Source organism: Rhodanobacter sp. FW106-PBR-R2A-1-15 (assembly GCF_058789735.1).
On the sequence record NZ_JBYTEM010000004.1, the window covers coordinates 31,961 to 143,569 of the forward strand.

A 111,609-nucleotide genomic window follows, 5' to 3' on the forward strand; every position below is an offset into this window, starting at 1 on the left:
TGCGGAGAGGTGTCCGAGTGGTTGAAGGAGCACGCCTGGAAAGTGTGTATACGGCTTAACCCCGTATCGCGGGTTCGACAAATTCGTCTGGAACGAATTTGGACAGCCGTCAGGCTGGCCCCTCGCGCAGCGAGGGGTGAGGCCCAGGAAGGGCCGAACAATCCCGCCCGGTGCGGGGTAGTGTTGAAAGGTTTGTGTTGCGGAGAGGTGTCCGAGTGGTTGAAGGAGCACGCCTGGAAAGTGTGTATACGGCTCAACCCCGTATCGCGGGTTCGACAAATTCGTCGGGAACGAATTTGGACAGCCGCCAGGCTGGCCCCTCGCGCAGCGAGGGGTGAGGCCCAGGAAGGGCCGAACAATCCCGCCCGTGGTCGTGGTGCGAAGAGTTATGCGGAGAGGTGTCCGAGTGGTTGAAGGAGCACGCCTGGAAAGTGTGTATACGGCTTAACCCCGTATCGCGGGTTCGAATCCCGCCCTCTCCGCCAGTTTCTGAACAAGGTGCGACAGCGTGAAGCTGGCGCAAGAGCAAGAGCAGCAAGCGTAATCGTTTGACGTCCATGGTGGCCCCGTCGGTCCCCCCGCGACGATAGTTCGCAAACTCCGCCAGGTCCGGAAGGAAGCAACGGTAGCGAATGATTCGGGTGCCGGGGTGTGGCTGGCGGGGCCGCCGCCATTTTGAAGACATGCTTTACTGACTTACCTGCCGCGACTTGGCACAATTGACCTTCGCCCCAAGGTAGTCAGGCATGTCCTATCAGGTACTCGCCCGCAAGTGGCGCCCGCGCAAGTTCGCCGAACTGGTGGGGCAGGAACACGTGGTGCGCGCGCTGACCAATGCGCTGGACACCGGGCGCATGCACCATGCCTACCTGTTCACCGGCACCCGCGGCGTGGGCAAGACCACCATCGCGCGCATCTTCGCCAAGTCGCTGAACTGCGAGCGCGGTCAGTCGGCCGATCCCTGCGGCGAGTGCGCGGTGTGCACGGCGGTGGACGAGGGGCGCTTCGTCGACCTGCTGGAGATCGACGCGGCCAGCAACACCGGCGTGGACGACGTACGCGAGGTGATCGAGAACGCGCAGTACGCGCCGTCGCGCGGCCGCTTCAAGGTGTACCTGGTCGACGAGGTGCACATGCTGTCGAAGAACGCGTTCAACGCGTTGCTGAAGACGCTGGAGGAGCCGCCGCCGCACGTGAAATTCCTGCTCGCCACCACCGACCCGCAGAAGCTGCCGGTGACGGTGCTGTCGCGCTGCCTGAAGTTCAACCTGAAGCGGCTGCTGCCGGAGCAGATCTCCGGCCAGATGCGGCACATCCTGGGCGCCGAGAACATCGCCTACGAGGACAGCGCGATCGGCGAGCTGGCCCGCGCCGCGGACGGTTCGCTGCGCGACGGCCTGTCGCTGCTGGACCAGGCGATCGCCTACGGCGGCGGCGCGCTGCATGCCGAGGACGTGCGCAACATGCTCGGCAGCGTGGCGCGCGGGCAGGTGATCGGCGTGCTCGATGCGCTGGCCGCTGGCGACGGCGAGCGGCTGCTGGCCGAATGCACGCGGATCGCCTCGTACTCGCCGGATTTCGGTGGCGTGCTGGACGACATCGCCAGCGTGCTGCACCGACTGCAGCTGATCCAGCTGATCCCCGGTTACCGGCCGGAGGACGACAGCGACGACGACGGCGTGCTGATGGCGCTGGCCGAACGCATGACGCCGGAAGACGTGCAGTTGTATTACCAGATCGCCACCTCGGGCCGGCGCGACCTGGCACTGGCGCCGGATGCGCGCACCGGTTTCGAGATGGCGATGTTGCGCATGCTGGCGTTCCGCCCCGGCGATGGCGCACCGGTCGTACGCGCCGAGCGGGCGGCAGCGAGCAGTCAGCCCGCCGCGCCACGGCCAGCTTCGGCCGCGCCGGCACGGACGCCACCCATACCGACGCGTGCGGCGGAAGCGCCGATGCCGCGGACGCCTGCGCCAACTCCCGCGCCAGCCGTGGCTGCTCCGGTAGCGCGTGACGCCGATGGTTTGCCGGATTGGGAGTCCCTGATCGAGCGTGCCGGCCTGCGCGGCCCGTTCAGCGTGCTGGCGCAGAACGCCATCCTGCGCGAACGCGATGGCCAGACCCTGGTGCTGGCCTTGCGACCGGCGCACATGAGCATGGCGGTCGAGCCGATGGTCAGCCAGATGGAGGAGCGCATCGGCAACGCGCTTGGCGAGCGCATCAAGCTGCGCTTTGTCAGCCAGAACCAGGCAACGGGTGCGCAGACTCCGGCCGCTCGCGCCGCGCAGGCACGCGACAGCGCCCAGGCCGCCGCCGAGCAGGCGATCGAGGGCGATCCGCTGGTGCAGTCGCTGAAGCGCGAGTTCGGCGCGCGCGTGGTGCCGCAATCCATCAAACCCTATGACAACGAATCCGGAGCCAGGTGATGAGAGGACAGATCGGCCAGCTGATGCAGCAGGCGCAGCGCATGCAGGAAGACATGAAGCGCGCGCAGGAAGAAATCGCGAAACTCGAAGTCACCGGCAGCGCCGGCGGTGGGCTGGTCAGCGTGGTGATGACCGGTGCGCACGAAGTGCGCCGCGTGCAGATCGACCGGCAGGCGTTCGCGGACGACCCGGAGATGGCCGAGGACCTGGTTGCCGCCGCGATCAACGACGCGGTGAACAAGGTCGCCCAGGCCAGCAAGGACAAGCTCGGCGGCGTCACCGCCGGGATGAACCTGCCGGCCGGTTTCAAGATGCCGTTTTGAGGCCGGGATTCGAGATTCGGGATTCGGGATTGGTAGACGCGGTACGAGGCGGCACATGCATTTGATTTTTCGAATTCCGAATCCCGAATTCCGAATCCCGGACGTTCAATGAGCGGCTCCCCCCTCCTCGCTGACCTGATCGAAGCACTGCGCTGCCTGCCCGGTGTGGGCGGCAAGAGTGCGCAGCGGATGGCCTTCCATCTGCTGGAGCGCGAGCGCGAACGCGGCCTGAAGCTGGCGGCGGTGATGGAGCAGGCGATGCGGCGCATCGGCCATTGCGAGCGCTGCCGCAACTTCAGTGAGGAACCGTTGTGCGCGCTGTGCGCCAGCAGCACCCGCGACCGCCAGGTGCTGTGCGTGGTGGAGTCGCCCACCGATCTGGCGGCGATCGAACAGGCCACCGGTTACCGCGGCCAGTATTTCGTGCTGATGGGACGGCTGTCGCCGCTGGACGGGCTGGGGCCGGAAGAACTGGGGCTGGCGCAACTGGTCCAGCGCCTGGGCGAGGGCGAGATCGAGGAACTGATCATCGCCACCAACCCCACCGTCGAGGGCGAAGCCACCGCGCACTACCTGGCCCAGCTGGCCCGCGCCGGCGGCGTGCGGCCGACCCGGCTGGCGCACGGCGTGCCGCTGGGCGGCGAACTGGAATACGTCGACCGCAACACGCTGGCGCATGCGTTCGGCGGCCGGCAACTGCTCGACTGATTACCGCAGGGGAATGATTATGACCGACACGATTTTCAGCAAGATTGTCCGCCGCGAGATTCCGGCCGACATCGTCTACGAGGACGACGAGGTGCTCGCATTCCGCGACCTGAATCCGCAGGCGCCGGTGCATGTACTGTTCATTCCGAAGCGGCCGTTGGCCACGCTCAACGATGCGACAGCGGGCGACGCCGAGTTGCTCGGCAAGTTGCTGCTGGCCACGGCGGCGTACGCGAAGCAGGAGGGTTTTGCCGAGCAGGGCTACCGCACGGTGATCAACGCCAACGAGGATGGCGGGCAGACCGTGTATCACCTGCACGTGCACCTGCTGGCGGGGCGCCGCATGCACTGGCCGCCGGGCTGAGCATGGCGGCGCCGCGTCCTGCACATGAGAACGCCGGCTCGAAGCCGGCGTTCTCATGTGCGCTTACGGTTTCGGTGCGGGCGGCGGGGGTGGCGGCCGCACCACGATGACCTGGCGGGGATAGTAACCGCCGTAGTAGGGATAACCGCCCCAGTACGGGCCGAAGCCTGGACCCCAGAACGGGTCGTAGAAGCTCGCCGGATAGTTCACCACGACCGGGCGCTTCGGCCACAGGTAGACCACGTCGGCCTCGACGCGCGGGTAGGCGTAGTCGAACTCGCCCACCTTCTGCGACACCGTGCCGTGCAGCGTGCCGGTGACGGTCAGCTCGCGGCCGCGGACGAACACTTCCGGGTCGTAGAAGCCGTCGCGGCAGGCGACGAAGCGGCCCTGGTTCTCGCCGCTGTTGCCGGTTTTCGGACGCGCTTCGCTGTCCAGCGGACGCGACAGCAGGTAGAAGCAGGTCTGCTGCGGGCCCGGTTCGGTCTTGATGATCTCGCCGCCCCAGCGCACGCGCGTGCCGCCGGCGCCACCCTGCTGGGCGCTGGCGGTGGAAATGTCGGTATAAGTGCCTTCCAGCGGCTTCGGAATCGTCGCGCAGCCGGCCAGCAGGGCGAGCGCAGCGGCGAGGGTCAACGGGCGGTACAGGGACATGGGGATCTCTCCATCCAGGGGCGACGGCCTGCGCCGTCGTGTCGGCTCCTATTTGACCACGTCGACGATACGGAAATCCCGCACGGCGTGCTGGAACGCGCGCAATGGTTCAGTCGGTGGTTCGTCGTGGGCATAACGCAGTTCCAGGTAACTCCTCATCAGGCTTGCCAGTTCCTCGCGCTGGCCGGGCAGCGCCCGGGCGGCGCGGCTCAGGTAATGCTGCGGGCCTTCGGCCGGGCGACGCGCGATACCATGGCGCGCGAGCTTCCGCTCCAGCTCGCGCAGCGCGTCGCGCAATGGGTCGCGCGGCTGCCGCCGCAGCAAGGCCCACGCCAGCCCGATCGCGATGAACAGCACCCCGCCGATCGCCAGCAATACGCCCAGCGTCGCCGTGTCGGCGTCGCGGATGCCGAACGGCGTCAGCAGGCCGCGCTGGCGCAGCGCGTCAAAACCGATAACGCCCTGGTCCCACCAGCGGTTGACGATGTCCCAGCGATTGCGCAGGCCCTGCAGCCAGTCGTGGCGATACCAGGCCAACTGGCCGCCGGCGGCGGCCGCCGCGCCCAGCGAGACCCGCTCCGGGCGCACCGCGCCGGTGGGATCCACGCGCACCCAGCCGCGCCCGGCCAGCCATACCTCGCTCCAGGCGTGTGCGTCGGAATAGCGCACCAGCAGGTAGTCGCCGAGCTTGTTCCAGTAGCCGCCCTGGTAGCCGGTGACCACCCGCGCCGGGATGCCGGCGGCGCGCATCAGCACGGTGAACGCCGACGAGTAGTGTTCGCAGAAACCCTCGTGGGTGTCGAACAGAAAGTCGTCCACCGAGTCGCGTCCCAGCGGCGCCGGGGCCAGCGTGTAGCGGAAGCCGCCATCGTGGAACAGCGCCAGCGCGGCCTGCACGATGGCCGCATCGTCGCTGCCGTAGCGCTGCCGCCACTGCGCGGCCAGCGCGTGCGTGCGCGGGTTGAAATCCGCCGGCAGGCTCAGGCCGAGGCGGCGCGAGCGCTCGTCCAGCTCAGGCTGCAGCCGGTAGCGCAGTGCCGACCGTCCGACGTAGTCGAGCGGGTCGTTGACCGGCTTGTCGGCCATCACTTCGCGGTCGGCCTGCAGGGTGGCCTGCGCCGGCGCCTGCAGCGGCACGTCGAGCATCGGCAGCATGCGGTGCCGGGTCGGCTGCAGGCTGATCCGGTAGGGGACCGAACTGGCGACCTCGATCGGCGCCGGTTGCCGCGGCGGCGCGTAGCGCGGGTCGAGGCGGCGCCAGCTGCGGCCGTCGAAATGCCACATCACGTAGGCGCGGAAGTAGCGCTGGTCCGGTGCGGGCGGCGCGCCATCGAAGCTGACCCGCATCGCGGGGTGGTCGTCGGTGAGCAGGTCGGTGAAGTTGCCCGGCGTCATGCTGTCGCTGAGGCCGGTGCGCGCCTGGTCCTGCGCGGGCGCGCCCCACAGCGGCGAGCTCAGCCGCGGCACCAGCAGGAAGGCCAGCAGGGCCAGCGGTAGCGCCGCCGCAGTCAGCGCCAGCGCCGGCAGCAGTGCCCGCGGCAGGCTGGGCGCCGGCAGTTGCCCGGGTTCCAGCGCGCCCAGGGTGGCCAGTGCCGGCAGCAGACTCAGCGCGACCACCACGGTGGTGACCAGGCCCTGGTCGAACAGCAGCGCGACCATCAGGGCGAAGCAGGCGAAGCTGATGCCCACGCGCACGTCGCGTGCGACCTCGGTTTCCAGCAGCTTGAGGATCAGCAGGCCGACCGCCAGCGCCGCGCCCGGCGCGCGGCCGAAAATGTTGCCGTACTGCACGATCACCGCCAGCGTCAGCAGGGCCAGCAGGGGCAGCTTGAGCCAGCGCGGTACCCGGTCGGCGTGGCGCCGCCGCTGCCACCAGCGCCAACCGAGAATCAGCGCCAGCGCGATGGCGAGCCACCACGGCAGGTGCGGCGCGTGCAGCCCGAGCACCAGTGCCATGGTCAGGCTGAGCAGGTCGAACGCACGGGTGTCGATCGGCCGCTCGCTTGGCGGTCGGGGCCGGCGCGGCGTCATGGCAACTGCGCCAGCGCGTTCATGCAGCGCGCGTAGTGCAGCGGGCCGCTGCCGCCGGGGATCTCGTTGCCGGGCAGCCACAGGCTGTAGTGGCGACGCTGGGCCTGGGCCTCGTTCAGCCAGCGCGCCAGCCGGGCGATGCGCGCCTCATTGTCCAGCCCGCCCAGCTGGCGCCAGTCCAGCTGCCATTGCGGGTGGCTTTGCGGCTGCTCGAAGTCCTTCACCAGCAGGTTTTCGTGGCGGGCGCTGGCCTTCCATGCGATGTGCCGCTGCGGGTCGCCGGCGCGGTAGTCGCGTAGCGCGGCCAGTTCGTCGCCGCGATGCAGGCGCATATGACGGGCGTCGTCGGCGCGGGCCTGTGGCGGCGGCCCGGCCGCTTCCGCGCACGGCCAGACCAGCACGGATTGCTCGGGGTGCAACCAACTCCAGGCGCGGAACAGGCCCAGCGGCCAGCTGCTCCACACGCGCAGCCGCGGCAGCGGCTGCCAGCCGCGCCGTTCGGTGGGCAGGGCCAGTTTCACCAGGGCGCTGGCATGGCCGTCGAGCGCAAAGGCGATGGTGCTGGCACCGAGATCGACGCGGATGGCGTTGCGTGGTCGGCGGGAGTCGAACGCGAGGGTGAGCTCGAGTGGCTGGCCGGCGGCCGCGTGGCCGGCGCGGATGTGGCCCAGGCGCAAGCCGTCGAGGCTGCGGAACGCCACCAGCATGCTGGCGGCGCTGGCCGCGCCGAGCAGGCAGGTGAGCAGCAGGCCGGCGTTGTTCGAGTAGTTCAGCGCACCGACCAGCATCACCAGCAGCAGCACGGAAAAGCCGAGACCGAAGGCGGTCGGCACGATATAGATACGCCGCCGGTGCAGTTCGATCGGCAGGCTCTCGGGGCGACGGTAGCGGGTGAGCGCGGGCAGCCGGCGCTCGGCCCGTCGCTGCAGTTGCTGCAGCAGGTCGCGCATCAATCCACCGCCACCTCGGCCAGCAGCTGCCGCGCCAGCGTGTCGCCATTGGCGCCGCGCGCCGGCAGCAGGCGATGCGCGGCCAGCGGCACGAACAGCGCCTGGATGTCTTCCGGCAGCACGTGGCCGCGGCCGCTGAGCAGCGCCCACGCACGTGCCGCGGCGAGCAGCGCCAGGCCGGCGCGTGGCGACAGGCCCACGCGGATATCGGCATGGCGTCGGCTGGCGGCGAGCAGCGCCTGCAGGTAGTCGAGCAGGGCGCTGCTGGCGGTGATCGCCTGCGCCTGCCGGTACAGCGCGAGCAGCGCCGCGCCGTCGAGTTGCGGCATCAGCTGGGCCAGCAGGTCACGGCGGTCGCTGCCGGTGAGCAGGGCGCGCTCGGCGGTGGCATCCGGATAGTCCAGCGACAGCCGCAGCATGAAGCGGTCGAGTTGCGAGTCGGGTAGCGGAAAGGTGCCGTTGAGGTCCAGCGGATTCTGCGTGGCGACCACGAAGAACGGCTGCGCCAGCGCGTGCGTCTGGCCGTCCACGGTGACCTGGCCCTCGGCCATCGCCTCCAGCAGCGCGCTCTGCGTCTTCGGGCTGGCGCGGTTGATCTCGTCGGCCAGCAGCAGGCCGGTGAAGATCGGGCCGGGGTGGAAGCGGAACTGGCCGGTTTCGCGTTCGTACACACTGACCCCGATGATGTCCGACGGCAGCAGGTCGCTGGTGAACTGCACACGCTGGAATTCCAGCGCGAAGGTGGCCGCCAGCGCGTGCGCCAGGGTGGTCTTGCCCACGCCGGGCACGTCCTCCAGCAGCAGGTGGCCGCCGGCAATCAGGCAGGTGAAGGCGAGTTTCACCTGGCGCGGCTTGCCCAGCAGCACGCGGTTGACCTGGGCCATTGCGGCGTCCAGTCGCTGCTGCAGCGGTTCGTCGTGGGGCTGGGTCAGTGCGGACATGAAGCTCCGTTCCTCAAGCATGGGCAGGTGGCTGGAGGCAGTGTAGCCGCCGCTTCAGGGCAGCTCGACGCCAGCCTCGCGCAGCAGCCGCGCCAACGCGATCAGCGGCAGGCCGATCAGTGCGCTGGGGTCGCAGTTGTCGATCGCCTCGAACAGGCTGATGCCGAGGCCTTCGCATTTGAAGCTGCCGGCGCAGTCCAGCGGCTGTTCGCGTTCGACGTAGCGGGTGATCTCCGCCGCGTCCAGTTCGCGGAAACGCACGCGGGTATGGTCGACGTGGGTATGCCGGCGGCCATTGCGGGTGTCGAGCAGGCACAGCGCGGTGTGGAAATGCACTTCGCGGCCGGAGCTGGCAGCGAGCTGGGCGCGGGCGTGTTCGGCGTTGCCGGGCTTGTCGAGGATCAGCCCGTCGAGTTCGGCGACCTGGTCGGAGCCGATCACCAGCGCGCCGGGATGTTCCCGCGCCACCGCTTCGGCCTTGGCGATCGCCAGGCGCAGGGCGCGTGCGGCGGGAGGCTCGTCCGGCTGCGGGGTTTCGTCGGTGCCGGGCGCGGCCTGCTCGAAATCCGGGAGCAGCCGGCGCAGCAGTTCGGCGCGGTAGCGCGAGGTCGAACCCAGCACGATGCATGGTATCTGCAGCGCGCTCATGTGTCCGATTCGCGCCGGATGTGTTCGCGCATCGCGCTGTTGAGATCGGTCTGGGCCTGATCGAGGGCCTTCAGCAATGGCTGCAGGCGGTCGCGAGTACCGCGCATCGAGGCGGCGGCTTCGTCCAGTTCATGCTGGCTGGCGCGCGGCGAGCGGTCGCGGATCCACAGGCGCTGCTGCAGCAGCGCGCGCAGGCCGGCGTCGATCGCGTGCTGCGCGTCCTGTTCGCTGGCGGCCGGCAGGTCGGGATTGAGCGACATCACCGCATGCGCCTGCTGCAGGCCGCTGCGACAGGTTTTCAGGTCGGTTTCCAGCCGGTCGGCCAGGTCGAGCAGGGTCTTGAGGCTGCTGCCGCGCCTTGTCTGGCGCCGGCGCAGCAGCATGGCGGCGGCCACCAGGGCAATCAGCAGCGCCAGCAGCACGACGGCACCGAGCGTCAGATAGGAATTCAAGGGCGGGGGCTCGGGCAACGGGATGTTCAGTCTGCCCCATCGGAGCGGGATCAGGCAAAATGAGCGCCGGCGGGACGGGGCGATGCCGTTCCGGCGCCGCGTCGGTTGACTTCGCGCGGTGTCGAACCTAACATTCCGCAATTATGTCCGTGACACTGCCAGAGTCCGTGGACGCTTGGCGCATGGTCTCGGCGCGGCGTTCGTTCGAGGGAACGCTACCCATCGCGGCCCTGTCCCGCCTGTGTGGAGTATTGGCGGACACCGATGGACAGCTGCAGTACGGGCTGGATTTCGGCCGTGACGAGCTGGACATCAGCTATGTCGACGTTCATGTGCGGGCTTCGCTGGCGCTCGTGTGCCAGCGCACGCTGGAGCCGTTCAAGCTGCCGGTGGCGGTGGATACCCGGCTTGGCCTGATCCGGCAGGAGCGCGACGAGGCTGGCTTGCCGCCGGATTGCGAGCCGCTGCTGGTGGCCGAGGATGGCCGCTTGAACCCGGCGGATGTGATTGAAGACGAATTGCTGTTGGTGCTGCCGCTGGTTCCGGTCAACCCGGACAGCAGCCTGCCCGACGAAGTGACAGGCCATGAACCGGACCGTTCCGGCGAGGGGCATTCCGAAAGTCCGTTCGCGGTGTTGCGCGAACTGAAGAAGTAACCGCTGGTCCGGATCACCCGATCCGGGCCATGACGCAACAGATCACCTTAGTTTCAACCATCGAGTTTCAGCTGGAGAACCATCATGGCCGTTGCCAAGAGCCGCCGTACCCCGTCCACCCGCGGCATGCGTCGTGCGCACGACGCGCTGAAGACCGTGCAGCTGTCCACCGACCCGACCAGCGGCGAGGTGCATCAGCGCCACCACGTCACCAAGGACGGCTACTACCGCGGCAAGAAAGTGATCGAGACCAAGGGCGCGGTGTCGGTCGAGGATTGATCGGCTTCGCGGAGCCCCGCGGGGTTCCCGGATTCCGGTCAGGCGAGACGGCGCGGCAACGCGCCGTTTTGCGTTGACGGACACCACGAATGACGCAGGGGACGGTTGCGCTGGCGCCGTTCAAGGCGTTCAATCCTTCGTTTACGTTGATGGACAGCCGAATGGCCCAGATCTATTCCCGCATCATCGCCACCGGCAGTGCGTTGCCCGAGCGCGTGGTAACCAACGCCGATCTGGAAAAGATCGTCGACACCAGTGACGAGTGGATCCGCACCCGCACCGGCATCCGCCAGCGCCATATCGCCGCCGACGGCGAGACCACCGGCGACCTGGCTTTCCGCGCCGCGCAGAATGCGCTGGAAGCGGCAGGCGTCAGGGCATCCGAACTCGACCTGATCGTGCTGGGCACGACCACGCCGGACATCATCTTCCCGTCCACCGCCTGCCTGGTGCAGGATCGCCTCGGTGCGAACGGCTGCGCCGCGTTCGACGTCAACGCGGCCTGCTCGGGCTTCATGTACGCACTTGGCATCGCCGACAAATTCATCAGGAGCGGCCAGTCGAAGAAGGCGCTGGTGATCGGCGCCGAGACGCTGACCCGGATGGTCGACTGGGGCGAGCGCGAGACCTGCGTGCTGTTCGGCGACGGCGCCGGCGCCGTGGTGCTGGAAGCTGCCAGCGAACCGGGCGTCTACGCCACCTGCCTGCACGCCGACGGCGGCTACAAGGAACTGCTGTGGAACCCGGTCGGCGTGTCGGCCGGCTTCAAGGACGAGCCGAACCACGGCGTGCGTATCCGCATGGCCGGTCGCGAGGTGTTCAAGGTCGCGGTGAAGACGCTCGACTCGCTGGTCGGCGAGACCCTGCATGCCGCCGGCATGGACGAGTCGCAGGTGGATTGGCTGATTCCGCACCAGGCCAACCTGCGCATCATCGAGGCGACCGCGAAGCGGCTGAACATGTCGATGGAGCGCGTCATCGTGACAGTCGACAAGCATGCCAACACCTCGTCCGGTTCAGTACCGCTGGCGCTGGACTACGCGGTACGCTCGGGCAAGGTGCAGCGCGGCCAGAACCTGCTGCTGGAGGCGTTCGGCGGCGGCTTCACCTGGGCGTCGGCACTGCTGCGCTATTGAGCCCCACGGTCCCGGGGCGCTCTCCACGATGCTGCGCACTTGGGCGTCGTCGTGTTTTGTGTCCCGGAAAACGTTGAATACAGCTGCGTACGGCCGGCAATGCTGGCACCATGGTGGTTTTCGTCGACGGGGTTCGCCCATCCCATGAGTTCCATTGCCGCTACGCTCGCTTTCGTTTTCCCCGGCCAGGGTTCGCAATCGGTCGGCATGCTGGCCGAGCTGGCGGCAGCGCACGCTGAAGTGCAGGCTGCGTTCGAGGAAGCCTCGCAGGGCGCCGGCGTCGACCTGTGGGCGCTGAGCCAGGGGCAGGAAGAACAGCTCAACCGCACCGAGAACACCCAGCCGGCACTGCTGGCCGCCAGCGTGGCGGTGTGGCGCGTGTGGCAAAAGCTCGGCGGCGCACAGCCGGCGCAGCTGTCCGGCCACAGCCTGGGCGAGTACAGCGCGCTGGTCTGCGCCGGCGCGCTGTCGCTGCATGACGCGGCGGCGCTGGTGGCCGAGCGTGGCCGGCTGATGCAGGCGGCGGTACCGGCGGGGGTGGGCGCGATGGCGGCGATTCTCGGCGGCGACGACGCGCAGATCGCGCAGGTATGCGCGGAAGTGGCACAGGGCCAGGTGGTGGCCCCGGCCAACTACAATTCGCCGGGACAGCTGGTGATCGCCGGCAACGTCGAGGCGGTGGACCGCGCGCTGGCCCGGCTCGCCGAGCTGGGCGTGAAGAAGGCGATCAAGCTGGCCGTGTCGGTGCCTTCGCACTGCATGCTGATGCGCGAGGCTGCCGACCGCCTGGGCGAGCGCATGGCCGCGATCGACTGGCAGCTGCCGTCGACCCCGGTGATCCAGAACGCCGAGGCGAGGAGCTACGCCACGCTCGACGGGATCCGCGGCGCGCTGCAGCGCCAGCTGTACCTGCCGGTGCGCTGGACCGAATGCGTGCAGGCACTGGCCGCCGGCGGTGCCACCCGCGTCGCCGAATGCGGTCCGGGCAAGGTGCTGGCTGGCCTGATCAAGCGCATCGACAAGAGCATCGAGGCGCGTGCGATCGGCACTCCGGCCGAACTCGATGCCGCCCGCGCCGAATGGGCGTGAACACAGATTCCGATTCCGAAGGAACGATCCATGAGCAAACCACTGCAGGGTGAAATCGTGCTGGTCACCGGCGCCAGCCGCGGCATCGGCGCGGCGATCGCGGACGAGCTGGCGGCGATGGGCGCCACCGTGATCGGCACCGCCACCAGCGAAGGCGGCGCGGCCGCGATCGGCGATCGGCTCGCCGCGCATGGCGGCCACGGCCGCGTGCTGAACGTCACCGACGGCGCTGCGGTCGAGGGCCTGGTCGAAGCGATCGCGAAGGAATTCGGCGCGGTCTCGATCCTGGTCAACAACGCCGGCATCACCCGCGACCAGTTGCTGCTGCGCATGAAGGACGAGGACTGGCAGGCGATCATCGACACCAATCTCACCTCGGTCTACCGCACCTCCAAGGCAGTGCTGCGCGGCATGATGAAGGCGCGCAAAGGCCGCATCATCTCGATTGCCTCGGTGATCGGACTCACCGGCAACCCGGGCCAGGCCAACTACGCGGCGGCCAAGGCGGGGATCATCGCGTTCTCCAAGTCGCTGGCGCGCGAGATCGGCGGCCGCGGCATCACCGTCAACGTGGTGGCGCCGGGCTTCATCGACACCGACATGACGCGCGCACTCCCCGAGGAGTCGAAGCAGGCGCTGCTCGGCCAGATCGCGTTGGGGCGGCTGGGTGAGGTGACGGACATCGCCAAGGCAGTGGGTTTCCTGGCTTCGCCGGCGGCAGCCTACATCACCGGGGAAACCCTGCACGTCAACGGCGGCATGTACATGCCGTAGCTCGGATGGACGCAGTTGTCGCCAGCGAACCCGTTTTGGGCGACAATTGCGCTTTCGCGCCGGTCATGGGGGACAGCGTGCCTTCGTCATCGGCCAGGCGTGGCGGCCTCGCGGTTTAGCCACTACAATGCGCCGGCCTTTCGCGGGCCTCGCGCCGGCACAGACAATCAATTACTCCCTTGAGAGGTATGGGCAACATGAGCACCATCGAAGAGCGCGTCAAGAAAATCGTCGTCGAGCAGCTCGGCGTGAAGGAAGATGAAGTCACGGCGAACGCTTCGTTCGTGGACGATCTGGGCGCAGATTCGCTGGACACGGTGGAGCTGGTGATGGCGCTCGAGGAAGAGTTCGAGACCGAGATTCCCGACGAGGACGCCGAGAAGATCACCACCGTGCAGCAGGCCGTCGACTACATCAAGGCCCACTCCAAGGATTGATCGCCACGGAATTGATCGCCGCCGACCGGGCCGGCCTGCTTCGCGCGGGTCGACCCATTCACGCGGCGGCACCGAACGCTGCGCCTTCTTGGCGCAGTTTTCGTTTCTGCAATTTGTAACGTCCAACCCCGTATGGTGGGCAGGACGCCCGCCAGGCACGATCGGGCGACGTCCCTGCGAGCTGCGCGGGACGGCTGCCGGCAGCGGCAGATCCACGCAATCACCCAAGGAACATCAGCATGAGCAAGCGACGTGTAGTAGTGACCGGCATGGGCATCATCTCGCCGGTCGGCAACGACATCGCCAGCGCCTGGGATCGTGTGCTCAAGGGCGTCAGCGGCATCGGCCCGGTCACCCACTTCGACACTTCCGCTTATTCCACGCGCATCGCCGGCCAGGTCAGCGGCTTCGATCCGGCCGAGTGGATGCCGCTCAAGGACGTCAAGAAGATGGACCCGTTCATCCACTACGGCGTGGCGGCGGGCACCCAGGCCCTGCGCGATTCCGGGCTGGAAGTGACCGAAGCGAACGCGCCGCGCATCGGCGTGGCGGTGGGCGCCGGCATCGGCGGCCTGTACACGATCGAGGCGACCACGCTGGAGCTGGCGGCGAAGGGTCCGCGCCGGGTCTCGCCGTTCTACGTGCCCAGCTCGATCATCAACATGGTCTCGGGCCAGCTGTCGATCATGTTCGGCCTGAAGGGCCCGAACATCGCCTGCGTCACCGCCTGCACCACCGGCGCGCACAACATCGGCCTGGCCGCGCGGATGATCCAGTACGGCGATGCCGACGCGATGATCGCCGGCGGCGCCGAGTTCGCCACCACCGGCACCGCGATGGCCGGCTTCTGCTCGGCCAAGGCGATGTCCACCCGCAACGACGAGCCGGCCAAGGCCAGCCGTCCGTGGGACAAGGATCGCGACGGTTTCGTGCTGTCCGACGGCGCCGGCGTGCTGATGCTGGAGGAGTACGAACACGCCAAGGCCCGCGGCGCGCGCATCTACGCCGAGCTGGTCGGCTTCGGCATGAGTGGCGACGCGTTCCACATGACCGCGCCGAGCGAGGGCGGCGAAGGCGCAGCGCGCTGCATCCAGACCGCACTGGACGACGCCGGCCTCAATCCGGCCGAGGTGCAGTACATCAACGCGCACGGTACCTCCACGCCGCTGGGCGACCTGGGCGAGGTGATGGCGGCGAAGAAGGTGTTCGGCGACCATGCGTACAAGCTGGCGATGAGCTCGACCAAGTCCACCACCGGCCACCTGCTCGGTGCGGCCGGCGGCGTCGAGGCGATCTTCAGCATCCTGGCGCTGCGCGACCAGGTGCTGCCGCCGACGATCAACCTGGACGAGCCGGGCGAGGGCTGCGACCTCGATTTCGTGGCGAATACCGCACGCGAGGCGAAGGTCGAGGTGGCGCTCTCCAACTCGTTTGGTTTCGGCGGCACCAACGGCACGCTGGCCTTCCGCCGCGTCTGACTGATCGCTTGGGCGTGACCTGCCATCGCCGCACCCTGGACGGCCGGCGCGACTTGCTCGCGCCGGCCGCTTCGTTCCCCGCGCGCTATCCCTGCCTGCTGGAAAGCGTGGTACACGGCACCGCGCAGTCGCGCTACGACATCCTGTTCGCATTCCCCCGCGAGCGGCTGAGCCTGCACGCCGCCGTCGGCCTGCGCGATGGCGACGGTAACTTGCGCGAAGGGCGTTTCCTCGATGCGCTGGATGCCGCCTGGCGGGCCGAACGGCGGCCGCCGGAGCACGATGGCCTGCCGTTCCACGGCGGCTGGGTGCTGCTGCTGACGTACGAACTGGCCGGCGAAATCGAGCCGACACTGGAACTGCTACCGCCATCGACGCTGCCGCTAGCGCTGGCCGTGCGCTGTCCCGCCGCGGCGATCGTCGACCACCTGCGCGACTGCACGATCCTGATCGCCGAGGCCGGCTGCGAATATCTGCTCGATACGCTGGAAGCCGATCTCACGGCCGTACCGGCGATGCCGCCGCTGCCGGCGCCGGTTGCCTGGGAAGAGGATGCGCCGCGACGGTTCCTCGACGGCGTGGCGCGCATCCACGAGCACCTGCATGCCGGCGACATCTTCCAGGTGAGTCTGTCGCGCGCCTGGCGCGCGCGCTATGCGCAGCCGCCCGTGCCGGCGTCGCTGTACGCGATGCTGCGCCAGGCCAACCCGGCGCCGTTCGCCGGCCTGCTGCAGCAGCAGGGCTGGGCGGTGGTCAGCTCTTCGCCGGAGCGGCTGGTCGAGGTGCGCGGCGGCGTGGCGCAGACCCGGCCGATCGCCGGTACGCGCCCGCGGCTGCCCGGCGACGACGAGCCGGCACGCATCCGTGAGCTGAGCGCGCACCCGAAGGAGCGCGCCGAGCACGTGATGCTGATCGACCTGGAACGCAACGACCTCGGCCGCGTCTGCGTGCCGGGCACGGTCGAAGTCGACGAGCTGATGACGGTGGAGAGTTACGCCCACGTTCACCACATCGTCTCCAATGTACGCGGACGTCTGCGCGCCGAGGTGACGCCCGGCGAGGTGATCGCCGCCACCTTTCCCGGCGGCACCATCACCGGCTGTCCCAAGGTGCGCTGCATGGAAATCATCGCTGCGCTGGAAGACGCGCCGCGCGGCGCCTACACCGGCGCGCTGGGCTATCTCGATCGCAACGGCGAGCTCGACTTGAACATCCTGATCCGCACCCTGACCCTGGCCGGCGACGAAGTCAGCCTGCGCGCGGGCGCCGGCATCGTGGCCGACTCGGTCGCCGCCAGCGAACTGGACGAGACCCGCGCCAAGGCGCGGGGCCTGCTGCGTGCGCTGGGAGTGCCGGACTGATGACGGCACGCATGCTGGTCGACGGCGTGGCATCGACGCAGGTGTCAGCGCTGGATCGCGGCCTGGCCTATGGCGACGGTCTGTTCGAGAGCATCCGTTTCGTCGGCGCGAATGCGCCGCTGTGGTCGCGGCACATGCAGCGGCTGGCCGAAGGCTGCGAGCGACTGTATATCCCGGCGCCCGATCCGGCGCAGCTGTGGCGCGAGGCGCTGGAGGTCAGCCGCGGCATGGCGTCATCGGTGCTGCGCATCACGATTACCCGCGGTGCCGGCGAGCGTGGCTACGGCCTGCCGGCGGCACCGCGACCGACCCGGGTGGTGGCTGCCTTCACGCCGCCGCCGGTCGCCGCCGAGGCCTATGTGCAAGGCGTGCGCATGCGCGTGTGCGACATCCGCCTGGCGCAGCAGCCGCTGCTGGCCGGCCTCAAGCACCTCAACCGGCTGGAGCAGGTGCTGGCGCGCGCCGAGTGGGACGACCCGGCAATTGCCGAGGGCGTGCTGCTCGATAGCCACGGGCGGGTGATTTCGGCGACCATGGCCAATCTGTTCGCGGTGATCGACGGCGAGTTGCTGACGCCGGTGCTGGATCGCTGCGGCGTGGCCGGGGTGGCCCGCGCCGAAGTGCTGGCGGCGTGCCCGCAGGTGCGGGTCGGCGAGCTGACGCTGGCAGCCTTGCGCGGCGCCGGCGAGGTGTTCCTGAGTTCGAGCGTGCGCGGCATCCTGCCGGTGCGTTCGCTGGATGATGGCAGCTATGCGCCGGGTGCAACGACGCGCCGCTTGCAGCAGCATTGGCGTGATCTGGGATTTTCGATGGAGCAGGGCGGATGAGCGACAAACCGGTGCGCAGGCGCGCATGGCCACGGCGACTGTTGCTGATCGCGCTGCTGCTGGCGGCCGGCGCGCTGGTCTATGGCTGGGTCGACTACGCCCGCTTCGGTTCCGCGCCGCTGAATGTGGCGGCGCAGGGCGACAGCATCGACATCGGCCGCGGCAGCAGCTTCAAGGGCATCGTGGGCGAATTGCGCCAGCGCGGATTCAGCACGGCCAACCCGTGGTACTGGCGGCTGCTGGCCGAGCAGATGCACGTGGCCGGCAAGCTGCATGCCGGCGAGTACGCGCTCGAGCCCGGCGTTACGCCACGCCAGCTGCTGGCGAACATGGCCGCTGGCCGGGTGCTGCAGCGCAATTTCACCATCGTCGACGGCTGGACCTTCGGCGAGTTGCGCCAGGCGCTGGCCCGGGCCGAGAAGCTGAACCACGACAGCGCCGCGCTGGACGATGCCGCGATCATGCAGAGGATCGGCGCCGGCGGCGAAGCGCCGGAAGGCCGCTTCCTGCCCGAGACCTACGCCTACGTGAAGGGCGACAGCGACCTGGACATCCTCCGCCGTGCGCATACGGCGATGGTGAAGACGCTCGACGAACTGTGGGCGGCGCGTGCGCCGGACCTGCCGCTGACCACGCCGTACGAGGCGCTGATCCTGGCCTCGATCGTGGAGAAGGAAACCGGCATTCCGGTGGAGCGCGCGCAGATCGCCGGCGTGTTCGTGCGACGGCTCGAAAACCACATGCTGCTGCAGACCGACCCCAGCGTGATCTACGGCATGGGCGTGAATTACGCCGGCAACATCCGCAAGAGCGACCTCACCACCGATACGCCGTACAACACCTATACCCGTGCCGGCCTGCCGCCGACGCCGATCGCGCTGCCGGGCAAGCCGGCGCTGGTGGCGGCTTTGCACCCGGCTGACGGCGACACGCTGTATTTCGTGGCCCGCGGCGACGGCGGGCACGTGTTCTCGCGCACGCTGGAGGAACACAATCGCAACGTCGACTGCTATCAGCGGAAGCGCTGCCGATGACCAGCCCGCGCGGAAGATTCATCAGCCTCGAAGGCGGCGAGGGCGCCGGCAAGAGCACCTTGCTGGCCGGCCTGCGCGAGTACATCGAACGGCGCGGCATTGCGCTGGTGCAGGCGCGCGAACCCGGCGGCACCGCGGTGGGCGAGGCGGTGCGTGCGATCGTGCTTGATCCGGCCCAGCGAGGGCTGGCCGCCGAGACCGAACTGCTGCTGATGTTCGCCTCGCGCGCACAGCTGGTGCGCGAAGTGATCGAACCGGCCTTGGCGGCCGGACAATGGGTGCTGTGCGACCGCTACACCGACGCCAGCTACGCCTACCAGGGTGGCGGCCGCGGCCAGCCGGCGGAGCGCATCGCGGAACTGGAGCGCTGGGCCTGCGCCGGCGTGAAACCCGACCTGACCCTGCTGCTCGACCTGCCGGTGGCGACCGGCCGCGCCCGCGTCGCCGGTCGCGGCCACGCCGACCGCATCGAGACCGAGGCGGATGCCTTCTTCGAACGTGTGCGCGCGACTTATCGCGAACGCGCCGCGGCCGAACCGGAGCGTTTTCGGGTGATCGACGCCAGCCAGTCGCCCGCGGCCGTCCTGCAGGCCGCGACGCAGGCGCTGGCGGCATTGCTTGGAGAATCACAGGCATGAACGGACTGCCCTGGCATGCCGAACACTGGGCGCGCCTGCAGGCGCGCCGCCAGCGCGACGCGCTGCCGCACGCCCTGCTGCTGTGCGGCGCCGCCGGCCTGGGCAAGCGCGCGTTCGCGCAGCGCTTCGTGCAGGGCCTGCTGTGTGCCGAGCCGGTGGACGGCGACGCCTGCGGGCATTGCCGCAGCTGCCTGCTGCTTGCCGCCGGTTCGCATCCGGACGTGGTCACGCTGAGCTTCGGTTTGCGCAAGGACGGCGTCCAGCGCAGCGAAATCGTGGTCGACCAGATCCGCGAACTGTCGGCACGGCTGGCCATGAGCAGCCAGTTCGGCGGCTGGCAGGTGGCGCTCATCGACCCGGCCGACGCGATGAACGCCGCGGCTGCCAATGCGCTGCTGAAGACGCTGGAGGAACCGGCCGCGCAGACCATGCTGATCCTGCTGGCCGATGCGCCGTGGCGGCTGCCGCAGACCATTCGCAGCCGCTGCCAGCGAATCGAATTCCAGCTGCCCGCCAGCGCCGACGCGCTGACCTGGCTGCAGGCCGAAGGTGTGCGCGATGCTCCGAACGCACTCGTCGCTGCCGGCGGCAATCCCGGCTTGGCCAGGATCTGGGCCGCGGAGGGTGCGCTGGAGCGCCGGCAGGAAGTGCGCAAGGACCTAGCCGCGCTGGCGGCCGGCCGCGGCCAGCCGACCGAGGTGGTCAAGCGCTGGCTGGACAGCGAGCCGGCGCAGCGGCTGTGGTTTGCCGCGCAGGCCAGTGCCGACGAGACCAAGGCGCGCTCGGCACAACGCGCGGGGCCGCTGGCCAGCACGCTGGACGTCGAGGCACTGGGCCACTGGTACGACGCGGCCAATCGCACCCGCGAGGGCTTGCGCGGCCCGCTGCGTGCCGACCTGCTGCTGCTGGAACTGCTGGCGCAGTGGCGATGAGCGGCAGCGGCGCCCGCTCGTCGCCGGCGCTGGCGCCAGCGAGCGGGGTACCAGTATTTTCGGCGCAGACCCGCCTGCTGGTGGTGGCGCCGCACCCGGATGACGAGACCATCGCGACCGGGTTGCTGATCCAGCAAGTGCGTGCGGCCGGCGGCGAGGTGCGGATCGTGCTGCTGACCGAAGGCGACAACAACCCCTGGCCGCAACGCTGGCTGGAGCGGCGCGTGCGCATCCGCGCCGCCGACCGCCAGCGCTGGGGGCGCCGCCGCCATATGGAGGTATTGCAGGCACTGGCCTGCCTGGGCGTGCCGGCGCCGGCGCTGCAATCGCTGGGCTGGGCGGATCTTGGTCTCACCGATACGTTGCTGCAGTCGCCCGGTCTGTCGGTGTCGGCGCTGGCGGCGGCGATCAGCCAGTTCGGCCCCAGCCTGGTGGTGGCGCCGGCACTGGCCGACCGTCACCCCGATCACGCCGCGGCGCATGTGCTGGTGCGCCTGGCGCTGGCGGAACAGGCCGAGCCGCCGCTGTTGCTGAACTATCTCGTGCATGGTCGCGGCGGTGACGGCGAAGGCTTCGAGGTGCACGGCACGGCGCCGCAGTTGGCATGCAAGCGCGTCGCACTGGCCGAGCATCGCAGCCAGATGGCGCTGAGCGGCAAACGCATGCTGCGCCTGGCTGGCCGCCCCGAGCGCCAGGCCGGGCTGTCGACGCCGCTGGGCGCGTTGCCATGGCGACCACCGTTCTGGCTGCGGCCATGGCTGCGACTCAGCGTGGTGGACCAGGCGGGAGCGCGCAGCTGGCGTTGGCGTGAGGCGCCACTGTGGCGCGACCGGGCCGGCGGCTTCCATCTTTCGACGCCAGCGGCGGCGAAGGGTCTGCCGTGTTTCGTGCGCCTGGCATTGACCTTGCGCTCGCCCTGGATCTTCGACCACTGGGGCTGGTGCGAGCTGTCTGCCGGCGCCGGTTCGGCGCCCACGCCGGCGGCTTGACCGCTCCGGCATCGGCCGCAGCGGGCCCGACCAGCGCTTCGTGCGCGGCCTCCATGGCGCTGGACGCTGCGTAATATTTCGCGACCGGAAACCGACATGACCGGCATCGTCGCGGACCCGATCGGCGAGTGCCGACCGCTGCGGCCATGGATGCGCGCAGGTGCGAGCTATGCGGAGCCATCGCGCAGGCTCTAAGATCGGCCATCGACCGGGGCGTTCGAACGTCCGGCAGGAGCCTCCCATGAAAGTCGTCGCAGCCCGGCAGGGCATCATCTCGCTGAAAATCAAGGATGCGGCCTCGCTGTACAACGCTTACATGCCGTTCCTCAAGCATGGCGGCCTGTTCGCGGCGACGGCGCAGTCGTATTCGCTGGGCGACGAGGTCGTGCTGCTGGTGACCCTGGCCGAGGAAACCGAGCGCCTGTCGGTGGTCGGCAAAGTGGTGTGGATCAGCCCGGTCGGCGCGCAGGGCAACCGCACCGCCGGCATCGGCATCCACTTCAACGAATCGGGCGATGCCGAGGCTGCCCGCAGTCGGATCGAGAACATCCTTGCCGGTACGCTCAACTCCGAGCGCCCCACCCACACCATGTGATGCCGTCGTCACTCCATTTGTGTAGGCAGTCGGGTGTTAATGCGTATCACATCGGTCGTCAAGGCTTGTTGTACCCATGCGCACTGATACAATGGCGAGATTCGCGGATCCATTTCGCGAGACATCGGATGCCTGCGCGCGGCGGCAGAGCCCGCAGGCATGGCTGGAAAGCCCATGGCTGTCTTGGCCTGCCGAATCGAAGTCGCCTGACCGTGCGTTGCTGGATGCAAATCCCCGCGGTCGCTGATGCGCCGCTGGCGCGGAGGTAAGTTGCATCGTGCTTGCCGAATACTGGCCTGTCCTGTTGTTCATCGGCGTTGCCGTCGGCCTTGGCGTGGCATTGCTGGTCATCGGCCTGCTGGCCGGTCCACGCCGCCCCGAGGCGGAAAAGCTTGCGCCTTACGAGTGCGGCTTCGAGGCATTCGAAGACGCCCGCATGCGCTTCGACGTGCGCTATTACCTGCTCGCCATCCTGTTCATCATCTTCGACCTGGAAATTGCCTTCCTGTTTCCGTGGGCGGTGGTGTTCAAGCAGATCGGCCTCGTCGCGTTGATCGAAATGGGCCTGTTCCTGCTGCTGCTGGTCGTCGGTTTCGCCTACGTGTGGAAGAAGGGAGCGCTCGAATGGGAGTGATCGATTCCATCAGCCGGGTGATGCACAACCCGGAGCCGCTGAACCTGGTCGACGACATCCTGCGGCCGGCCGGTGACAATCCCGTCGTGCAACGCGGCTTCGCCACCACCAGCGTCGATGCGCTGATGAACTGGGCGCGCACCGGCTCGATGTGGCCGGTGACCTTCGGCCTGGCCTGCTGCGCGGTGGAGATGATGCACGCCGGCGTGGCGCGGCTCGACCTCGACCGTTACGGCGTGATATTCCGCCCCAGCCCGCGCCAGTCCGACGTGATGATCGTGGCCGGCACCCTGGTCAACAAGATGGCGCCGGCGCTGCGCAAGGTCTACGACCAGATGCCCGAGCCGAAGTGGGTCATCTCGATGGGCAGCTGCGCCAACGGCGGCGGCTATTACCACTATTCCTATTCCGTGGTGCGCGGCTGCGACCGCATCGTGCCGGTGGACATCTACGTGCCGGGCTGCCCGCCCACGGCCGAAGCGCTGATCCACGGCATCCTGCAGTTGCAGAAGAAGATCCGCCGCACCAACACCATCGCGCGCTCTTGAGCGGCACATCCCTGAAGGCGCAGTCCATGACCGACACCCCAAAGACTTCGCTGGCTGGGCAGCTCACCGGGCGTTTCGGCGACACGCTGGCCATCAGCACCGTGCGCAACGAGACTGTCGCCGAGCTGGCCGCTGACGACCTAATTGCGGTAGCCACCGCGCTGCGCGACGAGCCGGCGTTCCGCTTCAGCGAACTGATCGACCTGTGTGGCATCGACTACCTCGGCTACGGCCAGACCGAGTGGGACACCAGGACCGTCTCCAGCACCGGTTTTTCGCGTGGCGTGAAAGGTCAGGCGCAGGGGCGTTTCGACTGGGCCGGCCGCCCGCGCGGTGAGCGTCAGCCGCGCCGCTTCGCGGCGGTAATCCAGCTGCTGTCGATCGAGCACAACCGCCGGCTGCGCCTGCGCGTGTTCTGCGAGGACGACAGCCTGCCGCTGGTGCCGTCGCTGACCGCGGTGTGGCCGGGCGTGAACTGGTTCGAGCGCGAGGTGTTCGACCTGTACGGCATCATCTTCGACGGCCATCCCGACCTGCGCCGTATCCTCACCGACTACGGTTTCGTCGGCCATCCGTTCCGCAAGGACTTCCCGCTGATCGGCAACGTCGAGGTGCGCTACGACCCCGAGCAGAAGCGGGTGATCTACGAGCCGGTGTCGATCGAGCCGCGCGTGCTGGTGCCGCGCACCATCCGCGACGATGCCGACCTGATGCAGGCCAAGGCCGAAGCCGCCGACCACTGGCGGGAGAACTGAGCATGCAGGAAATCCGCAACTACACGATGAACTTCGGCCCGCAGCATCCGGCCGCGCATGGCGTGCTGCGCCTGATCATGGAGATGGACGGCGAAACCATCGTGCGCATCGATCCGCACGTGGGCCTGCTCCATCGCGGTACCGAGAAGCTGGCCGAGTCCAAGCCGTTCAACCAGTCGATCGGCTACATGGACCGGCTCGACTACGTGTCGATGATGTGCAACGAGCACGCCTACGTGCGCGCGATCGAAACCCTGCTGGGCATCGAGGCGCCGGAACGCGCGCAGTACATCCGCACCATGTTCGACGAGATCACCCGCATCCTGAACCACCTGATGTGGATCGGCTCGAATGCGCTCGACCTGGGCGCGATGGCGGTGATGCTGTACGCGTTCCGCGAGCGCGAGGAGCTGATGGACGTCTACGAGGCGGTGTCGGGTGCGCGCATGCACGCCACGTACTACCGCCCGGGCGGCGTCTACCGCGACCTGCCGGCGCAGATGTCGCAGTACCGCGAGTCGCCGTGGCACAAGGGCGCCGACCTCAAGCGCATCAACAGCTGGCGCGAAGGCTCGATGCTCGACTTCCTCGACGCATTCACCGCTGACTTCCCATCGAAGGTGGATGAATACGAGGTGCTGCTCACCACCAACCGTATCTGGAAGCAGCGCACCGTCGGCATCGGCGTGGTCAGCCCGGAACTGGCCCAGCAGTGGGGCATGACCGGCGCGATGCTGCGTGGCTCGGGCGTCGAGTGGGATCTGCGCAAGAAGCAGCCCTACGCGAAGTACGCCGAGATGGATTTCGACATCCCGGTCGGCGTCAACGGCGACTGCTACGACCGCTATCTGGTGCGCGTGGAAGAGATGCGCCAGTCCAACCGCATCATCCGGCAGTGCGTGGAGTGGCTGCGCGCCAACCCGGGTCCGGTGATGGTGAAGAACTTCAAGGTGGCGCCGCCGTCGCGGGTCGAGATGAAGCAGGACATGGAAGCGCTCATCCACCACTTCAAGCTGTTCACCGAAGGCTACTGCGTGCCGGCCGGGGAAACCTACTGCGCGGTCGAGGCGCCCAAGGGCGAGTTCGGCTGTTACCTGGTTTCCGACGGCGCCAACAAGCCGTTCCGCGTGCATCTGCGCGCCCCGGGCTTCGCCCACCTGTCATCCATGGACACCGTCGTGCACGGCCACATGCTCGCCGACGTGGTGGCCATGATCGGTACCTACGACCTCGTGTTCGGCGAAGTGGATCGATGAACACGGGATTCGGGATACGGGAATCGGGATTCGATAGAGCAGCGTGCGGCGGCCCGGTGCTTCGAGCTTCGAATTCCATCATTCGTTACAGCCGCCAGACTCACACCGAATCGAGGTTCGCGAACGGCGGGACGGTTTCTTTACGAATCCCGAATCCCGTAACCCGAATCCCGGAGTTCAACGCATGAAAGCCACCGGACATTACGAGCAGGTCAGGAACGTCGATCCCCTCGTCGTACTCACCGAGCACACCCGCCAGCACATCGACCACTGGGTGGCCAAGTTTCCGCCCGACCGCAAGCGCTCGGCGCTGATCCAGGCGCTGTTCGGCGCGCAGGAGCAGAACAAGGGCTTCCTCACCGACGAGCTGATCGCCGCGGTGGCGAAGTACCTCGACCTGCCGGCGATCTGGGCGTACGAGGTGGCCAGCTTCTACTCGATGCTGGAGACCAAGCCGGTGGCCCGCAACAACGTGGCGATCTGCACCAACATCTCGTGTTGGCTCAACGGCGCCGATGACCTGGTGCGCCATTGCGAGGAGAAGCTGGGTATCAAGCTGGGCGAAAGCACGCCGGATGGTCGCGTCTACCTGAAGCAGGAAGAGGAATGCATCGCGGCCTGCGTCTACGCGCCGGCGATGACGGTGAACGGGCATTACCACGAGCACCTCACCATCGAGAAGCTCGATGCGATCCTCGATGGCCTGAGCATCGAAGGCCCCGCACACGCCCACGACGCCGAGGGGAAGCACTGATGGCCGTCGGACCCGCTCCGCAGGAACACCAGGTTGTCTACACCACGCTGCATTTCGACACGCCGTGGTCGATGGAAAGCTACGAGAAGGTCGATGGCTACAAGGCGTGGCGGAAGATCCTCGCCGAGAAGCCCGATCCGGCCTCGCTGGTCGAGGAGATCAAGAAATCCAGCCTGCGCGGTCGCGGCGGCGCGGGTTTCCCGACCGGCCTGAAGTGGTCCTTCATGCCGAAGGGCGACATGCAAAAATACATCCTGTGCAACTCGGACGAGTCCGAGCCGGGCACGGCCAAGGATCGCGACATCCTGCGCTACAACCCGCACGCGGTGGTCGAAGGTCTGGCCATCGCCTGCTATTGCACCGGTTCCACGGTGGCCTACAACTACCTGCGCGGTGAATTCCACCACGAGCCGTTCGAGCACTTCGAGGCGGCGCTGAAGGAGGCCTACGCGGCCGGCTTGCTGGGCAAGAACATCGGCGGCAGCGGCATCAACGTGGACATCTACGCCGCGCTGGGCGCCGGTGCCTACATCTGCGGCGAGGAAACCGCGCTGATGGAATCGCTGGAAGGCAAGAAGGGCTGGCCGCGCTTCAAGCCGCCGTTCCCGGCCAACTTCGGCCTGTACGGCAAGCCCACCACGATCAACAACACCGAGACCTACGCCTCGGTGCCGGCGATCCTGCGCAACGGCGCCGACTGGTTCCTCAACCTGGGCAAGCCGAACAACGGCGGCCCGAAGATCTTCTCGGTATCCGGCCACGTCAACCGCCCGGGCAATTTCGAGATCCGCCTGGGCACGCCGTTCGCGGACCTGCTGGAGATGGCCGGCGGCGTGCGCAACGGGCACAAGCTCAAGGCGGTGATCCCGGGCGGTACTTCGATGAAGGTGCTGCCGGCCGAGGTGATGATGGCCTGCACGATGGACTACGACTCGATCCAGAAGGCTGGTTCGGGCCTGGGCTCGGGTGCGGTGATCGTGATGGACGAGACCACCTGCATGGTGCGGGCCTGCGAGCGCATCAGCCAGTTCTACCACATGGAATCCTGCGGTCAGTGCACGCCGTGCCGCGAGGGCACTGGCTGGATGCATCGCGTGCTCACCCGCATCGTCGCCGGCAAGGGCGTGCCGGACGACCTGCATCGCCTGAAGGCGGTGGCCGGTCAGATCGAGGGTCACACCATCTGCGCGTTCGGCGAGGCGGCGGCATGGCCGGTGCAGGCCTTCCTGCACCACTACTGGCACGAATTCGAATACTACGTCGAGCATGGTCGCTCCATGGTCGACGACAAGCTTGGAGCCGCCGCATGAGCGCGCAGCCAACCCAGAACACCGCGCCGAACCTGGTCAACATCGAGGTCGACGGCAAGCCGATCCAGGTGCCCAAGGGCTCGATGATCATCGAGGCCACCGACAAGGCCGGCATTCCGATCCCGCGTTTCTGCTACCACCGCAAGCTGCCGGTCGCGGCGAGCTGCCGGCAGTGCCTGGTCGAGGTGGAGATGGGCGGGCGCCCCATGCCCAAGCCGCAGCCGGCCTGCGCCACGCCGGTGGCCGAAGGCATGAAGGTGCTCACCCGTTCGGACAAGGCGCTGCACGCGCAGCGCAACGTGATGGAGTTCCTGCTCATCAACCACCCGATGGACTGCCCGATCTGCGATCAGGGCGGCGAGTGCGAGCTGCAGGACATGGCGCTGGGTTACGGTCGCAGCGTGTCGCGCTTCACCGAGCGCAAACGCACCATCGCCGACGAGGACATCGGCCCGCTGGTCGCCACCGAGATGACGCGCTGCATCCACTGCACGCGCTGCGTGCGCTTCATCAGCGAGATCGCCGGCACCTACGAGTTCGGCAGCATGGATCGCGGCGACCGCCACGTGATCGGCACCTACATCGGCAAGAACGTCGAGAGTGAGCTGTCCGGCAACATCATCGACGTGTGCCCGGTGGGTGCGCTCACCAACAAGCCGTTTCAGTTCAAGGCGCGCGCCTGGGAGATGGTCGCCAAGCCGTCGATCGGCTACCACGACGCGCTGGGCTCCAACCTGTGGCTGCACACCCGCCGCGGCGAAGTGCTGCGCACGGTGCCGCGCGACAACGAGGCGGTCAACGAGTGCTGGCTGTCCGACCGCGACCGCTACAGCCATCAGGGCATGTATGCCGCCGACCGTGTCAGCGCTCCGGAAGTGAAGCGCAACGGCCAGTGGCAGGCGACCACCTGGGAAGACGCGCTGCAGTTCGCCGGCGAGGCATTGAAGAGGGTGCCTGGCAGCGAGCTCGGTATCCTGCTGCACCCGGCCACCTCGAACGAGGAAGGCGACCTGCTGATGCGGCTGGCCCGCGGCCTGGGCAGCGCGCACGTCGACCATCGCCTGCGCCAGCTCGACTTCGCCGACAACGCCGTGGCGCAGTCGTTCGCGTTGCCGGTGGCCGAGGTAGAACAGGTCCGGGCGGCGCTGCTGATCGGTTCCGACCTGCGCTATGAGGTGCCGCTGCTGAACCACCGCCTGCACCAGGCGACCAAGAAGGGCGCCAAGGTCTACGCGGTCAATCCGGCACACTTCGATTTCAACTACACGCTGGCCGGCGAGGCAGTGGTGGCGCCTCAGGCCATGGTCGATGCGCTGCTGGCGCTGGCCAAGGCTGCCGTGGCTGCCGGTGCGAATGCGCCGGCAGCACTGGCCGAGGCGATCGCGTCGGCGCAGAGCGATCAGGGCGACAGCGACGCGATCGCCGCACTGAAGTCGGGCAAGGCCGTGGTGATCCTCGGCGAAGCCGCAGTGACCCATCCGCAGGCATCCTGGCTGCGCGCGATCGCCCGTTTCATCGCCGACGCCACCGATGCCGGTTACGACGAACTGCCGGTCGGCGCGAATGCCGTCGGCCTGGCACAGCTCGGCGTGGTGCCGGGCAACGGCGGGCTGGATGCGCAGGCGATGCTGGCGCAACCGCGCAAGAGCTACCTGCTGTACGGCGTCGAGCCGCCGCACGATTTCGCCGATGGCGGTGCGGCCTTGCGGGCGCTGCATGGCGCGGACCAGGTGGTGGCGTTCAGCGCCTATGCCAGCCCTTCGCTGCGCGAGGTGGCCGACGTGATCCTGCCGATTGCGCTGCTGCCGGAGATCGACGCGACCCTGGTCAACGTCGACGGGCTGGCCCAGGGTGTGGCGGCTGGGGCGAAGGCGCCAGGCGAGGCGCGACCGGGCTGGAAGGTCCTGCGTGCCCTGGGCGGGGCGATGCAGTTGGCGGGTTTCGAGTTCGATGACATCGCCGGTTTGCGCGAAGGCATCAGCGCGCGCGCACAGGTGCCGCGCCAGGGCCTGTCGACGCGCGCCGCGCCCGCCGCGCTCACCCGGCTGGCCACCTGGCCGATCTACCGCCTCGATGCGGTGCTGCGCCGAGCCACGGCACTCAACGCCCACCCGCTCAATCGCGCGCCGGCGATCCGCCTCAACGAGGCCGAGGCCCGGCGGCAAGGCCTGGTCGCCGGCGCCCAGGCGACCATCGGCGCGGTGCAGTTGCCGGTGCTGGTCGACGCGGCCGTGCCCGACGGCGCCGTGTGGATCGAGGCAGCCCACGACCTTACCGCCACGCTGCCGCCGCACGGCGCAGCCATCACCTTGAGCAAGGCATAGGCATCATGGCTGATCAACTCATCAACCAGGTCGTGTGGCCGCTGATCTACATCCTGTGCATCGTGCTGCCGCTGGTGATCGCGGTGGCGATGTTCGTGTACTGGGAGCGCAAGGTCATCGGCTGGATGCACGTGCGCCTGGGGCCGAACAAGATCGGCCCCGGCGGCGTGCTGCAGGCCTTCGCCGACGTGGTGAAGCTGCTGATCAAGGAAGTGATCCTGCCGACCAAGGCCAGCCGCTTCCTGTATTTCCTGGCGCCGTTGATCGGGTTGGTCCCCGCGCTGGCGGCCTGGGCGGTGATCCCGTTCAGCGGCAAGATGGTGTTGTCCAACGCCAACGCGGGCATCCTCTACCTGCTGGCGATGACCTCGATGGGCGTCTACGGCATCATCATCGCCGGCTGGGCGTCCAACTCGCGCTATGCATTGCTGGGTGCCATGCGTTCGGCGGCCCAGGTGATCTCGTACGAACTGGCCATGGGTCTGTGCCTGGTCTGCGTGATGGTGCTGGCCGGCAGCCTCAACCTCAGCGAGATCGTCAACGCGCAGGCCGGCGGCAAGGGCCTGTTCGACTGGTTCTGGTTGCCGTTGCTGCCGGTCTTCGTAATCTATTTTGTCTCCGGCGTGGCCGAGACCAACCGCCTGCCGTTCGACATGGCCGAAGGTGAGTCGGAGATTGTCGCCGGCTTCCACGTGGAGTATTCCGGTTCGGCCTTCGCGCTGTTCTTCCTGGCCGAATACGCCAACATGATCCTGGTCAGCTTCCTGTCGGCGACCTTCTTCCTCGGCGGCTGGCTCAGCCCGCTGCAGGGCTGGATTTCCGCCGACGCGCCCGGCTGGATCAGCTGGCTGGGAGCCGGCAGCTTCGCCTGGCTGTTTATCAAGGCGTTCGTGATGTCGTTCTTCTTCCTGTGGTTCCGCGCCACGTTCCCGCGCTACCGCTACGACCAGATCATGCGCCTGGGCTGGAAGGTATTCATTCCCATTGGCATCGCCTGGGTGTTCGTCGCCGGCCTGTTGAAGTACTACGGCCTGGTCAGCACCGGGGTGGGAGCGTAAGCCATGAACGTGATAACCCGTTATCTCAAGAGTCTGATGCTGGCCGAGCTGGTTGCCGGCATGGGCGTGACGATCCGCTACATGTTCAAGCCCAAGTACACCATGCGCTACCCGATGGAGCACATTCCGAAGTCGAACCGCTTCCGCGGGCTGCATGCGCTGCGTCGCTATGCGAACGGCGAGGAGCGTTGCATCGCCTGCAAGCTGTGCGAGGCGGTCTGCCCGGCGCTGGCGATCACCATCGATTCGGCTCCGCGCGAATCCGACGGCCAGCGCCGCACCACGCGCTACGAGATCGACCTGTTCAAGTGCATCTACTGCGGTTTCTGCGAGGAGAGCTGCCCGGTCGACTCGATCGTCGAAACCTCGATCCACGAATACCACTTCGAGAATCGCGGCGAGAACGTGGTGGACAAGCAGAAGCTGCTTGCCATCGGCGATCGCTTCGAACAGCAGATCGCTGCGGATCGTGCCCAAGATGCGCCGTACCGCTGAGGCCCTTCGATGAATCCCCAAACGCTGCAAATCATCTGCTTCTACGTCTTCAGCCTGGTCGCCGTGGCGGCCGCGCTTTCCGTGATCACGCTGAAGAACACCGTGCATGCCGTGCTCGCGCTGGTGCTCACCTTCTTCAGCGCCGCCTGCCTGTGGATATTGCTGGATGCCGAGTTTCTTGCGCTGGCGCTGGTGGTGGTCTACGTCGGCGCGGTGATGGTGTTGTTCCTGTTCGTGGTGATGATGCTCGACATCGACCTGGAGAAAATGCACGAGGGTTTCGTGAAGTTCCTGCCGGTCGGTGTGATCGTGGCCGTCGTCATGCTGGCCGAGATGCTCGGCCTGATCGGCGTGCGGGCCATGCATGCGCGCGATCTGGGTGCCGACCCGGCCGCGGTGGCCGGTGTGTCCAACACCGCGTGGCTGGGCCAGGCGTTGTACACGAAGTTCCTGCTGCCGTTCGAAGTGGCTGCGCTGGTGCTCACCGTAGGGCTGGTGGCGGCGGTGGCGCTGACCCTGCGCGAGCGCCGTGACGCGCGTTACGAATCCGCCAGCCGGCAAGTCAGGGTCGATCCGCGCGACCGCGTACGCATCGTCAAGATGGACGCCGTGCGCCAACCGCCAGCCGCCGACGAAGGCAGCGCAGGAGAATCCAAGCCATGATCTCGCTCGCACACTACATCGTGCTCGGCGCTGTGCTGTTTTGCATCGCCGTGGCCGGGCTGTTCATCAACCGCAAGAACGTGATCGTGCTGCTGATGTCGATCGAGCTGATGCTGCTTGCGGTCAACATGAATTTTGTCGCGTTCTCGCGCTTCCTGGGCGACGTGTCGGGGCAGGTGTTCGTGTTTTTCATCCTCACTGTGGCCGCGGCGGAAGCTGCCGTGGGCCTGGCGATCCTGGTCTTGCTGTTCCGTACGCGCAACACGATCAACATCGCCGACATCAACAGCATGAAGGGCTGAACCCATGGGTCTTTCCACGAGCGTCCTGTTGACCATCGCACTGGCGCCGCTGCTTGGTTCGCTGGTGGCCGGTTTCGTCAGCCCGTTCCTTGGCCGCGCGGGCCGCGCGGTCGCCCACAGCGTCACCATCGCGTGCATGATCGTATCGGTCGCGCTGTCCTTCCAGGTGCTGTACCAACTCACCCTGGGCGGTGCGGGCAACTACAACCAGAACATCTACACCTGGTTCCAGATCGGGCAGGTCAACGCCAGCGTCGGCTTCATGGTGGACCGCCTCACCGCGATGATGCTGGTGGTGGTGGGCTTCGTCTCGCTGGTGGTGCACCTGTACACCATCGGCTACATGCGCGACGACCCGGGCTACACGCGCTTCTTCAGCTACATCTCGCTGTTCACCTTCTCGATGTTCATGCTGGTCATGAGCAACAACTTCCTGCAGCTGTTCTTCGGCTGGGAAGCGGTGGGCCTGGTGTCGTATCTGCTGATCGGCTTCTGGTACAAGCGGCCGACCGCGATCTTCGCCAACCTGAAGGCGTTCCTGGTCAACCGTGTGGGCGACTTCGGATTCCTGTTGGGCATCGCGGCGGTGCTGACCTTCCTGCACACGCTGGACTATGCCAGTGCGTTCAGCGCGGCGCCGGGTCTGGCCGGCCAGACCCTGCAGATCACCGCGAACACGCAATGGGATGCGGCGACCGTGATCTGCATCCTGCTGTTCGTCGGCGCGATGGGCAAGTCGGCGCAGGTGCCGCTGCACGTGTGGCTGCCCGACTCGATGGAGGGCCCGACGCCGATCTCCGCGCTGATCCACGCCGCGACGATGGTCACCGCCGGCATCTTCATGGTGGCGCGCATGTCGCCGCTGTTCGAGATGTCCTCGACCGCGCTGAGCTTCGTGCTGGTGATCGGTGCGACCACCGCGTTGTTCACCGGCTTGATCGGCATCGTGCAGAACGACATCAAGCGGGTGATCGCGTATTCCACGCTGTCGCAGCTGGGCTACATGACGGTGGCGCTGGGCGTGTCGATGTACTCCGGCGCGGTGTTCCACCTGATGACCCACGCGTTCTTCAAGGCGCTGCTGTTCCTCGGTGCCGGCTCGGTGATCATCGCGATGCACCACGAGCAGGACATGCGCTACATGGGCGGCCTGCGCAAGTACATGCCGGTCACCTGGATCACCATGTGGATCGGTTCGCTGGCGCTGGTGGCGGTGCCGTTCACCTCGGGCTTCTACTCGAAGGACGCGATCATCGAGGCGGTCGGCCTGTCGCATCGCTGGGGCGCGAACTACGCCTACTTCTGCGTGATGGCCGGCGTGCTGGTGACGGGGCTGTACACATTCCGCCAGATGTACCTGACCTTCCATGGCAAGGAGCGCTTCACCGTCGTCGCCGCCCACGGCAACGATCATGAGCTGGCTTCCAGCGACATCGTCTACGACGTGCACGTCTCGGCCGACTCGCACGAGGACGAGCACCACAGCGGTGGCCAGCCCGGCGTGCTGCATCACCCGCCCAAGGAATCGCCGTGGGTGGTCACGCTGCCGCTGATCCTGCTGGCGATCCCGTCGCTGCTGATTGGTTACGTCACCGTGGGGCCGATGCTGTTCGGCAACTGGTTCGGCACTGCGATCCACGTGAACGAGGCCAACGACGTACTGGCCGAGCTCGGCCAGGAGTTCCACGGCGCGGCGACGATGGCCTTGCATGGCTTCACCCAGCTGCCGTTCCTGCTGGTGCTGGTGGCCTTCGTGATCTGCACTTACATCTACGTGTTCAATCCCGCGCTGGCCGATCGGATCAAGCGGGCGCTCATGCCGTTGTGGACGGTGCTCGACCGCAAGTACTGGGTGGATGAAGTGGAGTACGCGCTGTTCGCTAGCGGTGGGCAGAAAATGGGGCGCCTGTTCTGGAAGTTCAGTGACGCCGGCGTGATCGATGGCGTGGCGGTGAACGGGTCGGTGCGGCTGATCCATCGCGGCGCGGCGCTGATGCGGCGACTCCAGACCGGCTACCTGTACCACTACGCGTTCGCCATGATCATCGGCGTGATCGTGCTGTTTGGCGGCTATCGACTGTTCGGCAACTAGGGGAAGCAGGCTCCATGTTCACTCATCTTCTCAGTCTGCTGATCTGGCTGCCCATCGTCGGCGCGGTGCCGGTGCTGCTGGCCGGCTCGGCCCGGCCGATGCTGGCGCGCTGGCTGGCGTTGCTGATTACCATCGCGACCTTCGTGATCAGCCTGTGGCTGCTGCGCTACGACCCGAACGGGTCGGTGATGCAGATGCAGGAAACCCATGTCTGGATTGCTACCTGGGGCGTGCATTTCACCTTGGCGGTGGACGGCATCTCTGTCGCATTGATCCTGATGACGACCTTCGTCGGCATCCTGGTCATCGGCGGGGCGTGGAAGGTCATCCAGAACCGGCCGCACCAGTACATGGCCTGCATGCTGCTGCTGGAGGGCCTGCTGATCGGTGTGTTCTGCGCCACCGACGCGCTGGTGTTCTACGCCTTCTTCGAGGCGGTGCTGATCCCGATGTATATCCTGATCGGCATGTGGGGTGGCCCGAGGCGCGTATACGCGACGCTGAAGCTGTTCATCTACACGTTCACCGGTTCGGTGTTCATGCTGATTGCGCTGCTGTACCTGTATCAGAAGGCGCATACGTTCGACCTGGCGACGCTGGCCGCCCTGCCGCTGACCATGAAGGAGCAGGCGTGGCTGTTCTTCGGGTTCCTGATCGCCTTCGCGATCAAGGTGCCAATGGTGCCGGTGCACACCTGGCTGCCCGACGCCCACGTCGAGGCCCCCACCGGCGGCTCGGTGTGGCTGGCCGCGGTGATGCTGAAGATCGGCACCTACGGCATGGTGCGCTTCATCCTGCCGATCACCCCCGATGCCGGTGCGCACTTCGCGTGGATCGTGATCGTGCTCAGCTTGGTCGCCATCATCTACATCGGCTATGTCGCGCTGGTGCAGGAGGACATGAAGAAGCTGGTGGCCTATTCGTCCGTGGCGCACATGGGCTTCGTCACCCTGGGCATCTTCATGGCGTTCATGCTGGTGCGCGAAGGCGGCAACACCGAGATGGCCAGTCTGGGCATGCAGGGTGCGATGGTGCAGATGATCTCGCACGGTTTCGTCTCCGGCGCCATGTTCACCTGCATCGGCGTGATGTACGACCGTACCCACACGCGCCAGATCAAGGATTACGGCGGTGTCATCAACATGATGCCGTGGTTCGGCTTCTTCTACGTGTTGTTCGCGATGGCGAACTGCGGCCTGCCTGGCACCAGTGGTTTCGTCGGCGAGTTCATGGTGATCCTGGCCAGCTTCAGCGCCAGTCCGTGGATCGCGTTGTTTGCCACCTTCACCCTGATCATCGGCGCCGGCTACACCTTGTGGTTGGTCAAGCGCGTGCTGTGGGGACCGGTGACCACCGAACATGTCAGACACATGACGCCGATGACCGCGCGGGAAACCTGGGTGCTGATCGGCTTTGCCGTTGCGGTCCTGATCATCGGCGTGTGGCCGCAGCCGCTGGTCCACCTGATGGACAGCTCGGTGGCGCACCTGGTGCAGCAACTTGCCGTCCACAAGATCTGAGCAGAAGCGAACATGCCCACTCTCCATGACATCCTGACCCTGCTGCCGGAGCTTTACCTGGTGGCGGCGGTGTGCCTGATCCTGCTGCTGGACGCATTCATGAAACCGGCGCAGCGACCGCAGCTGCACTGGATCTCCATCGCCGTGCTGCTGGTGGCGATCTACCTGGTGGTCGCCGGCCAGCCCGAGCAGACCGCGACGGCGTTCAACGGCATGTTCGTGCGCGACCACATGGCGGAGATCCTCAAGGTCTTTGCGCTGGGTCTCACCGCCGTGGTGTTCGTGTACGCGCGGCCATACATGATCGACCGCAAGCTGTTCGGCGGCGAGTTCTACTCGTTGATGATCTTCGCCGTGCTCGGCGTGATGGTGCTGGTGTCGGCCGGCAACCTGGTGACGATCTACCTCGGCCTGGCGCTGCTGTCGTTGTCGTCCTATGCACTGGTCGCACTGAATCGCGATGCGCTCTTGCCGCCGGAGGCGGCGATCAAGTACTTCGTGCTGAGTGCGCTCGCCAGCGGCATGCTGCTGTACGGCATGTCGATGGTCTATGGTGCGTCTGGCATGGGTGGTACACCGACGCTGGATCTGGCGCAGTTGCATGGCGTGATGGCCTACACCACCGCGCCGAAGCTGCTGCTGCTGGGCCTGATATTCATGCTGGTGGGCATCGGTTTCGAGCTGGGCGTCGCACCGTTCCACATGTGGCTGCCGGATGTCTACCACGGCGCGCCGACGCCGGTGACCACCTTCATCGGTGCGGTGTCGAAACTGGCGGCCTTCGGCCTGGCCTGGCGCCTACTCGAGGTCGGCATGGGCGACCTCAGCCGGTACTGGCAGCCGATGCTGGCCGCGCTGGCCACCGCATCGCTGGTGCTCGGCAACCTGGTCGCCATCGTGCAGACCAACTTCAAGCGCATGATGGCGTACTCGACCATCTCGCACATGGGCTACGTGCTGCTGGGGCTTTCGGCGGCGACCCCGGAGGGCTATTCGGCCGCGCTGTTCTACGTGATCTGCTACGCGTTGATGAGCGCGGCGGCGTTCGGCGTGATGCTGGTGCTCACCCGCGCCGGGTTCGAGTGTGAAGAGATCAGCGACTTCAAGGGCCTGAACCAGAAAGCGCCGTGGATGGCGTTCCTGATGTTGCTGGCGATGTTCTCGCTGGCCGGCGTGCCGCCTCTGTTCGGGTTCTGGGCGAAGGTGCTGGTGCTCGAGGCGGCGATCCATGCCGACATGCTGTGGCTGGCCATCGTCGGTATCGTCGCGGCGTTCATCGGGCTCTACTACTACCTGTATGTCATCAAGGTGATGTACTTCGATACGGCGGAGGAGGGCGCGGTGGTGGAGGTCAAGGCCGACACGTCGCTGCGCGTGGTGCTGTCGGTGAACGCACTGGCCCTGCTTGCGCTCGGTCTGTACTGGGGACCCTTGCTGGCGTGGTGCCAGCGCGCGTTCGGCGTCTGACCTCGGCGCCGGTGGTGGATGGTTTTCCAGCGGCTGCGGCGATCTTCGTGCTTGCAAGAAACCCGCCATCCCGGTAAACTTCGCGGACTCTGATGCGGGGTGGAGCAGTCTGGCAGCTCGTCGGGCTCATAACCCGAAGGTCGCAGGTTCGAATCCTGCCCCCGCTACCAGCTTTAGCTGACAATCCGATGCGGCGATCTCTGCGAAGAGGTCGCCGTTTTCATTTCGGACGGTGATTCGCTCCCCGAGCAATTCGCGGATCGCTTCGCGTGCTGCCGGCAAGTTTTGCGCACGTTGCGCCAGCACTTTCACCATCGCGTCCCAGCGCTCGCGCAGCCGCGGCAGCATGGTCACGGCCGGGGCAGGGCGCATGGCTTCCTGCGCATCCTGCAATTCGCTTTCTGCGCGTTCCAGCTCAGCCCGCGTGCCCTTGCGCTGAATGTTGGCCCGATAGCCCTGCACGTACAGCTCGGTTTCCCGCGCGTGCTTGGCATAGCCGCGGTCGGCGTAGACATCTTTGTGGGTATTGGCCTCGTCCAGTATCGACTCGAACACCTCGGTGTCGTTGACCGAGGCGCTGGTGACGTCGACCTTGCGGATGAAGCCCCAGCGCCGATCCGTGTTGGCGTGCAGCTTGTAACCGTAGTGGCTCTTGCCGTGCTTCTTCGTCCAGCGCGCATCCACGTCCTTCTGCGCGCGCTTGAAAGGCTCGGGTCCGTCCCGCTTTCTGGGGCGGCCTGCGGGTGGTTGAGCAGCGACTTCGCGTGGCAGCCGCTTGATGGCCGCGTGGGGCACACACGAATCGCGTGAATCCTTCGGCCTCCCGGGCGGCTCTATGAGGTGCCGGACGCCCCGGCCCACCTTACGGAGATACCCATCATGAACTACGACAATCTGCTCAAGGTCGCCCTGGCCGGCGCGCTGACCTTCGGCGTGGTATCGGTTGCCACCGCCAGCCCGGCGCCGAACGGCGCGAACGACATGAAGTCGGCCAACATGGCCATGACCAAGTGCTACGGCATCAATGCGGCGCACAAGAACGACTGCAAGTCGCCGGGGCATTCATGCGCCGGCCAGGACAGCAAGGCACGTGATGCCAATGCGTTCGTGGCCGTGCCGGCCGGCCTGTGCGAGAAGATCGACGGCGGTTCTACCACCCCGGTCGACAAGGCCTGAGTCAGGGCCATGAGCTGCCTGCTGCCACAGGTGCAGCGCCCGATCCCGGCAGCCGTCGGGATCGGCTTGCGCGCGCCGCACATCGCCCGGGTGCTGCAGGAGCAGCCGCGGGTGCCGTGGTTCGAAGTGCACAGCCTCTTATGGAGGGAGGCCGGTGCCACATTGCCTGAGAACGGTGCCTACTGTGTTCGTGGCTCGCTCTGAGGACCAAACCGTGACGCGTCGATCGTACCGTAGGTATTCCCGCGGCAACCGGCACAGAGGACTGCTCAGTTAGGTGGTTCATGAATGCCGTGCGCACGAGGCTCGCAGGGGCTAAGTCTGCTGGCCGGGTGCCGACGCATGCCTTTCACCCGCGTGCCGCCCGTCCTTCCCAACGGAAGGGGCTATCGCCCGCATTCCTTCCCGCGCGCCCACGGCGTCGTACGGATCGTGTTATCACTCAAATCAGACGGAGCAGTTCTGTGAACGTAAGTGTTATGAGCCGGCCGCGAAACCATCGGGCTGTTAACGCCACACATCACGTGGATGCCGCCCCCGTCCGTGGCCCTTGGTTGTTCATGACACGGCGCGTGCGCGGGTCCAAGCGGCCTCGCCTCAAGATGCTTGCCCAATGCCTCGCTGTCTCGCTGGTCACGGCGACCCCGACCGTCTTTGCCCAAAGCACCGCGCCTGACCAGACGCCAAAGGACTTACAGGCCATCATCGTGACCGCCCGTGATCAGCAGGAGCCGTTGATTACCGTTCCCGAGAGCATCACGACCTTCTCAGCGTCGTCCCTCAATGCGCTGGATATCCGCTCGTTCAACGATTACGCCACCAAGACACCGAACCTGTCGTTCAACTACGGATCGGGCACTACCGGCATTTCAGCGGCGCGAACCATTGCGATCCGAGGGATCGGCGGACAGAACCTCTTTGGCGCGGCGGGTTCCACCGGCTTTTATATTGACGATACGCCGCTACCCGAATCGATCGATCCGCGCATTGTCGACATGGAGCGCATCGAGGTTCTGAAAGGGCCGCAGGGCACGCTATTTGGGCAAAGCTCATTGGGCGGCACCGTCCGCATCATTACCCAAAAACCCGACCTGTCGCACAACGACATCGGCTTCATGACGCAAGCAGGATTCACGTCCGGTGGTGGGAGCCCGGATAAGGGCGGTAGCGTGACCGGCAATCTCGTGGTCATTCCCGACGAAATGGCCATCCGCGCCGTGCTCTTCGCCAACCACGACGCCGGCTACCTGACGCGCACCTATCCCTCACCCGACAGTCCAGCCGTCGGCGATCCCTTTATCGCTGCCCCGCGTACGCGTGTGGATGACCAGGGTGCGCAAACGACGTACGGCGGATCGATCACAACGCTTCTTCGCGTCACTCCGTCGTTCGATGCGACCTTGCGCTTCTTGATGCAGAACACCTATTTCCACGGCTTTCCCGCGACCTTTGCTCCCCTGCCATCCTTCAAGCCGGCGTATCAGCTTGACCGGGCCTTCGATATCCAGCCCAGCGCGTTGGACAAGTGGTATTTGCCGTCCCTCGATCTTCGCTACCACGGGGATCACTACACGTTAGTGTCGGTCACCAGCTACTTTGATCGCCACAGCCGCGACATCGAGGACTCCACCTATGGCACCCAGCAAGTCATGAGCGGCTACTACGGCGTGCCATCGCTTCCGCCACAGCCTTTCCTCTGGGACCAGGAACACCACCAGGATCAGTTTAGCCAGGAGCTTCGATGGGAATTCACGGACGTCTTTGGCGCCAAGGGCACGTTGGGCGCGTTCTATTCGAAGACCCACACCACGCTCAGTGTGCCGCCAGAGTACGCGCAGGGGCTTGTGGCAGCCACGGCGGACAACACCGTGGTGGGTCCTTGGCCGAACAACCTTCTTTGGATCGACCGCAACCCGGGCATGCAGGAAGAGAAGGCGATCTTCGGCGAGATCGACGTACCGCTCGCCGAGCGTTGGACGGCCACCCTGGGCGCCCGACAGTATTGGCTGCATCAAACGTCCGACTTCACAGCGTATGGCTTCAACAACTTCGGAGCCACGACCAGCGATCCGCAGTCGAGCCATCAATCGGGTCTCGACCCCAGGCTCGCGATCCGTTATCAAGCTATGCCAAACACCCTGTTCTATGCGTCGGCGTCGAAGGGGTTTCGAGCCGGCGCGGCGCAGCAGTATCTGCCGTTCTGCGCGTTGCCGTCGTTACCCGCCGATGACATTACGCATCTGAAGTCAGACACGCTCTGGAGCTATGAAGTTGGTGCCAAAACGTCGATTCCCGATGCAGGCATTTTCATCTCGGCGTCCGCCTACCACATCGACTGGCGCAATCTCCAACAGCAAGTCGCCTTGCCTTGTGGCGCGTACTTTTCCATCAACGGCCGCCACGCGCACATCGACGGGGGTGAAGTCGAGTTCAACGGACGCGCCACCGAGCACCTCGAGCTACGCGCCGGCGTGGGTTACGAACGCAGCCGCATCAACGACCCTGGCGCGCTGTCGATCGTGGGCATCACGCCCGGCTCGTCGGTCCTGGGTGTGCCTACCTGGACGGCGACGCTAGCGGGTGTCTATACCCATCCTATTTCGCGGGGCTGGGACGGTTACCTGGAAGCGGACGCGGGCTATACGGGCAGCAGCCGGACCTTGCTGAACGGTGGCAACGGCCTGTTCGGGACGCGCGATGCTTACGTGCTCACCAACGTTCGTGTCGGCGTGCGGCATGGGCCATCGGATGTTTCCTTGAATGTCCACAATGCCGGTAACGCGAAACCGAACCTGGGTGACATCGGTTACGTGGGTTATGCGCAATATACGCAAAATGGCACGATCATCCCCCAGGTCGCCACCCTGCCGCCGCGGACGGTGCTATTGGAGTATCGCTACAACTACTGACCGTTGGGTTCCGATCGTCGCCCGGCGTCTGTGCTGGCATCGGCCTGTGTCGTGACGGGCGCCGTCCCATCGCGATGGGGCCTTCGATCCGGTCGCTGAAGGCGCGATGTTCACGCAACGCGATGAATGCTTTTCCAGCCCTTGGCCCTCTCATGAAGGGGCGTTTGGCGTTTGGGCATGGACGCGCGAAAGCCCCCGTCAGATCATGCTGACTTCGCAAGGAATGTTTCACGTGCACGTTGGGAATCCCGCACCGCCCGCGACTGGGATGGCGCTGCATCGGTTGGTGCGAGGCCTGTCGGGCCTTGGATTGGCCGTCGCCCTGGCGGCCTGTCAGAGCCCGACGCCGGCACCTGCGGCCGACCCCCGCACGGCGTCGTGGGGCACCGTACTCACCCAGGCGCGCGGCCAAACCGTGACGATGGCGATGTGGCAGGGCGATCCGGCCATCAATGCCTATATGCGCACCTACGTGGCGCCCCATCTCGCTCACGACTTCGGCATCACGCTGCGGCTCGTGCCGGGGCAGGGCAATACCGTGGTGACCGCCTTGATGACCGAGGCGGAGGCCGGCCCTGCCTCCAGTGCCTTCGATATCGTCTGGATCAATGGCGAAACGTTCTACCAGTTGCGCCAGATCCACGCGCTGTTTGGTCCCTTTACCGCTCAGCTGCCGAACAACCGGTACGTCGATTGGCAGAATCCGTTCATCGCACTGGACTTCCAGCAGCCCGTCGACGGCCAGGAGGCGCCCTGGGGCAACGTCCAGTTGCTGCTGATCACGGACCGCGCCCGCGTCAGCAATCCGCCGCGCACGCCGGCGGCGCTCGCGCAATGGATTCACGCACACCCGGGCCGCTTTACTTTCGACACCGGTTTTACCGGCACCAGTTTTCTCAAATCGCTCCTGTACGCCTTCGCCGATGCGCCGGCGCAGCTGCAAGGGCCGTTCGATCCGGTGGTCTATGCGCGCCTGCGCGATCGCGTGTTCGCCTGGGTACAGTCCGTGCGGGGCGACTTGTGGCGTCACGGCGAGACCTTTCCCACGGATGTGGCGCAGCTGCATACGCTCTTCGCCAACGGCGAAGTGGACTTCACCATGGGCTTCAACGACGGCGAGGTCGACAACAAAGTCGATGATGGCCTCTTTCCGCCGACCGCCACGGCCTACGCCTTGACCACCGGCACCCTGCAGAACAGCCACTACCTGGGGATCGTCCAGCGCTCGGCGCACAAAGCCGCCGCGATGGTGACGATCAACTTCCTGGAATCCCCGGATGCGCAGCTGCGCAAGCTCGATCCCAAGGTATGGGGGGACGGCACGGTGCTGTCCCTGGACGCGTTGCCGGGTGATTGGCGTGCACGCTTTGCGCGGGTCCAAGCGCGTCAGCACGCCCCGGGGCGACACGCCCTCCAGCCCTTCGCCCGACCGGAGCCCTCACCTGAGTGGATGATCCGCCTGTCCGAAGACTTTCGTCGCCAGGTGATGCATGACTAGGTGGCGCACCCCGGACCCGTGGTTGACGCTCCTGCTGTTGCTGACAGTGGGGCCGATGGTGGTGGCCTGGATCTTCATGGTGGCCTATGCCTCGGGCGGTATCGGCCTGCTCTCGACGGGTTGGACGCTCGCGCATTGGCGTGCCGCGCTGGCGAGCGGCGAGACCTGGGCGTCCATCGGTTACAGCTTCGCCCTGGCCGCCGTCACCATGATCGTGGCCTTGGGGCTGGCCATGATCGGCCAGGCCGTGCTGGGCGCACACGCGCGTCGCGGTGCCCTGGGCAGCCTCCTTTTTGTGCCGCTGGCCGTGCCACCGCTGGTGGCGGCCCTGCTGAGCATCGAGCTGTTCGGCAACACCGGCTGGTTGGCCCGTCTCAGTCACGCCGCGGGGCTGATCGACCGGCCCGAGCAGTTTCCAGCGCTGCTGTTCACGCGCTCGGGCAGCGGCATCGTGCTGACCCAGGTGTGCCTCGTCGCGCCGTTTTTGTGGCTGTTGGTCGATCGATTGATGCGGCACGCGCGCGTCGCCGACCTGGGGCAGGTGGCCCGCACGCTTGGAGCCAGTTCGTGGCAAGTCTGGCGTCGCGTGACGTTTCCCGTCGTGCTGCGCGCCGGAGCACCCACGTTCAGCGTGTACTTCATCGTACTGGCCGGCGCCTTTGAGGTGCCGCTCATGGTGGGCGCGCAGTACCCGCAGGTCGTGTCGCTCCTGATCCAGCGCAAGTTCGATCGCTTTGACCTCACCAGCAAGCCCGAGGCCTATGCGATCGCCGCGCTGTACGCCGTGATCGCCGTGACCGCTTTGCTGGCGTTGTTTCGCTGGCACCGACACCGGGTGGGCGGGGAGGGCGACGCATGAGCGTTCGACGCGTGCTGGCCAGCCTCCTGGCCCTGGCGCTTGTGGCTCCGCCGCTGCTATTGGGCATGCTTTCCGTCGCCCGCCAGTGGCGGTGGCCCGCGCTGTGGCCGACCGCGTGGCAGGTCCAGCAATGGCACGAGGTAGCCGGGGACCTCACTGGCGCCGGCATGCTGGGCGCGCTGGCTCGCTCGCTCGCCCTGGCACTGACGGTGGCTGTGGTCGCGACGGCGCTCGGCTTACCGACCAGTCGACGGGTCGCGGGCCTCCCGCGGCGCGGTGCGTGGCTGACGGCGCTGCATCTGCCGTACGCGCTCTCACCGGTGGTGCTGGCTGTCGGCCTGCTGTTTGCGTTTCTGCATCTGCACCTGGCCGGACATCTCCTCGGCGTGCTGCTCGCCCAGCTGGTCTTCGCCTATGCCTACGCGGTCATCCTGCTGAGCGCGTTGTGGACACCACGCGTCGCCGCGCTGGAAGACCTGGCGAGCACCTTGGGCGCGCGTCGCCTTCAGGTTTGGTGGCGCGTCCTGGTGCCGGTGGCGCGCCCGATGCTCGCCGTCTGCCTGTTCCAGACGTTTCTGATTTCCTGGTTCGACTACGCGCTGGTACGGTTGATCGGGCAGGGCGAGGTGCAGACGCTCACCATCCGCCTGTTCGAGTACTTTACGTCCGGCGACCTTCGGCTGGCCGCGACGTGTGCCCTGATCTTGATGACGCCGCCCCTGGTCACGCTACTGGTCCATCGCGCGGTGCCCCCGTCGCTCCTGGCACCCCAGGCAGGCTCGTCCCATGAGTAATCGCTCACCTGTTGCCCTGACGATCGAGAACCTACGGGTGACGCTCGGGGACAGCGCCGTGCTGGACGGCGCCTCGCTGCATCTGGCTGCCGGCACCACGTTGGCGGTGATCGGTGCCTCCGGTTGCGGCAAGACCACCTTGCTGCGCGCGATTGCCGGGCTCGTGCCGATCGCGGCTGGCCGCATCACCCTCGGAAGCCAGCCCGTCGACGGACTGCCGCCTCACCAGCGCGGCATGGTGTACCTCAATCAGGAGCCCTTGTTGTTTCCGCATCTGAACCTGTTCGACAACGTCGCCTTTGGTCTGCGGTTGCGGCATCGACCCGAGGCCGAGATTCGGGCGCGGGTCAGCGAGTTGATGGTCCTGCTCGAACTCGACGGGCTGGAGCGCCGTGCACCCCACGCGTTGTCCGGTGGCCAGCGCCAACGCGCCGCGTTTGCCCGCGCCCTGATCGTGGAGCCCGCCTTGCTTCTGCTGGATGAGCCCTTCAGCAACCTCGATCCCGATACCCGGGTCAGCGCCCAGACGCTCTTTAAGCAAGTGGCGCGCACGCGTGGCATCACCTCAATGTTCGTGACGCACGATCTCAAAGAGTCGCTGCGCATGGGCGATACCTTCGCCCTGATGCGACGCGGGCAGCTGCGCCTCTACCACGATCGCGCTGCCTTTTGCGGCGACCCGGACACCGGCGTGGCACGGGAAGCGGCCTTCTGGAGCCTCGTGATCGATGCCCCGGTTGCGTCCACCTCCGGCGTGTCGCACCGGCGTACCTGACGCCTCGCGGGCGCGCGCGTTACGACGGCAGGGACAGCCATCGCGCGGCATGGCGCAACCGCTGGACCATGGTGTAGCCGATCACGGCGATGAAGACGCCGGTCCAGATCAGGAGATGGCTGCGGTCCGCCACCATCAGCGTGAGGCAGATGAACGCCTCGGTGCGCTCCCCCAGGCCCGGGGAGTAGTGAAAGGATTTCACCGATGTATTGCGAATCGCCGCCGCGATCGACAGAAACAAGGACATCGCCACAGCGATTTCGCCCGCCAGGATCACCAGCATGAAGCGCGCTTCGGGATGACGCCACGCCAAGGCGACGATCATGGCCACCTCGACCACACGATCGAAGGTGATGTCCATGATGGCGCCCAGGGGGCTGGTATGGGTCATGCGGGCGAGGGCGCCGTCCGACGCATCCAGCAACCCCGACAGCCACAGCAGGCCAATCCCCAGCCACGGTTGATCCAACGCGATGCTCAGCGCTGCGACCACACCTACCAGCATGGCCAGTGCCGTGACCGCATTCGCGGAGAGGCCCAGCGCCTTCAGGCCGCGGGCGACCCGGGCAATGAACGGTTCCACCAGATGACGTGCACGGGTATCGAGCATGGTTCCTCAACGAAGCAAGCAGCCCACAGGCCAGAAAGAAAAAGGGCAAGGCGCCCTAGAATAGGTCCGACACCGTGACGCGGAGCTTGCCACTGGGGCGAGGGGGATGTCATCGACAAAATGGCTGTGCAGCTCGATCTGCACCCCCAGCACGCGCCGCGTTTCGTGCTCGATCATGGCCAGCGCCTGCTCATCAAAGCGCGGCTCGCGGACAATGGATACATCCAGCCGATCCAGCTGACGCTGGACCACCTGGAACCGCTCCACACCAGGGACGCCCTTGCCCAACTCACGCCAGCGCTGGCAAGGGGCGACACGGCCGCGCCACAGGCGACGACGGTGCATGCAGGGGCCAAGGGCTCCGATGACCTCCCGTAAAGATTAAAGAGAGGCGCTCACCTGGCCAAAGGATTCATGGCGTCACGCAACTGCCAATGCGGCGACCTGCCCGTCACCGGCAGCCCGATGCGCCTCGGCCCGGCGCTGCCGTAACCATGACGCCCGTACCCGCAGCGGGGACGGCAGGGGCGGGGCCCTGTCGTGACACGACACTTGCCTCATCACCTAGAGACCGACATGCCCGATTCGTGGAACCTTTAGATGCCGATCGAGCTCAAGTTCAATAGCACGGAGGTCGATTAGCGAGGGGTTATCCGGGTAGGTTAGGGCTTCTGCCCTAAGCGGCCAGCGGAGTCAACGCTCGCGCCCGTTACCCTCGTAGATCCTCACCATACGGTCCATGGAGGAGGGGTAGAATCCGTTTGCACCGCGAGATGTTGTCGGCTATGATCAACAAACTCTGATGCGGCCAAGCGGCAGCCTGATGGTCTCAGTAGGATAGAGCCTGAATCCTGCCCCCGCTACCAGATCTTTCTTGATGTAAGAAAGCCTCCTCGTGAGGCTTTTTTGTTGGGCGCAAGGGATGCGCTGCGCGGGGCCGGCTCAGCCGGCGCCCGCAGTGGAAAGAGCTGCATGGAGTGGGACATCGGCGAGATAGGGAAATGGGCCGTTGGAGCCCATTTTTTGTTTCTGCGGTTCTCACAGTGGGAAGGCGACCCATGGATACACAGGCACTGGCGCAACGTTTCAGCGGGGTTCTGGCCGATCTGGGCCTGGAATGCCTTGGTGTGGAGTTCACCCCGTCGCAAGGGCAGAGTACCCTGCGCGTCTACCTGGACTTGCTGGACCGGGAGGCGGGCGACGGCGAACGTCGCGAGGTCGGCATCGAGGATTGCGAGACCGCCAGCCGTGAGCTGTCCGCCTTGCTGGACGTCGAGGATCCGATTCCCGGCCACTACGTGCTGGAAGTTTCCTCGCCGGGTCTGGATCGGCCGCTGTTCACCGCTGCGCAGTTTGCGCGGGCCAGCGGGCAGGAAGTGAAGGTGCTGCTGCGGGCGCCGCTGGAAGGCCGCCGTCGCCTGCGCGGCAAGCTGGTTTCGGCGGAAGGCGGGCACGTCGTGCTGGACGCCGAAGGCAAGACATTCGAATTCGAGCACGCGCTGGTGGAAAGTGCGCGTGTGGTGCCGGACTGGGTGGCGCTCGGTTATGCGCCGCAACCCAAGCCCGGCGGCAAGATGCCCGGCAAGAAATAATCGCTGCGGCCATCCGGGGCCGCGTTCAAGGTTTTGTGTTCCTGGATGGGCGTAACAATTCAACCATCGGCATCCGGACGGGGTGTCTACGGAGTTGCAGTAATGAGCAAAGAACTTTTGCTGGTCGTCGACGCGGTCGCCAATGAAAAGGGCGTGCCGCTGGAAGTGATTTTCGAGGCGATGGAGGCCGCGCTGGCCTCGGCCGCGAAGAAGCGCTATCCGGACGAGGAGCCCGATATCCGCGTGTCGATCGACCACAACACCGGCGAGTACGAGACGTTCCGCCGCTGGGAAATCATCGCCGACGACGGCGAGATGGAATCGCCGTCGTACCAGCTGCGCCTGATGGATGCGCTGGACGAGCGCGCCGACGCCAAGGTGGGCGAGTACATCGAGCAGCAGATCGAGAACGCCGAGTTCGGCCGCATCGCCGCGCAGGCCGCCAAGCAGGTGATCGTGCAGCGCGTGCGCGAGGCCGAGCGCCAGCAGGTGGTCGACGCGTTTGCCGACCGCGTGGGCGAGCTGGTCACCGGCATCGTCAAGCGCGTCGAGCGCGGCAACATCTATCTCGACCTGGGCAGCAACGCCGAGGCGTTCATTCCGCGCGACAAGACCATTCCGCGCGAATCGGCCCGTGTCGGCGATCGCGTGCGCGGCTATCTGTACGAGGTGCGCTCCGAGGCGCGCGGCCCGCAGCTGTTCGTGTCGCGTGCCGCGCCGGAGTTCATGATCGAGCTGTTCAAGCTGGAGGTGCCGGAAGTCGGCCAGGGCCTGGTCGAGATCAAGGGCTGCGCCCGTGATCCGGGCGACCGCGCCAAGATCGCCGTGCTGGCCCACGATAGCCGCACCGATCCGATCGGCGCCTGCATCGGCATGCGCGGCTCGCGCGTGCAGGCGGTGTCCAACGACCTCAACGGCGAGCGCGTCGACATCATCCTGTGGCACGAGAACCAGGCCCAGTACGTCATCAACGCGATGGCGCCGGCGGAAGTGCAGTCCATCATCATGGATGAGGAAAAGCACTCGATGGACATTGCGGTGGCCGAGGACAAGCTGTCCCAGGCGATCGGCCGCGGCGGCCAGAACGTGCGCCTGGCCAGCAAGCTGACCGGCTGGCAGCTCAACGTGATGACCCAGGACCAGGTTACCGCCAAGAGCGAGTCCGAGCAGGAGGCCGCGCGCCAGCTGTTCATGGACAAGCTCGAGGTGGACCAGGAGATCGCCGTGATCCTCGTGCAGGAGGGCTTCTCCAGCATCGAGGAGATCGCCTACGTGCCCAGCGCCGAGCTGCTGGCGGTGGAGGGCTTCGACGAGGACATCGTCGAGGAACTGCGCGCCCGCGCCCGTGACGCGCTGCTGACCGAGGCACTGGCGGTGGAGGAGGGCGTCGGTGAACATCAGCCTTCCGAGGAGCTGCTGGCGCTGGACGGCATGGACGAGGAGACGGCCTTTGCGCTGGCCGCGCGCGCGGTGACCACGGTCGACGACCTGGCCGACCTGGCGGTGGACGACCTGATCGACATCGAAGGTATGGATGAGGAGCGTGCCGCGGCGCTGATCATGGCTGCACGTGCGCCGATGATCGCGCGACTGGAGAAGGGTGGCTGACCACAGGCGGCGGCAGCCCCGGAGGGGTTGCCGGGAAAGGCTTCGGCGAAGCCTTTCACCACGGATGGAGGTGGCGGCGCAGATGATGCCGCACGGACGATAGGCGCGGGAACGGCGGAGCAAACAACACGATGTCGGATGTTACGATCAAACAACTCGCCCAGGTACTGGGCATGCCGGTCGACCGGCTGCTGACGCAGCTGGACGAGGCAGGCATGAAATTCTCCGACCAGGAGCAGGTCATCAGCAGCACCGAGAAGGTGAAGCTGCTCGGTTTCCTGCGCCGCACGCATGGCAAGGGCGAAGCCGCCAGCGAGGCCGACGACAGCGCGCCGCGCCAGATCACCTTGAAGCGCCGCACGGTCGGCGAGCTGAAGGTGGCGACGCCCGGCGGCCGCGGCGCCGCAGGCACGGCCAAGACGGTCAATGTCGAGGTGCGCGCCAAGCGCACCTACGTCAAGCGCAGCGTGATCGCCGAGGAAGCCAGCGCCGAACCCGAGCGCGAGGAGGCCGTGCGCAAGCTGCAGGAATCGCAGCAGCAGCGTGAGCAGGAAGAGCGCGAGCGGGTCGAGGCCGAGCAGCGCCGCCAGGCGGAGGCGCAGCACGCCCTGGACGAACAGCGCCGCAAGGCCGAAAAGGAGCAGCGTGAGGCGGAACTGGCTCGCGCGGCCGAGCCGGTGGCGGTCGAACACGTCGAGGCGACGCCGGAACCGGCGGCCGAAGTGGCGCCTGCGGCCGCCCACGACGACGCCACCGGGACCGTCCAGCGCATCGACCAGCGCGACCTGGGCATGATCCTGCCGCGCATCCACGAGCCGCGCAAACGCGAAAAGCTGGTCAAGCCGGTGGCGGCGCCCGCGGCGCCGGCCGCTCCTGCGGCGCGTGGTGCGGTGGCCGGTGCGGCGGCACCGGCCGCGGCCGGCGAGGCCGCTCGCGGCAAGCCCAAGCATCCGCGTGAGCGCAGCGAGAATCTCGGCAAGGAAGACCGCGAGGCCGGCAAGCGCTTTGCCGGCGGCCAGATGCATCTGAGCGAGGCCGACCGTGCCCGTCGCTCTTCCAGCAGCAAGCGCGCCAAGCCCGGCCGCAGCGGCGGCCGCGAAGCATTGCGCGGCGGCGGTGCGGCGGCGGCCGGTCCGCACGGCTTTTCACGACCCACCGCGCCGGTGGTGCGCGAGGTGGTGGTCAGCGATACCAACGTGGTGGCCGACCTCGCCCAGAAGATGGCGGTGAAGGGATCGGAAGTGGTCAAGGCGCTGTTCAAGATGGGCGTGATGGCGACCATCAACCAGACGGTCGACCACGACACCGCGGTGCTGGTGGTCGAGGAGCTGGGCCACACACCGGTGGCGGACACCCAGAACAACGCCGAGGAGACGCTGGCGGCGCATACCCAGAACATCGAACTGGAGGGCGAGAAGGTCACGCGCCCGCCGGTGGTGACGATCATGGGCCACGTCGACCACGGCAAAACCTCGCTGCTCGACTACATCCGCCGTACCAAGGTCGCCTCCGGCGAAGCCGGCGGCATCACCCAGCACATCGGTGCCTACCATGTGGAGACTTCCAGAGGCGTGATCACGTTCCTGGATACCCCCGGCCACGCCGCGTTCACCTCGATGCGCGCCCGTGGTGCGCAGTCGACCGATATCGTGATCCTGGTGGTGGCCGCCGACGACGGCGTGAAACCGCAGACGATCGAGGCGGTCAAGCACGCGCGTGCCGCCAAGGTGCCGCTGATCGTGGCCGTCAACAAGATGGACAAGGACGGCGCGAACCCGGACAACGTCAAGCAGGGCCTGGTGGCGCAGGAAGTAGTGCCGGAGGACTGGGGCGGCGACGTGCAGTTCGTGCCGGTGTCGGCGAAGACCGGCATGGGCATCGAGAACCTGCTCGACGCGATCTCGGTGCAGGCCGAGGTGATGGAATTGAGGGCGGTCGTCGACGGCCGCGCCTCCGGCGTGGTGATCGAATCCAGCCTGGACCGCGGTCGCGGTCCGGTGGCCACGGTGCTGGTGCAGCAGGGTACGCTGCGCAAGGGCGACTTCGTGGTCTGCGGCGTCGAGTACGGCCGCATGCGCGCGCTGATCGACGAGACCGGCAAGCAGGTGGCCGAAGCCGGCCCGTCGATCCCGGTGCAGGTGCTGGGTCTTTCCGGCGTGCCGGAAACCGGCGACGATTTCGTCGCCGTCGAGGACGAGCGCCTGGCTCGCGAAGTGGCCGAGGAGCGCCAGCTCAAGCGGCGCGAGACGCGGATGGTCAGCAAGAGCAACCGGCTCGAGGACATCATCGCGAAGATGGGCCAGGGCGAGGAGCAGCAGACGCTCAACATCCTGGTCAAGGGCGACGTGCAGGGCTCGGTCGAGGCGTTGCGCGAGTCGCTGACCCAGATCGGCAACGATCGGGTTCGCGTCAACGTGGTCGCCTCCGGCGTCGGCGGCATCACCGAATCCGATGCCACGCTGGCCACCGCCTCGAAGGCGCTGTTGATCGGCTTCAACGTGCGTGCCGATGCTTCGGCGCGCAAGGTGATCGAGACGAACGCCGTGGACGTGCGCTATTTCTCGATCATCTACGACGTGATCGACCAGGTGACCCAGGCGGCCACCGGCCTGCTCGGCATGGAAGTGCGCGAGGACATCATCGGCACCGCCGAGGTCCGCGACGTGTTCCGCAGCTCCAAGTTCGGTGCGGTTGCCGGCTGCATGGTCACCGAAGGTTCGGTCAAGCGGAACAAGCCGATCCGCGTGCTGCGCGACCACGTGGTGATCTTCGAGGGCGAGCTGGAATCGCTGCGCCGTTTCAAGGACCTGGTCGACGAAGTCCGTGCGGGCATGGAATGCGGCATCGCCGTGAAGCAGTACAACGACGTCAAGCCGGGCGACCAGATCGAGTGCTTCGAGCGCACCGAGGTGGCACGTACCTTGTGATGCCTGCGGCATCGCAAGGTACGCGGGATTCGGGATTCGGGATTCGGCAAAAGCAAAAGATGAATCCCGTTTACCCCGTTCTTGCCGTAACCCGCTTTTGCTCTAACGAATCCCGAATCCCGAATCCCGAATCCCGACCTCCAACCATGCCCTCCCGCGATTTCAAACGTACCGACCGCATTGGCGCCGAACTGCGCCGCGAGCTGGGCTTGCTGGTGCACGCGGCGGTGCGCGACCACGGGCTGCCGTCGACCAGCGTAAGCGACGTGGAGATCACCCGTGACCTCGACTGGGCCACGGTGTGGGTGACCACCATGCTGCCCGAGCAAGGCTTGCCGGCGGTGAAGGCGCTCAACGAGATGAGCCATGAGATCCGCCACGCACTGGCGCACAGCGGCATGCGCATGCGCCGGGTGCCGGAGCTGAAGTTCAAGTACGACGATTCGGTCGACAAGGGCGAGCGCATCGAGTCGCTGCTGCGCCAGCAGGCGCGTGATCTGACGCCGCCGGATGGCGGCGAGCGCGATTGAATCGCCAGTACGGAATTCCGCCGAGTCGATGAATCGTTCGCCGCGCATCCCGTTCCGCGACCTGCACGGCATCGTGCTGCTCGACAAGCCGCCGGGCCTGAGTTCCAACCAGGCGCTGCAGGCCGTGCGCCGACTGCTGCGTGCGTCCAAGGGCGGCCATACCGGTGCGCTCGATCCACTGGCCACCGGCCTGCTGCCGCTGTGCTTCGGCGAGGCGACCAAGCTGGCCGGCAGCCTGCTGGGTGCGCGCAAGGCCTATCTGGCCGAGTGCCGGCTTGGCGTCACCACGGATACCGCCGACAGTGAGGGTGAGGTCGTTCAGCAGCGCCCGGTACCGGAACTCGATGACGCCAGGGTCGAGGCGGCGCTGGCCAGGTTGCGCGGGCGCATCCAGCAGGTGCCGCCGATGTATTCCGCGCTGAAGCAGGGCGGCGAACGGCTGTATGCCAAGGCGCGCCGCGGCGAAACCGTCGAGCTGGCGCCGCGCGAGGTGGCGGTGCACCGGCTGGAGTTGCTGGCGCGCGAAGGCGACACGCTGCAGTTGCTGGTGGAGTGCGGTTCGGGTACCTATGTCCGTTCGCTGGCGGTGGATCTGGGCGAGGACCTGGGCTGCGGCGCGCACCTGACCGCGCTGCGCCGGATCTGGGTCGAGCCGTTCCGAGAGCCGCGGATGGTGACCCTGACGCAGCTGGAGCAGGCGGCGGAGCAAGGCGACGAGGCTTTGCTGGCATGGCTGCTGCCGGTATCGGCCGGCCTGTCCGATCTGCCGGTATTGCGACTCGATGAGACGCAGAGCATGGCCATCTCGCGCGGCCAGCAGATTGCGCTGCCGGGCCTGCCGGAAGTCGGGCATTGCGCGGCATACGCCAGCGACGGCGCGCTGTTGGCGTTGCTGGAAGCCGATGCCGAAGGGCGTGCGCGCATCGTGCGCGGCTTCAATCTGCCGCCGGGCTGACCGATTTGCTCCGACGGCAGGCGGCGCTCTTGTTGAAGCACCACTCCCATCAGTAGAATAGACAAGTTATTTCAACGCTTTCACTCACCTAGGCGAAGCTTGCGCTTGCGTCATCGCGATGACGCAAGCGCAAGCTTCGCATCGCCTTTCAAGGAAACGTACAACCATGTCTCTTACCGCAGAACAGACCGGCAAGATCATCGCTGATTTCGGCCGCGTGCCCAACGACACCGGCTCGACCGAGGTCCAGGTGGCCCTGCTGTCCGCCCGCATCGACCATCTCACCGGCCACTTCAAGGACCACAAGCAGGATCATCACTCCCGCCGTGGCCTGCTGAAGCTGGTCAACCAGCGCAAGCGCCTGCTCAGCTATCTGAAGGATCGCGATCTTGCACGCTACCAGACCCTGATCGAACGCCTCGGCCTGCGGCGGTAATCCGTGCGTTCATCCGTGGACGCAAAGATCAAGAGGCGCTCACCCGTGAGCGCACTTCTCAATCAGATCAGGAATTAAGCACGTGGCAAAAGTAACCAAGTCATTCCAGTACGGTAATCACGAAGTCACGCTGGAGACGGGCGAAATTGCCCGCCAGGCATCCGGTGCGGTCATGGTCAGCATGGGCGGTACGGTGGTGCTGGTCACCGCCGTCGCCGCGGCCAAGCAGAAGGAAGGGCAGGACTTCTTCCCGCTCACCGTCGACTACGTGGAGAAGTTCTACTCCGCCGGCCGCATTCCCGGCGGCTTCTTCAAGCGCGAAGGCCGCCCGACCGAGAAGGAGACGCTGACCTCGCGTCTGATCGATCGCCCGGTGCGCCCGCTGTTCCCGGACGATTTCAAGAATGAGGTGCAGGTCATCGCGCAGGTCGTCTCGCTCAACCCCGAGATCGACGGCGACATTCCGGCGCTGATCGGTGCATCCGCCGCGCTGAGCCTGGCCGGCATCCCGTTCAAGGGTCCGATCGGCGCCGCCCGCGTCGGCTACGCGGGTGGCAAGTACCTGCTGAACCCGTCGGCCACCGAGCTGAAGACTTCCCAGCTGGACCTGGTCGTTGCCGGTACCGCCGGTGCCGTGTTGATGGTGGAATCCGAGGCGCAGCTGCTGTCCGAGGACGTGATGCTCGGCGCGGTGATGTTCGGCCACCAGCAGATGCAGATCGCGATCCGCGCGATCGCCGAGCTGGCCACCGAAGCCGGCAAGCCGTCGTGGGACTGGCGGGCACCGGCGCGCAACGAGTCGCTGGTCGCCGCCGTCAAGGGCGCAGTCGGCAATCAGCTGGCCGCAGCGTTCCAGGTGCGCGACAAGCTGGAGCGTCGCGACGCGATCTCCGCGATCAAGGCCGATGTGCTGGCTGGTCTCAAGGCGCAGGCCGAAGAGAACGGCTGGTCCACCGCCGCGATGGCCACGGAATTCGAGGAACTCGAATACCACACCATGCGCGACAGCGTGCTGAAGACCAAGGTACGCATCGACGGCCGCCAGCTCGACGACGTGCGCGCGATCACCGCCCGCGTCGGGGTACTGCCGCGTACGCATGGTTCCGCGCTGTTCACCCGCGGCGAGACGCAGGCCCTGGTGGTGGTCACGCTGGGCACCACGCGTGACGCGCAGATCATCGACGCACCTGGCGGCGAGTCGAAGGATCCGTTCCTGTTCCACTACAACTTCCCGCCGTTCTCGGTGGGCGAGGCCGGTCGCTTCGGTGCGCCGAAGCGCCGCGAGATCGGCCACGGCCGTCTCGCCAAGCGCGGCGTGCAGGCAGTCAAGCCGGGCATCGAGGAGTTCCCGTATGTGGTGCGCGTGGTCTCGGAAATCACCGAGTCCAACGGCTCCTCGTCGATGGCCTCGGTATGCGGCTCCTCGCTGGCGATGATGGATGCCGGCGTGCCGCTGAAGGCACCGGTGGCCGGCATCGCGATGGGCCTGGTCAAGGAGGGCAGCGACTTCGTCGTGCTGTCCGACATCCTGGGCGACGAGGATCACCTCGGCGACATGGACTTCAAGGTGGCCGGCAGTGCCGACGGCATCTCCGCGCTGCAGATGGACATCAAGATCGACGGCATCACCGAGGAGATCATGAAGGTGGCGCTGGCCCAGGCCAAGCGCGGCCGCCTGCACATCCTCGGCGAGATGGCCAAGGCGATCAGCACCGCGCGCGCCGAGATGAGCGAGTACGCCCCGCGTCTGATCACCATCAAGATCCACCCGGACAAGATCCGCGAAGTGATCGGCAAGGGCGGTGCCACCATCCGCTCGATCACCGAGGAGACCGGCACCACCATCGACATCAGCGACGACGGCACCATCGTCATCGGCTCGGTCAACCGCGAGGCGGGCGAAACGGCCAGGAAGCGCATCGAGCAGATCGTCTCGGACGTCGAGCCGGGCCGCATCTATGAGGGCAGGGTGGCCAAGCTGATGGACTTCGGCGCCTTCGTCACGATCATGCCGGGCAAGGATGGTCTGGTGCACGTCTCGCAGATCTCCGACGAGCGCGTCGAGAAGGTGTCCGACAAGCTGAAGGAAGGCGACATCGTCAAGGTCAAGGTGCTCGAAGTGGACAAGCAGGGTCGCATCCGCCTGTCGATGAAGGCCGTGACCGAGGAAGAGCGCGCCGGCGTCTGAGTTTCCGGGCAAGGCAATTCCGCGAGGCCTGGCTGATGCCGGGCCTCGCGCGTTTGGGCACGGATCATTTTGTGCAACCTGCTTTTGCTAGGATGGATGAACCCTGCAAGAGGATGCACCGATGGCCGACCCGGCGAACGATTTCATCAAGGACTATCAGGCGCTGGCGCAGCAATCCTGGGATGCCTGGACGCGCCAGTTGCAGCCGTCACCCGCAGCCAATCCGTTTGCGCCGTCACCAGCGCCAGCCGCTGGCAACGACACGCTGGAGCGCACGCTGGCCGGGTTGAAGGGGTATTTCGACTGGATGCAGGCGGCCGCCAGCGGCGGCGCGGCCCAGCCGGCCACGGACTGGCATCAGCAACTGCAGCAGATGTTCGGCGGTGCCAGCCAACCATTCACGCAGGCGTTCGGTGGCATCGACAGCGCTGCTGCCGAAGGTTTTGCGCGGCAATGGCAGGCGTGGATGCAGGCGGCTCGACACAGCGGTTTTGCTGACGTGGCGGGGGCACAAGGGCCGACGCCGGCTTTCGGCCTGAACCGTGAGCAGCAGATGCAGCAGCAGGCACTGGCCATCGCCTTGACGACCTCGATACAGGCCATCGCGCGTTACCAGGAGCTGATCCAGCGCGCCAACACGCAAGGCATGCAGCGTCTGCAAGACAAGCTGGCCGAGCCGGGTCGCCAGGTCGATTCGCTGAAAGCGCTGTACGACCTGTGGGTGGATGCCTCCGAAGAGGCCTACGCCGAGATCGCGTTGTCCGACGAGTTCTGCGATGTTTACGGCGAGATGGCCGACACGCAGATGCGCGTGCGCCAGCTGCAGCAGCAGCAGACCGAGCAGATGTGCCAGCAGCTCGGCATGCCGACGCGCAGCGAGGTGTCCAGCCTCGGCGAACGGCTGCAGGCCCTGCGCCGCGAGTTTCGCGCCAGCCATCAATCCGGTGCATCCGCCGACCATGCCGACGAGATCATGGCCCTGCACCGTGAGCTGGCGGCGCTGAAACGCCAGTTGGCCAATGGCCGAACCGCGGCGTCGGCACCGAAGAAGAGCGCGCCCGCGAAATCCGCGGCGGCAGCGAAGAAGGCGCCGGCAAAAGCGACACGCAAACCGACCGCCGCGCCCGTTCCCAGCCCGCGCAAGCGCAAGTAAAGGAGACTCGCCATGCAAACGCCATTGCGCATCGACCCGGCCAGGGCGCTGGCCGACATCGCTACCTTCCAGCGCAAGCTGGCCGCCGGCATGGGCAACCTGCGCAACGTGCGCGAGCCCGAATACGCCAACACGCCGCGCGAACTGGTCTACAGCGAGGACAAGCTGAAGGTCTGGCATTTCACCGGCCACGGTAAGCCCACCGCGAAGACCCCGCTGCTGATCGTCTACGCGCTGGTCAACACGGTGTGGATGACCGACCTGCAGGCTGACCGTTCGATGGTGCGCAACCTGCTGGAGCAGGGCGAGGACGTCTACCTGATCGACTGGGGCTATCCGGACGGCGCCGACCGCTGGCTGACCCTGGACGACTACATCAACGGCTACCTCGACCGCTGCGTCGACGCGGTGCGCGCGCGGCACGACCTGGATGCGATCAGCCTGCTCGGCATCTGCCAGGGCGGCGCGTTCTCACTGTGCTACACCGCGCTGCACCCGGACAAGGTGAAGAACCTGATCACCATGGTCACCCCAGTGGATTTCCACACCCCGGACAACATGCTGTCGGGCTGGTGCCGCCGCATGGACGTGGACCTGTTCGTCGACACCATGGGCAACATCCCGGCCGGGTTGATGAACTATGTCTACCTCACGCTGAAGCCGCTGCGGCTGAACCAGCAGAAGTACATCGACATGGTCGATATCCTCGACAAACCTGCCGAGCTGGAGAACTTCCTGCGCATGGAGCGCTGGATCTTCGATTCGCCGGACCAGGCCGGCGAGGCGTTCCGCGAGTTCATCAAGGATTTCTACCAGGGCAACAAGCTGGTCGAGGGCACGCTTCAGATCGGTGGTCAGAACGTGGATCTGGGCATGATCACCCAGCCAGTATTGAACATCTTCGCCGAGCAGGACCACCTGGTGCCGCCGGACGCCTCGCGTGCGCTGGGCAAGCACGTCGGCACCACCGACTACACCCAGCTCGCGTTCAAGGGCGGCCACATCGGCATCTACGTGTCCGGTCGCGCCCAGCGCGAAGTGCCGCCGGCAATCCACCAGTGGTTGCGCCAGCGCGACTGAAGCGTCGCCGCGCCTGCCGTGTGAAATACGCACGCAGCAGGCGATAATGGACGGATGAGCGCATCCACCGACACCCACGATTCCATCCGCGCCGTGCAGTGGCGGGGCGATCACCTGCGCCTGCTCGACCAGCGCCTGCTGCCCGGCGAGGAGCGCTGGATCGACTGCCGCGACGCCGCGCAGGTCACCCAGGCGATCCGCGATCTGGCGGTGCGCGGCGCACCGGCGATCGGCATTGCCGCCGCGTGGGGCGTGGCGATGGCGGCGCAGCAGGGCGTGCCGCTGGAACCGGTGCTGGCCACGCTGCGCGCGGCGCGACCCACCGCGGTGAACCTGATGTGGGCGCTGGACCGGATGAAACGGCGCATCGCGACCGGCGCTGATGCCGACGTGCTGCGGCGCGAGGCGCAGGCGATCCAGGATGAAGACCTGGCCGCGAACCGGCGGATGGGCGAGTCGGGCGCCAGCCTGATTGCCGCCGGTTCGGGCGTGCTGACCCACTGCAACACCGGCTCGCTGGCCACCGCCGGCTACGGCACCGCGCTGGGCGTGATCCGCGCCGGCGTGGCGGCGGGCCGGATCGCGCGGGTCTACGCCGGCGAAACGCGGCCGTGGCAGCAGGGTGCGCGGCTGACCATGTGGGAGCTGGTGCGCGACGGCATCCCGGCACGGCTGATCGCCGATTCCGCCGCCGCGCACCTGATGAAATCCGGCGCGGTGCAGTGGGTGATCGTGGGCGCCGACCGGATCGCCGCGAACGGCGATACCGCGAACAAGATCGGCACCTATCAGCTGGCGATCGCGGCGAAGTACCACGGCGTGAAATTCATGGTGGTGGCACCGTCCTCCACCGTCGACATGGCCACCGGCAGCGGCGAGGAAATCGAGATCGAGTTGCGTGACCCGGCCGAGCTGCTCGGTATCGCCGGTCGTCGCGTCGTGGTCGAGGGTGCGCAGGCCTGGAACCCGGTGTTCGACGTGACGCCGGCGGAGCTGATCGACGCGATCGTGACCGAGCGCGGCGTGATCGAGCGGCCGAGCAGCCTGGCGATGCAGGCCATGTTCGGATGATGAAACTCCCGCGCGAGATCGCGCTGTTCGCCGTCGGCGGCGTGCTGGGCTTGCTGGTCGACGCCGGGATCGTGCAGGCGCTGGTTGGCTGGGCCGCCTGGAATCCCTACCTTGCCCGCGTGCTGTCGTTCCTGGTCGCGGCAACGGTGACCTGGTGGTGGAACCGCCGGTACACCTTTGCCGCACGCAGCAGCAACCGCGCGGCACATGCCGAATGGTTGCACTGGCTGGGGCTGATGAGTCTCGGCGCAGTGGTCAATTACGGGGTTTACGCCCTGCTGCTGGTGGGCTTCCCGCTGCTGCAGCGCTGGCCGGCACCGGCCGCCGCCGCCGGTTCCGCCGTGGCCGCACTGATCAATTTTTCGACAGCGCGCGGGATGCTTTTCAAGTCCACCGAAACATTGTCTTAAGTCATTGATTCATATTGGTTAAATACTGTAGTTTTGACACCATTCGTGCTACACTCCACAGGTTGATTTCGGGTCGCTTGCGCATGCGCTTGAGGCGCGGTGCCAGCGTCCTTTTTTCGTTATCAGGGAAGCCGATTGATGGCAGAGCTCGCCAAAGAAGTGATACGCGTCAACATTGAAGACGAGATGCGCCAGAGCTATCTCGACTACGCCATGAGCGTGATCGTGGGCCGCGCACTTCCGGATGTCCGCGACGGTCTGAAACCCGTGCATCGCCGCGTGCTGTTCGCGATGAACGAGCTGGGCAACGTATACAACAAACCGTACAAGAAGTCGGCCCGCGTGGTCGGTGACGTCATCGGTAAGTACCATCCGCACGGCGACCAGTCGGTGTATGACGCGATCGTACGCCTGGCGCAGCCGTTCTCGCTGCGCTACATGCTGGTCGACGGCCAGGGCAACTTCGGCTCGGTCGACGGCGACAGCGCCGCGGCGATGCGTTACACCGAGGTGCGCATGTCGCGGCTCAGCCACGAGCTGCTGGCCGACATCGACAAGGAAACCGTCGACTTCGGTCCGAACTACGACGAGAGCGAGCACGAACCGCTGGTGCTGCCCACGCGCGTGCCGAACCTGCTGGTTAACGGCTCGGCCGGCATCGCGGTGGGCATGGCCACCAACATCCCGCCGCACAACCTCAACGAGGTGATCGCCGCGACGATCGCGCTGATCGACGAACCTGCGCTCTCGATCGACGACCTGATGCACTACATCCCCGGCCCGGATTTTCCGACCCACGGCATCATCAACGGTTCCTCCGGCATCATCGAGGCCTACCGCACCGGTCGCGGTCGCATCCTGGTGCGCGCGAAGGCCGAGATCGAGACCGAGTCGAACGGCCGCGAGACGATCATCGTCCATGAGCTGCCGTATCAGGTGAACAAGGCCCGGCTGATCGAGAAGATCGCCGAGCTGGTCAAGGAGAAGAAGCTCGAAGGCATCAGCGAGCTGCGCGACGAGTCCGACAAGGACGGCATGCGTGTCGTCATCGAAATCCGCAAGGATGCGATGGGCGATGTGGTGCTGAACAACCTGTTCCAGCAGACCCAGCTGCAGGTCACCTTCGGCATCAACATGGTGGCCTTGCTGGACGGCCAGCCGAAGCTGCTCAATCTCAAGGACATCCTCGAGGCGTTCATCCGCCATCGGCGCGAGGTGGTCACCCGTCGCACCATCTTCGACCTGCGCAAGGCGCGTGCCCGCGCGCACATCCTCGAAGGCCTCACCGTCGCGCTGGCCAACATCGACGAAATGATCGAGCTGATCAAGACCTCGTCGTCGCCGGCCGAAGCGCGCGAGCGCATGGTGGTGCGGCGCTGGGAAGCGGGCCTGGTGCGGACCCTGTTGTCCGCCAGCGGCGCCGGTGCCTCGCGACCGGAGGACATGGATCCGCGCGATGGCCTGAAGACCGACGGCTACCAGCTGTCCGAGGCGCAGGCACTGGAAATCCTGGCGATGCGCCTGCACCGCCTCACCGGGCTGGAGCAGGAAAAGCTTTCCGACGAATACCGCCAGATCCTGGAAACCATTCGCGGCCTGATCGAGATCCTGGAGAGTCCAGACCGCCTGCTGCAGGTGATCCGCGAGGAACTGGAGGCGATCAAGGCCGAGTTCGGCGATGCGCGCCGTACCGAGATCCAGCACTCGCAGGAGGACCTCAACGTCCTCGATCTGATCACGCCGGAAGACGTCGTGGTCACGCTGTCGCATACCGGCTACGTCAAGCGCCAGCCGGCCAGCGCGTACCGCGCGCAGCGGCGCGGCGGCAGGGGCCGTTCGGCTTCCGCGTTGAAGGACGAGGACGTCGTCGAGCAGCTGTGGGTGGTCAACACGCACGACACCCTGCTCACCTTCACCAGCACCGGTCGCGTCTACTGGCTCAAGGTTTACCAGATGCCGGAGGCCGGTTCCGGCGCGCGCGGCAAGCCGATCATTAACCTGCTGCCGCTGGGCGAGGGCGAGAAGGTGCAGGCGGTGCTGCCGGTGCGCGAATACGGCGATGACCGCTACGTGTTCTTCGCGACCAAGCACGGTACGGTCAAGAAGACTCCGCTGACCGAGTTTGCCTACCAGCTGCAGAAGGGCAAGCAGGCGATCAAGCTCGACGAGGGCGACGCGCTGGTCAACGTGGAACTCACCGACGGCAACAGCGACATCCTGCTGTTCGCCTCCAACGGCAAGGTCAACCGCTTCGACGAGAACACCGTGCGTTCGATGGGCCGCACCGCCACCGGCGTACGTGGCATGCGGCTGGCGGACGGAGCCGAGGTGGTCTCGCTGATCGTGGCGGCGCAGGGCGACATCCTGACCGCGACGGCGCGGGGTTACGGCAAGCGTACCCGGCTCGATGAGTTCCCGAAGAAGGGCCGCGGTACCCAGGGCGTGATCGGCATCCAGTGTTCCGAGCGCAACGGCGCGCTGGTCGCCGCGGTACAGGTCAGCGAGGCGCATGAGCTGATGCTGATTTCCGACCAGGGCACGCTGGTGCGCACCCGCGTGGCGGAAGTCTCGCAGCTGGGCCGCAATACCCAGGGCGTCACCCTGATCCGCCTGCCGGCAGATGAAACGCTGGTCAGCGTGATGCGGCTGGAAGCGGACGAGGACAACGGCGAGGATGCTGCATCCGCCGCGGCACCGGAACCGACCGACGACGACGGCTCTCCGACGGAATCCGCCGAGTAAGGCTGGCGACGAATCGAAAAACCCCGGCCATGCCGGGGTTTTTCTTTCAGTGGCTGATAGCGGCCAGCATCGCCTCGGCACTGGAAACGCGCAGTTCGCCCGGCGCCTCCACCTGCAACAGGCGCACTACGCCGTCCTCCGCATACAGCGCGAAGCGGCGTGCGCGCAGGCCCATGCCGAAGGCGCTGCCGTCCAGTTCCAGGCCCAACGCGCGGGTGAAGTTGGCGTTGCCGTCGGCGAGCATCAGCAGGCCCGGGGGAACCTGCTGGGCGCGGGCCCAGGCCTGCATCACGTAGGCGTCGTTGACTGCCAGGCACATCACCTTCACCCCGGTTTCCTGGAAGTCGGCGTAGCGTTGTGCGTAGCCGGGGAGGTGCCGGCTGGAACAGGTCGGCGTGAAGGCGCCAGGGACGGCGAACAGCACCACGCGGCTTCCGGCAAACAGTTCGCCGGTGCGGCAGGGGCGGATCTCCTCGCCGACCACCGACAGCTCGATATCCGGCAGCGACTGGCCGATCTGGATGGTCATGGTGCGGGCTTCCTTCGTTGGCAACCACGCCATGCTAGCGCCGCGGGACGAAGCTTGTCGCCTTGAATCGGGAACCCTGCAAACCCACTTCCTGAGCAGGCGGCATCGAGCCGCAGACCTTTATCGACGAGGAGATACGAACATGAATCTGAGTCGCAATTTTTCGTGGAATCCGGCCGGCACGGCCAACATCGGCGACATCCGCGAGGCGTTCGATCGCCTGCTGGGCAACCCGGCCGAGGCGGACCAGTCCAACGTGGTGACCAGCCAATGGGCACCGCGCGTGGACATCAAGGAAGAGGACAAGCGTTTCGTGATCTACGCTGACATTCCTGGCGTGGACCCGGAGAAAATCGAGGTGAGCATGGAGAAGGGCATCCTCACCATCAAGGGCGAACGCACCGTGGAGAACCGCGAGCAGAACGGCAAGTTCACCCGGCTGGAGCGTTCGCACGGCGTGTTCTATCGGCGCTTCGCGCTGCCCGACAGTGCCGATGCCGACGGCGTCACCGCGCATGGCAGGCATGGCGTGCTGGAAATCGTCATTCCGAAGAAGGCGGAGACCACGCCACGCCGCATCACCATCAATACCGGCAGCTGAAACATTTCCGCGAGCATTGCGCGGACGACCTGCCGCAGACCATGATCCGCGGCAGGTCGTTGCGTGTGGAAGAGATCGAACCGGCGGGAGCGGTGCGTGGAATTCAAAGACTATTACGACATTCTGGGCGTGAAGCCCGAGGCGAGCGAGGCCGAGATCAAGGCCGCGTATCGCAAGCTGGCGCGCAAATACCATCCGGACAAGAACAAGGAGGCCGGCGCCGAGGAGAAATTCAAGGCGGTCAATGAGGCCAACGAAGTGCTCAAGGACACCGAGAAGCGGCGTTCCTATGACCAGCTGCGTGCCGGCGGCTACCGGCAGGGCGAGCAGTTCCGGCCGCCGCCGGGCTGGCAGGGGCAGCAGGGTTTCGGTGGCGGCGACAGCGACTTCAGCGATTTCTTCGAGAGCCTGTTCGGTCGCGGTGCCGCCGGCAGCCATCATGGCCAGCCGCGGTCGCGTCGCGGCCGCGACGTGCAGGCATCGGTGCAGATCGACCTGCAGACCGCGTTCGACGGTGGCCGCACGCGGCTGGCCATGCAGGATCAGGCAGGTGGCGAGCGCGTGCTGGAGGTGAAGATTCCGGCGGGCATCCAGCCGGGCCAGGTGATCCGCCTGTCCGGCCAGGGGCATCCCGGCACGGCCGGCGGGCCGAATGGCGACCTGCTGCTGGAGGTGGGTATCCGCGACGATGCGCGTTTCCGGCTGGACGGCCGCAATGTGGTGCACGTGTTGCCGATCGCACCGTGGGAAGCCGCGCTGGGTGCCACCGTGCCGGTACCGACGCTGGCCGGTACGGTCGACCTGCGCATCCCGGCGGGCTCGCAATCGGGGCGCAAACTGCGCCTGAAGGGGCGTGGCATGCCGGGCGCGAATCCGGGCGATCAACTGGTGGAGTTGTCGATCCGTGCGCCAGCGGCGGAGAGCGATAAACAGCGCGCGGCGTACGAAGCGCTGCACGAGGCATTCGCGAACTTCGATCCGCGCCACTGAGCTGCGGGCGGCATAAACGAAAACGGCGCCTGCGGGCGCCGTTTTTCACGAAGCGTGGTGGGGATCAGCCCGGCAGGAATTCCTGCAGCGCCTTGAGCAGCTCCTCTTCCTTGATCGGCTTGGTCACGTAGGCCTTGGCGCCTTGGCGCATACCCCAGACGCGGTCGGTCTCCTGGTCCTTGGTGGTCACCAGGATGATCGGAATGTGCGCGGTCTCGGCGTTCTTGCTGATCGTGCGGGTGGCCTGGAAGCCGTTGAGATTGGGCATGACCACGTCCATCAGGATCAGGTCGGGCTTCTCCGCCTTGGCCACTTCCACGCCCGCGGCGCCGTCTTCGGCCGAGAGGGTCTCATGCCCGAGTTTTTCGACGATCCGCTTGATGCCAAGCAGCTGCGACGGGGAGTCGTCGACGATCAGGATGCGTGCCATAAGGTGATAATTCCCTGCGAGTTTCGTTGATTCTAAGCCGTGGTGGTGCGACTTCCAAGCGCGGTTTCGTCACACCGCGCCGTCGACGCGCACCAGGGTGCGTCCAAACGACTCGCCCGCGAGCATGTGCGCAAACACCTTGGGCAGCTCCTCGAGGCTGGTCTCACGGGTGACGATGCGATCCAGGTGCCGCGGCTTCCAGTCGCCGGCAAGGTGCTGCCAGATCCGGTCGCGCAGATGGCGGGCGGTGCCGGCCGAGGCGATCCCGAGCAGGCTCACGCCGCGGATGATGAACGGCATCACCGTGCTGTCGATGGCGATGCCGCCGGCGTTGCCGCAGATCGCCACGTTGCCGTACGGCGCGATCAGCGGCAACAGTCCACCGAGCATGCTGCCGCCGACGTTGTCCAGCGCGCCGCCGAAGCGGGCGGAGTCCATCGGCTTGCCGCTGAAGGCGAGCTGGTGGCGGTCGATGCATTCGCTGGCGCCGAGGCCGCGCAGGAAGTCGAAGTGGTCGGCCTTGCCGCTGATCGCGTGCACCTCGTAACCGGCGCGGCTGAAGATGTCGATCGCCAGCATGCCGACGCCACCGCTGGCGCCGGTCACCGCGATCGGACCCAGCGTCGGCGATTGCCGGTTGTCCTGCATGCGCAGCAGGGCCAGTGCCGCGGTGAAGCCGGCGGTGCCGATGATCATGCTTTCGCGCAGGCTCAAGCCGACCGGCAGCGGGATCGTCCAGCGTGCGTCGAGGCGCGCGTATTCGCCGTAGCCGCCGTCGCGCGTCTCGGACAGCCCGCTGCCGGTGCACAGCACGGCGTCGCCTTCCCTGAACGCCGGATCGGTCGAGGCGACCACGTGGCCCGCCACGTCGATGCCGCCGTTGAGCGGGTACTGGCGCAGGATGCGGCCCTTGCCGGTGCCGGCCAGCGCATCCTTGTAGTTGACCGAAGAATACGCGACCTTGACCAGCACTTCGCCGGACGACAGCGCGCTGGTGTCCATGGTGTCGATGTCGGCGCGGTAGCCGGCATCGTCGTTGTGGATGCGGAAAGCACGGAAACGGGGCATCTCGACCTCCTGCAGAATCAGGCGTGGACGCTGCGGGAGGAAATCCACTTGGGCGTGTAGCTGCCTTCGTAGTCCCGCATCCAGTCGAACAACGCGGCGATGTCGTCGCCGAACCATATGCTGTCGCGCTGCGCCGCCTTCACGAAGGATTCGTCGACCATGTGCGCCATCAGCGTGCGCAGGTCGCGGTAGTAGCCGCGCACGTCGAGGAAGGCGCAGGGGTAGCGGTGCAGGCCGAGCTGGGCCCAGGTCAGCATTTCGAACATCTCGTCCATGGTGCCGAAGCCGCCGGGCAGGGCGACGAAGGCGTCGGACAGTTCGTACATGCGCGTCTTGCGCTGGTGCATGGTTTCGACCACCACCAGTTCAGTCAGGCCAGGGTGGGCCACTTCCAGTTCCACCAGCTGGCGCGGAATCACGCCAACCACCCTGCCGCCACCGGCCAGCACCGCGTCGGCCACCACGCCCATCAGGCCGACGTTGCCGCCACCGTAGACCAGCGCGATGCCGCGCCGGGCCATCTCGGTGCCAAAGGCGTGGGCCTGTTCGGCGTATTCGGGATGCCGGCCGCTGTTGGAGCCGCAGTAGACACAGATGGCGGTGGGTTGGGGCATGCGTGTTCCGTTGAAACGCGTTTTCGTAGGAGCCCGCTTGCGGACGATGCTTTGAAAGCCGAGATTCGGGATGGCAAAAACATCGCCCGCAGGCGGGCTCCTACGGGAGACGAAACGGCCCGCTCAGGTTGTCAGGAGCGGGCCGAGGCTCTGGATCCCGGATTGACGCCCATCCATGGGCTGTCCGGGATGAGCCCATCATGGCCTCAGTTGCCCTTGTGGATGGCGCGCTTGTCGACCGACAGCGCGGCCTCGTGCACGGCCTCGGACAGGGTCGGATGCGCGTGGACGATGCGGGCCAGATCTTCGGACGAACCCTTGAACTCCATCGCCACCACGCACTCGGCGATCAGCTCGGATACGCCCGGGCCGACCATGTGCACGCCGAGGATGCGGTCGGTCTCCGCGTGGGCGAGCATCTTCACCTGGCCCACCGCCTCGTTCATCGCCACGGCGCGGCCGATGGCGGCGAACGGGAAGGTGCCGACCTTGTACGGCACGCCGGCGTCCTTCAGCTCCTTCTCGGTCTTGCCGGCCCAGGCCACTTCCGGCTCGGTGTAGATCACGGACGGGATGGTGTCGTAGTTGACGTGGCCCGCCTTGCCGGCGATCCACTCGGCCACCGCCACGCCTTCCTCGGAACCCTTGTGCGCCAGCATCGGGCCGCGCACGGCGTCGCCGATCGCCCACACGCCGTCCACGCCGGTATGGCAGTGCTCGTCGACCAGGATGCGGCCGCGCTCGTCCACCTTCACGCCGGTGTCGTCGGCCAGCAGGTCCTTGGTGTAGGCGCGGCGGCCCACGGCCACCAGCAGCTTGTCGACCACGAGCTTCTGCTCGCCGTTCTTGTCGGTGTAGGTGAGGTGCACGCCGTCCTTCTTCACCTCGGCCTTGTTGAGCTTGGCGTCGAGCTTGATGTCCAGGCCCTGCTTGGCGAACTCCTTCGCGGCAATCTTGGCGATGTCGGCATCGGCCACCGAGAGGAAGTCGGGCAGTGCTTCGATGATCGTAACTTCCGCGCCCATGCGGCGCCACACGCTGCCCAGCTCCAGGCCGATCACGCCGGCGCCGATCACGCCCAGGCGCTTCGGTACCTCGGTGAAGTCCAGCGCGCCGGCGTTGTCGACGATCGCCTTGCCGTCGAACTTGGCGAACGGCAGTTCGATCGGGATGGAGCCCGAAGCGAGGATCACGTTGGTGGCGCTGATCGTCTGCTTGCTGCCGTCGGCGGCGGTGACCTCGACCGAGTTGCCCTTCAGCAGCTTGCCGGTGCCGAAGAACGGCGTGACCTTGTTCGCCTTGAACAGCTGGCCGATGCCGCCGGTGAACTGCTTGACGATCTTGTCCTTGCGGCCGATGAAGGTGGCCATGTCGACCTTCGGATTGTCGACGCTGATGCCGTGCGCCGGCAGATTGTGCGCGATGTTCCAGTACTGGCGCGAGGAATCCAGCAGCGCCTTGGACGGGATGCAGCCCACGTTGAGGCAGGTGCCCCCCAGCGCCGCCTTGCCGTCCTTGCCGGTGAACGCGTCGATGCAAGCCGTCTTCAGGCCCAGCTGCGCGGCGCGGATCGCCGCCACATAGCCGGCCGGACCGGCGCCGATGACGATGACATCGTATTTTTCGCTCATTTCATTCGCTCACACGGGATTCGGGATTGGGGATTCGGGATTCGCAAGGGCAAAGGCGTGCGGCGCTGCGGTAAGTCCCGAATGTCATGCGGGATTCGGTGGGGAAGAGATTCGAAAGGGCGTCAAATGCGCGCGCTTTTCCGAATCCCGAATCCCCAATCCCGGGCCTCGTCAGAGGCCCAGCAACATCCTTTGCGGATTCTCCAGCTGGTTCTTGATGTCGACCAGGAACAGCACCGCGTCCTTGCCGTCGATGATGCGGTGGTCGTAGCTGATCGCGATGTACATCATCGGCGCGGCGATGATCTGGCCGTTCTCGACGATGGCGCGCTCCTTGATCGTGTGCATGCCGAGGATGGCGCTCTGCGGCGGGTTGACGATCGGGGTGGAGAACAGCGAGCCGAACGTGCCGCCGTTGGTGATGGTGAACGTGCCGCCCTGCAGGTCGTCCAGGGTGAGCTTGTTGTTGCGCGCCTTGGTGGCGTAGTCGGCAATGGCCTGCTCGACGTCGGCGAAGCTCATGTCCTGCACGTCGCGCAGCACCGGCGTGACCAGGCCCTTGTCGGTGGACACGGCGATCGAGATGTCCTGGTAGCCGTGGTAGATCACGTCGTTGCCGTCGACCGAGGCGTTGACGTAGGGGTAGCGCTTCAGCGCCTCGGCGGCGGCCTTGACGAAGAAGCTCATGAAGCCGAGCTTGATGCCGTGTTCCTTCTGGAACGCGTCGCCGAGGGCTTTGCGCATCTTCATCACTTCGGCCAGGTTCACCTCGTTGAACGAGGTGAGCATGGCGATCGAGTTCTTCGACTGCATCAGGCGCTCGGCGATGCGCGCGCGCATGCGGGTCATCGGCACGCGCTCTTCCGGGCGTGCGCCGGGGGTCGGCTTCGCGGCCGGTGCGGCGGCGGGAGCCGCGGCAGGGCGTGAACCGGCGTTGACCACGTCTTCCTTGATGATGCGGCCGTCGCGGCCGGTGCCGGCGATGGCGGAGGTGTCGACCTTGTTCTCGCTGGCGACGCGTTGCGCGGCAGGCGAAAGCGCGGCGGCGGCCTTCGGCACGACCGGGGCGGGAGCCGCCGCGGCCGGGGCGGGAGCGGCGGCAGCCGGTGCCGGTGCCGGCACGGCGGCCACGGCGCCTTCCTCGATGATCGCGATGATCTGCCCGCTGTTCACCGTGTCGCCGACCTGGTGGCGGATTTCCTTCAGCACGCCGTCGACCGGCGAAGGCACCTCCAGCACCACCTTGTCGGTTTCGAGGTCGATCAGGTTCTCGTCGCGCTTCACCGCGTCGCCGGCCTGCTTGTGCCAGCTGGCGATGGTGGCGTCGGAGACGGACTCGGGCAGGACGGGGACTTTGAGTTCGATGGACATGGGAATCCTTGAGTTGGTGCGCTTATCCATGATTGCGGAGATCAAGAAGCGGCCATCCTGGCCGCACTGTTCAGGGAAGCTGCTTTATTCCGCGGCGTGGTCGGTACCCACCGAGGCGGCCAGCGCCTGCTCGACGAGCGCCGCCTGTTCCGCAACGTGGGTGTTGTGGTGGCCGGCGGCGGGTGCCGGCGAGCGCGCACGCCCCGCATAGGAGAGACTGTGCTTGCTGCCGATGCAGGCCTGCAGGTGGTGGCGGATCTGGAACCAGGCGCCCTGGTTCATCGGTTCCTCCTGGCACCAGATCACTTCCTTGGCGGAAGGATATTTGTCCAGTTCTGCCGTCACTTCCTCGCGCGGGAACGGGTACAGCTGCTCGACGCGCGCGATCGCCACGTCGGCCAGCCCGCGCTTCTCCGCTTCCTCCAGCAGGTCGTAGTAGACCCTGCCGGAACACAGCACCACGCGCTTGACCTTCTTCGCAGCCAGCTCGCGATGCTCGCCGATCACCAGCTGGAAGTTGCCGTTGGCCAGCTCGTCCAGCGTGGACACCGCCAGCTTGTAGCGCAGCAGCGACTTCGGCGTCATCACGATCAGCGGCTTGCGCGCGGCACGCAGCATCTGCCGGCGGATCATGTGGAAATTCTGCGCCGGCGTGGTCGGCACGCAGACCTGCATGTTGTCCATCGCGCACAGCTGCAGGAAGCGCTCCAGACGCGCGGAGGAATGCTCCGGGCCCTGGCCTTCGTAGCCGTGCGGCAGCAGCAGCACCAGGCCGCACAGGCGGTTCCACTTCGCCTCGCCGGAGCTGATGAACTGGTCGATCACCACCTGCGCGCCGTTGGCGAAGTCGCCGTACTGGGCTTCCCAGATGTTGAGCGTGTCGGGGTCGGTGGTGGAGTGGCCGTACTCGAACGCCATCACCGCTTCCTCGCTGAGCAGCGAGTCGATCACCTCGACATCGGCGCCCCCGCGCACGGTGGCCAGCGGCATCCAGGTGTGTCCGTCCTTCTGGTCGTGCAGCACCGCATGGCGGTGGAAGAAGGTGCCGCGGCTGGAGTCCTGGCCGACCAGGCGCATGTCGTGGCCGGCATCGACCAGGGTGGCATAGGCCAGGTTCTCGGCGAAGCCCCAGTCGGCCGGCAGCTCGCCCGCGGCCATCTTGCGGCGGTCGTCGTAGATCTTCGCCACGCGGGCCTGCAGGGTGAGGTCCGCCGGCACGGCGAGGATCTTGCCGGCCAGCTCCAGCAGCTTCGGCTTCGGCACCGTGGTGTCGGCCGGCATCGACAGCTTGCCACCGAGGAAGCGGGCCCAGTCGACGTGGCCGTCGCGCACCGGCGCGGTGTCCAGCTCGGTCATCGGCGCGCCGGCTTCCAGCCGCGCGCGATAGGCGTCGAACTGCTTGGCGGCCTCGCCTTCGGCCAGCACGCCTTCCTTCACCAGCTGCTGCTGGTACAGGGCGCGCGCAGTTGGGCGCTTCTTGATGATCTGGTACATCACTGGCTGGGTGGCGGCCGGCTCATCGGCCTCGTTGTGGCCATGGCGGCGGTAGCAGACCAGGTCGATCACCACGTCCTTGCGGAACTGCTTGCGGAACGCGTAGGCAAGCCGGGTCACCAGGATCACCGCTTCCGGATCGTCGCCGTTCACGTGCAGCACCGGCGCATTGACCATCTTGGCCAGGTCGGTGCAGTACATGGTGGAGCGCGCGTCCTGCGGGTTGGAGATGGTGAAGCCGACCTGGTTGTTGATCACGATGTGCAGGCTGCCGCCGATCTTGAAGCCGCGCGCCTGCGACATGTTGAACAGTTCCATGTTCACGCCCTGGCCGGACAGCGCGGCGTCGCCGTGGATCAGCACGGCCATCGACTGCGTGTGCGCGGTATCGCGGCGGCGGGTCTGGCGCGCGTGCACCGAGCCGGTCACCACCGGGTTGACGATTTCCAGGTGCGAGGGATTGAACGCCAGCGCCACGTGCACGCCGCCCTTGGGCGTCTTGACGTCGGCGGAGAAGCCCATGTGGTACTTCACGTCGCCGGAGTGGGCCGGGTCGTCGGGGTGGTCGAAGCGGCCCTCGAACTCGTCGAACAGGGTCTTCGGCGGCTTGCCCAGGATGTTGACCAGCACGTTGAGGCGACCGCGGTGGGCCATGCCGATCACCAGCTCCTTGATGCCGTTGTCGCCGGCGGCGCGCACCACGTCGTCGAGCATCGGGATCAGGCTGTCGCCGCCTTCCAGCGAGAAGCGCTTCTGGCCGACGTACTTGGTGTGCAGGTAGCGCTCCAGGCCCTCGGCGGCGGTGAGGCCGTCCAGCACGCGCTGCTTGCCGGCGTTGTCCAGGCCGCTGCGGCCGGTGGCCTGTTCGAGCCGGCTGTAGATCCAGTTGCGCTGCTCGTGGTTGCTGATGTGCATGAACTCGGCGCCGATCGTGCTGGCGTAGGTCTTCTTCAGCCGATCCAGCAGCTCGCGCAGTTTCAGGCGCTGGCCGCCGCCGGCGTAGTTGCCGGTATCGAATTCGGTGTCGAGGTCGGCGTCGGCGAGGCCGTGGAAGGCGAGGCCGAGGTCCGGCGCGGGCATCTTCTCGGTCAGGCCGAGCGGGTCGAGGTCGGCGGCGAGGTGGCCGCGCGAGCGGTAGGCGGTGAGCAGGCGCAGCACGCCGGCCTGCTTGCGTGCATGCTCGTCGCTCACCGGCGCGGCGGCGACGCCGTTGTGGCGCCGCTTCTGCGCCGCCTCGATGCGCGCGATGGCCGCGGCGTGGGAGACGTCTCCCGCTTCGCGGCCCTTGAAGGAGGCAAAGTAATCGGCCCATTCGGCCGGTACCGACGAGGTGTCGGCCAGCCAGGCGTCATAGAGGGATTCGACGTAATCGGCGTTGCCGCCAGCGAGTTGGGAGGATTCGAAGAACTCGCGAATCAGGTTTGTAGTCACGTCACCACCGGCAGGGAAGGGAGGCTTGCGGCCATCCGTGTGACCTTTGAGGTCACGGCTTCCGTCCGGTTTTCAAGCCCGACCGGTCGCCCATACGGATGGCTGGGGAGAATCCTGACGATTATAGCCTCTGGCTGCTGCGACGCGGCAAGCTGCGGGCTGCCCGGAACGCCTTTTCGGCGGGTATCTCCGACGATGGTCTAAGGCGTGTTTTGTCGCACCCGGCGGTTTCCCGCGATTTGCAGCGTCCGGCACCGTGACACCCGGCTGAACGACCGCTCGACCGGCCCGGCTAAAGGCCCAGCGCCTGCAACTCGCTGGCCCGTTCGGCGCGCTCCCACAGCTCGTCGAAGTGCTGCTGCAGCGGCGCCTGGCTGGCGCGGTCGCGGCGGGCGGCGCGGCCTTGCGCGCGGTCTGCCTCGGGCAGGAACAGGTAGCCGCCGGCGTCGTTGAGCAGGCAGGCCGAGATGCAGGCGAGGTCGGCTTCCTCCACCGGTGTGCGGACCTGGATCGCGCTGGGCAGGCGCTGCGCCAGCGCGACCAGCCGGTGGTCGTTGCGCAGGGCGACGGCCGGATCGTGCAGCAGGATACGGATCCGCGCGCCACGGCCGGAAGTCGCGATGCGGCGCAGCTCGGCCAGTTCTTCCGCGCAGGCATAGCTGTCGTTGCCGAGCAGCGGCAGGTGGATGGACAGCTGGTGGCGTGCGTCGGCCAGCAGCTGCAGGCGGGCGGCGGCGGTCTCGCTGCGCGTGCCGGCCGGCAGCGCGTCGATGTCGCGTGGCGACGCGGCTTCCTCCGCCGCTGCGGACAGCGACAGGCGCATCGCCCGGTGCATCAGCCCGGCGTCCTCGAACTCCTCGCCGTACGCGACGAAACCCTCGCGCTGGTAGAAACCGAGCGCGCTGACCTGGGCGTCCAGCGCCACTTCCGGCCAGCCCTGCGCGCGGGCGCGGGCCACCAGCTCACGCAGCAGCACCACGCCGACGCCGCGCCCGCGCCATTCCCGCAGCACGGCCATGCGGCCGATCTTGTGCGCCGGGGTGAGCCGGCCACAGCCGATCGGCTGGCCGGCCTCGTCGCGGGCCAGCACGTGCCAGCAATCCGCGTCCAGTCCGTCGCGCTCGCGCTGTTCGGACACACCCTGTTCGCGGATGAACACCACCTCGCGCAGGTCGAGCAGGGCGCTGCGCTGCTCGGCGCGCGACCAGTCGGCGATCTCGACGTGGAAGTCCTGCAGTTTCATCGGCGGCGGTGTTTGCGCGGCAGCAGCTGGCCATCGTTGACCAGGGCCAGCAGCAGGGCGCATTCGACGGCCTCGGGCTTGCGCTCGACGCGGAGCGTGCGCTGTTCGCACAGCTGCTGCGCCAGCGCCGGCGTGGCCGAATAGGCCTGGCCGTTGGCGTACAGCGTGCAGCCGGACTTGCCGCGACTCCATGCCAGCCGCGACCACGGATGGCGCAGCAGCTGCGCGCCGGCATCGAGCTGCCTGGCCAGCGCGGCCTCGCTCAGCGGCTTGTCCGGTGCAGCGGGTGCCTGTGCGCTGCGGTAGCGGGTGATGAAGCGGCCGAACCAGTCGCGCAGCAGGTCGTCGCGCAGGGCGGCGGCAAACGGCAGCGCATCCTTCAGGCGTTCGATCGCGGCGCGGTCGATTTCGCCGCCCGCGGTGGCCGGTTTCAGGTCCGGGTCGGCGTAGCGCAGCTGCTCCGGCAGGTGTTCGGCGATGTAGTCGGCGAGGTCGCCGGTCAGCTCGGCCTGCGATGGCGCGCGCATGCCGACGGAGAAGGTCATGCACGGGCCGCCGAACGCCACGCCGTCATGCGGCACGCCAGGTGGCAGGTACAGCATGTCGCCCGGGTCCAGCAGCCATTCGTGGGTCGGCTCGAACTGCACCAGCTGCTTCAGCTCCACGTCGGGGCGAAACGCCTTCGGCGCCAGCGGATCGTCGCTGATCGCCCAATGGTGCTGGCCCAGGCCCTGGATCAGGAACACGTCGTACTGGTCGACGTGGGCGCCGACCCCGCCGCCGGGCTCGGCGTAGGACACCATCACGTCGTCCACCCGCCAGCTCGGCAGAAAGCGGAAGTACTCCAGCAGCTGCGCCACGTCCGCGTCCCACTTGTCGACGTCCTGCACCAGCAGGGTCCAGTCGCTGTCGGGAGTCCTGGCGAAATCGGCTTCGTCGAGCGGGCCGGACTTGACCTGCCAGCGGTCGCGCTTCGCGTCGTGCACGATCAGCCGCGCCAGCGCGGTCGGCTCGCAGGCCAGGCCGGCCAGGTCGTCCGGCTGCAGCGGCGGCTGGAAGCCGGGGAGGGCGTGGCGGACCAGCAGCGGGCGCTTCTGCCAGTAGTCGCGCAGGAAACGGGCGGGCGGCATGCCCAGCGGCTGCTTCGCGGAGCCGCGGACTTCGATCGGAAAGGGGGCCGGCTTGGTCATGCGCGCATTGTAGCGGTGACCGCTGCTGGCGACGTCAGTGCAACGCCTTCACCACGTTGCTGAGCCCCAGCCCCAGCACGGCGGTGGCGGCCAGCAGGGTCGCGGCCCGTGCCGGCATGCGCCGGACCAGCAGGGCACCCAGCGGGGCGGCGGCCATGCCGCCAACGATCAGGCCCAGCACGGCCGTGCCATGCGCCGCGCCAAGATGCAGCAGGAAGCTGACGCTGGCGGCGGCGCTGACCACGGACTTGGCCAGGTGCACGGTGCCGATCACCGTGCGCGGCGTGGCGCCGCGGGCGACCAGGGTGGTCACGGTCAGCGCGCTCCAGCCGCCGCCGGCCACGGCATCGGCGAAGCCGGCGACCAGTCCCAACGGGCGAGTGGCGCGCGGCACTGCGTCATCGTGGCCACGGTCGGGCCGGGTTGCCCGCCACAGCAGGAATGCGCCCATGCCCAGCATGTAGATGGTGAGCGCCAGCCGCATCCCGCTGGCCGGGACATGGGTGACCACATAGGCGCCGATCACGGCACCGATGGCGCCGGGAATGGCCAGCGTCCAGAACAGCTGCCGCCGCACGTTGCCGGCCACGAGATGGCTGAGGCCGGAGGCGCCGCAGGTGAAGGTTTCCGCGTAATGCACGCTGGCGCTGGCCACCGCCGGCGGCAGGCCCAGCCCCAGCAGCATCGCCGCGGAGACGACGCCGTAAGCCATGCCCAACGCACCGTCGACCAGCTGGGCGAGTGCGCCCACGGCGGCAAAGGTGAGGAATTCGGACAACGGGGGCATGGGCGGAGGGGCATCCGTGCGCGATACGGAAGTGTAGCAAGTATCGGGAACGGGCTCGTTGCGCGGAAATAAGGCCTCGGCATAAGTACATGCCGACATATCCTTTCCCGAGCCAGCGGTTAAAAAATAATTTGGACGTCGAGAAGTATAGATGTCCAGATGGAGTCAGTGTGAATACCGTCGCCGTGCCAAACCTTCCAGCGCCAAGCCTCGATGCGGACAAGCTTGCCCGGCTGACCCGGGAACTGGAAAGCCTGACTGCCGCCCAGCTGTACTGGATCGCCGCGTGGAGCGCGGCGCAGGCCGAGCAGGTGCAGCGCGGTGGCGGGGTGACTCCCGCGCCGGCGGGGCAGCCGGCCAGTCGGCTGACGATCGTCTACGGCAGCCAGACCGGCAATGCGAAGCGCATCGCCGAGCAGCTGGCCGGCCGTGGCGAGGCGGCCGGCCTGCCGGTGCGGCTGCTGCGCGCCGATGCCTACCCGCAGCGCGAGCTGGCGCAGGAACGCCACCTGCTGCTGGTGATCAGCACCCAGGGCGACGGCGAACCGCCGGACGACGCGCGCGGCCTGTTCGAGTTCATCAGCGGCAAGCGCGCGCCGAAGCTGCCGGCGCTGCAGTTCGCCGTGCTGGGCCTGGGCGATTCGAGCTACCCGCAGTTCTGCACGATCGGCCGCCAGCTCGACGCTCGCCTGGCTGAGCTGGGCGGTAGCCGCCTCGCTTCCTTCGGCGAAGCGGACGTGGAGATCGAGGCGGTCGCCGCGCCGTGGGTGGAGCAGGCGCTGGAGCAGGCACGGGAGCAGCTGCGGCAGGCAGGCGCGCCGGCGCGGGCGACCCCGCTGCACGTGGTGCCGAGCCGCAGCACCTGGTCGCGCGAACAGCCGTTCGCCGCCACCGTGCTGGCCAACCAGCGCATCGTGGCGCGCGACAGCGCGCGTGACGTGCGCCATGTCGAGCTGTCGCTGGAAGGCTCCGGCCTGCACTACCAGCCGGGCGATGCGCTGGGCGTGTGGCCGCACAATCCGCCGGCGCTGGTCGAGCAATGGCTGGAAGTCCTGCAGCTGGATGGCGCGCAGCCGGTGACCCACCAGCAGCGCACGTTGCCGCTGCGGCAGTGGCTGGGCCGCGAGCGCGAGATCACCCGGCTGCACCGCGGCTTCATCAGTGCGCTGGCGACCGCCGGCGGCCACGACGAACTGGCCAGGCTGCTGCAGCCGGAGCAGTCGGCGCAGTTCGCGGCGGTGCTGGCCGACGAGCAGCCGATCGACCTGCTGCGCCGCTACCCGGCGCCATGGCAAGCCGAGGCGCTGCTGGCAACGCTGCGGCCACTGGCGCCGCGGCTGTACTCGATCGCCTCCAGCACCAAGGAGGTGGGCGAGGAGGTGCACCTGACCGTGGCCGTGGTGGATTACGAAGCGCACGGCAGCACGCACTGGGGCGCCGCCTCCTCACTACTCGCCGCGACCGGCGAGGACGGCACCCTGCCGGTATTCATCGAGTCGAACGAGCGCTTCCGCCTGCCGACCGACGGCTCGCGCGACATCATCATGATCGGGCCGGGTACCGGCGTGGCGCCGTTCCGCGCGTTCGTGCAGGAGCGGCGCGAAAGCGGTGCCACCGGCCGCAACTGGCTGTTCTTCGGCAACCGCCACTTCGCCAGCGACTTCCTCTACCAGCTGGAGTGGCAACAGGCGTTGAAGGACGGCTCGCTGCATCGGCTCGACCTGGCGTTCTCGCGGGATCCCGCTTTTTCTGAAAGTCCGCACAAGGAAGTGCGGGGTGTTGCGGTGGAATCGCATAAAACGTATGTCCAGGATCGCCTGCGCGAGCACGGCGCCGAGCTGCATGCATGGCTGAAGAACGGCGCGCACCTCTATGTCTGCGGCGATGCGAAGCACATGGCCCGCGACGTGCACGCCGCACTGGTCGACGTGATCGTGGCCCACGGCAACCAGTCGCCCGAGGAGGCGAACGCCTGGCTCGGCGAACTTCTGCAACAGGGCCGCTACGCCCGCGATGTTTATTAATATGAGCACGAAACTCTCTCATCTCGAACACATCAAGTCAGCCAGCCGCTACCTGCGCGGCACCATCGCCGAAGGCCTGGCCGACCCGGTCACCGGCGCGATCGGTGACGACGACAACAAGCTGCTGAAATTCCACGGCAGCTACCAGCAGGACGACCGCGACCTGCGCGAGGAGCGCCGCAAGCAGAAACTGGAACCGGCCTACGCCTTCATGCTGCGCGCGCGCCTGCCCAGTGGTGTGGTGACGCCGGCGCAGTGGCTGGTGTTCGACCGCATCGCCCGCGAGCATGCCAGCGGCACGCTGCGCATCACCACACGGCAGACCTTCCAGTGGCACGGCATCATCAAGCACAAGCTGAAGCCGACCATCGCAGCGATCCACGAGGCGCTGGCCACCACCATCGCCGCCTGCGGCGACGTGGTGCGCAACGTGGTGAGCACGGCGAACCCGGTAGAGTCCGCCGCGCATGCCGAGGCGTATGCCTGGGCCACGCGGCTCTCGACCGAACTGGCGCCGAAGACGCGCGCCTATCACGAGATCTGGCTGGACGGCGAGAAGCTGCACGGCGATCCCGTGGCAGAGAGCGAGCCGCTGTACGGCGCCACCTACCTGCCGCGCAAGTTCAAGATCGGCCTGGCGATCCCGCCGCTCAACGACATCGACGTGTTCGCGCAGGATCTGGGCCTGATCGCGATCGTCGAGCAGGGCACGCTGCGCGGCTTCAACATTGCCGTCGGCGGCGGCATGGGCGCCACCCATGGCGACGCCAGCACCTACCCGCGGCTGGCCAACGTGATCGGCTTCGCCACGCCGGAACAATTGTTCGGCGTGGCCGAGGCGGTGATCGGCATCCAGCGCGACTGGGGCGACCGCGCCGAACGCCAGCATGCGCGGCTGAAATACACGCTCGACCGGCACGGCCTGGACGCATTCAAGGCCGAGCTGGAGGCGCGCCTGGGCTACGTGCTGGCCGCGCCGCGCGCGTACCGCTTCGAACACAACGGCGACCGCTACGGCTGGGTCGAGGGCCACGACGGCCGCTGGCATCTCACCCTGCACATCGAATCAGGCCGGCTCGCGGACACGGGCGAGCGGCGCTGGCTCAGCGGCCTGCGCGAGCTGGCGAAGATGCATGCCGGCGATTTCCGCCTGACCTGCAACCAGAACGTGATCGTGGCGAACGTCGCCGCGGCCGAGCGCGAGCGCATCGACGCGATCGTGCGCGAGCATGGGCTTGACGGCTACCGCAAGCAGAGTGCGATCCGCCGCCACGCGATCGCCTGCGTGGCGCTGCCCACCTGCGGCCTGGCGATGGCCGAAAGCGAGCGCTACCTGCCGGCGCTGCTGCCGAAGCTGGAGGCCCTGCTCGAACATCACGGCCTGGCCGATGCCCCGATCCTGCTGCGTTTGTCCGGTTGCCCGAATGGCTGCTCGCGGCCGTACCTGGGCGAGATCGCCCTGGTCGGTCGCGGGCCGGGCCGCTACGACCTGCGCCTGGGCGCCGATTTCAGCGGCCAGCGGCTGAACCAGGTCTATCTCGAGAACGTGGACGAAGCGGCGATCCTCGCCGCGCTCGATCCGTTGTTCGCCCGCTACGCCGCGGAACGCGCGGCCGGGGAAGGCTTCGGCGATTTCCTGCTGCGCGCCGGCATCCTGGCGCCGCTGCCGTCGCGGCGCATTCCGTCGGAGCTGGTGGCGTGAGCGCCGCACTGTTCGAACAGGCGCCGCACGAGCCGCGGGCGCTGGCCGAGTTGAACGCCATGCTGTCCCGGTTCAGTGCCGAGCGCCGGGTGGCGTGGGCGCTGGAACATGTCGCCGGCGAGCACGTGCTGTCGTCCAGCTTCGGCGCGCAGTCGGCGGTGTCGCTGCACCTCGTGACCCGCCAGCGACCGGACATTCCGGTGGTGCTGATCGACACCGGCTACCTGTTCCCCGAGACGTACCGCTTCGTCGACGAACTGACCGAACGGCTCGCGCTGAACCTCAAGGTCTACAGCGCAGCGTTCAGCCCCGCCTGGATGGAAGCGCGCCATGGGCGGCTGTGGGAGCAGGGCGTGGCCGGGCTGGACCAGTACAACCGGCTGCGCAAGGTCGAGCCGATGCAGCGCGCGCTGGCCGAACTGCATGCCGTCGGATGGTTCGCCGGCCTGCGCCGCGGGCAGTCGCGCAGCCGCGCGGCGATCGCTTTCGCCGAGCACCGCCAGGACCACTGGAAATTTTACCCGCTGGCCGACTGGAGCGATCGCGACATCGGCCAGTACCTCGCACGCCACGGCCTGCCGTACCACCCGCTATGGCAGCAGGGCTATGTCTCGATCGGCGACAGCCACACCACTCGCCGCTGGGAGCCTGGCATGGACGCGGAGGACACCCGCTTCTTCGGGCTCAAGCGCGAATGCGGACTGCATAGCATCGCGTAGATTCTCTGCGGGCCGGTCCGCCAAGGCCGGCTTCAGCCGTAGGGCGGGCACCGCCCGCCGCTCTCCCCACACTTCGTCGCAAGCTGCCGAAAGGGCGGCGGGCGGTGCCCGCCCTACGTGACACGCGCCGGTTCAGGCGGCATCTGGCGGCGTGGAGGGCGGGCGCTCCCGCCAGTGCGGCACCGCCGGCCATTCGGTCGCCGCAGCGTCGGCAGCGAGGGCGCGCACCACGTCGCGGCGATCCAGGTGCGGCGCGAACTGCGCGATGAATTCCAGCACGTATTCGCGCAGCACGCTTTCCCGGCGCAGCACGATCCAGGTCGTGCACTGGGGAAACAGGTGGTCGGCCGGCAGCGCGCACAGGTCGGTGTCGCTGTCCAGCATCGCCATCTCGGCCAGCACGCCGATGCCCAGGCCGGCGCGCACATAGGTCTTGATCAGGTCGGCGTCGCCGGCGGTCATCACGATCTGCGGATGCAGGTCGACGGCTTCGAACGCGCGGCGCAGCGAGGAGTCGGGCTTCAACGAGGAGTCGTAGCTGACCAGCGGCAGCGCGGCCAGTTCGTCGAGCGTGGGCGGCTGACGACGGGTTGCCAGCGGATGCCCCTGCGGCGCCACGATCACCCGCTGCCAGCGGTAGGCCGGCAGCGCGATGCCGGCGGGCGGCGGTGCACCGGCGGTGCTGATCACCGCCAGGTCGACGCGGCCGGCCTCCAGCTGCGCCAGCACTTCGCCGTCGCGGCCAGGCTGCAGGTGCACGCTGACCTGCGGGTAGCTCCGGCTCAGCGCGCCGATCGCGGCGGGCAGGGCGAAGCGGGCCTGGGTGTGGGTGGTGGCGATGCGCAGCTCGCCGCGCGCCTCGTTGCGAAGATTGGCGGCGATCGCGCGGATGTTGGCCGTTTCGGCGAGGATGATGCGGGCGCGCTCCAGCACGTGCTGGCCGGCGTGGGTCACCGCGTCCAGGCTCTTGCCCTTGCGCACGAACAGCTGGAAACCCAGCTCGTCCTCAAGCTGCTTGAGCCGTTTGCTCAGGCCGGGCTGGGTGGCATGGACGCGCGCGGCGGCCAGGGTGATGTTGAGGCCGGAATCGGCGATGGCTACCAGGTAGCGCAGTTGGGTCAGCGTCATGGCGATGCTCTCGTGGGCGGTCGGGATCGTGCGGTCGGGCACGGATACATCGCGCGGCGCAGAGCGTCGTCGGGTCGGGAGCGGCTGCGTGGGTAGTCGTTGAACGGAACATGGTCGGACGTCTATACGGCCATTTGTGCTCCGCGTCAAGCGCGACATGGCTCATGCCGTCAAGGCATATGCGCGTTCACATGGATCATTTGCGGCCGGATCGGCGGCTGCGTAGCGTGGCCCGTCCCTCCTGTCGATGCCGCCATGCCCGCCACCAGGCTCTATCCGTTGTTCGCCGACCTGTCCCGCCGCGCCGTGCTGGTGGTGGGCGGCGGCGTAGTGGCCGAGCGCAAGGTGGCGGCACTGCTCGGCGCCCAGGCGCAGGTCACGGTGAACGCGCCCGCGCTCACCCCGCAGCTGCAGCGCTGGGCAACGGCGGGACGCATCGCCCACCGTGCGGAGCCGTTCCGTGAGGAATGGCTGGAGCGGGTGTGGCTGGTGGTGGCGGCGACTTCCGATGGCGAATTGAACCGGCTGATCGCCACCCTCGGTGAACTGCGGCGGATCTTCGTCAACGTGGTGGACGACGCGGCGCTGTCCAGCTTCCATGTGCCGGCGGTGGTGGAGCGTGCGCCGCTGACCGTGGCGATCTCCAGCGGCGGCGCCGCGCCGATGCTCTCGCGCCTGTTGCGCGAACGGCTGGAGGCCGCGCTCGACCCGTCGCTGGGCGCGCTGGCCACGCTGGCGGCGCGCCTGCGTCGGCGCATTCGCCTGCGCCACCCGCAGCCGGCGGCGCGACGCCGTTTCTACGAGGCGCTGTTCGCCGGGCCAGTCGCCGCTTTGCTGCGCCAGGGGCGACCGGATGAGGCGCGGCGGGCGGCGGAGCAGTCGCTGGCGGTGCCCGCGGCCGTACCCGCCGGCTCGGTGGTGCTGGTCGGCGCCGGCCCCGGCGATCCGGGCCTGCTGACCCTGCGCGGACTGCGCGCGCTGAACGAGGCCGACGTGATCCTGCACGACCGGCTGGTCAGTGCCGAAGTGCTGGCGCTGGCCCGGCGCGACGCCGAGCGCATCGAGGTAGGCAAGCAGGCCGGCAACCATCACACCACCCAGGACGAGATCCATACGCTGCTGCTTGAGCACGCACGGGCAGGGCGGCGGGTGGTGCGGCTGAAGGGCGGCGATCCGTTCGTGTTCGGCCGCGGCGGCGAGGAGCTGGAGTTCCTGCGCGCCCACGGCATTCCCTACGAAGTGGTGCCCGGCATCACCGCCGCGCTGGCCTGCGCCGCCCATGCCGGCGTGCCGCTGACCCACCGCGGGCATGCGCAGTCGGTGCGCTTCGTCACCGCGCACTGCCGCGATTCGCTGGACACGCTGGACTGGCGCGCGCTGGCGCAGGAGCGGCAGACCCTGGCAATCTACATGGGCGTGACCGGGCTGGAGCGCCTGCAGGCGCAGCTGATCGCGCATGGCCGTGCGCCGGCCACGCCGTTCGCGCTGGTCGAGAACGGCTCGCTGCCACGGCAGCGGGTGGTCACCGGCACGCTGGCCCAGCTGGCCGCGCGGGCGGCGCTGCATGCGGTACGTTCGCCGGCGCTGCTGATCGTGGGCGAAGTGGCGGCGCTGGCCGACTCGCTGGCCTGGTTCGGTGCGCCTCCGCTGGGCGGCGTGGCGCCCGCTGCCGCGCGCCGGCAGATCCCGGCGGCAGCCGCGATGCGCCCGACTGAAATCTTTACGGGAACCGGCGCATGATCGCGCCGCGCTTCTCTCGCCTTCCGACAGGAGTACGTTCATGATCTACGACAGTATCCTCGACACCATTGGCAACACGCCTGTAGTACGGCTCAACCGCCTTGGCCCGAAACACGCCAAACTCTATGTGAAGGTGGAGGCGTTCAACCCCGCCGGTTCGGTGAAGGACCGCCTCGCCCTTGCGATCATCCTCGACGCCGAACAGCGCGGCGTGCTGAAACCCGGCCAGACCGTGATCGAGGCCACCTCGGGCAACACCGGCGTGGCGCTGGCCGCGATCTGCGCGGCGCGCGGCTACCCGTTCGTGGCGGTGATGTCCGATACGTTCTCGGTCGAGCGGCGCAAGTTGATCCGCGCCTACGGCGGCAAGGTGGTGCTCACGCCCGGCGCCACGCGCGGTACCGGCATGGTGAAGGTGGCGGAAGAACTGGCGCGCAAGCACGGCTGGTTCCTCGCCAGCCAGTTCGAGAATCCGGCCAACCCGGCGTACCACCGGCAGACCACCGCAGCGGAAATCCTGCGCGACTTCGCCGGCCGCCGGCTGGACTACTTCGTCAGCGGCTGGGGCACCGGCGGCACGCTCACCGGCGTCGGCGAGGTGCTCAAGGTGGCGCGCCCGGAAGTGAAGGTGATCGCCACCGAGCCGACCGGCGCGGCGTTGCTGTCCGGCAAGGAATGGCAGCCGCACAAGATCCAGGGCTGGACGCCGGACTTCGTGCCGGCCGTGCTCAACCCCAAGGTAGTCGACCGCATCGTGCCGGTCGACGACGTGGTGGCCCGCGACACCTCGCGCGCGCTGGCGCAGCAGGAAGGCATCTTCACCGGCATCTCCTCCGGCGCCACGCTGGCCGCTGCATTGCAGCTGGCGGCCGAGGCACCGCAAGGTTCGGTGCTGCTGGCGATGCTGCCGGATACCGGCGAGCGCTATCTGTCGACGTTCCTGTTCGAGGGGGTGAATGAAGGGACGGATGAGGTAGGGTGAGGAGGGGTATCTAGCGCCTGAATCAAACCGAGCCGCAAAGCGGCTTCGGCTTGATTGAATTGTTAAGCCATACCCTTGACGCTGGCCCCGGGCACTTGTGCAAATCGCTTTGCCGAGTTCTGGTCCATGAGGAGGGTAACTCGGATGAACTCACACTCCTCAACCGTACAGTTCTGGAGAACTATTGCACCAGTCAAGTTGACCCCTTCGGGAAGGGCAATAATATCGCCACAGTCGTTAAAGCTGGAATGCGCATAAGTTCCGCCGAGAATTGCGATTGTAGCGGGGCCTACAAATTTGCAGCGCTTAAACAACTTATTCTGGTGCAACTGTTGTGTGGGTAGCCTCAGGTCTTCCACTGGAATGATGACGTCGGTGAAAGTATGCGCGAGTGGATTGATCGTGTTGCGCGGCGTAGCCAGCGAAGCGTTTAAGTCAGCGAGCGACTGTTTGTGGTTCGCGGCTTTCACAAAATATAAGACGATCGCGGTTACCACAGCCGTTGTCGCAGCGACGGCCAGCCAGTAGATCGGCCCGAGACTTTTGAAGAATGGATCTGCTCGCGCGAGCAGACCTCCGATGGTGCCGGAGCCGCCAATTGCAGCAACGACCAGAATGCGCCATGCCCATTCGGCGGAGGATAACGTCGTGTCGAATAGCGACAGTGCTTCGCGAAACTTTCGATTGGTCACGGGCTTTCCATGCAGGGCCTGGCGCTTGAGTTAAGCAGCGGCGTAGCCGTCCGCTTTGGACGAGTTGTTAGACGGCGGCTTACTTGACCCGGACATAGTCGGGATAGCAGAGATGCCGCGCGGGTCAGAGACATGGACGTCTTGACCAAAAGATAAGTGAGGGCAGGAACGGTAAGACTGCTCGGTTGGAAAGGTAATGTAACCACTGGCGTCGAAGAAAGCACCAGGAAATTCGACGAGTTGATGAAACCAACGCCCGTCCTCCCGGTAGAGAGCGTGTTTGGCGATGCTGGAAGTGACCGTGGCATCGTTCCACGAGCCCGCCCCGGTGGCAAGCAAACGCGCCTCACCCCGCCACGCGCACCTTCTTCACCAGCGAAGCCCGCGAATCCCACTCCGCAATCAGCTTCTGTCCCACCCGCGCCAGCGCGCTGATCGCCGGCAGCAGTTCGCGGCCGAGTTCGGTGAGTGCGTATTCGGCAGAGGGCGGGGAGGTGTCGAGCAGGCGGCGCGAGACGAGGCCGCGTGATTCCAGTTCGCGCAGGCGGGCGCTGAGCACGCGGGCGGAGATGCGCGGGATGTCGTGGCGCAGTTCGCCGAAGCGGCGGGGTTCGGCGCTGAGGAACCAGATCACGTTGGGTGCCCAGGCGCCGCGCAGCAGCGCCAGGCTTTCGGTGAGCGGGCAGGCGGGTGGTGGTGCGACCTTGCTCTTGCGGACGGGGAGGCCCATGCGGGTGGCTCGGTAACCGGGGAGTTACCGCATTCTAGGACTAACCGATGATTAGATGGTATCCATTAGTAACCATGGTGGCGTAGCATGTTGGAGCTCGGAGGCGTGCAGTTTTGTCCGGTGCGCCGTCCGTGTCCCCACCCACACGGAGTCATCGCATGAAGCTCTACTACTCCCCCGGCGCCTGCTCGCTTTCCCCGCACATCGTGGCGCTCGAGGCCGGTATTCCGCTCACGCTGGAGAAGGTCGACGGCAGCGCCAAGCGCACCGAGCACGGCGCGGATTTCTGGCAGATCAACCCCAAGGGCTACGTGCCAGTGCTGGCGCTGGACAACGGCGAATTGCTGACCGAAGGCCCGACGATCGTGCAGTACCTGGCCGACCAGAAGCCGGCCAGCGGTCTGGCGCCCGCCAACGGCACGCCGGCGCGCTACCGGCTGCAGGAGATGCTGGGCTACATCAACTCGGAGATCCACAAGAGCTACAGCCCGCTGTTCAACCCGGACACGCCCGAGGCCACCCGCGCCGAGCGCAAGGAATACCTGACGCGGCGCTACCAGTTCATCGAGAACGTGCTGGCAAAGCAGCCGTTCCTGCTGGGCGACAAGTTCACCGCGGCCGACGCCTACCTGTTCACGGTGACCAACTGGGCCAAGCACGTGGATCTGAACCTGTCGGCGTTCCCATCGCTGCTGGCGTTCCAGAAGCGCGTGGGCGAGCGCCCCGCGGTGCGCGCGGCGTTGGAGGCGGAAGGGCTGGTGAAGAAGGCCCTCGCCTGAGACACATCGGGCCGCGCGTGTTGACGCGCGGCCCGTCATGGCTGGTCGTTCCTGCGCAGGCGGGAACCTGGTGTCTCTGTTTTGGCCGGCCCAAGGCACTGGACCCCGGCTCGCACCGGGGTGACGGCGAGGTCAGATGTCCCGCGCCAGCCCCTCGGCCAGGCCGATGTAGCCGCCCGGCGTGAGGTCGAGCAGCCGCTGCTTCGCCTCAGCGGGCAACTCTAGCTTGCCGATGAATTCGCGCATCGACTCCTTGGTGATGCCCTGGCCGCGGGTCAGCGCCTTGAGCTGTTCGTAGGGCTGCGGCAGGCCGTAGCGGCGCATCACCGTCTGCACGGCTTCGGCCAGCACTTCCCAGCTGGCGTCGAGGTCGGCGGCGAGGCGCTCGGCGTTCACGGTGAGCTTGCCCAGGCCCTTCTGCAGCGATTCCAGCGCCACCAGGGTGTGGCCGAAGGCGGTGCCCAGCGCGCGCAGCACGGTGGAGTCGGTGAGGTCGCGCTGCCAGCGGCTGATTGGCAGCTTTTCGGCGAAGTGGCCGAGCAGCGCGTTGGCAAGGCCGAAGTTGCCTTCGGCGTTCTCGAAGTCGATCGGGTTGACCTTGTGCGGCATGGTGGACGAGCCCACCTCGCCGGCCTTCAGCGTCTGCTTGAAGTAGCCCAGCGAGATGTAGCCCCAGATGTCGCGCGCCAGGTCGATCAGGATGGTGTTGGCGCGGCGCACCGCGTCGCAGTACTCGGCCACGCCGTCGTGCGGCTCGATCTGGGTGGTGTACGGATTCCAGCCCAGGCCCAGGCTTTCCACGAAGCGCTGCGAGAACGCGCGCCAGTCGATCTCCGGGTAGCTGATGACGTGGGCGTTGTAGTTGCCCACCGCGCCGTTGATCTTGCCCGGGATTTCCGCTGCGGCGAGCTGCTTGCGCTGGCGCTCCAGCCGCGCCACCACGTTCGCCAGTTCCTTGCCCAGCGTGCTGGGCGAGGCGGTCTGGCCGTGCGTGCGCGAGAGCATCGGCAGCGAGGCGTTGGCATGTGCCAGCTCGCGCAGCCTGTCGATGATGCGATCGAACGCCGGCAGCAGCACCTGCTCGCGCGCATCGCGCAGCATCAGTGCGTAGGAAAGGTTGTTGATGTCCTCGCTAGTGCAGGCGAAGTGCACGAACTCCCTGGCCTGCGCCAGGGCAGGATCGGCGCCGATGCGCTCCTTGATGAAGTACTCCACCGCTTTCACGTCGTGGTTGGTGGTGGCCTCGATGGCCTTGATGCGTGCGCCTTCCTCGATCGCGAAGCTGTCGGCGATGGTATGCAGCTGCTTCACCTGGGTGGGCGTAAACGGCGGCAGTTCCTCGATGCCCGGCTCGGCGGCCAGCGCCAGCAGCCATTCGATCTCCACCTGCACGCGGCGGTGCATCAGGCCGAATTCGCTGAAGATCGGGCGAAGCGGCTCGACCTTGTCGGCGTAGCGGCCATCCAGCGGCGACAGGGCGGTGAGGGCGTGGTTGGACATCGGGGCATTCCGGCACGGGGAAACGGCCATTTTACATTGACGGCGGCGCGATGCCCGCCGGCCTATAGTGGAGACAGCGAATCGCGACTTTTCCGCTCGTCATTCCTGCGCAAGCAGGAATCCAGTGCCTTTGGTCTTCAAGGGCCCTGGGTCACTGGGCCCCAGCTTGCGCTGGGGCGACGGGAGTTTTTCAGGATTCGGTTTTCTCCTCCCACCGAAGGAACAGACCATGAGCAACTTCCGCATCGAACACGACAGTATGGGCGAACTAAAGGTGCCCGCCGACGCGTTGTACGGCGCGCAGACCCAGCGCGCGATCGACAACTTCCCGATCTCCGGCCTGCACCTGCCGCGCCCGTTCATCCGCGCGCTGGGCTTGATCAAGGCCGCGGCGGCCGAGGTCAACCTGGCGATGGGACATCTCAAGAAGAACCAGGCCGCGGCGATCCGCAAGGCGGCGCTGGCGGTGGCCGATGGCCAGCATGACGCGCAGTTTCCGATCGACATCTTCCAGACCGGTTCGGGCACCAGCACCAACATGAATGCGAACGAGGTGATCGCGCACCTGGCGGTGGCCGCCGGCGCCAAGGTGCATCCGAACGACCACGTCAACTACGGGCAGAGCTCGAACGACGTGATCCCCACCGCGATCCACGTCAGCGCCACGCTCACCACCAGCGAGCAGCTGCTGCCGGCGCTGAAGCACCTGAAGCAGACCATCGACAGGCGTGCGCGTGAATTGCGCAACACACCCAAGACCGGCCGCACCCACCTGATGGACGCGATGCCGATCACCTTCGGCCAGGAACTGTCGGGCTGGTCGGCGCAGGTCGGTTCCGCCATCGAGCGCATCGGGGATGCGCTGAAACGCATGCGGCGGCTGCCGCAGGGCGGCACCGCGGTGGGCACCGGTATCAACGCCGACCCGAAGTTCGGCCCGGCGATGGCCGTGCAGCTGAAGAAGCTGACCGGGGTGCGCTTCGAGTCGGCGCAAAACTACTTCGAGGGCATGGCCGCGCAGGACGCCGCGGTGGAGCTGTCCGGTGCATTGAAGACACTGGCCGTCGCACTGATGAAGATCGCCAACGACCTGCGCTGGATGAACTCCGGCCCGCTGGCCGGCCTGGGCGAGATCGAGCTGCCGGCGCTGCAGCCGGGTTCGTCGATCATGCCGGGCAAGGTCAATCCGGTGATCCCCGAGGCCACCGCGATGGTCGCCGCGCAGGTGATCGGCAACGACGCTTCCATCACCATCGCTGGGCAGAGCGGCAACTTCCAGCTCAACGTGATGCTGCCGCTGATCGCGCACAACCTGCTGCAGTCGATCGGCATCCTGGCCAACGTCAGTGTGCTGCTGGCCGACAAGTCCATCGCCGGCTTCAAGGTCAACAGGGCGCGGGTGAACCAGGCGCTGGCGATGAATCCGATCCTGGTCACCGCGCTGAACCCGGTGATCGGCTACGAGAAGGGCGCGGCCACCGCCAAGCTGGCGTACAAGCAGCACCGGCCGATCATGGAAGTGGCGCTGGAAACCACCGGGCTGTCGAAGGACGAGCTGAAGCAGTTGCTCGATCCGATGGCGCTGACCCGCGGCGGCATCCACGGCTGACTCGCATGCTTCCGTAGGAGCCCGCTGGCGGGCGATGCTCTTGGAGCCGGGATTCGGGATTCGGGATTAGGGATTCGGGATTCGCAAAAGCAAGGGCATCGCCCGCCAGCGGGCTCCTACGGTGGGGACTCGCATGGATTCCTGCGGCCCTTGGTTGCCAGCTCAGTCGGAGAACATCGCGAAATCCTTCCGGCCGTTCTTGTCCTTGCCGCAGTCGTCGACATCCTTCTGCGTCATCGTGGCGTAGGGCTTGAACGGGGGCAGGGCGGCGGCCAGCTTCTGCTGCGAGACCAGCATGTCGGGCAAGCGCTTGCACAACTGCATGGCGGCGGCCTGGATCTGCTCGGTCTGCGGCTTGATGCTGGCCTCGATCTCCTTGTCGTTCTTGCCGGTGAACGCGCCCCACAGCGCCTGCTTCGCCGCGGCGACGCCAATGTCCGCGCCGCTCGCGCCGATGTCCATGCCAGCCTCGGCGATACCGACGATCTGCTGGCGGTAATCCAGCAGCATGGCGCGCTGCTGCGACGTGGCTTCGACCGGTTTGCCGGCGATCACCAGCGTGCCCTGCGGGGTGATCACCGCCTTGGGCAGGGAGCCATCGTGCGGGTGCGGCCCGTCGCCGATGTGGATGCTGCCCAGGCTGATGTCCTGGGTGACCAGTTCCTTTTTGGCCTGCTCGATGCCCTTGCGGACCTGCGTGGCAATCATAGAGGAAGAGGTTTGCTCGCCGGCTTCGTTCGCCGCCTGGGCCACGTCGCTGGCGGCGCCCGGCTGGCTGGCGTCCTTGCCGGACCGGCTGCAGGCGGCCAGCGGTAGCAGCGTCGATGCAAGGATGCCGATGGCGATCATGCGGGTTTTCATCGTCAGTTCTCCTCGTTCGATCAGGGCCGGGATCAGGCGTCGTCGCGCCAGCGGCGGAACCAGATGGCGCCGGCGAGCATGACGACGGCGGCGGCCACCCCGACCCAGAGATTCACCGAACCCAGCGCCGCGTAGGAATGCGTAATGCCCACGCTGGACAGCAGTTCGGTTGGGTTGTTGCCGCCGACGTGCGAAACCTCGCTGAACCAGCCGCCGGGGAATACGCCGAGCAGGATGCGCACCACCACGTCGCGCCAGTACCAGCTGTTTTGCAGGGTGAGCGTGCCGAGCAGGTTGAACCAGCCCATCACGATGCCCACCGCCACCGGCAGCGCCACCGCCCACAGGAACGGCTTGCTGCGCGCCCAGGCCGAGCACAGCATCAGCCAGCCAACCGACGGCAGTGCCCACAGCAGGTACAGCGGGATCGAACCGATCAGGTTGGCGATCACCTGCAGCGGATGCGACAGGGTCAGCAGGTGCCATACGCCGACGCCGTGGAAGGACAGCGCCAGGGCGAACATCAGCAGCATCGCGATGCCGGTCAGGGTGCCGACCACCACCACGATCAGCGGGGCGACGATCGTCGCGGTGACCACCTTGGATAATACGGTGGCGGTGTCGGAGATCGGCAGCGACTTCCAGAACAGCAGGCTGCGATCGCGGCGGTCGTCGTACAGCGTGCCGAGGCAGTAGAAGAACACCACGAAGCCCATCACCATGCCGATGATCATGGTCGGCGAGTACATCGCCATGTCCAGTCCGGCACCCACGGCATCCATCGACTGCTGGTCCAGGGCGCGGGACAGCAACCGCATGTTGTTTTCGCCGCCGCCGAAGGCCACGTTGAAGCCGTGACGTCCCCCCATCACCCCGCCAGCGATGATGCCCATCAGGTTCAGCAGCAGGAACACGCCGCCGGTGATGACTGGCGTCCAGAAGAAGCCGCCCCGGTGTTCCCACAATTCGCGCTTGATCAGCCAGTACATTTCGTTCAGAACCGGGGTCTTCATGCGTAGGTCCCTTTCATGGTGGCGACGAACAGATCGCTGACGGAGGGGCGGCGGGTTTCGCCCAGCGCCTGCAGCTGCGTGCGGTCGGCGCCGTCGAACAGGAAGATGCTCTTGCCGAATACCTGGCGCTCGTCCAGCGGTTTCAGCGCGCGGGCGGCGGCGGCATTGTCGGCGCCCACCATCACCTCGATGAAGCGCTCGCCCACCGCATCCATGTCGGCGTCCAGTACGATCCTGCCGTCGCGGATGAACATCAGGTCGGTGAGAATGTGCTCGACTTCCTCCACTTGATGCGTGGTGACGATGATGGTCTTGTTCTCGTCGAAGTAGTCCTCCAGCAGGTTCTGGTAGAACTGCTTGCGGTAGAGGATGTCCAGGCCCAGGGTGGGCTCGTCCAGGATCAGCAGCTTGGCGTCGATCGCCATCACCAGCGCCAGGTGCAGCTGCACGATCATGCCCTTGGACATCTGCCGCACGCGCTGCTCGGGCTGCAGCTTGGTGCGCGCCAGGAACGCCTCGCACTTGGCGCGGTCGAAGCGCGGGTGCACGTTGGCGACGAAGTCCACCGCCTGGCGCACCTTGATCCAGCGCGGCAGCACGGCCACGTCGGCGATGAAGCAGACCTCGCCCATCAGCTTGTCGCGCTGCTTGCGCGGGTCGTAGCCCAGCACGCTCAATTCGCCGGCGAAGTCGGTGAGGCCGAGGATCGCCTTCAGCGCGGTGGTCTTGCCGGCGCCGTTGGGGCCGATCAGGCCCACGATGCGGCCGGGCTCGATCTGGAAGCTGACGTTGTCCAGCGCCAGCGCGGACTTGTACCGCTTGCTCAGGCCGCTGGCCGTGATCACCGCGCTCATGGCGTCTCTCCCTTGTTGGCGCCGGCTTCGCGCAGCAGCGTCTTCAGGTCCAGCCCCAGCCGCTGCAGCCGAGCGAACAGCTGCGGCCACTCCTCGCGCAGGAAGCGCTCGCGTTCCGATTTCAGCAGCGCCTCGCGGGCGCCTTCGATGACGAACATGCCCAGACCTCTCCTTTTCTCAACCAGTTGTTCGTCGACCAGTTCCTGATACGCCTTCGACACGGTCAGCGGATTGATCTGAAAATCCGCGGCCACCTGGCGTACCGACGGCAGCGGGTCGCCCTCGTTCAAGGCGCCGTCCAGAATCATCGCCACCACGCGTTGCTGCAGCTGGCGATAGATCGGGACGCTGTCGTTCCAGGTCATGGTCATGGGTTATTCCTTGCTGATGCGGCCGAACTTGTTGCCAAACGAATAGTAGGGCATGACCAACTGCGACCCGAGCAGGCTGAGCTGCTCCGTGCCGCTGACTCCGTGCAGGTGGCTGATGGCCGGGATGGTGGCGATACCGGCGGTGCCGGCATCGCTCAGCAAGGCAGCGGCGCGCAGCTCGGCGGCGTTGGGGCGCACCTGCACCGGCATCAGGTTGATGACATGGATGGCGTTGGTCCTGCTGGCCGGGGCTGCCAGGGGCGCGACGTTGTAGTTGACGGCGCTCAGGCTGGCGAGGGTGAACAGGACGGCGGCGGCGCTGGCGATCAGGTTTTGCGCTTTCATGACGGGCCTCCTTAGTGACCTCGTTAAGTAGTGTTGTAGTTAACTATAACACTAAACTTTAAGCGGTCAATAGGCAGGATGCGATTTCGCAACATGACTGATGGCCTATGTGGCTGGACGATGGCCTAATGGCCTGGCCGCCATCGTCCGCATCTGGCGGGGGCGGCCGCTCGGCCGTCACCGCCGGCCGCCATCCGCGGCCTTCGGCGAACATGATTCAATGTGCCGATATCCGTCACGCGGAGGCAGGCATGGATCTCGAATTGCTCGACCGGGTCGTGGTGGTCACCGGCGCCAGCAAGGGCATCGGCCTGGCCTGTGCGATCGCGTTCGCGCGCGAAGGGGCGAAGGTGGTCGGTGTTTCGCGCGATCCGGCGAACCTGCGCGCCGCGCAACAGCGGCTCGAATCGCTCGGCCTGGCGGTGACGGTGCACTCGGCCGACCTGAAGGACAGCGTGGCGGCACAACTGGTCATGGAGCGCATCGAACACGACCATGGCCCGGTCGACGTGCTGGTCAACTGTGCCGGAGCCGCGCGCCGTGCGCCGCCGGATGAGCTGGATGCCGCCGCCATGCAGGCGGCGATGCAGGCGAAGTACTTCAACTACATGCACGCGATCGACCCGGTGATCCGCCGCATGGGCGCGCGCGGTGGCGGCAGCATCGTCAACGTGATCGGGCAGGGCGGACGCCAGGCCAATCCACAGCACATCGGCGGCGGCGCAGCAAACGCCGCCCTGATGCTGGCCACGGTGGGCTATGCGAACGCCTATGCCGGCAAGGGCGTGCGGGTGAATGCGATCAACCCCGGCATCACCCGTACCGGTCGGGTCGACGAGGGCCTGGATGCCGCGGTCTGCGCCAGCGGGAGGCCGCGCGAGGAAGTGCTGACCGCACAGCTTGCTGGCATCCCGCTGGGCCGCATGGCCGAACCGGCGGAGATCGCCGACGTCGCGGTGTTCCTGGCTTCGGCGCGCGCCAGCTATGTCACCGGCGCGATCATCCCGATGGACGGCGGCAAGACGTCGACGATCTGATCACCAGCGCAAAGGCCGGCTGCGAGGTCGGCCTTTCCGCGTGCGGTTTACCCGATCAGTCCTGCGCAGCGTAGACCTGCCTGCCGCCGACCCAGGTCTGCAACACCTTGGTGCTCCAGATCCTGCTGGCCGGATCCTTGAAGATGTCGTGGTCGATCAGGATGAAGTCGGCCCACTTGCCCGGCTCCAAGGTGCCCAGGGTCTTTTCCGCGTGTTCCGCGTACGCCGCATCGAGGGTGAACGCGCGCAATGCCTCGGTCGGCGTCATGTCCTGGTCCGGGTACCAGCCGCCCGGCGGCTGGCCCTGGTGGTCTTCGCGGGTGATCGCCGAGTACAGGCCGTAGAACGGGTTCGGCGATTCCACCGGGAAATCCGAGCCGCCGGCGACGATCGTGCCCTGCTGGAGGAAACGCTGCCAGGCGTAGGCGCCCTTGATCCGCTGGTGGCCGATGCGATCTTCGGCCATGTTCATGTCGGAGGTGGCGTGGGTCGGTTGCATCGAGGCGATCAGCTTGAGCGGCACGAAGCGCGGGATGTCCCCGAGCGAGACGATCTGCGCATGCTCGATGCGGTTGCGCAGCGCGATGCCGTTGGGGTGGGCTTTGTAGGCTGCCGCGTAGCTGTCGAGCACCTCGCGGTTGGCGTGGTCGCCGATCGCGTGGACCGCGACCTGGTAGCCCCTGCCCAGCGCCTTGCCGATCTCCGCGGTCAGCTCCGCCGGCTGCAGGAACAGCAGGCCGCGGTTGTGCGGATCGTCGGAGTAGGGCGCGAGCATCGCCGCGCCGCGGCTGCCCAGTGCGCCGTCGGCGAACAGCTTGACCGCGCGCACGGTGAGGAAGTCGTTGCCGTAGCCGACCAGCGGGCCGTCCTTGCTGATTGTGTCGAAATCGCCGCCGGTGCCGCGGATCATCGCGTAGATACGCGCGGTGAGCTTGTGCTCGTCGGCATAGCGGCGGTAGAGCCGGTAATTGGCCAGGTCGATGCCGGCATCGGCGACGCCGGTGAGGCCCACGCTGGCCATTTCGGCCAGTGCGGTATCCAGCGCGGCGGCTTTCTGCTGCGGAGTCGGCGGCGGGACTTTCGCATCGATCAGCGCGTTGGCGCCGTCGACGAAGACGCCGGCGGGGTTGCCGCTGGCGTCGCGCTCGATGCGCCCGCCGCTGGGATCCTGGCTGGCCTGGCCGATCCCAGCCAGCTTGATGGCGGCGCTGTTGGCCCAGCCGGCGTGGCCGTCGACGCGGCTCAGCCAGACCGGACGGTCGGCGACCGCGGTGTCGAGTTCCTTCGCGGTGGGGAAGCGACCGAGCTTCCAGATTTCCTGGTTCCAGCCGCTGCCGAGGATCCACTTCGCCTCGGGATGCGCCGCGGTGTACGCCTTCACCTTCGCCAGCGCCTCGTCCAGCGACTTCGTGCCGGCGAGGTCGACGCTGTTGCGCGCGTAGCCGAGTTCCAGTACGTGGCCGTGGGCGTCGATCAGCCCGGGCAGCAGGGTGTGACCGCGGCCGTCGACCACCTTGGCGTCGCCGGCGCGACTGGCCAGTTCGGCATGGCTGCCAGTGGCCACCACCTTGCCCTGGTCGACCAGCAGCGCCTGGAAGCGCTGCAGCTTGCCGTGGCTGTCCAGCGTGTAGCCGTTGACGTTGTCGACCAGCAGGTCGGCGGCTTGCGCGGCCGGCGCGAGTGCCAGCAGGGCCAGCAGCGGCAAATGGAGCAAGCGGTTCATGCGCAGTTCCCCATGGCGATGGAACCGGCAGTGTGTCGGCATGCGTGCGGTTTTTCCACTGCGCAACCCGTGCCGTGGCGCGCACCACGGCAAACGCCTCCCGCACGAACTCGACCTCGTTGATGCCGATGAAGGCGAAGACGGCACGCAGGCAGGGTTCCTGGAAGTCCGTCGCCGCAGCCAGTGCGTTCTTGCCGCAGATGCCGCCGCGGCGGGAGGCGATGATCACCCGCTTGCCGCCGGTCCGGCCTTCGGGGCCGTTCGCGGCGTAGCGGAAGGTCTTGCCGGCGACCAGGATGCGGTCGAGCCAGGCCTTGAGCGAACTGGAGATGGCGAAGTTGTACATCGGCGCGCCGATCACCACCACGTCGGCGGTGAGGGATTCTTCCGGTATTTCGGTGCCGAGCACGGAGGCTGTGCGGCCAGTCGTGGCAGCGGACATTGGCTTCGAGCGTGCTGCGCTTCAGCTCGGCTACGATGTCGGCGGTCAGTTGACGCGACACCGGGTAGCCACCCGGCGCGCTGGAGTCGATATACAAGAGTTTCATGAGCAGGTTCCTGATCGAACCAAGTGATTGGCGATGGAAATCAGGATATATTCGGAACAATGTCGCGATGAGACGGCGGTTATCGAACTTGTCGTTCTTGAATGGAAACGACCATGACGATGCTGAGCGGTGCCCTGCAGGACCTCAACGACCTGTATTTCTTCGCCGCGGTGGTCGAGCACGGCGGCTTTTCCGCGGCCGGTCGCGCGCTGGGCGTGCCGAAGTCGCGCCTGAGCAAACGCGTGGCGCAACTGGAGGAACGCCTCGGCGTGCGCCTGCTGCAGCGGACCACCCGGCGCTTCGTGGTGACCGAAGTCGGCGAGCGCTTCTATGCCCACTGTCGCGCGGTGCTGGAAGAAGCGCAGGCGGCGCAGGATGCGGTAGACGAGCTGCGCGCCGAACCGCGTGGCGTGGTGCGGCTGAGCTGCCCCGTGTCGCTGGCGCAGACCGTGCTGGCGCACGTGCTGCCGGATTTTCTCGCGCAGTACCCGAAGATGCAGGTGCGGCTGCTGTCCGGCAATCGCCGGGTCGACGTGATCGGCGAAGGTTATGACCTGGCGATCCGCGTGCGCACCAAGCTGGACACTGACGCGAACCTGGTGATCCGCACGTTCGGCCTGTCGCGCACCAAGCTGGTGGCCAGCCCGGCGCTGCTGAAGGCGCTGGGGCGCCCGGTTCAGCCGGACGACCTGGCCCGGCTGCCGGCGCTGTCGATGAGCGAGCACGAGGGCGCCCAGCTGTGGGAACTGATCGGCGCCAACGGCGCGCAGACCAGCGTGGAAGTGCAGGCGCGGCTGATCACCGGTGATTTCGCCGTGCTGCTGGAAGCCGCCCGTCGCGGCATGGGCGTGGCGTTGCTGCCGGAGTTCGTCTGCGCGCCGGCGATCGCCGCGGGTGAACTGGAAGTGGTGCTGCCGGAGTGGAGCGTGCCCGAGGGCACCATGCACTTCGTCTACCCCAGCCGCCGCGGCATGCTGCCGGGCGTACGCGCGCTGGTGGATTTCCTGGCCGAGCGGCTGCCGGCCACCACCCCGCTGAAGCACGAGCAGAGCAAGCGCGGCGCAAGGGACGAACTTCCCGCAGCGTGATGCGCAGGGCGGATCCGATGCGGTACCCTGTCGGGCTCACGGACATTTATACGGCCAAACGATGATCGCGACCAAGCTTCCCAAAGTCGGCACCACCATCTTCAGTGTGATGAGCCAGCTCGCGCTGCAACACAAGGCGGTCAACCTGGGCCAGGGCTTTCCCGACTTCGAGCCGCCGCAGGGGCTGCGCGATGCGCTGACGCGCGCCATGAACGAAGGCCGCAACCAGTACGCGCCGATGCACGGCACGGCGGCCCTGCGCGAGCAGATCGTGCTGAAGACCGAGCGTCTGTACGGCCGCCGTCTCGATGTCGATACCGACATCACGCTCACCTCCGGCGCCACCGAGGCGATCTTCGCGGCGATTGCCGCGACGGTGCGCGCGGGCGAGGAGGTGATCGTGTTCGACCCGGCCTACGACTGCTACGAGCCGGCGATCGAGCTGCAGGGTGCGCGCGCGGTGCACATCCCGCTGACCGTGCCGGCGTTCGCGATCGACTGGCAGCGCGTGCGCGACGCGGTGACGCCGAAGACCCGCATGATCATGATCAACACGCCGCACAACCCGTCCGGCGCGGTGCTGTCGGCGGATGATCTGGAAGAGCTGGCGGCGATCGTGCGCGACACCGGCATCGTGGTGTTGTCCGACGAGGTCTACGAGCACATCGTCTACGACGGCGCGCAGCACGAAAGCGTGCTGCGCCATCCGGAGCTGGCCGGGCGCAGCATCGTGGTCTCCTCGTTCGGCAAGACCTACCACTGCACCGGCTGGAAAGTCGGCTACGCGGTGGCGCCGGCCGCGCTGTCGGCCGAGTTCCGCAAGGTGCACCAGTACCTCACCTTCTGCACCTTCCACCCGGCGCAGGCGGCGTTCGCCGAGTTCATGGCCAGCGACCCGCAGCATTACCTGGAACTGCCGGCGTTCTACCAGGCCAAGCGCGACCGCTTCCTCGCGCTGCTGGCGCCGTCGCGCTTCAAGCTGCTCGACGTGCCGGGCGGCTATTTCCAGCTGGTCGACTATTCGGCGATCCGTGACGAGGACGATCTTGCCTTCAGCAGGTGGCTGGTCGAGCACGGCGGCGTGGCGGCGATTCCGCTGACGCCATTCTACGAGCGCGCACCGGGTACGCGATTGCTGCGGCTGTGCTTCGCCAAGAGCGACGCCACCATGGAGGCGGCCGCCGAGCGGCTGTGCCGGCTATGAGCAGCGACGGCGTGAGCCTCGAACCGCTGCGCGTATCGCTGGTGCAGGGCGCCACCCGCTGGCACGATGCGCCGGCGAACCGCGACTACTACGGCACGCTGGTGCACCAGGTCAGGGGCAGCGACCTGGTCGTGTTGCCCGAGACGTTCCTGTCCGGCTTCAGCAACGACACCCACGCCAGCGCCGATACCATGGACGGCGAGGGCGTGGCATGGCTGCGCGCCCTGGCGGCCGAAGTGGACGCCGTGGTCTGCGGCAGCCTGGCGATCCGCGAGGATGGCGTGGTCTACAACCGCCTGCTGTGGATGCGACCGGACGGCAGCTTCGCGCAGTACGACAAGCGCCACCTGTTCCGCATGGCCGGCGAGCACACCCGCTACGGCGGCGGCAGCGAGCGCCTGGTGGTTGAGCTGAAGGGCTGGCGCATCCTGCCGCAGGTCTGCTACGACCTGCGCTTTCCGGTGTGGCTGCGCAACCGCCGGCTGGCCTCCGCTGGCGGCGGCATGGATTACGACCTCGCCATCTTCGTGGCGAACTGGCCGGCACCGCGCCGCCAGCCCTGGCGTACGCTGCTGCGCGCACGCGCGATCGAAAACCTGTGCTACGTGGCCGGTGTGAACCGGGTCGGCGTGGACGGCAACGAACTGCCTTACGCTGGCGACAGCGCGGTAATCGATCCGGTCGGCGAGCCGCTGGTGGAACTGGGCGCGCAGGAGCAGGTGGTGACGGTCACGCTGGACCTGGCTCCGCTGCTGGCGCACCGCAAGCGTTTCCCGGCGTGGATGGACGCCGACGCGTTTTCGCTCGATCCGGGTTGAACCTCCGGCCGATACCATTTTTGGCCGCTCCGTTTGTAGGAGCTCGCTTGCGGGCGATGCTCTTGCTTTCGCGAATCCCGACAGAAGCATCGCCCGCAAGCGGGCTCCTGCGACCATCCGGTTCAGAACAGAAAGCCGCCTTGAGGACGGCTTTCTGTGAAGAGACTCAGAGTATCGCCAGCACCGCTTCCGGCGGGCGCCCGATGGCGGCCTTGCCGTTGGCGACCACGATCGGGCGTTCAATCAGCTTCGGGTGCGCCACCATCGCGGCGACCAGGGTATCGTCATCGAGCGCGGGATCGTCCAGCCCCAGCACGCGGTACTCCTCCTCGCCGGTGCGCAGCAGTTCGCGCGCGCTCATGCCCAGTTGCCGCAGCAGCACGGCCAGTTCGGCGGCGCTCGGCGGCGTGTCGAGGTAGTTGACCACCTCGATCTCCCCGCCGTGCTGCTCCAGCAACGCCAGCGTGGCGCGCGATTTGGAGCAGCGGCTGTTGTGATAGATGCGCAGCATCGCCGGCCGCCTCAGCGGTTGCCCGAACGGTTGCCGCCGCGACCCGACGGCCGACCGCCGCCGTGCCGACCGCCTTGCGGGCGATTGCCGCCATGACCTTGCGGGCGTGCCGGATTGCCGGGCGTGCGGTTGTCCTGGCCCTGGCCTTGTCCGTGCGGGCGCGAACCGCGGTTGCCCGGGGCACGATTGCCGCCAAGGCCCGGACCACGCGATTCGGTGCCGAAACTGCCGTAGGGGCTGCCCGCCGCGCGGCCCTGGTTGCCGCCGGCCTGGCGGCGGTTGCCGGCGACACCACCGGGGTTGCCACGCGAAGCAGCGGCACGGGGGCCGCCGTCGCGGCTCTCGCCGGCAAACCAGCTGCGCACCGATGGCAACTCCTGGCCCGGCGCCACGCGCCGGCTCTTCTTGCCGCCACGCTTGCCTCCCGCCGCGCCACGTTCAGGGCGCGCCAGGTTGCCGTTGACTTCCTTGCCGTCGCGCCGCGGCGGCTTGCGGCCGCGTACGGGTTCCTCGCGGATGCGGTCGTACGCGCGCAGCTCGCGCGCCTCGTCCTGGCCGCCGGTCCAGGCGGTGCCGGCGCCACGCTCGGGGCGGTATTCGGTGACGTTGCGACTGGTGCGGCGCTGGTGCAGCACCGGGCTCAGGGTCAGTACCGGTTGCGCGGGACCGAGGCCGCTGGTCTGGCGCAGCTGCTTGACGCCCTCGGCGTCGAGCGCTTCGCATTCGCCACGGCGCAGGTGGCGCGGCAGCTCGATGCCGCCGTAGCGGATGCGCTTGAGCCGGCTGACCAGGAAACCCTGTGAATCCCACAGGCGGCGTACTTCGCGGTTGCGGCCCTCGCGGATCACCACGCGGAACCAGCTGTGGCTGCCGCCGCGGCTGATCACGGCGATCTCGTCGAAGCGGGCCGGGCCGTCATCCAGCTCCACGCCGGCCTTGAGTTTCTCGATGACCTCGTCGGGTACTTCGCCGTGCACGCGGCACAGGTATTCGCGCTCGAGGCCGCTCTTGGGATGCATCAGCGCGTTGGCCAGCTCGCCGTCGGTGGTCAGCAACAGCAGGCCGGTGGTGTTGATGTCGAGGCGGCCCACGGCGACCCAGCGCGCGCCCTTCAGGCGTGGCAGCTGCTCGAACACGGTGGGGCGGCCTTCGGGATCCTCGCGGGTGGTCAGCTCGCCTTCGGGCTTGTGGTAGATCAGCACCTCGGTATCGTCGCGGCTGTCGGTGGCCACCACGAATTGCTTGCCGTCCATGATCACGCGGTCACCCGACTTCACACTCATGCCGATGCTGGCGGGAGCGCCATTCAGCTCGACTTCGCCGGACTGGATGCGCTGTTCGAGCATGCGGCGCGAGCCGAGGCCGGCGTTGGCCAGCACCTTGTGCAGGCGTTCTTCCAGGGCGGGGGCGTCGCTGTCGGCGCGCGGTTCGCGCTTCAGGGACAAAACGGATTTTTGCGGCGCATTCATGCGCGGTACTCCTCGGGATCTTGCTCGGCGGCGTCGGGTTCGGCGTCCGCAGCGGGGTTCGCTGCCTCGTCGGCAGTGGTTGTCGGGGGCTCGGCGGGCAGGCTCGGGTCGGAGCCGGCATCGCCGGATTCGGAGGCGACCGTCGTTTCGGCGGCGGTCGCGTTGTCGTGCTCGTCGGCTGCCGCATCGACGGAATCCTGCTCGTGCAGGAGTTCCTCGTCCGGGTCGATCGGCAGGTCGCGCACGACGCTGGCGGGCAGGGGCTCGGGCTCGAAGCGCAGCTGCGGGTCTTCCAGGTCGCGGATCTCCGACAGCGGCGGCAGCTGGTCCAGCGATTTCAGGTTGAAGTAGTCGAGGAACGCGCGGGTGGTGCCGAACAGCGCCGGCTTGCCGGGCACGTCGCGGTAGCCGACCACGCGGATCCACTCGCGCTCCTCCATCGTCTTGATGATGTTGGAGGACACCACCACGCCGCGGATCTGCTCGATCTCCGGGCGGGTGATCGGCTGGCGATAGGCGATCAGCGCCAGCGTTTCCAGCAGTGCGCGCGAGTAGCGGCTGGGCCGCTCGGTCCACATGCGCGAGATCCACGGGTGCACGTCCTGGCGCACCTGGTAGCGGAAGCCGGAGGCCACTTCCTTCAGCTCGATGCCGCGGCCGGCGCAATCTTCGGCCAGTGCCTCGATCGCCCTGGCGACCTGTTCGCGGCTGACCTCGTCGGCCTCGTTGAACAGCTCGCCCAGCTGCTGCACGGTCATTGGCTGGGTGGAGGCCAGCAGGGCGGCCTCGACGATGGGTTTGAGTTGCTCGATCTGCATGACCTTGGGTTCGGATGCCGGTTTGATCGGTACTGCTCAGTGGATGTCGTTCATTCGCCGGACGATTCGACCAGTGCCGATTCGCCCGCCTGGTCGTCGTCCGCCGGCGCGTCAGCGGGCTCCTCGGCGTGGCTCGCCTTGGCCTTCACGTAGATCGGCGCCAGCGGCTCTTCCTGGACGATCTCGATCAGCATTTCCTTGGCCAGCTCCAGCATGGCCAGGAAGGTCACCACGATGCCCAGCCGCCCTTCGCTGACATCGAACAGGCTCTCGAAGCGACGGAAGCTGGCGTCGTCCAGCCGGCTCAGCAATTCGCCCATGCGCTGGCGCACGCTGAGCGTCTCGCGCTTGATCGCGTGGTGTCCGAACAGCTCGGCCCGGTGCATCACGTCCTTCAGGGCCAGCAGCAGCTCGGTCAGCTCCAGCGGCGGCGGCAACCTGATCACGTTGCGTTCGCCCACGTCGGCGTGCACCACCGCCGTGTCGCGCTCCAGCCGAGGCATCGCCTCGATGTCCTCGGCGGCGCGCTTGTACCGTTCGTACTCCTGCAAGCGCCGTACCAGTTCGGCACGGGGGTCCTCTTCCAGCCCTTCCTCGGCCGGCGGTCGCGGCAGCAGCAGTCGCGACTTGATCTCGGCCAGGATCGCGGCCATCAGCAGGTACTCGGCGGCCAGCTCCAGCCGTATCACGTCCCGCATCAGCTCGATGTAGGCCATGTACTGCCGGGTGATCTCGGCAACCGGGATGTCCAGGATGTCGAGGTTCTGCCGGCGGATCAGGTACAGCAGCAGGTCCAGCGGCCCCTCGAACGCCTCCAGGATGACCTCGAGCGCATCCGGCGGAATGTACAGGTCCTGCGGCATCTGCAGCAGCGGCTGACCGTGCACGATGGCCAGCGGCATTTCCTGCTGTTGCGGTACCGGCGCAAATGCGTCCTGCGGTGCGACGACCTGGCTCTGTGGCTCGACGGGCTCAGTGCTCATCAATGCGTGTCATGGGCCGTCTTCAGCGGCTGTGCAGTGCGTTCAACATGATCGGATCCATTCCCATGCCGGCACGGCACCGGATGTCCGTACTCGGAACACAGCGGTGAGGCGGTATTCCCGGGGTACTGCGTTCTTCACACTTGTTCGGTCGAGGCGCGGCGGACGCCATCGTCACGACGGGCATGACGAAGCCACTCGATGGCGGTTCGGTCAGGCAGGTCGTCAGCGACCATCGCGCGTCGACTGCGGGTTGTCAGCCACGGCAGGGACGTCAAGCCAGGGAGGGCGGGAAACGACGCCACCGGCTGTTCACTGGTCGGTTCGAGAGCAATCGAATGGATGCCAAGGGGCGCCGGAAGTGCTCGGCAAACAATTCCATGGAGCCACGCGTGGGGCAAGAGTAGCGGTTAGTTGGCGCCAAGTCCAGCGCAGGCCACCAGTGGCCGTGGCCGCCCGCAAGGCGCCGGCGGCGGGTGTTTGCCGGTTTCGCACCGACGCCGTCGACAGGCACAATAGGCGGACTGCGCCAGAGGGAACCGATGCGCCGTGAGTGCGGCAGGGGCCGCATGTGACCTAATGCGTCGAATTGGGTCAGGCTCGCGTCAGCATCGTATTGGGCGACGCCGGGCAGGCAGTGACACGCGTCGCGATGGCGGTGCTGCCACGATGCAGGTTCCGGGTCCGGGTGGCCCGGTGGGCGAGACGCATGCAGGTCCGGAGCGGCGTTCGGCAGGGTGTGGCATATGGGATGGCATGGTGATTGCTTCGGCAATAGCAGACCATTCTGACCGGCCATGGCGCAGCGTATCGCCGGCGAATGATGCGGCAGCAAGATTTCAGGACGATGTTGGACGCAATGCCCTCATCGGGGCGCAAGTGCAAACGGGCGGTGGAACTGATGGCGATCGACAAGAACGGGCAAGGTGGCGGCGCACCGGAGCAGCTGCGTCCGGCGCGCATGCAGATCGAGACGACGGTGCTGATGAGCAGCAATGGCGAGTCGCGCCCGACCGAGCTGGTCGATATTTCGGCGACCGGTGCGCTGTTGCGTCGCCCGCTGGGCTGGTCGGGTCACGTCGGGCAAAGCTGGGTGCTCGACATGATCTTCGGCAACAACCTGCACATCCACCTCGAAGCCGTGGTGGCGCGTATCTCCGACCACCACATCGGTTTTTCCTACAGCCGCATCCCCGAGGACAAGCAGGTGCCGCTGTGGAACCTGCTGGGTGGTTACGCCGATATTCTGGAGCACTGGAAGGACGGCTGAGCGAACGCGGCCAGCCCATGAAAACGCCCGCATGCGCGGGCGTTTTCGGTTGCGGGTGCCGCGCGGAACTCAGGCCGGGACTTTTTTCTCGTCGCGTAGTTCGCGGCGCAGGATCTTGCCCACGTTGCTCTTGGGCAGGCTGTCGCGGAACTCGATCAGCTTGGGCCGCTTGTAGCCGGTGAGGTTCTCGCGGCAGAACTGCTTGAGCGCCTCCTCGGTGAGGTTCGGGTCCTTGCGCACCACGAACAGCTTCACCACTTCGCCGGAATGTTCGTCCGGCACGCCGACCGCAGCCACCTCGAGCACGCCGGGATGCTGCATGACGGTGTCCTCGACCTCGTTCGGGTACACGTTGAAGCCGGATACCAGGATCATGTCCTTCTTGCGGTCGACGATATAGAAGTAGCCATTCGCGTCCATCTTCGCGATGTCGCCGGTGTGCAGCCAGCCATCGGCATCGAGCACCTTGGCGGTCTCGTCCGGACGGTTCCAGTAGCCCTTCATGACTTGCGGGCCCTGCACCATCAGCTCGCCGACTTCGCCGAGCGGCAGCGGTTTGCCTTCCTCCGACCAGATCGCCACGTTGGTGGACGGCACCGGCAGGCCGATCGAACCGTTGTATTCCTTGAGGTCGAGCGGGTTGATGCAGACCGCCGGCGAGGTTTCGGTCAACCCGTAGGCCTCGGCCAGGGTGCAGCCGGTGACCTTCTTCCAGCGTTCGGCCACGGCGCGCTGCACCGCCATGCCGCCGCCCAGGGTCAGGTGCAGTTTCGAGAAGTCCAGCTCGGAGAAACCGGGCGTGTTGAGCAGGCCGTTGAACAGCGTGTTGACACCGGTCAGCGCGGTGAAGCCGGACTTGCGCAGTTCCTTGACGAAGCCGGGCATGTCGCGCGGGTTGGTGATCAGCCAGTTGAGACCGCCCAGGCGCATGAACACCAGGCCGTTCGCAGTCAGCGAGAAGATGTGGTACAGCGGCAGCGCGGTGATGATCACCTCTTCGCCGGGCGTGACCAGGTCGGTGCCGATCCACGCGGCGGCCTGCAGCGTGTTCGCCACCATGTTGCCGTGGGTCAGCATCGCACCCTTGGCTACGCCGGTGGTGCCGCCGGTGTATTGCAGGAAGGCGATGTCGTCGTGGCCCAGCGTCACCGGCTGCAGCGGATGCGCCGCGCCGCGCGCCAGCGCGTCGCGAAAGCGCACGGCCTGCGGCAGGTCGAACGCAGGCACCATCTTCTTCACGTGCTTCAGCACGAAGTTGATCAGCGCGCCCTTGGGGAAGCCGAGCAGGTCGCCGATGCCGGTGGTGATGATGTGCTGCACGTGGGTCTCGGCCACCACGTGCTGCAGGGTGCCGGCGAAGTTGTCCAGCACCACGATCGCCTTGGCGCCGGAATCCTCCAGCTGGTGCTTGAGCTCGCGCGCGGTATACATCGGGTTGGTGTTGACCACCACCAGGCCGGCGCGCAGCGTGCCGAACAACGCGATCGGATACTGCAGCACGTTCGGCATCATGATCGCGACACGATCGCCCTTGCCGAGCTTGAGCACGCCGGTGAGGTAGCCGGCGAACTGGCGGCTCATCTCGTCGATCTGGCCGTAGCTGAGCTGACGGCCGAAGCTGGCGAACGCCGGGCGGTCGCGGAAGCGGGTGAACGCCTCTTCCAGCACCGCCGGTACCGAAGCATATTGACTGACGTCGATCTGTTCAGGCACGCCGGCTGGATAGTTCTCCAGCCACGGACGTTCGTTGCTCATGCTTTGGTTCCCTGTTTTGTCGATGACGATGGAGCGAATGATGGAATCGAATGGCGCCAGCCTCCATCATGGCCCATGCGCCGGTTGATTGGAGCATACGCCCGCGTACAGCGGCAAGCCGCACTGCAGCGAGTTGCGTCGATGAGAGCACTGGGGAAAACCGTTTTTTTGCCGATCGTCCTGCTGCTCGCGCTGGCGTTGCCGGCCTGTCGACGCACGCCGGACGAGGCGCAGGTGCGCGCCGCCATCGCGTCGATCGCACGGGCGGCCGAAGCGGGTTCGGCCAGCGATGTGGGCGCTCCGCTGAGCGATGACTTCGACGGCAATGCGGGGCAACTGGACCGGCGCGGATTGACCGGCATGATCAGGCTGCTGGCGCTGCGCGGCGAACACATCGGGGTGACCATGGGGCCGGTGTCGGTCGAACCCCGTGGCGAACGGATGGTGGCGAGCTTCACCGTCACGCTGACCAGCGGTGGCAAGCTGCTGCCCGACCAGTTGGGGGTCTATCAAGTCGAGTCCGCGTGGCGCAAGGAAGACGGCTCGTGGCGTTGCTACACAGCGAGCTGGAAGCATTCATTGTAGGAGCCCGCCTGCGGGCGATGCTTTGAAAGCCGGGATTCGGGATTCGGGATTCGCAAAAGCAAGAGCCCGCCGCGAGCGGGTTCCTGCGATTTCTTTGCGTGCAAGAAAACCGCCCCGAGACCAGGGCGGTTTTCGTTCGACACAAGGCTCGCGCTGGGGTTCAGGCGGCCTTTTTGCCCGCCAACTGGCGCAGCACGTACTGCAGGATGCCGCCGTGGCGGAAGAACTCGCGCTCCTTCGGCGTCAGCAGCATCACGTTCACGACGAACTGTTTCTTGCTGCCATCGGCGGCGGTGGCGGTGACCGTGGCTTCCCGTGAGTTGCCGTCATTCAGTCCGGTGATGTCGAAGGTCTCCTTGCCGGTCAGCCCCAGCGTCTGCGCGTTCTGGCCGTCCTTGAAGGTGCACGGCAGCACGCCCATGCCGACCAGGTTGGACCGGTGGATGCGCTCGAAGCTCTCGGCGATCACCGCCTTCACGCCCAGCAGCAAGGTGCCCTTGGCCGCCCAGTCGCGCGAGGAGCCGGTGCCGTATTCCTTGCCGGCCAGCACCACCAGCGGTGTCTTCTCCGCCTTGTACTTCATCGCCGCGTCGTAGATCGCCAGCTGCTCGCCGCTCGGTACGTGCAAGGTGTAGCCGCCTTCGACGTTGTCGAGCAACAGGTTCTTGATGCGGATGTTGGCGAAGGTGCCGCGCACCATCACGTCGTCGTTGCCGCGGCGCGAGCCGTAGGAGTTGAAGTCCTTCGGCTCGACGCCCTTCCCGATCAGGAAGCGGCCCGCCGGGCTGTCCTTCTTGATCGCGCCAGCCGGCGAGATGTGGTCGGTGGTGATCGAGTCGCCGAACACGCCCAGCACGCGGGCGCCGTGGATGTCCTCGACCTTGCCCAGCGCCATGGTCATGCCGTCGAAGTAGGGCGGGTTCTTGATGTAGGTGGAATCGTCCCAGCGGTACACCGCGCCATCCGGCGAGGCGATCGCGTTCCAGCGGCTGTCGCCCTTGAACACGTCGGCGTAGTTCTTGGCGAACATCTCCGGGTTGATCGCGCCGGCGATGGCGTCGGAGATTTCCTGGTTGCTCGGCCAGATGTCCTTCAGATAGACCGGCTTGCCGTCGTTGCCGGTGCCGATGGCGTCGCGGGTCAGGTCGATGTTCAGCGTGCCGGCCAGCGCATAGGCGGCCACCAGCGGCGGCGAGGCCAGATAGTTCAGCTTGACCTCGGCGTGGACACGGCCCTCGAAGTTGCGGTTGCCGGAGAGCACCGCCGAGACCGCCAGGTCGCCGTCGGCAATGCCCTTGCTGATCTCCGCCGGCAGCGGGCCGGAGTTGCCGATGCAGGTGGTGCAGCCGTAGCCCACCAGGTAGAAGTTGATCTTCTCCAGTTCCTGCAGCAGGCCGGTCTTTTCCAGGTAGTCGGTGACCACCTTCGAGCCTGGCGCGAGCGAGGTCTTCACCCACGGCTTGGCCTTCAGTCCCTTCGCCGCGGCCTTCTTGGCCAGGATGCCGGCGCCCAGCATCACCGCCGGGTTGGAGGTGTTGGTACAGGAGGTGATCGCGGCGATCACCACCGCGCCGTCGCCGAGGCGGAAGCTCTCGCCGTTCTTCTCCACCAGCACGCCGGCTTCGTTGATGGCGTTGGCGGGATTGCCGATCGCACCGGAGCCGCCTTCGTTGACATAGCGCTGGACGTCGCCGTTGCCCCTCTTGCGGTTGGCGGTGAGCGGGCCGACCACCTCGCGGAAGTTTCGCTGCGCATCGGCCAGCAGCACGCGATCCTGCGGACGCTTCGGGCCGGCCATCGACGGTTTCACATCGGCCAGGTTGAGCTCCAGCACCGCGGAGAAATCCGGAACCGGGGTGTTCTCGTCATGCCACAGGCCCTGCGCCTTGGCGTAAGACTCGACCAGTGCGATCTGTTCCGCGCTGCGGCCGGACAGGCGCAGGTAGTTCAGCGCCTCCTGGTCGATCGGGAAGATGCCGCAGGTGGCGCCGTACTCGGGCGCCATGTTGCCGATGGTGGCGCGGTCGGCCAACGCCAGGTGCTTCAGGCCCGGGCCGAAGAACTCCACGAACTTGCCCACCACGCCCAGCTTGCGCAGCATCTGGGTGACGGTGAGCACCAGGTCGGTGGCGGTGACGCCTTCGCCCAGCTTGCCGGAGAGTTTGACGCCGACCACCTGCGGAATCAGCATGGAGGAGGGCTGGCCCAGCATCGCCGCCTCGGCCTCGATGCCGCCCACGCCCCAGCCCAGCACGCCCAGGCCGTTGATCATGGTGGTGTGCGAGTCGGTGCCGAACACGGTGTCCGGATACGCCCACAGCTGGCCATCGATTTCACTGCCCATGACCACACGGGCCAGATGTTCCAGGTTCACCTGGTGCACGATGCCGGTGCGCGGCGGCACCACCTTGAAGCTGTTGAACGCCTTCTGGCCCCAGCGCAGGAAGCTGTAGCGTTCCTGGTTGCGCTGGAACTCGATCCCGACGTTCTGTTCCAGCGCGTCCTCGGAGCCGAACACGTCCACCTGCACCGAGTGGTCGATGACCAGCTCGACCGGCGTCAGCGGGTTGATCTGGGTGGCGTCACCGCCCAGTTTCACCACCGCGTCGCGCATGGCGGCCAGATCCACCACGCAAGGCACGCCGGTGAAGTCCTGCAGGATCACGCGCGCCGGCATGAAGGCGATCTCGGTGGACGGCTCGGCCTTGGCGTCCCACGTTGCGACGGCCTCGACCTCCTTCGCGGTGACGTCGACACCGTCCTCGTGGCGCAGCAGGTTTTCCAGCAGGATCTTCATCGAGTACGGCAGCCGCTTCAGGTCGAAGCGCCGGCCCAGCTTGGTCAGGCTGGCGAAGGCGTACTTCTTGCCGTTGACCTCGAGGGTGTCGCGTACGGAAAAGGTGTCTTTCATGGGGACGTGCTCCTGGCTGGATCCTGCGGCTGGGATGACTCGACGACGCTGCCGGAACGGCACAGGGATGGCCTTTCCGGCAAAAACGCGATTATCGCGCAAACCCCGCAGGGCCGCGACTCGGCGGCGCCCGGCGAAGGCTGCAATGCGGCCATGCCAGGCGCCGGCAGGCCGCATCGACGGGGTACACTGCGCGCAGTTTTGTGGCGACTTCGCCGCACAGGATGGATCCGATGCCCGGCACACGCAAACGCCTTTGATGACATGCAGCATGCGATGATTTCGATGGGCCTGGCCGCGGTTTCGCTGCGCGATCTCGCGCTGGTGCAGGCGGTGCACCGCCATGGCAGTTTCAACAGTGCCGCGCGGGCGATGCACATCAGCCCCTCCGGGTTGTCGCACCAGGTACAGAAGGTGGAGCAGGCGCTGGGCGCGCCGCTGTTCGAGCGCGGCGGCCGGAAGATCGTGCCTACCGCCGGCGGCCAGCGTTTGCTGCAGCAGATCGATGCGCTGCTGGCCGCCGCCGAGCACCTGCAGCAGGTCGCCCGCGCCGGCGCGGTCGCCTTCGGCGGCGAGCTGCGTCTGGGCGTGCCGGCCTCGCTGGGGCCGTATCTGCTGCCGCACCTGATCGCACCGTTTCCGCAGCATTTCCCCGGCGCGCGGCTGGGCATCTCCGAAGGCAAGCCGCGCGGGCTGCTGCGCCGCCTGGGCGAGGGCGAACTCGACGCGGTGCTGGCGCCGCCGGCGATGGCGGTGAGCGGGATCGCCTCGCGCCCGCTGTTCTTCGAGCCGTGGGAACTGATGCTGCGCGCCGACCATCCACTGGCCGGCCACGACAGCATCGCGCTGGCCCAGCTCGATCCGGCCGAGGCCATGCTGATGGCCGAAAGCCACGCTGACGGCCTCGATGGTGACGGCAGCGAGCACGGTCACGTGCAGGACGTCAGCCTGGAAAGCCTGGCCGCCCTGGTCAGCCTGCGCGGCGGCTATGCGTTGGTGCCGGCGCTGGCGCACGAGCGGTTGGCCTCGATGCCGAACATCGCGCTGGCAAAGCTCAAGGGGCAGACGAGCGGCCGCGAGATCGCGCTGTACTGGCGCGACGCCTCGCCTTGGCACGATGACCTGCAAGCCTTCGCCGAGCTGCTGCGCAAGCTGGCCAGGCAGCGGCCGGGGCTGCGCGTGGTCGCGGCCAAGGCGAAGGCGGCTGCACCCTGAGCTTGTGGTGGGCCACCCGCCGCTGCTGCGCCTTGCGCCGATCAGAGCTCCAGATGCATACGCAGCGCCACGAAGCGCGCCGGCCCGCGATCGCGGTTGTAGCCAGGGTTGCGCACCAGTTGCAGGTCGGGGCTCAGGGTCAGGTACGGGCCGACCGCGCAGCTGTAGTAGACCTCGAGCAATTGTTCCCGGCCGTAGCGCAGCGCGCCATCGCCCAGCACGAAGCCGCTGCCGCCCAGCGCGAGGTATTCGCGATGCCCCGGCGAAAGTGCATTGAGCGCGACGCCGACGCCGAGACGATCGCCGGGACGGTTCCAGTGCGCGCCCGACAACTGGAAGCCGCCGCTGAGGGTGCGGTCGACCTCGGTGAAGGCGAACGATTCGGTGCGGCCGTCGTTCCAGCCGGCGCGCAGGAACAGGCCGGTGTCGCCGTGGTCGGCCAGCGGCAGCTCGCCGTTGAGGCCGAAGCCATACTTGCGCCGGCCGGGGCGCTCGTCGGCGGTGATGTCGGGCACGCTGCCGCTGGCCTGCGCGGTGGCGATGGCCTGCCGGTACACGCCCATCGAGGCGATGTTGCGGAAGGCCAGCAGGCGCAACGCCCAGCCATCCGGCTCGGGCTGCACGGTCAGCTCGACCTGCTCGCCGCGGGCCTGGCGCAACGACGGCACCAGGCGCTGGCCGTTGGCGTGCACGGGCATCCGGTAGATGCCGTAGCGCAGGCTCCAGCCCGCATCCACCCAGGCCAGCATCACGCCGTCGGTGTAGCCGCGGGTATCGGCGGCGAAATCCCAGGCGGTGTCGTTGAACAGCGTCCAGTTCATGAACTGGGTGCGCGTGCTGCCGGCGTAGCGGTTCTTGTCGAAGTCGTCGCTGGCGGCCATCTTGCCGATCTTGACCTCGACCCGCCGCACGGCTTCCGCGCCCGGCAGCTGATCCTGGGCACGCTCCCCTGTCGAGGTGGCGTCGCCGAGGGGCAGCGTCCAGCGCAGGAAGCGGCGGGCCACGTAGGGGCCCTTGCCGAGCCCGGTGGTGC

The 111,609-nt window shown here is 67.0% G+C and carries 104 protein-coding genes, 3 tRNA genes, 1 other RNA gene and 1 pseudogene (1 of these 109 running past the window's edge); 72 read left to right on the forward strand and 37 right to left on the reverse strand.

The window, feature by feature from the left end; genetic code table 11:
- The first annotated feature begins 6 nt into the window (after positions 1-6).
- The 7 genes from AC3WTD_RS03465 (at position 7) to AC3WTD_RS03495 (ending at position 3,821) form a co-directional block, all read left to right on the forward strand.
- Positions 7-118, forward strand: a tRNA-Ser gene (locus AC3WTD_RS03465).
- Between the two features lie 274 nt (positions 119-392).
- Positions 393-485 (forward strand) — tRNA-Ser (locus AC3WTD_RS03470).
- A gap of 82 nt (positions 486-567) precedes the next feature.
- Positions 568-664: signal recognition particle sRNA small type (ffs, locus tag AC3WTD_RS03475), an RNA gene on the forward strand.
- An 82-nt stretch (positions 665-746) separates the two neighbouring features.
- Positions 747-2,426, forward strand: a complete 1,680-nt coding sequence (gene dnaX, locus AC3WTD_RS03480; protein WP_492612917.1) for a DNA polymerase III subunit gamma/tau — start codon at positions 747-749, stop codon at positions 2,424-2,426.
- The gene (locus AC3WTD_RS03485; RefSeq protein WP_027492155.1) at positions 2,426-2,749 is read left to right on the forward strand and encodes a YbaB/EbfC family nucleoid-associated protein; all 324 of its coding nucleotides are present in this window, start codon (positions 2,426-2,428) and stop codon (positions 2,747-2,749) included. Before dnaX ends, AC3WTD_RS03485 begins: the two co-directional genes overlap by 1 nt.
- A gap of 108 nt (positions 2,750-2,857) precedes the next feature.
- Positions 2,858-3,457, forward strand: coding sequence for a recombination mediator RecR (gene recR / locus AC3WTD_RS03490; protein ID WP_027492156.1), 600 nt, complete (start codon positions 2,858-2,860; stop codon positions 3,455-3,457).
- Between the two features lie 19 nt (positions 3,458-3,476).
- Positions 3,477-3,821 (forward strand): histidine triad nucleotide-binding protein, encoded by a 345-nt coding sequence (locus AC3WTD_RS03495; protein ID WP_027492157.1) that lies wholly within the window; start codon positions 3,477-3,479, stop codon positions 3,819-3,821.
- A gap of 63 nt (positions 3,822-3,884) precedes the next feature.
- On the opposite strand, the gene AC3WTD_RS03500 is transcribed toward AC3WTD_RS03495, so the two are convergent.
- Genes AC3WTD_RS03500 through AC3WTD_RS03525 form a run of 6 tightly spaced genes read right to left on the reverse strand, consistent with a single transcriptional unit; the run spans position 3,885 to position 9,497 of the window.
- Positions 3,885-4,475: a Slp family lipoprotein gene (locus AC3WTD_RS03500; protein WP_492612918.1), complete on the reverse strand. Its 591-nt coding sequence runs from the start codon at positions 4,473-4,475 to the stop codon at positions 3,885-3,887.
- Between the two features lie 48 nt (positions 4,476-4,523).
- Positions 4,524-6,506, reverse strand: a complete 1,983-nt coding sequence (locus AC3WTD_RS03505) for a transglutaminase TgpA family protein (RefSeq protein WP_492612919.1) — start codon at positions 6,504-6,506, stop codon at positions 4,524-4,526.
- Positions 6,503-7,456, reverse strand: coding sequence for a DUF58 domain-containing protein (locus AC3WTD_RS03510; RefSeq protein ID WP_492612920.1), 954 nt, complete (start codon positions 7,454-7,456; stop codon positions 6,503-6,505). Before AC3WTD_RS03510 ends, AC3WTD_RS03505 begins: the two co-directional genes overlap by 4 nt.
- The gene (locus AC3WTD_RS03515) at positions 7,456-8,397 is read right to left on the reverse strand and encodes an AAA family ATPase (RefSeq protein WP_369491220.1); all 942 of its coding nucleotides are present in this window, start codon (positions 8,395-8,397) and stop codon (positions 7,456-7,458) included. Before AC3WTD_RS03515 ends, AC3WTD_RS03510 begins: the two co-directional genes overlap by 1 nt.
- A gap of 54 nt (positions 8,398-8,451) precedes the next feature.
- The gene (locus tag AC3WTD_RS03520; RefSeq protein ID WP_492612921.1) at positions 8,452-9,045 is read right to left on the reverse strand and encodes a Maf family protein; all 594 of its coding nucleotides are present in this window, start codon (positions 9,043-9,045) and stop codon (positions 8,452-8,454) included.
- The gene (locus AC3WTD_RS03525) at positions 9,042-9,497 is read right to left on the reverse strand and encodes a hypothetical protein (RefSeq protein WP_492612922.1); all 456 of its coding nucleotides are present in this window, start codon (positions 9,495-9,497) and stop codon (positions 9,042-9,044) included. Before AC3WTD_RS03525 ends, AC3WTD_RS03520 begins: the two co-directional genes overlap by 4 nt.
- A gap of 182 nt (positions 9,498-9,679) precedes the next feature.
- Here AC3WTD_RS03525 and AC3WTD_RS03530 point away from each other — a divergent pair, with 182 nt between their 5' ends.
- The 29 genes from AC3WTD_RS03530 to AC3WTD_RS03670 all read left to right on the forward strand — a co-directional run bounded on the left by AC3WTD_RS03530 (position 9,680) and on the right by AC3WTD_RS03670 (position 37,070).
- Positions 9,680-10,153 (forward strand): YceD family protein, encoded by a 474-nt coding sequence (locus AC3WTD_RS03530; RefSeq protein ID WP_492612923.1) that lies wholly within the window; start codon positions 9,680-9,682, stop codon positions 10,151-10,153.
- Between the two features lie 84 nt (positions 10,154-10,237).
- Positions 10,238-10,432 carry a 50S ribosomal protein L32 gene (rpmF, locus tag AC3WTD_RS03535; RefSeq protein ID WP_007513171.1) on the forward strand — a complete coding sequence of 65 codons (195 nt, stop codon included), beginning with the start codon at positions 10,238-10,240 and terminating at the stop codon, positions 10,430-10,432.
- 161 nt (positions 10,433-10,593) lie between these two features.
- Positions 10,594-11,568 carry a beta-ketoacyl-ACP synthase III gene (locus tag AC3WTD_RS03540; protein ID WP_027492164.1) on the forward strand — a complete coding sequence of 325 codons (975 nt, stop codon included), beginning with the start codon at positions 10,594-10,596 and terminating at the stop codon, positions 11,566-11,568.
- 144 nt (positions 11,569-11,712) lie between these two features.
- A complete protein-coding gene (gene fabD / locus AC3WTD_RS03545) occupies positions 11,713-12,657 on the forward strand; it encodes an ACP S-malonyltransferase (RefSeq protein ID WP_492612924.1) in 945 nt (314 codons plus the stop codon).
- Positions 12,658-12,687: 30 nt separating this feature from the next.
- Complete coding sequence (gene fabG, locus AC3WTD_RS03550; protein ID WP_027492166.1) at positions 12,688-13,431, forward strand: 3-oxoacyl-ACP reductase FabG; 744 nt, start codon at positions 12,688-12,690, stop codon at positions 13,429-13,431.
- Between the two features lie 197 nt (positions 13,432-13,628).
- On the forward strand, positions 13,629-13,868 hold the full coding sequence (gene acpP, locus AC3WTD_RS03555) for an acyl carrier protein (protein ID WP_007513179.1): 240 nt from the start codon (positions 13,629-13,631) through the stop codon (positions 13,866-13,868).
- A 239-nt stretch (positions 13,869-14,107) separates the two neighbouring features.
- Positions 14,108-15,346 (forward strand): beta-ketoacyl-ACP synthase II, encoded by a 1,239-nt coding sequence (fabF, locus tag AC3WTD_RS03560; protein WP_027492167.1) that lies wholly within the window; start codon positions 14,108-14,110, stop codon positions 15,344-15,346.
- Between the two features lie 14 nt (positions 15,347-15,360).
- Entirely contained in the window at positions 15,361-16,707 is a 1,347-nt protein-coding gene (locus AC3WTD_RS03565; RefSeq protein WP_492612925.1) for an aminodeoxychorismate synthase component I, read from the forward strand.
- A complete protein-coding gene (gene pabC / locus AC3WTD_RS03570; RefSeq protein WP_492612926.1) occupies positions 16,707-17,534 on the forward strand; it encodes an aminodeoxychorismate lyase in 828 nt (275 codons plus the stop codon). Before AC3WTD_RS03565 ends, pabC begins: the two co-directional genes overlap by 1 nt.
- Positions 17,531-18,568, forward strand: a complete 1,038-nt coding sequence (mltG, locus tag AC3WTD_RS03575) for an endolytic transglycosylase MltG (protein WP_492612927.1) — start codon at positions 17,531-17,533, stop codon at positions 18,566-18,568. Before pabC ends, mltG begins: the two co-directional genes overlap by 4 nt.
- Entirely contained in the window at positions 18,565-19,206 is a 642-nt protein-coding gene (gene tmk / locus AC3WTD_RS03580) for a dTMP kinase (RefSeq protein ID WP_235642001.1), read from the forward strand. Before mltG ends, tmk begins: the two co-directional genes overlap by 4 nt.
- A complete protein-coding gene (gene holB / locus AC3WTD_RS03585) occupies positions 19,203-20,138 on the forward strand; it encodes a DNA polymerase III subunit delta' (RefSeq protein ID WP_027492171.1) in 936 nt (311 codons plus the stop codon). The genes tmk and holB overlap by 4 nt, the downstream gene beginning before the upstream one ends.
- Positions 20,135-21,127, forward strand: a complete 993-nt coding sequence (locus AC3WTD_RS03590) for a PIG-L deacetylase family protein (protein ID WP_185754607.1) — start codon at positions 20,135-20,137, stop codon at positions 21,125-21,127. The genes holB and AC3WTD_RS03590 overlap by 4 nt, the downstream gene beginning before the upstream one ends.
- Positions 21,128-21,368: 241 nt before the next feature.
- Positions 21,369-21,722 carry a PilZ domain-containing protein gene (locus AC3WTD_RS03595; RefSeq protein WP_008435615.1) on the forward strand — a complete coding sequence of 118 codons (354 nt, stop codon included), beginning with the start codon at positions 21,369-21,371 and terminating at the stop codon, positions 21,720-21,722.
- A 277-nt stretch (positions 21,723-21,999) separates the two neighbouring features.
- A complete protein-coding gene (locus AC3WTD_RS03600) occupies positions 22,000-22,356 on the forward strand; it encodes an NADH-quinone oxidoreductase subunit A (RefSeq protein ID WP_008435614.1) in 357 nt (118 codons plus the stop codon).
- Positions 22,347-22,904, forward strand: coding sequence for a NuoB/complex I 20 kDa subunit family protein (locus AC3WTD_RS03605; RefSeq protein ID WP_027492172.1), 558 nt, complete (start codon positions 22,347-22,349; stop codon positions 22,902-22,904). Before AC3WTD_RS03600 ends, AC3WTD_RS03605 begins: the two co-directional genes overlap by 10 nt.
- 26 nt (positions 22,905-22,930) lie before the next feature.
- On the forward strand, positions 22,931-23,659 hold the full coding sequence (locus tag AC3WTD_RS03610) for an NADH-quinone oxidoreductase subunit C (RefSeq protein WP_492612928.1): 729 nt from the start codon (positions 22,931-22,933) through the stop codon (positions 23,657-23,659).
- Positions 23,660-23,661: 2 nt separating this feature from the next.
- Complete coding sequence (locus AC3WTD_RS03615; RefSeq protein ID WP_027492173.1) at positions 23,662-24,915, forward strand: NADH-quinone oxidoreductase subunit D; 1,254 nt, start codon at positions 23,662-23,664, stop codon at positions 24,913-24,915.
- A 184-nt stretch (positions 24,916-25,099) separates the two neighbouring features.
- On the forward strand, positions 25,100-25,669 hold the full coding sequence (gene nuoE, locus AC3WTD_RS03620) for an NADH-quinone oxidoreductase subunit NuoE (protein ID WP_027492174.1): 570 nt from the start codon (positions 25,100-25,102) through the stop codon (positions 25,667-25,669).
- Complete coding sequence (nuoF, locus tag AC3WTD_RS03625; RefSeq protein WP_027492175.1) at positions 25,669-26,979, forward strand: NADH-quinone oxidoreductase subunit NuoF; 1,311 nt, start codon at positions 25,669-25,671, stop codon at positions 26,977-26,979. The genes nuoE and nuoF overlap by 1 nt, the downstream gene beginning before the upstream one ends.
- Complete coding sequence (gene nuoG, locus AC3WTD_RS03630) at positions 26,976-29,303, forward strand: NADH-quinone oxidoreductase subunit NuoG (protein ID WP_492612929.1); 2,328 nt, start codon at positions 26,976-26,978, stop codon at positions 29,301-29,303. The genes nuoF and nuoG overlap by 4 nt, the downstream gene beginning before the upstream one ends.
- A 5-nt stretch (positions 29,304-29,308) precedes the next feature.
- A complete protein-coding gene (gene nuoH / locus AC3WTD_RS03635) occupies positions 29,309-30,361 on the forward strand; it encodes an NADH-quinone oxidoreductase subunit NuoH (RefSeq protein ID WP_027492177.1) in 1,053 nt (350 codons plus the stop codon).
- Between the two features lie 3 nt (positions 30,362-30,364).
- Positions 30,365-30,856: an NADH-quinone oxidoreductase subunit NuoI gene (gene nuoI / locus AC3WTD_RS03640; RefSeq protein WP_027492178.1), complete on the forward strand. Its 492-nt coding sequence runs from the start codon at positions 30,365-30,367 to the stop codon at positions 30,854-30,856.
- A 9-nt stretch (positions 30,857-30,865) separates the two neighbouring features.
- Positions 30,866-31,519: an NADH-quinone oxidoreductase subunit J gene (locus AC3WTD_RS03645; protein WP_027492179.1), complete on the forward strand. Its 654-nt coding sequence runs from the start codon at positions 30,866-30,868 to the stop codon at positions 31,517-31,519.
- Positions 31,516-31,821 (forward strand): NADH-quinone oxidoreductase subunit NuoK, encoded by a 306-nt coding sequence (gene nuoK, locus AC3WTD_RS03650; protein ID WP_008435603.1) that lies wholly within the window; start codon positions 31,516-31,518, stop codon positions 31,819-31,821. Before AC3WTD_RS03645 ends, nuoK begins: the two co-directional genes overlap by 4 nt.
- 4 nt (positions 31,822-31,825) lie before the next feature.
- The gene (gene nuoL, locus AC3WTD_RS03655; protein ID WP_027492180.1) at positions 31,826-33,913 is read left to right on the forward strand and encodes an NADH-quinone oxidoreductase subunit L; all 2,088 of its coding nucleotides are present in this window, start codon (positions 31,826-31,828) and stop codon (positions 33,911-33,913) included.
- A 14-nt stretch (positions 33,914-33,927) separates the two neighbouring features.
- Entirely contained in the window at positions 33,928-35,433 is a 1,506-nt protein-coding gene (locus AC3WTD_RS03660) for a complex I subunit 4 family protein (RefSeq protein WP_027492181.1), read from the forward strand.
- A gap of 12 nt (positions 35,434-35,445) precedes the next feature.
- On the forward strand, positions 35,446-36,900 hold the full coding sequence (gene nuoN, locus AC3WTD_RS03665; RefSeq protein WP_027492182.1) for an NADH-quinone oxidoreductase subunit NuoN: 1,455 nt from the start codon (positions 35,446-35,448) through the stop codon (positions 36,898-36,900).
- A gap of 93 nt (positions 36,901-36,993) precedes the next feature.
- Positions 36,994-37,070 (forward strand) — tRNA-Met (locus tag AC3WTD_RS03670).
- Here the strand turns inward: AC3WTD_RS03670 and AC3WTD_RS03675 are convergent.
- Entirely contained in the window at positions 37,027-37,761 is a 735-nt protein-coding gene (locus AC3WTD_RS03675) for a transposase (protein ID WP_492612980.1), read from the reverse strand. The genes AC3WTD_RS03670 and AC3WTD_RS03675 overlap by 44 nt on opposite strands.
- Before the next feature lie 18 nt (positions 37,762-37,779).
- Here AC3WTD_RS03675 and AC3WTD_RS03680 point away from each other — a divergent pair, with 18 nt between their 5' ends.
- From AC3WTD_RS03680 to AC3WTD_RS03710, 7 genes are all read left to right on the forward strand, one after another.
- Entirely contained in the window at positions 37,780-38,076 is a 297-nt protein-coding gene (locus tag AC3WTD_RS03680; RefSeq protein ID WP_027492184.1) for a BufA1 family periplasmic bufferin-type metallophore, read from the forward strand.
- 9 nt (positions 38,077-38,085) lie between these two features.
- Positions 38,086-38,280 (forward strand): hypothetical protein, encoded by a 195-nt coding sequence (locus AC3WTD_RS03685; protein WP_027492185.1) that lies wholly within the window; start codon positions 38,086-38,088, stop codon positions 38,278-38,280.
- A gap of 368 nt (positions 38,281-38,648) precedes the next feature.
- Positions 38,649-40,985, forward strand: a complete 2,337-nt coding sequence (locus AC3WTD_RS03690) for a TonB-dependent receptor (protein WP_492612930.1) — start codon at positions 38,649-38,651, stop codon at positions 40,983-40,985.
- Positions 40,986-41,091: 106 nt separating this feature from the next.
- Complete coding sequence (locus AC3WTD_RS03695) at positions 41,092-42,483, forward strand: ABC transporter substrate-binding protein (protein ID WP_492612931.1); 1,392 nt, start codon at positions 41,092-41,094, stop codon at positions 42,481-42,483.
- A 22-nt stretch (positions 42,484-42,505) separates the two neighbouring features.
- Positions 42,506-43,342 carry an ABC transporter permease subunit gene (locus AC3WTD_RS03700; RefSeq protein WP_492612932.1) on the forward strand — a complete coding sequence of 279 codons (837 nt, stop codon included), beginning with the start codon at positions 42,506-42,508 and terminating at the stop codon, positions 43,340-43,342.
- Positions 43,339-44,136 carry an ABC transporter permease gene (locus AC3WTD_RS03705; RefSeq protein WP_492612933.1) on the forward strand — a complete coding sequence of 266 codons (798 nt, stop codon included), beginning with the start codon at positions 43,339-43,341 and terminating at the stop codon, positions 44,134-44,136. Before AC3WTD_RS03700 ends, AC3WTD_RS03705 begins: the two co-directional genes overlap by 4 nt.
- Positions 44,129-44,911, forward strand: a complete 783-nt coding sequence (locus AC3WTD_RS03710) for an ABC transporter ATP-binding protein (RefSeq protein WP_492612934.1) — start codon at positions 44,129-44,131, stop codon at positions 44,909-44,911. The genes AC3WTD_RS03705 and AC3WTD_RS03710 overlap by 8 nt, the downstream gene beginning before the upstream one ends.
- A 19-nt stretch (positions 44,912-44,930) precedes the next feature.
- Here the strand turns inward: AC3WTD_RS03710 and AC3WTD_RS03715 are convergent, their stop codons facing one another.
- A complete protein-coding gene (locus AC3WTD_RS03715) occupies positions 44,931-45,521 on the reverse strand; it encodes a CDP-alcohol phosphatidyltransferase family protein (RefSeq protein ID WP_027492189.1) in 591 nt (196 codons plus the stop codon).
- Between the two features lie 6 nt (positions 45,522-45,527).
- Positions 45,528-45,749, reverse strand: coding sequence for a hypothetical protein (locus AC3WTD_RS03720; RefSeq protein ID WP_492612981.1), 222 nt, complete (start codon positions 45,747-45,749; stop codon positions 45,528-45,530).
- Between AC3WTD_RS03720 and AC3WTD_RS03725 the strand changes: the two genes are divergently transcribed.
- The 13 genes from AC3WTD_RS03725 to gyrA all read left to right on the forward strand — a co-directional run bounded on the left by AC3WTD_RS03725 (position 45,642) and on the right by gyrA (position 62,213).
- Entirely contained in the window at positions 45,642-45,899 is a 258-nt protein-coding gene (locus AC3WTD_RS03725) for a hypothetical protein (RefSeq protein ID WP_492612983.1), read from the forward strand. The genes AC3WTD_RS03720 and AC3WTD_RS03725 overlap by 108 nt on opposite strands.
- Positions 45,900-46,579: 680 nt before the next feature.
- Complete coding sequence (gene rimP, locus AC3WTD_RS03730) at positions 46,580-47,113, forward strand: ribosome maturation factor RimP (protein WP_027492191.1); 534 nt, start codon at positions 46,580-46,582, stop codon at positions 47,111-47,113.
- Positions 47,114-47,215: 102 nt separating this feature from the next.
- The gene (nusA, locus tag AC3WTD_RS03735; protein ID WP_027492192.1) at positions 47,216-48,721 is read left to right on the forward strand and encodes a transcription termination factor NusA; all 1,506 of its coding nucleotides are present in this window, start codon (positions 47,216-47,218) and stop codon (positions 48,719-48,721) included.
- Positions 48,722-48,852: 131 nt separating this feature from the next.
- A complete protein-coding gene (gene infB / locus AC3WTD_RS03740) occupies positions 48,853-51,648 on the forward strand; it encodes a translation initiation factor IF-2 (RefSeq protein WP_492612935.1) in 2,796 nt (931 codons plus the stop codon).
- Between the two features lie 146 nt (positions 51,649-51,794).
- Positions 51,795-52,178, forward strand: a complete 384-nt coding sequence (rbfA, locus tag AC3WTD_RS03745) for a 30S ribosome-binding factor RbfA (protein ID WP_027492194.1) — start codon at positions 51,795-51,797, stop codon at positions 52,176-52,178.
- A 28-nt stretch (positions 52,179-52,206) separates the two neighbouring features.
- On the forward strand, positions 52,207-53,133 hold the full coding sequence (truB, locus tag AC3WTD_RS03750; RefSeq protein WP_027492195.1) for a tRNA pseudouridine(55) synthase TruB: 927 nt from the start codon (positions 52,207-52,209) through the stop codon (positions 53,131-53,133).
- Between the two features lie 166 nt (positions 53,134-53,299).
- The gene (rpsO, locus tag AC3WTD_RS03755; protein ID WP_008435593.1) at positions 53,300-53,569 is read left to right on the forward strand and encodes a 30S ribosomal protein S15; all 270 of its coding nucleotides are present in this window, start codon (positions 53,300-53,302) and stop codon (positions 53,567-53,569) included.
- A gap of 82 nt (positions 53,570-53,651) precedes the next feature.
- Complete coding sequence (gene pnp / locus AC3WTD_RS03760) at positions 53,652-55,757, forward strand: polyribonucleotide nucleotidyltransferase (RefSeq protein ID WP_235642005.1); 2,106 nt, start codon at positions 53,652-53,654, stop codon at positions 55,755-55,757.
- A 121-nt stretch (positions 55,758-55,878) separates the two neighbouring features.
- Positions 55,879-56,910, forward strand: coding sequence for a poly(R)-hydroxyalkanoic acid synthase subunit PhaE (locus AC3WTD_RS03765; protein WP_492612936.1), 1,032 nt, complete (start codon positions 55,879-55,881; stop codon positions 56,908-56,910).
- A 12-nt stretch (positions 56,911-56,922) separates the two neighbouring features.
- Positions 56,923-57,990, forward strand: coding sequence for a class III poly(R)-hydroxyalkanoic acid synthase subunit PhaC (locus AC3WTD_RS03770; protein WP_027492197.1), 1,068 nt, complete (start codon positions 56,923-56,925; stop codon positions 57,988-57,990).
- A 54-nt stretch (positions 57,991-58,044) separates the two neighbouring features.
- The gene (gene mtnA / locus AC3WTD_RS03775; protein ID WP_492612937.1) at positions 58,045-59,061 is read left to right on the forward strand and encodes an S-methyl-5-thioribose-1-phosphate isomerase; all 1,017 of its coding nucleotides are present in this window, start codon (positions 58,045-58,047) and stop codon (positions 59,059-59,061) included.
- Positions 59,061-59,471: a GtrA family protein gene (locus AC3WTD_RS03780; protein ID WP_027492199.1), complete on the forward strand. Its 411-nt coding sequence runs from the start codon at positions 59,061-59,063 to the stop codon at positions 59,469-59,471. The genes mtnA and AC3WTD_RS03780 overlap by 1 nt, the downstream gene beginning before the upstream one ends.
- Before the next feature lie 138 nt (positions 59,472-59,609).
- Complete coding sequence (gene gyrA, locus AC3WTD_RS03785; RefSeq protein WP_492612938.1) at positions 59,610-62,213, forward strand: DNA gyrase subunit A; 2,604 nt, start codon at positions 59,610-59,612, stop codon at positions 62,211-62,213.
- Between the two features lie 46 nt (positions 62,214-62,259).
- Here the strand turns inward: gyrA and AC3WTD_RS03790 are convergent, their stop codons facing one another.
- Positions 62,260-62,742: a peroxiredoxin gene (locus AC3WTD_RS03790; protein WP_027492201.1), complete on the reverse strand. Its 483-nt coding sequence runs from the start codon at positions 62,740-62,742 to the stop codon at positions 62,260-62,262.
- A 142-nt stretch (positions 62,743-62,884) separates the two neighbouring features.
- Between AC3WTD_RS03790 and AC3WTD_RS03795 the strand changes: the two genes are divergently transcribed.
- Both AC3WTD_RS03795 and AC3WTD_RS03800 read left to right on the forward strand, forming a co-directional pair.
- Complete coding sequence (locus tag AC3WTD_RS03795; protein ID WP_492612939.1) at positions 62,885-63,343, forward strand: Hsp20/alpha crystallin family protein; 459 nt, start codon at positions 62,885-62,887, stop codon at positions 63,341-63,343.
- Positions 63,344-63,439: 96 nt separating this feature from the next.
- Positions 63,440-64,333 (forward strand): DnaJ C-terminal domain-containing protein, encoded by an 894-nt coding sequence (locus AC3WTD_RS03800; RefSeq protein WP_492612940.1) that lies wholly within the window; start codon positions 63,440-63,442, stop codon positions 64,331-64,333.
- A gap of 64 nt (positions 64,334-64,397) precedes the next feature.
- Here the strand turns inward: AC3WTD_RS03800 and pilH are convergent, their stop codons facing one another.
- The 9 genes from pilH to AC3WTD_RS03845 form a co-directional block, all read right to left on the reverse strand.
- Positions 64,398-64,763 (reverse strand): twitching motility response regulator PilH, encoded by a 366-nt coding sequence (pilH, locus tag AC3WTD_RS03805; protein ID WP_008435575.1) that lies wholly within the window; start codon positions 64,761-64,763, stop codon positions 64,398-64,400.
- Between the two features lie 69 nt (positions 64,764-64,832).
- Entirely contained in the window at positions 64,833-65,831 is a 999-nt protein-coding gene (locus AC3WTD_RS03810; RefSeq protein ID WP_027492204.1) for a YhdH/YhfP family quinone oxidoreductase, read from the reverse strand.
- A 17-nt stretch (positions 65,832-65,848) separates the two neighbouring features.
- Complete coding sequence (locus tag AC3WTD_RS03815; protein ID WP_027492205.1) at positions 65,849-66,445, reverse strand: LOG family protein; 597 nt, start codon at positions 66,443-66,445, stop codon at positions 65,849-65,851.
- Positions 66,446-66,651: 206 nt separating this feature from the next.
- Positions 66,652-68,076, reverse strand: a complete 1,425-nt coding sequence (gene lpdA, locus AC3WTD_RS03820; protein ID WP_492612941.1) for a dihydrolipoyl dehydrogenase — start codon at positions 68,074-68,076, stop codon at positions 66,652-66,654.
- Between the two features lie 171 nt (positions 68,077-68,247).
- The gene (odhB, locus tag AC3WTD_RS03825) at positions 68,248-69,447 is read right to left on the reverse strand and encodes a 2-oxoglutarate dehydrogenase complex dihydrolipoyllysine-residue succinyltransferase (RefSeq protein WP_492612942.1); all 1,200 of its coding nucleotides are present in this window, start codon (positions 69,445-69,447) and stop codon (positions 68,248-68,250) included.
- A gap of 84 nt (positions 69,448-69,531) precedes the next feature.
- Complete coding sequence (locus AC3WTD_RS03830; protein WP_235642008.1) at positions 69,532-72,372, reverse strand: 2-oxoglutarate dehydrogenase E1 component; 2,841 nt, start codon at positions 72,370-72,372, stop codon at positions 69,532-69,534.
- Positions 72,373-72,664: 292 nt separating this feature from the next.
- Positions 72,665-73,615, reverse strand: coding sequence for a GNAT family N-acetyltransferase (locus AC3WTD_RS03835; RefSeq protein WP_492612943.1), 951 nt, complete (start codon positions 73,613-73,615; stop codon positions 72,665-72,667).
- Entirely contained in the window at positions 73,612-74,805 is a 1,194-nt protein-coding gene (locus AC3WTD_RS03840; protein ID WP_492612944.1) for a JmjC domain-containing protein, read from the reverse strand. The genes AC3WTD_RS03835 and AC3WTD_RS03840 overlap by 4 nt, the downstream gene beginning before the upstream one ends.
- A gap of 34 nt (positions 74,806-74,839) precedes the next feature.
- Complete coding sequence (locus AC3WTD_RS03845; RefSeq protein ID WP_027492211.1) at positions 74,840-75,592, reverse strand: sulfite exporter TauE/SafE family protein; 753 nt, start codon at positions 75,590-75,592, stop codon at positions 74,840-74,842.
- A gap of 170 nt (positions 75,593-75,762) precedes the next feature.
- On the opposite strand from AC3WTD_RS03845, the gene AC3WTD_RS03850 reads away from it, so the two are divergent.
- From AC3WTD_RS03850 to AC3WTD_RS03860, 3 genes are read left to right on the forward strand one after another with little or no spacing between them, the layout of a single operon-like run.
- Positions 75,763-77,616, forward strand: coding sequence for an assimilatory sulfite reductase (NADPH) flavoprotein subunit (locus tag AC3WTD_RS03850; RefSeq protein ID WP_492612945.1), 1,854 nt, complete (start codon positions 75,763-75,765; stop codon positions 77,614-77,616).
- A gap of 1 nt (position 77,617) precedes the next feature.
- Positions 77,618-79,318: an assimilatory sulfite reductase (NADPH) hemoprotein subunit gene (gene cysI / locus AC3WTD_RS03855; RefSeq protein ID WP_492612946.1), complete on the forward strand. Its 1,701-nt coding sequence runs from the start codon at positions 77,618-77,620 to the stop codon at positions 79,316-79,318.
- Positions 79,315-80,037, forward strand: a complete 723-nt coding sequence (locus tag AC3WTD_RS03860; RefSeq protein ID WP_051257537.1) for a phosphoadenylyl-sulfate reductase — start codon at positions 79,315-79,317, stop codon at positions 80,035-80,037. The genes cysI and AC3WTD_RS03860 overlap by 4 nt, the downstream gene beginning before the upstream one ends.
- Before the next feature lie 132 nt (positions 80,038-80,169).
- On the opposite strand, the gene AC3WTD_RS03865 is transcribed toward AC3WTD_RS03860, so the two are convergent.
- Positions 80,170-81,165, reverse strand: coding sequence for a LysR substrate-binding domain-containing protein (locus tag AC3WTD_RS03865; protein WP_235642658.1), 996 nt, complete (start codon positions 81,163-81,165; stop codon positions 80,170-80,172).
- Between the two features lie 255 nt (positions 81,166-81,420).
- Here AC3WTD_RS03865 and cysG point away from each other — a divergent pair, with 255 nt between their 5' ends.
- Positions 81,421-82,905 (forward strand): siroheme synthase CysG, encoded by a 1,485-nt coding sequence (cysG, locus tag AC3WTD_RS03870; protein WP_492612947.1) that lies wholly within the window; start codon positions 81,421-81,423, stop codon positions 82,903-82,905.
- A gap of 40 nt (positions 82,906-82,945) precedes the next feature.
- Positions 82,946-83,887 carry a cysteine synthase A gene (cysK, locus tag AC3WTD_RS03875; RefSeq protein WP_492612948.1) on the forward strand — a complete coding sequence of 314 codons (942 nt, stop codon included), beginning with the start codon at positions 82,946-82,948 and terminating at the stop codon, positions 83,885-83,887.
- Between the two features lie 62 nt (positions 83,888-83,949).
- Here the strand turns inward: cysK and AC3WTD_RS03880 are convergent, their stop codons facing one another.
- Together AC3WTD_RS03880 and AC3WTD_RS03885 are read right to left on the reverse strand one after the other, a co-directional pair.
- Complete coding sequence (locus AC3WTD_RS03880; RefSeq protein WP_492612949.1) at positions 83,950-84,579, reverse strand: hypothetical protein; 630 nt, start codon at positions 84,577-84,579, stop codon at positions 83,950-83,952.
- A gap of 346 nt (positions 84,580-84,925) precedes the next feature.
- A complete protein-coding gene (locus tag AC3WTD_RS03885; protein WP_492612950.1) occupies positions 84,926-85,309 on the reverse strand; it encodes a winged helix-turn-helix transcriptional regulator in 384 nt (127 codons plus the stop codon).
- 158 nt (positions 85,310-85,467) lie between these two features.
- On the opposite strand from AC3WTD_RS03885, the gene gstA reads away from it, so the two are divergent.
- Positions 85,468-86,088: a glutathione transferase GstA gene (gene gstA, locus AC3WTD_RS03890; protein WP_492612951.1), complete on the forward strand. Its 621-nt coding sequence runs from the start codon at positions 85,468-85,470 to the stop codon at positions 86,086-86,088.
- Positions 86,089-86,220: 132 nt separating this feature from the next.
- Here the strand turns inward: gstA and purB are convergent, their stop codons facing one another.
- A complete protein-coding gene (purB, locus tag AC3WTD_RS03895) occupies positions 86,221-87,588 on the reverse strand; it encodes an adenylosuccinate lyase (protein ID WP_492612952.1) in 1,368 nt (455 codons plus the stop codon).
- Positions 87,589-87,817: 229 nt separating this feature from the next.
- Between purB and AC3WTD_RS03900 the strand changes: the two genes are divergently transcribed.
- Positions 87,818-89,197, forward strand: coding sequence for a class II fumarate hydratase (locus tag AC3WTD_RS03900; protein ID WP_492612953.1), 1,380 nt, complete (start codon positions 87,818-87,820; stop codon positions 89,195-89,197).
- Positions 89,198-89,359: 162 nt separating this feature from the next.
- Here AC3WTD_RS03900 and AC3WTD_RS03905 read toward each other — a convergent pair whose 3' ends face one another.
- From AC3WTD_RS03905 to AC3WTD_RS03925, 5 genes are read right to left on the reverse strand one after another with little or no spacing between them, the layout of a single operon-like run.
- Positions 89,360-90,058, reverse strand: coding sequence for a YggN family protein (locus AC3WTD_RS03905; RefSeq protein WP_492612954.1), 699 nt, complete (start codon positions 90,056-90,058; stop codon positions 89,360-89,362).
- 32 nt (positions 90,059-90,090) lie between these two features.
- Positions 90,091-91,071, reverse strand: coding sequence for a hypothetical protein (locus AC3WTD_RS03910; RefSeq protein WP_492612955.1), 981 nt, complete (start codon positions 91,069-91,071; stop codon positions 90,091-90,093).
- Positions 91,068-91,925, reverse strand: coding sequence for an ABC transporter ATP-binding protein (locus tag AC3WTD_RS03915; RefSeq protein ID WP_492612956.1), 858 nt, complete (start codon positions 91,923-91,925; stop codon positions 91,068-91,070). The genes AC3WTD_RS03910 and AC3WTD_RS03915 overlap by 4 nt, the downstream gene beginning before the upstream one ends.
- Positions 91,922-92,296 (reverse strand): GntR family transcriptional regulator, encoded by a 375-nt coding sequence (locus tag AC3WTD_RS03920; protein WP_027492226.1) that lies wholly within the window; start codon positions 92,294-92,296, stop codon positions 91,922-91,924. Before AC3WTD_RS03920 ends, AC3WTD_RS03915 begins: the two co-directional genes overlap by 4 nt.
- Positions 92,297-92,299: 3 nt before the next feature.
- Entirely contained in the window at positions 92,300-92,641 is a 342-nt protein-coding gene (locus AC3WTD_RS03925; protein WP_492612957.1) for a hypothetical protein, read from the reverse strand.
- Positions 92,642-92,769: 128 nt separating this feature from the next.
- Here AC3WTD_RS03925 and AC3WTD_RS03930 point away from each other — a divergent pair, with 128 nt between their 5' ends.
- Positions 92,770-93,678 (forward strand): SDR family NAD(P)-dependent oxidoreductase, encoded by a 909-nt coding sequence (locus tag AC3WTD_RS03930; RefSeq protein WP_492612958.1) that lies wholly within the window; start codon positions 92,770-92,772, stop codon positions 93,676-93,678.
- 55 nt (positions 93,679-93,733) lie between these two features.
- On the opposite strand, the gene AC3WTD_RS03935 is transcribed toward AC3WTD_RS03930, so the two are convergent.
- Both AC3WTD_RS03935 and AC3WTD_RS03940 read right to left on the reverse strand, forming a co-directional pair.
- Positions 93,734-95,401: an amidohydrolase gene (locus tag AC3WTD_RS03935; protein ID WP_492612959.1), complete on the reverse strand. Its 1,668-nt coding sequence runs from the start codon at positions 95,399-95,401 to the stop codon at positions 93,734-93,736.
- 100 nt (positions 95,402-95,501) lie between these two features.
- Positions 95,502-95,949 (reverse strand): annotated as a pseudogene (locus AC3WTD_RS03940) (FMN-dependent NADH-azoreductase); the annotation flags it as partial.
- Positions 95,950-96,062: 113 nt separating this feature from the next.
- Here AC3WTD_RS03940 and AC3WTD_RS03945 point away from each other — a divergent pair.
- The 3 genes from AC3WTD_RS03945 (at position 96,063) to AC3WTD_RS03955 (ending at position 99,059) form a co-directional block, all read left to right on the forward strand.
- On the forward strand, positions 96,063-97,037 hold the full coding sequence (locus AC3WTD_RS03945) for a LysR substrate-binding domain-containing protein (RefSeq protein ID WP_037089317.1): 975 nt from the start codon (positions 96,063-96,065) through the stop codon (positions 97,035-97,037).
- Between the two features lie 61 nt (positions 97,038-97,098).
- On the forward strand, positions 97,099-98,241 hold the full coding sequence (locus AC3WTD_RS03950) for a pyridoxal phosphate-dependent aminotransferase (RefSeq protein WP_492612960.1): 1,143 nt from the start codon (positions 97,099-97,101) through the stop codon (positions 98,239-98,241).
- On the forward strand, positions 98,238-99,059 hold the full coding sequence (locus AC3WTD_RS03955) for an amidohydrolase (protein WP_027492233.1): 822 nt from the start codon (positions 98,238-98,240) through the stop codon (positions 99,057-99,059). Before AC3WTD_RS03950 ends, AC3WTD_RS03955 begins: the two co-directional genes overlap by 4 nt.
- A gap of 166 nt (positions 99,060-99,225) precedes the next feature.
- On the opposite strand, the gene arsC is transcribed toward AC3WTD_RS03955, so the two are convergent.
- The 4 genes from arsC to AC3WTD_RS03975 are packed head-to-tail and all read right to left on the reverse strand — an operon-like array spanning position 99,226 to position 102,840.
- Positions 99,226-99,570, reverse strand: a complete 345-nt coding sequence (gene arsC / locus AC3WTD_RS03960; RefSeq protein ID WP_027492234.1) for an arsenate reductase (glutaredoxin) — start codon at positions 99,568-99,570, stop codon at positions 99,226-99,228.
- Between the two features lie 11 nt (positions 99,571-99,581).
- Entirely contained in the window at positions 99,582-101,039 is a 1,458-nt protein-coding gene (locus AC3WTD_RS03965; protein ID WP_235642012.1) for a pseudouridine synthase, read from the reverse strand.
- Positions 101,036-101,857, reverse strand: coding sequence for an SMC-Scp complex subunit ScpB (gene scpB / locus AC3WTD_RS03970; protein ID WP_492612961.1), 822 nt, complete (start codon positions 101,855-101,857; stop codon positions 101,036-101,038). The genes AC3WTD_RS03965 and scpB overlap by 4 nt, the downstream gene beginning before the upstream one ends.
- Positions 101,858-101,907: 50 nt before the next feature.
- On the reverse strand, positions 101,908-102,840 hold the full coding sequence (locus AC3WTD_RS03975; protein ID WP_027492236.1) for a segregation/condensation protein A: 933 nt from the start codon (positions 102,838-102,840) through the stop codon (positions 101,908-101,910).
- A gap of 901 nt (positions 102,841-103,741) precedes the next feature.
- Between AC3WTD_RS03975 and AC3WTD_RS03980 the strand changes: the two genes are divergently transcribed.
- Entirely contained in the window at positions 103,742-104,110 is a 369-nt protein-coding gene (locus AC3WTD_RS03980; protein WP_027492237.1) for a PilZ domain-containing protein, read from the forward strand.
- Positions 104,111-104,179: 69 nt separating this feature from the next.
- Here AC3WTD_RS03980 and AC3WTD_RS03985 read toward each other — a convergent pair whose 3' ends face one another.
- On the reverse strand, positions 104,180-105,865 hold the full coding sequence (locus tag AC3WTD_RS03985) for a long-chain-fatty-acid--CoA ligase (protein ID WP_027492238.1): 1,686 nt from the start codon (positions 105,863-105,865) through the stop codon (positions 104,180-104,182).
- A 141-nt stretch (positions 105,866-106,006) separates the two neighbouring features.
- On the opposite strand from AC3WTD_RS03985, the gene AC3WTD_RS03990 reads away from it, so the two are divergent.
- On the forward strand, positions 106,007-106,450 hold the full coding sequence (locus tag AC3WTD_RS03990) for a hypothetical protein (protein WP_492612962.1): 444 nt from the start codon (positions 106,007-106,009) through the stop codon (positions 106,448-106,450).
- Positions 106,451-106,610: 160 nt separating this feature from the next.
- Here the strand turns inward: AC3WTD_RS03990 and acnA are convergent, their stop codons facing one another.
- The gene (acnA, locus tag AC3WTD_RS03995) at positions 106,611-109,361 is read right to left on the reverse strand and encodes an aconitate hydratase AcnA (RefSeq protein WP_492612963.1); all 2,751 of its coding nucleotides are present in this window, start codon (positions 109,359-109,361) and stop codon (positions 106,611-106,613) included.
- A 264-nt stretch (positions 109,362-109,625) separates the two neighbouring features.
- Between acnA and AC3WTD_RS04000 the strand changes: the two genes are divergently transcribed.
- Positions 109,626-110,576: a LysR family transcriptional regulator gene (locus AC3WTD_RS04000; protein ID WP_027492241.1), complete on the forward strand. Its 951-nt coding sequence runs from the start codon at positions 109,626-109,628 to the stop codon at positions 110,574-110,576.
- A 41-nt stretch (positions 110,577-110,617) separates the two neighbouring features.
- On the opposite strand, the gene AC3WTD_RS04005 is transcribed toward AC3WTD_RS04000, so the two are convergent.
- Positions 110,618-111,609, reverse strand: the 3' portion of a protein-coding gene (locus AC3WTD_RS04005; protein ID WP_492612964.1) for a carbohydrate porin. It continues 334 nt past the right edge of the window; only the last 992 of its 1,326 coding nucleotides appear in the window; the start codon falls outside the window, past its right edge — the gene reads right to left on this strand; its stop codon occupies positions 110,618-110,620.

What these genes read in the sequence shown, in the direction of transcription:
- AC3WTD_RS03725 (WP_492612983.1), top strand. Translation starts at nt 45,642, where the DNA reads ATGGCTGTGCAGCTCGATCTGCACCCCCAGCACGCGCCGCGTTTCGTG.
- AC3WTD_RS03905 (WP_492612954.1), bottom strand. Translation starts at nt 90,058, where the DNA reads ATGAAAACCCGCATGATCGCCATCGGCATCCTTGCATCGACGCTGCTA.
- AC3WTD_RS03770 (WP_027492197.1), top strand. Translation starts at nt 56,923, where the DNA reads ATGCAAACGCCATTGCGCATCGACCCGGCCAGGGCGCTGGCCGACATC.
- mltG (WP_492612927.1), top strand. Translation starts at nt 17,531, where the DNA reads ATGAGCGACAAACCGGTGCGCAGGCGCGCATGGCCACGGCGACTGTTG.
- AC3WTD_RS03930 (WP_492612958.1), top strand. Translation starts at nt 92,770, where the DNA reads ATGGCCTGGCCGCCATCGTCCGCATCTGGCGGGGGCGGCCGCTCGGCC.
- AC3WTD_RS03975 (WP_027492236.1), bottom strand. Translation starts at nt 102,840, where the DNA reads ATGAGCACTGAGCCCGTCGAGCCACAGAGCCAGGTCGTCGCACCGCAG.
- AC3WTD_RS04000 (WP_027492241.1), top strand. Translation starts at nt 109,626, where the DNA reads ATGCAGCATGCGATGATTTCGATGGGCCTGGCCGCGGTTTCGCTGCGC.
- AC3WTD_RS03710 (WP_492612934.1), top strand. Translation starts at nt 44,129, where the DNA reads ATGAGTAATCGCTCACCTGTTGCCCTGACGATCGAGAACCTACGGGTG.
- AC3WTD_RS03590 (WP_185754607.1), top strand. Translation starts at nt 20,135, where the DNA reads ATGAGCGGCAGCGGCGCCCGCTCGTCGCCGGCGCTGGCGCCAGCGAGC.
- nusA (WP_027492192.1), top strand. Translation starts at nt 47,216, where the DNA reads ATGAGCAAAGAACTTTTGCTGGTCGTCGACGCGGTCGCCAATGAAAAG.
- rpsO (WP_008435593.1), top strand. Translation starts at nt 53,300, where the DNA reads ATGTCTCTTACCGCAGAACAGACCGGCAAGATCATCGCTGATTTCGGC.
- fabF (WP_027492167.1), top strand. Translation starts at nt 14,108, where the DNA reads ATGAGCAAGCGACGTGTAGTAGTGACCGGCATGGGCATCATCTCGCCG.
- cysK (WP_492612948.1), top strand. Translation starts at nt 82,946, where the DNA reads ATGATCTACGACAGTATCCTCGACACCATTGGCAACACGCCTGTAGTA.
- purB (WP_492612952.1), bottom strand. Translation starts at nt 87,588, where the DNA reads ATGTCCAACCACGCCCTCACCGCCCTGTCGCCGCTGGATGGCCGCTAC.
- AC3WTD_RS03610 (WP_492612928.1), top strand. Translation starts at nt 22,931, where the DNA reads ATGACCGACACCCCAAAGACTTCGCTGGCTGGGCAGCTCACCGGGCGT.
- rpmF (WP_007513171.1), top strand. Translation starts at nt 10,238, where the DNA reads ATGGCCGTTGCCAAGAGCCGCCGTACCCCGTCCACCCGCGGCATGCGT.
- AC3WTD_RS03925 (WP_492612957.1), bottom strand. Translation starts at nt 92,641, where the DNA reads ATGAAAGCGCAAAACCTGATCGCCAGCGCCGCCGCCGTCCTGTTCACC.
- rimP (WP_027492191.1), top strand. Translation starts at nt 46,580, where the DNA reads ATGGATACACAGGCACTGGCGCAACGTTTCAGCGGGGTTCTGGCCGAT.
- AC3WTD_RS03955 (WP_027492233.1), top strand. Translation starts at nt 98,238, where the DNA reads ATGAGCAGCGACGGCGTGAGCCTCGAACCGCTGCGCGTATCGCTGGTG.
- AC3WTD_RS03695 (WP_492612931.1), top strand. Translation starts at nt 41,092, where the DNA reads ATGTTCACGCAACGCGATGAATGCTTTTCCAGCCCTTGGCCCTCTCAT.
- AC3WTD_RS03900 (WP_492612953.1), top strand. Translation starts at nt 87,818, where the DNA reads ATGAGCAACTTCCGCATCGAACACGACAGTATGGGCGAACTAAAGGTG.
- AC3WTD_RS03790 (WP_027492201.1), bottom strand. Translation starts at nt 62,742, where the DNA reads ATGACCATCCAGATCGGCCAGTCGCTGCCGGATATCGAGCTGTCGGTG.
- AC3WTD_RS03910 (WP_492612955.1), bottom strand. Translation starts at nt 91,071, where the DNA reads ATGAAGACCCCGGTTCTGAACGAAATGTACTGGCTGATCAAGCGCGAA.
- AC3WTD_RS03945 (WP_037089317.1), top strand. Translation starts at nt 96,063, where the DNA reads ATGACGATGCTGAGCGGTGCCCTGCAGGACCTCAACGACCTGTATTTC.
- AC3WTD_RS03485 (WP_027492155.1), top strand. Translation starts at nt 2,426, where the DNA reads ATGAGAGGACAGATCGGCCAGCTGATGCAGCAGGCGCAGCGCATGCAG.
- AC3WTD_RS03660 (WP_027492181.1), top strand. Translation starts at nt 33,928, where the DNA reads ATGTTCACTCATCTTCTCAGTCTGCTGATCTGGCTGCCCATCGTCGGC.
- AC3WTD_RS03950 (WP_492612960.1), top strand. Translation starts at nt 97,099, where the DNA reads ATGATCGCGACCAAGCTTCCCAAAGTCGGCACCACCATCTTCAGTGTG.
- holB (WP_027492171.1), top strand. Translation starts at nt 19,203, where the DNA reads ATGAACGGACTGCCCTGGCATGCCGAACACTGGGCGCGCCTGCAGGCG.
- arsC (WP_027492234.1), bottom strand. Translation starts at nt 99,570, where the DNA reads ATGCTGCGCATCTATCACAACAGCCGCTGCTCCAAATCGCGCGCCACG.
- acnA (WP_492612963.1), bottom strand. Translation starts at nt 109,361, where the DNA reads ATGAAAGACACCTTTTCCGTACGCGACACCCTCGAGGTCAACGGCAAG.
- AC3WTD_RS03780 (WP_027492199.1), top strand. Translation starts at nt 59,061, where the DNA reads ATGAAACTCCCGCGCGAGATCGCGCTGTTCGCCGTCGGCGGCGTGCTG.
- AC3WTD_RS03865 (WP_235642658.1), bottom strand. Translation starts at nt 81,165, where the DNA reads ATGACGCTGACCCAACTGCGCTACCTGGTAGCCATCGCCGATTCCGGC.
- AC3WTD_RS03540 (WP_027492164.1), top strand. Translation starts at nt 10,594, where the DNA reads ATGGCCCAGATCTATTCCCGCATCATCGCCACCGGCAGTGCGTTGCCC.
- dnaX (WP_492612917.1), top strand. Translation starts at nt 747, where the DNA reads ATGTCCTATCAGGTACTCGCCCGCAAGTGGCGCCCGCGCAAGTTCGCC.
- nuoL (WP_027492180.1), top strand. Translation starts at nt 31,826, where the DNA reads ATGGGTCTTTCCACGAGCGTCCTGTTGACCATCGCACTGGCGCCGCTG.
- AC3WTD_RS03965 (WP_235642012.1), bottom strand. Translation starts at nt 101,039, where the DNA reads ATGAATGCGCCGCAAAAATCCGTTTTGTCCCTGAAGCGCGAACCGCGC.
- gstA (WP_492612951.1), top strand. Translation starts at nt 85,468, where the DNA reads ATGAAGCTCTACTACTCCCCCGGCGCCTGCTCGCTTTCCCCGCACATC.
- AC3WTD_RS03815 (WP_027492205.1), bottom strand. Translation starts at nt 66,445, where the DNA reads ATGCCCCAACCCACCGCCATCTGTGTCTACTGCGGCTCCAACAGCGGC.
- AC3WTD_RS03985 (WP_027492238.1), bottom strand. Translation starts at nt 105,865, where the DNA reads ATGAGCAACGAACGTCCGTGGCTGGAGAACTATCCAGCCGGCGTGCCT.
- lpdA (WP_492612941.1), bottom strand. Translation starts at nt 68,076, where the DNA reads ATGAGCGAAAAATACGATGTCATCGTCATCGGCGCCGGTCCGGCCGGC.
- gyrA (WP_492612938.1), top strand. Translation starts at nt 59,610, where the DNA reads ATGGCAGAGCTCGCCAAAGAAGTGATACGCGTCAACATTGAAGACGAG.
- infB (WP_492612935.1), top strand. Translation starts at nt 48,853, where the DNA reads ATGTCGGATGTTACGATCAAACAACTCGCCCAGGTACTGGGCATGCCG.
- mtnA (WP_492612937.1), top strand. Translation starts at nt 58,045, where the DNA reads ATGAGCGCATCCACCGACACCCACGATTCCATCCGCGCCGTGCAGTGG.
- AC3WTD_RS03645 (WP_027492179.1), top strand. Translation starts at nt 30,866, where the DNA reads ATGAATCCCCAAACGCTGCAAATCATCTGCTTCTACGTCTTCAGCCTG.
- pabC (WP_492612926.1), top strand. Translation starts at nt 16,707, where the DNA reads ATGACGGCACGCATGCTGGTCGACGGCGTGGCATCGACGCAGGTGTCA.
- AC3WTD_RS03515 (WP_369491220.1), bottom strand. Translation starts at nt 8,397, where the DNA reads ATGTCCGCACTGACCCAGCCCCACGACGAACCGCTGCAGCAGCGACTG.
- pilH (WP_008435575.1), bottom strand. Translation starts at nt 64,763, where the DNA reads ATGGCACGCATCCTGATCGTCGACGACTCCCCGTCGCAGCTGCTTGGC.
- acpP (WP_007513179.1), top strand. Translation starts at nt 13,629, where the DNA reads ATGAGCACCATCGAAGAGCGCGTCAAGAAAATCGTCGTCGAGCAGCTC.
- scpB (WP_492612961.1), bottom strand. Translation starts at nt 101,857, where the DNA reads ATGCAGATCGAGCAACTCAAACCCATCGTCGAGGCCGCCCTGCTGGCC.
- nuoF (WP_027492175.1), top strand. Translation starts at nt 25,669, where the DNA reads ATGGCCGTCGGACCCGCTCCGCAGGAACACCAGGTTGTCTACACCACG.
- truB (WP_027492195.1), top strand. Translation starts at nt 52,207, where the DNA reads ATGAATCGTTCGCCGCGCATCCCGTTCCGCGACCTGCACGGCATCGTG.
- AC3WTD_RS03915 (WP_492612956.1), bottom strand. Translation starts at nt 91,925, where the DNA reads ATGAGCGCGGTGATCACGGCCAGCGGCCTGAGCAAGCGGTACAAGTCC.
- AC3WTD_RS03990 (WP_492612962.1), top strand. Translation starts at nt 106,007, where the DNA reads ATGAGAGCACTGGGGAAAACCGTTTTTTTGCCGATCGTCCTGCTGCTC.
- AC3WTD_RS03685 (WP_027492185.1), top strand. Translation starts at nt 38,086, where the DNA reads ATGAGCTGCCTGCTGCCACAGGTGCAGCGCCCGATCCCGGCAGCCGTC.
- AC3WTD_RS03500 (WP_492612918.1), bottom strand. Translation starts at nt 4,475, where the DNA reads ATGTCCCTGTACCGCCCGTTGACCCTCGCCGCTGCGCTCGCCCTGCTG.
- AC3WTD_RS03680 (WP_027492184.1), top strand. Translation starts at nt 37,780, where the DNA reads ATGAACTACGACAATCTGCTCAAGGTCGCCCTGGCCGGCGCGCTGACC.
- AC3WTD_RS03835 (WP_492612943.1), bottom strand. Translation starts at nt 73,615, where the DNA reads ATGAAACTGCAGGACTTCCACGTCGAGATCGCCGACTGGTCGCGCGCC.
- nuoN (WP_027492182.1), top strand. Translation starts at nt 35,446, where the DNA reads ATGCCCACTCTCCATGACATCCTGACCCTGCTGCCGGAGCTTTACCTG.
- rbfA (WP_027492194.1), top strand. Translation starts at nt 51,795, where the DNA reads ATGCCCTCCCGCGATTTCAAACGTACCGACCGCATTGGCGCCGAACTG.
- AC3WTD_RS03530 (WP_492612923.1), top strand. Translation starts at nt 9,680, where the DNA reads ATGGTCTCGGCGCGGCGTTCGTTCGAGGGAACGCTACCCATCGCGGCC.
- nuoI (WP_027492178.1), top strand. Translation starts at nt 30,365, where the DNA reads ATGAACGTGATAACCCGTTATCTCAAGAGTCTGATGCTGGCCGAGCTG.
- AC3WTD_RS03510 (WP_492612920.1), bottom strand. Translation starts at nt 7,456, where the DNA reads ATGCGCGACCTGCTGCAGCAACTGCAGCGACGGGCCGAGCGCCGGCTG.
- AC3WTD_RS03505 (WP_492612919.1), bottom strand. Translation starts at nt 6,506, where the DNA reads ATGACGCCGCGCCGGCCCCGACCGCCAAGCGAGCGGCCGATCGACACC.
- tmk (WP_235642001.1), top strand. Translation starts at nt 18,565, where the DNA reads ATGACCAGCCCGCGCGGAAGATTCATCAGCCTCGAAGGCGGCGAGGGC.
- fabD (WP_492612924.1), top strand. Translation starts at nt 11,713, where the DNA reads ATGAGTTCCATTGCCGCTACGCTCGCTTTCGTTTTCCCCGGCCAGGGT.
- AC3WTD_RS03810 (WP_027492204.1), bottom strand. Translation starts at nt 65,831, where the DNA reads ATGCCCCGTTTCCGTGCTTTCCGCATCCACAACGACGATGCCGGCTAC.
- AC3WTD_RS03765 (WP_492612936.1), top strand. Translation starts at nt 55,879, where the DNA reads ATGGCCGACCCGGCGAACGATTTCATCAAGGACTATCAGGCGCTGGCG.
- AC3WTD_RS03980 (WP_027492237.1), top strand. Translation starts at nt 103,742, where the DNA reads ATGGCGATCGACAAGAACGGGCAAGGTGGCGGCGCACCGGAGCAGCTG.
- AC3WTD_RS03715 (WP_027492189.1), bottom strand. Translation starts at nt 45,521, where the DNA reads ATGCTCGATACCCGTGCACGTCATCTGGTGGAACCGTTCATTGCCCGG.
- AC3WTD_RS03705 (WP_492612933.1), top strand. Translation starts at nt 43,339, where the DNA reads ATGAGCGTTCGACGCGTGCTGGCCAGCCTCCTGGCCCTGGCGCTTGTG.
- recR (WP_027492156.1), top strand. Translation starts at nt 2,858, where the DNA reads ATGAGCGGCTCCCCCCTCCTCGCTGACCTGATCGAAGCACTGCGCTGC.
- cysI (WP_492612946.1), top strand. Translation starts at nt 77,618, where the DNA reads ATGAGCACGAAACTCTCTCATCTCGAACACATCAAGTCAGCCAGCCGC.
- nuoH (WP_027492177.1), top strand. Translation starts at nt 29,309, where the DNA reads ATGGCTGATCAACTCATCAACCAGGTCGTGTGGCCGCTGATCTACATC.
- nuoE (WP_027492174.1), top strand. Translation starts at nt 25,100, where the DNA reads ATGAAAGCCACCGGACATTACGAGCAGGTCAGGAACGTCGATCCCCTC.
- AC3WTD_RS03615 (WP_027492173.1), top strand. Translation starts at nt 23,662, where the DNA reads ATGCAGGAAATCCGCAACTACACGATGAACTTCGGCCCGCAGCATCCG.
- cysG (WP_492612947.1), top strand. Translation starts at nt 81,421, where the DNA reads ATGCCCGCCACCAGGCTCTATCCGTTGTTCGCCGACCTGTCCCGCCGC.
- fabG (WP_027492166.1), top strand. Translation starts at nt 12,688, where the DNA reads ATGAGCAAACCACTGCAGGGTGAAATCGTGCTGGTCACCGGCGCCAGC.
- AC3WTD_RS03520 (WP_492612921.1), bottom strand. Translation starts at nt 9,045, where the DNA reads ATGAGCGCGCTGCAGATACCATGCATCGTGCTGGGTTCGACCTCGCGC.
- AC3WTD_RS03935 (WP_492612959.1), bottom strand. Translation starts at nt 95,401, where the DNA reads ATGAACCGCTTGCTCCATTTGCCGCTGCTGGCCCTGCTGGCACTCGCG.
- nuoG (WP_492612929.1), top strand. Translation starts at nt 26,976, where the DNA reads ATGAGCGCGCAGCCAACCCAGAACACCGCGCCGAACCTGGTCAACATC.
- AC3WTD_RS03885 (WP_492612950.1), bottom strand. Translation starts at nt 85,309, where the DNA reads ATGGGCCTCCCCGTCCGCAAGAGCAAGGTCGCACCACCACCCGCCTGC.
- AC3WTD_RS03595 (WP_008435615.1), top strand. Translation starts at nt 21,369, where the DNA reads ATGAAAGTCGTCGCAGCCCGGCAGGGCATCATCTCGCTGAAAATCAAG.
- nuoK (WP_008435603.1), top strand. Translation starts at nt 31,516, where the DNA reads ATGATCTCGCTCGCACACTACATCGTGCTCGGCGCTGTGCTGTTTTGC.
- AC3WTD_RS03920 (WP_027492226.1), bottom strand. Translation starts at nt 92,296, where the DNA reads ATGACCATGACCTGGAACGACAGCGTCCCGATCTATCGCCAGCTGCAG.
- odhB (WP_492612942.1), bottom strand. Translation starts at nt 69,447, where the DNA reads ATGTCCATCGAACTCAAAGTCCCCGTCCTGCCCGAGTCCGTCTCCGAC.
- AC3WTD_RS03495 (WP_027492157.1), top strand. Translation starts at nt 3,477, where the DNA reads ATGACCGACACGATTTTCAGCAAGATTGTCCGCCGCGAGATTCCGGCC.
- AC3WTD_RS03795 (WP_492612939.1), top strand. Translation starts at nt 62,885, where the DNA reads ATGAATCTGAGTCGCAATTTTTCGTGGAATCCGGCCGGCACGGCCAAC.
- AC3WTD_RS03605 (WP_027492172.1), top strand. Translation starts at nt 22,347, where the DNA reads ATGGGAGTGATCGATTCCATCAGCCGGGTGATGCACAACCCGGAGCCG.
- AC3WTD_RS03845 (WP_027492211.1), bottom strand. Translation starts at nt 75,592, where the DNA reads ATGCCCCCGTTGTCCGAATTCCTCACCTTTGCCGCCGTGGGCGCACTC.
- AC3WTD_RS03840 (WP_492612944.1), bottom strand. Translation starts at nt 74,805, where the DNA reads ATGACCAAGCCGGCCCCCTTTCCGATCGAAGTCCGCGGCTCCGCGAAG.